Genomic DNA, 102,480 nt, shown 5'->3' with positions numbered 1-102,480 from the left:
ATCCGCAGGCACGTTCCGACTACTCGCCAACACCCGTAACTCAGCGACCTGTTCCACGGAGAGCTCCATGCCAGTACCAACGAGACACACGAGATTAAGTAACGCCAACGGGATCACGAGACACTAGGGCCTGTCCAGCCCTAAGCCGCTTCACTCCCAGGAGTGAATTCGGTATCGGTTCGCTCACAGACGGCAACGTTTATATGCGACGAACCGTCAGTTGTGGTGAGCCATCGGGGCCCTCATGGGGGGACCACATCACACCATCACTCCACCGGGAGCGATTTATGCATATCCAGGGCGACCACGCCGAGCTGGTCGTCGGAGGCCGTCTCGACGTCCGCAGCGCGGCGGACGCCCGCACCGTCCTGCATACCGCCGTGGACTCCGGTCGCGGCGATCTTGTGCTGGACCTGACAGCACTGGATTCGTGGGACGCCGCGGGTCTGGGCGTGATCATGGGAGCGCACCGCCGCGCCGGCCGGGTCAACCGACGGCTCGTGCTGCGAGGCGTCCCGCCCCAGATGCAGCGGCTGCTCGTAGCCACACGACTGCACAGAATCCTGGCGATCGAGGCTGAAAGGTGATGTAAGGGCAGCACGGCGCCCCTGCCCTTCGGCAATACTGTCCGGGGCTTTAGAGTTCGGTTTCCGGCCCGCCACGCGGCGGGCCGAGGAGGGGAACCGGACCAGTCCGACAGCGGACTTACGGTGGTCCGATACGACCCCGTACGCGACGCATATGGGGGGCGGAAACGATGGACCCACACTCCGGTCGACCAGACGATCTCGCGGCACCCGAGCCCGATCCGGGAGCCGCCGGCGACACCGTGGCGCTGGCGCGCCTGCCGCGCCAGCCGCGCGACCCTTCCCCCGGCTTCGGCGGGGAGACCCTGTGGCCCGAGCCGGGCACCGGCGGATCCAGCGCCGCCCGGGTCGTCCAGGTGGTCGCGGGCGACTTCCTGCTCACCGTCAACCCGGTGGACGGCAGCGAAGTCGCGGAATGCCCGCCGGAGGAGCGGCGCACACCCGTGCGCCGCACCCCGCAGGACCGTGAGCGGCAGGCCGTGGCCCGCCGTCCGCAGCTGCCACCGGGCCCCCGCGCAACGGAACTGCCCCTGCTGGAGCGGGACGAGGAACGCGAGCGGCTCATCCGGCTGCTCGCCCGCGGCCGCTCGGTCCGCGTCACCGGACCCTCGGGCGCCGGGCGCAGCTCGCTGCTCGACGTCGTCGCCGCGGCCTGCGCCGATCTCGCGCCGGACGGGGTACTGCGCCTGTCCGGCTACCGCCGCACCACCAGTGACCTGCTGCAGGATCTGTTCAGCCTGGTCTACGAGGCCGACGGGTACCGCCCCGACCGGCCGCGGCTGCTGGAACTGCTGAGCGACGTGGGCGCGGTCGTCGTCCTCGACGACCTCGAATTCGGCGGCGCCGCGCTCGAGGAGCTGCTGGCCGCCGCACCGGAGTGCGCCTTCCTGATCACCACGACCCCGGACGTCGCCGCCCCCGCGTCCGACTCGCTCATCGAAGAGGTCTTCCTGCCCGGACTCACCCGGGTGGCATGCCTTGAGCTCCTGGAGCGCGTCGTGGAGCGCCCCCTCGACGAGGAAGAGGCGGCCTGGGCCGCCGACCTCTGGTTCGAGTCCGAGGGGCTGCCGCTGCGCTTCTTCCAGGCCGGCGCCCTGCTGCGGCAGCGCGACGTGCTGCGGACCCCGGTCGAGGCCGGGACGGAGTGGGACGACTCCGTCTGGACCTCGGACGTCTCGTCCGGCGGCCCGTTCGACGCCGAGCCCGCCGGCCGCATACCGCTGCCCTCGCTCGCGGAGAGCGCCGCACCGGCCGACCTCCTCGCGTCCCGGCTGAGCGAAGCGGCCCAGACGGCGCTGGTCTTCGCCGTCGCACTCGACGGCGACTGCCCCCACCCCTCGCACCTGCCCGCCCTCGTGGGCGACACCCACGGTGACGCCGCGCTCGGCGAGATCGCCGCCTGCGGGCTCGCCGTCCCCGTCGCCTCGCACTACCGGCTCGCCGCCGGCGTACGGCAGCAGCTGGCCGTAGGGCTCGCCGCGGAGCCCGATGACACCGCGGCCCGGTCACTCGCCGCGGCCCAGCACTACGCCTGGTGGGCCGACCACCCATCGGTAGCCCCCCAGCGGACGGCCTCCGAGGCCGAGGCGATCCTCGCCGCCATGGCCGCCTGCCGCGACGCGGGGCACCCCAACTCGGCCGTCCTCCTCGCCCGCACCGCCGCCCCCGCGTTCGCCGCCGCGCTGCATTGGAGCGCCTGGGAGCGGGCCCTGCGGATCGGCCAGGAGTCGGCACGGCTGGCCGGCGAAGTGGCCGAAGAGGCCTACTTCCATCACGAGTTGGGCGTACTCGCCCTCTGCACCGGCAACCTCGACCGCGCGCGAGCCGAACTGGAGGCCTCCATAGGCCTGCGCGGGGCGCTCGCCGACCGCCAGGGCACCCTGGTGGGCCGCAGAACCCTCGCGCTCGTCAACGACCGCTCCAGCAGCCCCCCGTCCGTCGCCGGAGTGGAGATACCCACCCCGGGCTCGGACGCATCCCTGCTGCCCGCGGCGCTGCTCGCCGGGTCCGGCACCGCCTACGAACCACCCGTCACGGTCATCAGCAAGCGGCTCGCCGCAGCCGGCCCTTCCCCCCGCCGGGCCGCGTTCGGCAACCCCCGCCGCAATCTCCTCGCCGCGGGCGCGGGCGCCGTCCTCGCCGCCGTGGTCGGCACGATCGTCACCCTGGGCACCTCGGCGGGCAGCAGCGACAACCGGAACGTCCCGAACAACGTGAAGCCGGTCGAATCCGCCCAGCCGGACGACCCGAACGCCGGCCTCCCCGCCGACCAGCCGACCACCGGCGCCACAAAGCCGGGCCAGACCACCCCGCCCGCCACCCCGACCTCCCCGGGCGGTCAGCCCGCGACGTCGGGCAGGCCGGGCGGATCCTCGTCGGCGCCGGGCAGCGACAACCACACGTCACCCGCACCGGGACGCACATCGTCCGCACCGAGCACGTCCGGTAGCCCCTCGAACTCCCCGAAACCGAGTTCGCCCGGTACGCCGTCCGGTACGCCATCCGGTACGCAGTCCAGTACGCCCTCGGCATCCGGTTCGAGCTCAGCGTCCCCGTCTCCGTCACCGTCCAGGTAGAAGCGTGGCGGCCACAATCGCCTAGGACGAAGTCCCGCGGGCCCCTGTCGTCACGGAGGGGCACGGGGGCGGAGGGGGAGGGGGAGGGGTTCGAAATGCTGCCGAGCTATTTGTGGGCCGCCAGGCCCGTAAATAGTCGATTTCGAACCCCTCCCCCGGAGTCACCGGGCCCCGGCCCCAGCTCGGGCCCCGGCCCCGGCCTCAGAACAGCCTCAACTTGTCGTCCGAGATACCCCGCATCCCGTCGTAATCGAGCACCACACACCCGATCCCCCGGTCCGTAGCCAGCACCCGTGCCTGCGGCTTGATCTCCTGCGCCGCGAAGACCCCCCTGACCGGCGCCAGATGCGGGTCGCGGTTCAGGAGCTCGAGGTAGCGCGTGAGCTGCTCGACGCCGTCGATGTCGCCGCGCCGCTTGAGCTCGACGGCGACCGTCACGCCCTCGGCGTCGCGGCACAGGATGTCCACCGGCCCGATCGCCGTCATGTACTCGCGCCGGATGAGGGTCCAGCCCGCACCCAGCACCTCCATCCGGTCGGCGAGCAGCTCCTGGAGGTGGGCCTCGACGCCGTCCTTGATGAGGCCGGGGTCGATCCCCAGTTCGTGGGACGAGTCGTGGAGGACTTCCTCGATGGTGATGATCAGCTGCTCACCGCCCTTGTTCACCACGGTCCACGTGCCGTCGTCGCCCACCTTGAGCGTGCACGGCGGGGACATCCAGTTGAGCGGCTTGTAGGCGCGGTCATCGGCATGGATGGAGACCGAGCCGTCAGCCTTCACGAGGAGCAAACGGGTCGCCGACGGGAGGTGGGCGGAGAGCTTGCCCGCGTAGTCCACGGAGCAGCGGGCAATGACGAGGCGCATGGTCCGCAACGCTACTCGACGCCGTACCCCGCGCGCGATTCGCCCTCGAAAGGCCGGTCCGGGCGACTGCTGAAATTTGGCCGGTTGTGCGCGCTACCTCCTGGTGCGTCAGGACCGTGCCGCCTACCGTTGTATGTGGAAGCCGTCGTGCGGGAGAAGCTCGGCCGGTTTCCGGTCCATGTCCGTCTGGCCCCGCGCCGTGGGGTCACGAGAGGAGTACCCATGTCGCTCGACGTCTCACCGGCCCTCCTCGAACAGGCCGAGCGAGGCGAGGTCGACGAGAAGGAATTCGTCGACTGCGTCCGGACCTCCCTGCCGTACGCATGGGAGATGATCAGTTCACTGGTGGCGCAACTCAAGGTTGACGGCGGTTCCTTCGCCGACAACCAGGTGCCGCCACCGGACGAGCAGGCGCGCGGTCAGCTGCTGCGCGCGCTGGCGAGTGACGCGATACGCGGTGCCCTGCAGCGCCACTTCGGGGTCCGTCTCGCGTTCCAGAACTGCCACCGGGTCGCGGTGTTCCCGCTCGACCCGGCCGTTGACGGGAGTTACGGGAAGTTTACTTCCGTGCGCTCCCAACTGCTCAACCAGTCCCCTGAGTTCAGGGATTGCTGATCTGAATGTGACAGCATCCACGTGCTCCCGCCGACGGTTCAGGCCAATTGCGGGAGCACGTCGCTGCCCAGTCGCATCACGTTCTCCTCGGTGACAGCCAGATCTCCCGAGCCCTCCACCAACAGGGCGAAACGGGTGATCCCGGTCCGCTCGGCGGTGGCCGCGAGCCGGTCGGCGCACAACTGCGGCGTCCCCACCGGATGCAGGTCGCAGAGCAACTCCGTGTAGTCGAACGGGTTCCGCATCGCGCGGGCGCTGCCGTCCACGGTCTGATGCGCGGCCAGCCCGCGTTGCAGCCAGCCCGGCATCGCCTTCACCAGCGTCTCGACCGCGTCCGCGCGGCTGTCCGCGACCTGGACGACTCCGGCCGACACATGCTCGGCCCCGGCTGCGGCGATGACGTCGGGGGAGAGTCCGGCCGCCCGCGCGGTGGTCCGCCAGACCGCGACCATCCCGGCCTTCTCCTCGTCACCGCAGTGCATGCCGAGCAGCATCGGCAGACCGCGTTCCGCTGCCAGCCGGACGGAGCCGGGGGAGGTGCAGGCCACCACGACCGGCGGTCCGGCGGGTTCGTCGAGTTCATCGGGGCGCGGTACGACGGGCACTTCGCGGAACGAGTAGCGCGGCCCGTCCGTCCCGACACGTGGCTCGCGCAGCCAGCGCAGCAGCAGGTCCAGTGATTCCGGGAAGCCCTGCTCGTACGCTTCGAGGCCGGCGCCGAAGACCTCCAGGTCCACCCAGGGGCCGCCGCGCCCGACGCCGAGCGTGAAGCGGCCGCGCGAGGCTATGTGCAGCAGCGCCGCCTGCTCGCCGAGCGCCACCGGATGCGCGGTCGGCAGCACGCTGACGGCCGTCCCGACCCCGATGGTGTCCGTACGCCCGAGCAGATAGGCCGCGAGGGTCACCGCGGACGGGCATACGCCGTACGGAACGAAGTGGTGTTCGGCCAGCCATACGGCGTCCAGTCCCGCGGTCTCGGCCAGCTCGGCCGACCGTATCGCCCGGTGCAGCACTTCCGCCTGGCCCTGACCGGGGAACTGAGCCGCGAGAACAAAAGTCCCAACACGCATTGGTCACTCCCTCCTCTACTGGCACTAACGCTTGACACGTGCCAAAGGCACGGCCTCCCGCAGCGATTTCATGATTTTCGGCAACGGGCGGTGAGGTGGGGGCGGAATCGGTGGTGCGCCTGCCCATCGAGCCGCCGCGTATTCTGGGACGAGCTGCCCCGATCCGACCGAACTGCGAGGTGTTCCATGTCGCCGCGTCGTAACCACCCGCGCGGTGGTGACAGCCCCGCCGACCGCCCCGAGGAAACGGGTACGGGCCGGGGCCCCGAGCGTACCGAGACCTGGCACGGCGAGGAGTGGTCAGTGCGGCCGATCGCCGCAAGTGCTACGGGCAAGCACTACCGTTGCCCCGGTTGCGACCAGGAGATCCCGCCCACCGTCGGCCACTTGGTGGCCTGGCCGGAGTACGGCGGCGGTGTGGACGACCGGCGGCACTGGCACCGGGCGTGCTGGAACGCGAAGGACCGCCGCACCACGAGGGTGCAGCGGTCCCGTAACGCGCCCCGCTACTGAGCAGAGCGGTAAGGCAGGCAGCCGTCAGACGGTCCAGCCGTCACGTCGGTCCGGCCGTCGGACAGTCCAGCGTCAGACGTCGCGCTTGGCCAGTACGGCGTAGGCGCCGCCGAGCGCGATCGCGGTGATGACGGCGAGCAGGCCGAGGCCCGGCCAGCCGGTGCTCGTGCCGCCGTCCATCGGGATGCGGTACATGGACGCGAGCCCGTTGAGCGCCGAGTACTTGATGAGGAATTCGCGCAGGCTGTGCATGCTATCGGCGAACATGAAGATCGCCATGATGAACGGCAGCAGGACCACGCCCATCATGGCCGTGATCGCGCCCGCCGAGTGCCGCAGCAGGGTGCCGATCGCGAGCGAGAGCAGGCCGAGCAGCGCCACGAACAGACCGGCGCCGACGGTGGCTCCCAGCCACTGGCCGCCGTTGGCGACGACCTTGCCGGCCTCGATCGAGCTCCGCATGACGGCGTCGTCGCCGGCGCCGGACGGGGCGGTCTGGTCCGACAGAGCAGCGGAGTTGATCAGCGCAGTGATGCCGCAGGCCACGGTCGTCGTCACGAACGACAGGCCGAAGAAGACGATCACCTTGGCGGTGAGCACCCGGGAGCGGCTCGGGCAGGCGGTGAACGTCGTCCGGATCATGCCGGTGCTGTACTCGGAGGTCACCACCAGGACGCCGAGGGTGACCACCGCGAGCTGGCCGAGCATCAGCCCGAACAGGCCGCCGCTGAGCAGCGGCGCCCCGACGTAGTCGCTGCGGCTCATGGCCCAGGTCACCAGCAGACCGATACCGATGACGACGGCGAGCATCACGCTGATCGTCCACACCGTGGAGCGCACCGAGCGGATCTTCGTCCACTCGGACTTGAGCGCGTGCGCGAGCGTGGTGGTCTGCACGGGGATCGGGGAGGTGTACTGCTGCTGCGCGTATGCGTAGGGAGCGCCGGGGACAGCGCCGGGGACGGGGGCGGTCATCGGGCGTCCTCGCTGTCGGACTTGTTGAGGCTGGGAGCGGCGGGGGCCACGGCCGGGGCGGCCGGGGGCTGTGCGGGCGCGGCGGGCGCAGCGTACGCCTGGGGCGGCCCGGCGGGCTGCCGGCCGTACGGCTGGGCGTAGGGCTGAGCCGGCGGCTGGGCGTACTGCTGCGGCTGCTGCACGGGCGGCTGACCCCAGCCGGCCGGCGCCTGCTGCGGATATCCGCCCTGCTGATAGGCGCCCTGCGGCGGCTGACCCGGCTGCGCGTAGCCCTGCTGGTAGGGAGCCTGCTGCTGCAGTCCCTGGCGCATGTCCTGCGTGGAGCGGTAGTCCACCGCGCCGTTGGTCATCCGCATGTACGCCTCTTCCAGGGAGGCCTGGTGCGGCGAGAGCTCCCACAGGCGTACGTCGAGGTCGTGGGCGAGGTCGCTGATCCGCGGCAGCTCCAGGCCGGTGACGCGCAGCGCACCGTCCTGCTCGGGCTGCACCGCGCCGCCGGCCTCGCTGAGCGCCTTCGTCAGCTTCTCGCGCTGCCCGGGCTCGTCCGGAGTGCGGACCATGGCGTAGCCCGTCGAGTTGCGGGAGATGAAGTCCTTCACGCTCATGTCGGCGAGCAGCTGCCCGCGCCCGATGACGATCAGGTGGTCGGCGGTCAGTGCCATCTCGCTCATCAGGTGGCTCGACACGAACACCGTGCGGCCCTCGGACGCGAGCTGGCGCATCAGGTTGCGCACCCAGAGGATGCCCTCGGGGTCGAGGCCGTTCACCGGTTCGTCGAAGAGCAGCACCTCGGGGTCGCCGAGCAGGGCACCGGCTATGCCGAGCCGCTGGCCCATACCGAGGGAGAAGCCCTTGGAGCGCCGCGAGGCGACGTCCTGCAGTCCGACGACGCCCAGCACCTCGTCCACCCGGCGGGCCGGGATACCGGACAGCTGCGCCAGGCACAGCAGGTGCTGCCGTGCGCTGCGGCCGCCGTGCACGGCCTTGGCGTCGAGGAGCGCGCCGACTCTGCGGGGGGCGTTGGTCAGCTGCCGGTAGGGCTGGCCACCGATCGTCACCTGGCCGGCCGAAGGGGCGTCCAGGCCCAGGATCATCCGCATCGTGGTGGACTTCCCGGAGCCGTTCGGACCGAGGAAGCCGGTCACGGTTCCCGGTCGGACCTGGAACGACAGGTTGTACACAGCCGTCTTCGCGCCGTAGCGCTTGGTGAGGCCCACTGCCTCGATCATGCTTGCCCCTCGCCTTCAACCGGGGCGCGTGCCCCCGTGAGGTTTAGGAGGTTACAGGGGCAGGATCGGTTCCAGCAGGGGCGTGGTTCAGCAGCTCCTTCTGGCGCAGCACCCAGCCCTCCTCGGCGAACACCCGGGTGCCGGCCGCGCGCAGCCGCGGGTCGGCTCCGGCCCGGGTGATCCAGGTCTCCGGATCGGGCCCGAACATCTCGCGCAGCCGCTCGGACGAGGCCAGCAGCCCGGACAGCAGGGAGCGTTGCTCCTGTGCGGGACGGGGCGCCCCGTCGGGGGTGGCGAGCACTCCGTTGACGTTGATGTAGAGGTACGCGGAAGGCAGCTGTTCGCCCGACGGCAGCGTCATGGCGTGCTCGTCGCCGTCGATCAGGATCCGCCGGTAGTCGGGGATCTCGGTGGCGTCGACGGCTGCCAGCTGGGCCGGGTCGAGCCAGGTCACCACGAGCACCGACTCGGTCGCCGGGTCGAGGTACGGGGAGGCCGCCACGTATCCCGCCGGGCTGATGTGCCCCGAGACACCGACCCCGATCCCGCCGACCCGTACCGGCACCATCGGCACCACGGCCGGCAGCCCCAGCCGGGTGAGCTTGTGACTGACCTGTCCCGGCGAGGCGTTGGAGCCCACCGCGAGGACCGGGACCCGGTGGTCCACCGTGGGCTGCCCGATCTCGGCCAGCAGTTTGTCCAGCGTGATCCGCCCGCCGTCGATGACAGGCCAGGCCCCCGGTCGGTCGTCCAGCGGTTCCAGCCTCAGCAGTTCATCCCCGTGGAGCAGGGCGGACTCGGCCACCGGCCGCCCGGGGTAGATGAGCGGTTGCGTGGCAGCGACTTCGGCGAGACCCAGCGCCTTGAGGCTTCGGTCCTTCACGTCAAGCGCCTTCCCTGGACGATGCGTTGACCCGGCAAGCCTTCCACAGGTAGGTGTACCCCTACTCACGGGCGTGATGACGTTCGCTCGAAAGGTGTCCGAAACAAGGGGGAGGGTGGGCCGGTGCGCGGCTTATCGGATCGGAACAGACGGCATCCGCGGTTCAAGGTGTCGGTGCGGTGGTGGATCGCGGAGCAGTCGGCGGTGCGGCTGCTGATGCTGTCGCTGGGGATCCTGGTGCCGGTGGCGGTGCTCATCGCCGTCGGCCAGGCACTCACGCTGCGGTCACCGGAGAGCCTCGGCCATCGGATGGCCGACGCCCACGCCCTGGTGAACGGCTCGCTGGAGGCGCTGCGGGCCGTCGTCGGCACGGACAATCTGCGGGTGCAGGAGGGCAATACGGCACACGAGGCGCTGTCCTCGCTGGCCTCGGTGCTCGGGGCGATCGTCCCCGCGACGGCGGTCGGTGTGGTCTTCGTCCGGATGTTCTCGGTGCGGCCCTTCGAATGGCGGCCGAAGGCGGCGGTCTGCCTCGCGAGCGAGTGCGACTTCCCCGCCTATGCCCGGAGCCACGCCGGTGACCGGGACGCGATGCTGACGGTGCGCTTCTACAACCGGCTGCACAACATGGTCATCGTGGACCTGCGGTGCCGGATCTATCTGCGCTTCCTCGCCCCGTCGGTGGACGGTTCGCCCGTGTTCCACAAGGTCGCCCTGCGGCAGCTCAACGGCCGTGGGGTGGTCGACGAGGAGCGGCTGTGGCCGTCACTGGAGCGGGGAGCGCCGTTCACCGTGTGGATTCCGCTGGACGCCCCGGTGGACGCGCTGCCGATCACCCGGATCCAGGGCATCGATGTGGCGGGCCTCGACGGGGTGCGGATCCTCGTCCGGCTGACCGCGCAGGTCATCGGGCTCGGGACGCAGATCGTCGACGAGAAGTGGTTCGACCCGGCGGACGGCGAGGTCGAACTGGGCCGTTTCGTGCCGGTGGTGCCGGACGCGGCCACCGACGTACGGGACTGGGCGGGGTGGGAGGGCTTCGAGGACACCCGGGACATCGGGGCGCCCGCGCCGGGCCCTGCGCCGGGCCCAGCGCCCGGCCCCAACCCCGCGCCCGCTCCAGCGCCCGTCCCGCCGCCCCGCCCGCCGCTTATGCGTCTCGCCGTTTCAAAACCAGGTATCCGCCGAGCAGTGCGGCAACGACCCACACCGCCATGATGCCCAGCCCGGCCCAGGGGCCGTATGGGGCGTCGTTGTTGGCCGGCTGCACCACCTGCATGATCTTCTGGCCCGCCTGGTCCGGCAGGTACTTGCCGAACTTCTTCACGACCGGGGCATTGCCCAGAATGATGGAGATGAGGAAGAAGAACGGCATGAGGATGCCGAGCGAGAGCATCGGGCTGCGGAACATCATGGACACGCCGGCCGAGAACAGCACCATCATCGTCATGTAGATGCCCGCGCCGAAGACGGCGCGCAGCACGCCCGGTGAGTCGATCGTCGTGCTGTGGTCACCCAGCAGCGCCTGCCCCACGAAGAAGCAGATGAAGCTGGTCGCCATGCCGACGATGAACGCCAGGCCCGTGGTGATCACCATCTTCGCGAAGAAGAACAGGCCGCGCTGGGGTACCGCGGCGAGCGAGGCCCGGATCATTCCGGTGCTGTACTCGCTCGTCACGACCAGCACGCCGAAGACGATCAGCGCGAGCTGGCCCAGCCACAGGCCGGAGAAGCTCAGGTTGGTCGGGTCGAACGTGGCCCGGTCCTGGGCGCTGAGGGTGTCCCACTGACTGTTGGTGATCAGGGCGAAGAGCCCGCTGATCACCAGCGTGACGAGCAGGGCGGCGATGAGGGTCCACACCGTGGAGCGGACCGTCTTGATCTTGGTCCACTCCGACTGGAGGACCGCGCTGGGTGACGCCATGATCAGGACTCCTTTCCGGTACGGGCGGCCTTGCCGGCGCCTTCGGTCCAGCCGGCGCCCCACTGCGGTGCGGCTGGGGCATCCGGGCCGGGAAGCACGGCCTCCGGGCCGGGAGACAGGGTCCCGCCCGCGTGGTACTCCACCGAATCCGCGGTGAGCTGCATGAACGCCTCCTCCAAGGAGGCCAGCTGCGGGCTCAGCTCGTGCAGGACCAGCTGGTGCCGGGCGGCCAGTTCACCGATCCGCGCCGGGTCGCCGTCCTGGATCTCGAAGGCGCCGTCCAGGGTGGTCACCGAGGTGATGCTCGCGGCGGCCAGGGCGTCGCGCAGCTTTTCCGGGTCGGGGGTCCTGACCCGTACGTAGGAGCGGGAGTTCTTCTCGATGAAGTCGGCCATCGAGGTGTCCGCCATCAGCTTGCCGCGCCCGATGACGATGAGGTGCTCGGCCGTCAGCGCCATCTCGCTCATCAGATGGCTGGAGACGAAGACGGTGCGTCCCCGGGCGGCCAGCTCCTTCATCAGGTTGCGGATCCAGTGGATGCCCTCGGGGTCGAGCCCGTTGACCGGCTCGTCGAACATCAGGATCTCGGGGTCGCCGAGCAGCGCGGCCGCGATGCCGAGCCGCTGCCCCATGCCGAGCGAGAAGCCCTTGGAACGCTTGTCGGCGACCGAGGTCAGGCCCACGGCCTCCAGCACCTCGTCGACCCGGCTGACGGGGATGCGGTTGGACTGGGCCAGGCACAGCAGATGGTTGTACGCGGTGCGGCCGCCGTGGATGGCCTTGGCCTCGAGGAGGGCGCCGATGTACTTCAGCGGCTCGCTCAGATCCCGGTAGTGCTTGCCGTCGATGAGGACGCTGCCCCCGGTCGGGCTGTCCAGATCGAGCATCATCCGCATGGTCGTGGACTTGCCCGCGCCGTTCGGTCCGAGGAAGCCGGTCACCACGCCGGGGCGCACGGTGAACGTCAGGTCGTCGACCGCGGTCTTGTCCCCGTACCGCTTCGTGAGCCCCTGCAGTTCAATCATTCACCCAACGTAACGGCCCGGCCGGCCGGCCGTCACGCCAAAAACCCCCATCCGAGGAGGACAGGGGCTTTTGGTGATACGGGATCAGCGGGTGCGGATCGTCACCGGCTCTGCTGCGCCGGGACGCCGCGCGAGATCGGCTCCTCGTCGGCGGGGACGGTGGCCGCGGCCACCGCCGCGCCGGTCAGCGTGGCCAGCATCTCGCGGACGTTGGTCAGCTGAGCGTTGATGCTGTCGCGGCGGTTGGTGAGCGCCGCCAGCTCGCGCTCGGACTCGCTGCGGATCCGGTCGGCCTTGGCGTTCGCGTCCGCGACGATGTCCTCGGACTGGCGCTGGGCCGTCTCCACCGTCTGGCGGGCGCGGCGCTCGGCGTCGGTACGGAGCTTCTCGGCCTCGAGGCGGAGCTGCTCGGCGCGGTGCTCGATCTCCGCCAGGCGCTTCTCGGCCTTGGCCTGACGCGAAGCCAGGTCACGCTCGGACTGCTCGCGGCGCTTGGCCAGGTTCGTCTCGAAGTCGGCCGCGGCCTGGGCGGCCTTGGCGCGGGTCTCCTCGAAGAGGGCGTCCGCCTCCTCGCGCTTGGTCTGGGCGTCCTTCTGGGCCTCGCCACGCAGCTGCGTGGAGTCGGACTTCGCCTTGTCGACGATCCGGGCGCCCTCGTCCTCGGCCTTGGACTTGCGGTCCGCGGCGAAGGTCTCGGCGTCGTTGCGCACCTGGTTGGCGGCGGACTCCGCCAACTCGCGGTGCTGCTCGGCGGCGCGGCGGGCCTCCTCACGAAGGTCCTTCGCCTCCTCCTCGGCGAGGCGGAGGATCTTCTCGACGCGGGCACCGAGGCCGGCGTACGACGGCTCCGCGTCGTTGACCTGGGCCTGTGCGTTCTGGGTCTCGAGGTGTAGCTCCTCGATGCGCTTCTCCAGCGCGGTGATCCGGGTCAGGGCGCTATCGCGGTCGGCGACGAGCTTGGTGATGCGGTCGTCCACCTGACCGCGGTCGTATCCGCGCCGAACAAGTTCGAAGCCGAAGGGGGAGGAGGTGTCACTCATGGGGTTCCTGTCAATTCAGACCGGTGAGGTGATAGAGGGAATCCTAGGGGTCCGGACGGCGTGTCACCGAGCCATTGCCTATTAGGTATGCAGAATGTCCGCTCAATCGAGTGGAGCATCGTCGTTGCGCTTGCCCCCCGAACGAGTGGTCCCGGCCCCCGCGCCGGCGGTCACCGTGTTCTTCGCGGCGCCGGGGGTCTCGAATGACTCCAACGCCTCCAGGACGTCCTGGACACGGGAGATCTCGGCATTGATGTCCTGTCGGCGGCGCACCAGAATCTCCAACTCGCGCTTGCCCTCGGACACCGTACGCTCGGCTTCGGCCCGGGCCTCCCCCTTGACCCGCTCCGCCTCGCGCTCCGTGTCGATCTTCTTCTGCTCGGCTTCCTTGAGCAGGCCTTCGGCCTTCTTCACGGCGGCGATCCGTACCTTGCTCGCCTCCGCCGAGGCCGTGGACTTGAGCTCGTTGGCCTTCTCCTCGGCCTCGGTGAGCTGCTCGGTGGCGGCCGCGACCAGCTTGTCGACGCGTTCGCCGGCCGTCCGCATCTGGTCGGAGGACTCCTTGCGGGCCCTTTCGTGCAGCTCCTCGACCTCGGACTCGACGCGGCGGCGCAGCTCTTCGGTGCGCTCTCTTATCGACGTGGCGTCCTGACGCGCCTCGCCCAGCAGGGTGTCCGCGTCCGTGCGGGCCCGCTCGACCAGGCCGTTGCACTCCAACGTCGCCTCGGCGAAGATCCGTTCCGCCTCGGAGCGGGCCGCGCCGACCATGGTGTCGGACTGCTCCTCGGCGGTCGCACCGATCCGTACCGCCTCGGCCTGGGCCTGGGCGATCAGTTCATCGGCCTGCTCGGCGGCTTCGCTGCGGCGGCGGTTGGCGGCCTCGCGCGCCTCGTCGCGGATCCGGTCCGCCTCCGCGCGTGTCGCCTCCGCCTCCCGCTCGGCGGTGTCCAGCGCGTCCTTGGCGAGGATACCGAGCCGCTCGGCCTCCTCACGGGCCTTGGTGATCAGCTGGTCGGCCTGGCCGGCGGCCTCGGTACGGCGGCGGTTGGCGTCGTCACGCGACTCCGTCCGCAGCCGCTCGGACTCCTCGATCGCCTCGGATACGGTCCGCTCCGCCAGTGACTTGGCGGCGTCCGTCTCCGCCTTGGCGTCGCGGCGGATCCGGGAGGCGTCCTCGGCGGCGCGCTCACGCTCGGAGTTCGCGTCCGCGTGCAGCCGGTCGGCCTCGCCCTGAGCCTCGGTACGCAGCCGGCCGGCGGCGTGCTCGGCGGCGGACCGCAGCCCGGTGATCTCCTCGTCGGCCTGCTGGTGGAGATGCGCGACGGCGTCGCGTACCTGCTGGGCGGTCTGTTCGGCGGCGCCGACCAGTTCGGTGGAGCGCGACTCGGCCTCGGCGACCAGCCGGTCGGCCTCGAGACCGGCCTCCTGGACGCGGGTACGGGCCGACGCGAGCAGCTCCTCGCTCTCGCGGCGGGCCAGTGCCCGTTCCTGCTCGGCCTCGCCGCGCGCGGCTTCCAGCAGCTCCTCGGCCTCGCGGCGGCGGCGGACCGCCTCCTCCTGGGCGGCGGCCAGCGCCTCGGCGGCCTCGGTCGCGATCCGCTCGGCGGCCGCGGCCGCCTCCGCGCGCAGCCGGTCCGTGGTCTCCTGCGCCTCGGTGCGCAGCTGCTCGGCCTCGGTCGCGGCGTCGGTACGCAGCCGCACCGCGATCGACTCGGCCTCGGCGCGGGTCTGGGACGCGTCGGCGGCGGCCTCGTCGCGCAGCCGTACCGTTTCGGCCTCGGCCTGCTCCTGCAGGGCCCTGACCCGCTCGGCGGTCTCGTTCCGCAGCCGTTCGGCCTCGTCGGCGGCCTCGCGGCGCAGCCGTTCGGCCTCGCCGCGGGCGTCGCGCAGCGCCTGCTCGGCGGTGATGACGCGTTGTTCGGCCTCGTCGCGCAGCCGGATCAGATCCGCCTCGGCGTCGGCGCGCAGCCGCAGCACGGACTGCTCCGCCTCGGCGCGCTGCCGCAGTACCTCCGCCTCGGCGTCGTCCTTGACCTGCGTTGCCTGCTGCTCGGCCTCGCCGCGCAGCGCCTCGGCCTCGGCGCGGGCCCGCTCCAGGGCCTCCTCGGCCTTCTTGTTCAGCGCGGAGGCCCGCTCCACGGAGTCGGCCCGAACCCGGTCGGACTCGCCGGCCGCGCCCTGGCGCATCTCGTCGCCGTCCGCCTTCGCCTTGGCCAGCAGGCCCTCGGCGGTCCTGGCCGCCTCCTCGATCTGCTGGACGGCCTCGCGGCGTGCCTCGCCGCGGATCCGCTCGCCCTCGGCGACCGCGTCTGCCCGCAGCTGCTCGGCCTCGCCGCGCAGCCTGCGGGCCTCCTCCTGCAGCTCGACGGTCTTGGCCCGGTACTCCTCGGTGTCGTCCTGCGCGGCGCCCCGCAGCTCCTGTGCGGACGCCTCGGCCTGGCCGCGCAGCCGCTCCGCCTCCGCCTCGGCCTCGCCGCGGATGCGTTCGGCCTCCTCGCCGGCCGCCCTGGTGGTGGACTGGGCGTCCTGGGACGCCTTCGTCAGCACCTCCTCGGCGCTCCTGGCGGCCTGGGCGAGCTGGGCCGCGGCGTCCTCGGCCGCGGCGGAACGTGCCTTCTCCTGGGCCTCGGCGCGGACCCGCTCCGCCTCGGCGATCGCATCGGCGCGGACCTGCTCGGCCTCGGCCTTGGCGGCCTCCGCCTCCTTCGTCGCCTCCGTCACCATGCGGGCGATCTCGGCGCGGGCGGTACGGGTGCGCTGCTCGTTCTCCGACTCGGCGGTGGACAGCCGCTTGGAGGCGGCCGCATTGGCCTCCTCGCGCAGCCGGTCGGCCTCCGCGCGGGCCTCGCGCAGCGACTCGTCGGCCTCGCGCAGCCGCTCCTGGGTGAGCCGGGTCAGCTCGGTGGCCTCCTGGCGGGCCGCGTCGGACTCGCTGAGGGTGGACGTACGCAGCTGATCGGCCTGGCTGGTGGCCTCCTGCGCCTGGTTGGAGGCGGCGTTGAGCAGCCGCTCCGCGTCGGTGCGGGCCCGCCGCAGCAGCTGTTCGGCCTCGGCCTTCGCGGACTCCGAGTCGGCGGTGAGCCGCTCGCGGGCCTGCTCGGCGATCCGGGTCGCCTCGGTGCGGGCGGCGGCGAGCGCCGCCTCGGTCTCGGCGCGGGTCTCGTCCAGCAGCCGGCGGGCCTGCGACTCGCTGCGGGCCCGCAGCTGTTCGGCCCAGGCCACGTTCTCGTTGACGTGGGTCTCGACGGTGGTCCGGCGGTCGGCCAGCTCCTCGTCGAGCTGACGGCGCCGGGCGACGGCCTCGGCGTGCCATTCGGCCTCGAACCGGGACTGCCGCTCGGCCTGTTCCTGCAGAAGGCGCTGGGTGGCGGCCCGCGCCTCGCGCAGCTCGCGCTCCGCGTCCGTCCGCAGCTGGTCCGCCTGGATCTGGGCGTTGCGCAGCAGCTGGTCGGCCTGGTGCCCGATGTTGTCGTAGGCGGGGCGGGAGGCGAGATTACGGCGTGCTTCGTGCAGTTTGGCGCGCAAAACCTCGACCTGGTAACCCAGGTCGTCGGCATGCTCGACGGCCTTGCCCCGCTCGGTGCGAAGCCGCTCCATCTCGGCCTCGAACAGCGAGAGGTGATCGTCGGCCTCGTAGCGGTCGTTGCCCCGCACTCCGCGGTCCCATCCGTCCCCTGGCGTTCTCACCCGCCAACCGGGTGAGACTCTCCGGAGCCCTGTTTGAGCAGAGCCTTATGGAGAAGTGTGTCTGATCCACGCCGTGAAGCGGGCCGGTACCCCACGCCCACCCCGGTCGGCCCGGCCACTCTACCGGGCTACGGGGGCTGCGGTCAGTGGTCCTTGGCCGCCGTGACCAGCTCGGTGAGGACACCATGGCAGTCCTTGGGGTGCAGGAACGTGATCCGTGACCCCATGGAGCCGGTCCGCGGCTCCTCGTAGAGCACCCGGACGCCCTTGCCCGCGATGTCGGCGGCGTCGCCGTCCACGTCCGCGGTGCCGAAGGCGATGTGGTGGACGCCCTCGCCGTTCTTGGCCAGCCACTTGCCGACCGCGGAGTCCTCGCGGGTCGGTTCCAGCAGCTGGAGGTAGGAGGCGCCGCCGTCGGAGGTCTCGTTGATCTTCAGCATGGCCTCCCGGACACCCTGCTCCTCGTTCACCTCGGAGTGGTAGACCTCGAAGCCGTACGTGGCGCGGTAGAACTCGACGGTGGTGTCGAGATCGAAGCACGCGATACCGATGTGGTCGATGCGAGTCAGCATGGGAACAGTGCACCGCTACCGGACCCGGTAACGCAACGTGCGCGCGATCACACGTTCCGCCCGATGACCGCACGCTTACCGCTCAGTACATTGACGGTAACCCTCGTTAACTTCCTCCTTTCCTCAGCCGAAGGGGCCGCACCATGACCAGCCAGCCACGAACGTCCGTGATCGTCGCAGGTGCCAGAACCCCCATGGGACGACTGCTGGGATCCCTGCGATCCTTCAGCGGCGCAGACCTGGGGGGTGTCGCGATCAAGGCGGCGCTGGACCGCGCGGGTATCGGTGGCGACCAGGTGCAGTACGTGATCATGGGACAGGTGCTGCAGGCCGGCACCGGCCAGATCCCGGCCCGCCAGGCCGCCGTCAAGGGCGGTATTCCGATGAGCGTCCCGGCGCTGACGATCAACAAGGTCTGTCTTTCGGGCCTTGACGCCATCGCGCTCGCCGACCAGCTGATCCGCGCCGGCGAGTTCGACATCGTCGTCGCAGGCGGCCAGGAGTCGATGACCAACGCCCCGCACCTGCTGCCGAAGTCCCGCGAGGGCTTCAAGTACGGCGCGATCGAGATGCTCGACTCCATGGCGTACGACGGTCTCACCGACTCCTTCGAGAACATCCCGATGGGGGAGTCGACCGAGAAGCACAACACCCGGCTCGGCATCGGGCGTGCGGCCCAGGACGAGATCGCGGCCCTGTCCCACCAGCGGGCCGCCGCCGCACAGAAGAACGGCCTGTTCGAGGCCGAGATCACGCCCGTGGAGATCCCGCAGCGCAAGGGCGAGCCGGTGATCTTCAGCAAGGACGAGGGCATCCGCGCCGAAACCACCACCGAGACGCTCGGCAAGCTCCGTCCCGCTTTCGCCAAGGACGGCACGATCACGGCCGGCACGTCCTCGCAGATCTCCGACGGCGCCGCCGCGGTGGTCGTCATGAGCAAGGCGAAGGCCGAGGAACTGGGCCTGGAGTGGATCGCCGAGATCGGCGCGCACGGCAATGTGGCGGGCCCGGACAACTCGCTGCAGTCGCAGCCGTCCAACGCCATTGCGCATGCGCTGGCCAAGGACGGTCTGACCGTGCAGGATCTGGATCTGATCGAGATCAACGAGGCGTTCGCGGCGGTCGCCGTGCAGTCGATGAAGGACCTCGGCGTGACACCTGAAAAGGTGAACGTCAACGGTGGCGCGATCGCCCTGGGTCACCCGATCGGGATGTCCGGTGCACGGGTCGTCCTGCATCTCGCACTGGAACTGAAGCGCCGCGGCGGCGGAACGGGCGCCGCGGCACTCTGCGGCGGCGGCGGCCAGGGCGACGCCCTGATCATCCGGGTGCCGGGCAAGTAGCCACACACTCGCGTGCCGAGGTTTTGACGGCAGACACTGACAGCTCCTGAGTCGAAGGGGCGCGTCGCTGTCGAAAGGGAGAACGCGCGGAGGTCCCGAGGAGGGACCGAGCACGATCGACCGTCGACAGCGGCAGCAGCGCCCCGGAGGCGAACCGAGCCCTAAAAGAAAGAGGCGTGATGGACGTCCCCACCCTGGTCGCGCAGGCGCGGGAGGGCCGGCCGCGGGCCGTGGCCCGGCTGATCTCGCTGGTGGAGGGGGCGTCCCCGCAGCTGCGTGAGGTGATGGCCGCGCTCGCGCCGCTGTCCGGCGGCGCGTACGTGGTCGGTCTGACGGGTTCGCCGGGCGTCGGCAAGTCCACCTCGACGTCCGCTCTGGTCACCGCGTACCGCAAGCGCGGCAAGCGGGTCGGGGTGCTGGCGGTGGACCCGTCCTCGCCGTTCTCCGGCGGCGCGCTGCTCGGTGACCGCGTGCGGATGTCCGAGCACGCCTCCGATCCCGGCGTCTACATCCGGTCCATGGCCACCCGGGGCCACCTCGGGGGCCTCGCCTGGTCCGCTCCGCAGGCGATCCGGGTGCTCGACGCGGCCGGCTGCGAGGTGATCCTCGTCGAGACGGTCGGCGTCGGGCAGTCCGAGGTGGAGATCGCCGCCCAGGCGGACACCTGCGTGGTGCTGCTCGCGCCCGGCATGGGCGACGGGATCCAGGCCGCCAAGGCCGGAATCCTGGAGATCGGCGATGTCTACGTGGTCAACAAGGCCGACCGCGACGGCGCCGATTCCACCGCGCGCGAGCTGAACCACATGCTCGGGCTGGGCGAATCACGGGGACCGGGGGACTGGCGTCCGCCGATCGTCAAGACGGTCGCCTTCCGCGGTGAGGGCATCGACGAGGTCGTCGAGGCCCTGGAGAAGCACCACGCCTGGATGGAGGAGCACGGCGTCCTCGCTGAGCGCCGTCGCCGCCGTGCCGCCAACGAGGTCGAGAACATCGCCGTCACCGCGCTGCGTGAGCGGATCGGCGATCTGCACGGCGACCGGCGGCTCGACGCCCTCGCCGAGCGGATCATGGCCGGCGAGCTGGACCCGTACGGCGCGGCCGACGAGCTCATCGCGAGCGTAACCCAGGCTTAGGGCCTGACCCCCACACGGGCATCCGGCCGAAGGGGCACGGGTCCGCAGGGGTGGGGGTTCGAAATGCTGCCGAGCTATTTGTGGGCCGCAAGGCCCGTAAAGAGGCGATTTCGAACCGCCGCCCCGGAGGGCCCGGCCCCCGACCCCACCAGCCAGCAACCCGGAACGGGCAAGCTCCAGCAACCCGGAACGGGCAAGCTCACGCCCCGCCGCGCTCCGAGCGCAAGTGCTCGGCGATCGGCAGGAGTGCCTTGTGCAGGGCCGCGAGGTCATCGGCGGGCAGCAGCCCGATGAAGTTCTCGCGGACCGACGCCACATGATGGGGCGCGACCTCGCGCATCGTGTCCCAGCCGAACTCCGTGAGCACGGCGTACAGCCCGCGCCGGTCGGATTCGCAGTTCTCCCGGCGGACGAGGCCGGTGGTCTCCATCCGGGTGATCTGGTGCGAGAGCCGGCTCTTGGACTGCAGGGTGGCGCGTGCGAGGTCGCTCATCCGCATGCGCCGGTCGTCGGACTCCGAGAGATTGACCAGAATCTCGTAATCGTTGTTGGTCAGGCCGAACGGCTGCAGATCACGTTCCAGCTGGTGCATCAGCAGTCGGCTGACGTCGAGGTGGGTGCGCCAGGCGCGCTGTTCGTCCTCGGTGAGCCACTTGGTGCCGTTCTGAGTCTCCATGAGGTGAATTCTACAGGTAGTTGAAAATCGGATTAACTTGCCCCGTAGTCATCCGGTCACAGGCCGAAGCGGCACAGGCCGAAGCGGCACAGGCCGAAGCGGCACAGGCCGAAGCGGTACAGCCGAAATGCCACGGGCAGCCACGTCACAGGCCGAAGCGTCGCTGGAGATCGCCCAGCTGTCCCGGCAGCCGTGGCACCTGTCCCTGCTGGCCCGGTCCCTGGCCGGCGCCCGGCACGCCGGGTCCCGCCGAGGCCGGGACACCGCCCGTGGCCTGCTCCGCCATGAGCACCTCGGTGGACTGCAGCAGCACCTGACCTGCGCCGACGAACTCGAACTGGTGCTCCTCGCCCGAGGTCCCGCCGATCCCGGTGAGCGCCCGCAGGCCGCCCAGAACGCCGCGCATATAGCCGTGGTCGTAGTGGTGGCAGGGGGACGGGCAGTCCGCCCAGCCGACCAGCGCCTGCGGATCCACCCGGATCGGCGGCTCGACGAAGTGCACCGCCCCGTTCGAGGCGGCGACGAACTTGCCGGTCCCGATCAGGGTGAGGAAGCCGGGGATGATCGACTGCTTGAGCGCCAGACCCGGCTGGAAGGCCAGCAGGTTGCCGGAGCGGATGGTGAGGTTGCCGTCCTCCAGGTCGAACGAGTTCACGTCGTACGCCCGGTCCGCGAGCAGCAGCTTGCCCTGGCCCTCGGCGACCACCCAGTCCGCGGCGTGCATCGGGGAGTGGAAATTGGCCGCTACCAGCCGGTCGAGCCGGCCGTGGCCGATGCCGTGGAAGTCGATCTGCCCGTAATAGGCGATCATCTTCCCCTTCTGCAGGAACCACTGGCCCTTGAGTTCGACGCTGAACGCGTACGGGTTGACGTTGTCGTCGACCGGGAGGGTGTTCGGGTCGTGGATCACCGGTCCACCGGGCTGACTGCTCACAGCTTGTCCTCCGACGCCTGTACGTACACCGTGCCCTGGCCCGACAGTTCCAGCTGGAACGCCTCGCCCGAGCCCCGTCCCACCATGTCCCGCCAGCCCAGCGCCGTGGACAGCTTGTTGCGTACGTCGCCGCGGTGGGCGACGTACGCCTGCGGGTCGACGTGCACGGGGCCCTGCTGGGTGATCGGCAGCTCGATGACGCCGCCGTGCGCCATGACGGCGACCGAGCCCTTGCCCTGCAGGGTGGTCGTGAAGAGTCCCTGGCCGGTGACCTGGCCGCGGATGACGCCCATCACACCGCCCTGCGAGCCCATGAACATCGTGGACTGCTGCAGGGTGCCGTCGAAGGCCAGCAGCCGGTCCGCCTCGACGTAGAGCGTCTCGCCGCTCAGGTCGATGGTGTGGATGTGGTGGCCGCCGTGCCCGAACATCACCGAGCCGTGCCCCTCGACGGTCATCAGCGGCGTCGCCTCGTTGGCGACCCGCCGTCCGATCATCGAGGCGATCCCGCCCTGGCCGCCCTGGATGTTCGGGGTGAAGGAGACCTCACCCCGGTACGCGAGCATCGCGCCGCGCTGGCTGAACAGCCGCTGCCCGGGGAGGATCTGCGCCTCGACCATCTTTGAATTGATCTTGGTGAACGGCATCAGAGCTGTCCCCCGATCGTGTTGCGCTCGCTGGGCTGCACGTAGACCAGCCCCTCGCCCTCGAAACGGATCTGGAAGCTCTCCCCGGACCCCTCGCCCAGCACCGTCCGCCAGCTGATGCCGGTCTGGAAGTGCTGCTGCAGATTGCCGGTGTGCGCGATGTACGCGCCGGGGTCGACCTGCAGCGGCATGCCGGACGAGACGCGGAGCACGATCGCCGGTCCGTCCGAGGTGATCGCGGCCTGGCCGACGCCCTCGACGGTCGTGGTGAACAGGCCGTTGCCCTGGCTCGCGCCGCGCAGGCCGGTGAACGTGGTGCCGGTGCGCAGCCCGGTGTCGGTCGCCAGCAGGTTGCTGGCCTCGACGTACAGCTTCTCGCCGTTCAGCCGGACCAGGTTGATCTCACTCGCACGGTCGGCGAAAAAGCACGTGCCGTGCCCCTTCACCTCCATGACCTCCATCGATTCGCCGGTGAGCCGGCGGGTCACCATGCCGCGGATTCCCTCGCCGCCCCCGGACATCTTCTTGAACGTCATCTGGCCGTCGTAGGCGACCATCGCGCCGTTCTTCGCCTTGACGGCGTCGCCGGTCATCTCCACGGCGAGTACTTTGCTGCCCTGCAGTCGGAAACTGGCCACGGTCAGACGCTATCCGTCCGCACGGGAGACGTCACCGGAATCGGACGAACCGGCTCTTCCCCGGCCGCCACCTCGACCTCCAGCAGCGACGCGCCGCGCCTCTCGGCCTCGAACGCCTCGACGCCGCCGCGCAGCCCGAAGAGCCGCTTGGACAGCAGGATGTAGAGGACCGCCAGAACGTTGAGCGTCAGCGTGGCGATCTTGACCCAGCTGATCTTGTCGGTCAGCTCGTAGATCTCCAGCGGCAGGAAGGCGGCGGTCGCGACGACCGTCAGATACTCCGCCCAGCGCTTGCCCCACCACAGCCCGAACGCCTCGATGATCTCGATGAGCGCGTACACGAGCAGCGCGATGGCGACGATCACCAGCGTCGAATGCTTGTAGTCGAAGGTCTTGCGGATGGTGTCCACGACCGGGGAGTGCTCGAGGTCGTAGTGGAAGTGCTTGGCGACGGGGCCGAAGACCGAGAGCTGGTCCTCGAAGAGCTTGCGGACGGAGTCCTGGGAGTTGCTGAACTTCCACACCGCCCAGGCGGCGAGCACGATGAAGACCCCGCGCACCAGCCGCTCGGCCGCCAGGAACCGCAGGATGAACAGATCGCGCAGCGCCCGCCCGCGCGGCACCTCGGGTGCCTGGTCGGCGGGGCCGGAGCCGTGCGGCTCGCCGAGCGCGAAGTCACCGCAGCGCAGGCAGCGCCAGACCTCGCCGACGGGCGTGGTGGCGTGCAGCCGCTCCCGCAGATGGCGCTCGTCCGGCGCGTAGGTGATGTGACCCCGGCGCGAGCAGTGGCGCCGGTCCCAGTCGAACTTCATCGGTACCGTTCCCCCGTGGGTGTCGTGGTGTGCGGATGGGTGCGCGGATGGGTGTGCGGGTGGGTGTGCGGGTGGTGCGCGTCGTGCTTCGTCGCGTGCGGGCTCCGTGGAGGGGGACGCTATCGCCCCCCGTCCGGTTCTTGACCCCCGGGGGCGGGCCCGGGGGGCGGGGCGGCGATAATGGACAGGCCTTGTGATCACGTTCACAAGAACCGCCCCCGTCGATGATGAGGAATCCGTGGACATCAAGACCGCCTCCGCCCTGCGCCGGCTCCGCCTGGTCTCCGCCCCCGAGGCGGTCTCCTTCCTGCTTCTGCTGGTCTGCTCGATCCTCAAGCGCGCCACCGACTTCGATGCCGTCCCGGTGATGGGCATGGTCCACGGGGTGCTGTTCATCCTCTACGTCGTCCTGTGGGCCTTCGCCTGGAACCGCGCCCGGTGGACGCTCGGCCGTGCCGCCCTCTACGGCGTCCTGTCCGTGCTGCCCACCGGCGGTTTCTTCGCCGAGCGCATGCTGCGCCGCGAGGCCGAGTCCGAGGTCATCGCCGCCCGCGCCCGCCAGGAAGGCGCCACCGCATGATCGTCGCCTTCTCGGTCTCCCCGCTGGGCGTCGGCGAGGACGTGGGCGAGTACGTCGCCGACGCCGTCCGCGTGGTGCGGGAGTCCGGTCTCCCCAACCGCACCGACGCGATGTTCACCTCGATCGAGGGTGAGTGGGACGAGGTGATGGACGTCGTCAAGCGCGCGGTCGCCGCCGTCGAGGCACGCGCCCCGCGCGTCTCCCTGGTCCTGAAGGCCGACATCCGGCCGGGCGTGACGGACGGGATGACGTCGAAGGTCGAGACCGTCGAGCGGTATCTCGCCCCCTGACGAGCCGCCGTCCGAGGCGCTGCCTCCGCAGAGCCGCCGAGATCTCCCTCCCAACCCCTTGAGCGACTGCTCAAATCATCGTACGGTGACGGCGTTGAGCAGTCGCTCAAACGTGTGCCGGTACGCCCGAGGGGGCTTCTGTGGGGATCTATGTCGAGACGCGCGTCCGCGCCGACCTGGACGAGCTCTGGGACCGCACCCAGCTCCCCGACCAGCACCGGCGCTGGGATCTGCGCTTCACCGACATCGACTATCTGCCGGCCGAGCGGGGCCGGCCGCAGCGCTTCCGCTACGCCACGCGCCTGCTGCCCGGCCTCGTCATCGCCGGCACCGGAGTCGCCGCGGGGGAACGGCACCGCCCGGACGGCACCCGCACATCCGCGCTGCGCTTCTCGTCTCCGCATCCGCTCTCGCTCCTCGCCGAGGGCAGCGGTTACTGGCGCTATGTGCCCGACACCGCCGACGGCGGTGGGATCCGCTTCCTGACCGGCTACGACTACGTGCCGCGCTGGGGACGCTTCGGCCGCGTCGCCGACCGGCTGCTGTTCCGCCCGCTCATGGGGTGGGCGACCGCGTGGTCCTTCGACCGGCTGCGGCTGTGGTGCGAACGCGGGATCAGCCCGGCGCGGTCGCTGCTGAACGCGCTGGCCGAGGCCGCGGTCCGGGTGCTCGCCGTCCTGGCGGCGGGATACGCGAGCCCGGTCGCCGCCGCGGCCCTGGCGATCGCCGCGCTCTTCGTACCGCCACTGCCCGGCACACCGTCGGCACGGCGCTGTCTGCGCCGCCCGCCCGGCCGGGCGGCCGCCGCCCAGCCCGCCCTGCTCACCGAACTGGAACCGTCATGACGTCGATCTTCCAACGCGTCCTCGGCGCCGACTTCGACCGGCTGCACCCGCGGATCCAGCGGCGCTTCAGCGTGGGTCTCGACAGCGGCGAGGCGTGCGTCGGGCGCGGCACCATGGACCGGGTCTGGCACGGCCCCCGTTTCGTACGGCCGTTCCTGGCGCTCGGCGGCAGCCGCAACATCCTCGTGCCGCAGACCGGTACGGACATCCCGTTCACGATCGAGAACTTCCCCTACGCGGACTCCTTCGGCCGCGAGACCGTCACCTTTGTCCGTACCTTCACCTTCCCCGGCCGCACCCGGCGGTTCGACGCCACCATGATCCACAGCCCGGAACGGAACTGCGTGGTCGACTACCTCGGCACTCACCAGCACCTCGCCACCGACCTGCACTTCACGGTGGACGCCGGGGGCGCGCTCGTCATCCGCTCCGGCGACCACCGGTTCCGCGAGGGTCCTGCCGACTTCCGGGTGCCGGAACTGATCGCCGGGGACGCGGTGGTACGCGAGTCCTACGACGACGCGGCCGGGCGGTTCCGGATCGAGGTGAACGTCAGCAACCGGCGGTTCGGCCCGCTCTTCGGCTACGAGGGCTCCTTCGAGGCCGAGTTCGTGGACGTGGCGGAGCGCGGGGTGCGCGCGGGGCTTCGCCCGGTGCGCGAGGAGGCACGGGTATGAGCGACACCCGTACCAAACTGCTCGCCGGAGCGCTCCGCACCCTCGCCGAGCACGGCATCGCGGGCGCCTCCGCCCGGACCATCGCGGCCGCCGCGGGTGTCAACCAGTCGCTGGTCTTCTACCACTTCGGCAGTGTCGACGAACTGCTCGCCGCGGCCTGCCGGCACGGCGCCGAGCAGCGGGTGGCGCTCTACCGGGACCGGCTGGCGGCGGTCGGCACGCTCGGCGAACTCCTGGAGCTGGGCCGGCAACTGCACACCGAGGAGCACGCGCACGGCAATGTGGCGGTCCTCGCGCAGCTGCTCGCCGGGGCGCAGAGCGATCCCGGGCTGGCTCCCGCGACCGCCGACGGGCTCGGGCTGTGGGTGGCGGAGATCGAACAGGTGCTGGGCCGGGTGCTGGCCGGCACCCCGCTCGCGGAGTTCGTCGACCCCGGCGGGCTGGCGCGCGCGGTCGCCGCGGCCTTCGTCGGTCTTGAGCTGTACGAGGGCGTGGACCGGGCGGGTACCGAGCGCGCCCTGGCGGCCCTGGAGCAACTCGCCGCCCTGGTCGGGGTGCTGGACGGCCTCGGCCCCGTCGCCCAGCGCGCGGTCCGCGCCCGGCTGCGGCGCGGCGCTACGCCCCGCCCGTAGCGAGGGTGATGCCGAGCGGGGTCCGTTCGTACAGCACCCGGTGGCCGTAGCGGTGCGAGGTGAGCAGGCCCGCGTCGCGCAGTACGGACAGATGGGCGGAGACCGAGGACAGCGCCAGGTCGTGGCGGCGGGCGAGCGCGCTGGTGGTCGCGGGGGAGTCGAGATGGGTGAGGATCGCCGCGCGGTTGGCGCCCAGCAGCCGGATCAGCGGTTCCTCGGGTGTGGGGCCCGGCACGGTCCACAAGGTGGCGGTGCCGCGCGCCGGATAGACCAGCGTGGCCTGCCAGGGAGGGTCGAAGCCGCTCACCACGTCCGGCCGGACGAAGACGCTGGGCACCAGCAGCAACCCGTCGCCTCCCAGCATCCTGACGTGGTCGGCCCTGCGGTCCACCGTGAGGGTGCCGGCCGACCAGCTCACCTTCGGATGCAGATCGGCGAAGAGCCGTTCCGGGCCGCCGTCGGCCAGCCGGCGTGAGTGGAAGGCGACATCGGCCTCCAGCACGGCGCGCATCCCCGGCCAGAACGGGGCGAGGAGGGTGTCCCAGACCCGGGCCATCAGCTCGGCGAGCTCATGAACGGTCCGCGCCGGGTCGTCGAGCAGGGCCCGGCCCTGAGCTGTGCCGGCCGCGCCCGGGGTCTCGGCCAGAGCTCTGGCCAGGTCCTCCCGGGCCACGGCCGGGTCGGTGCCGCGGACCCGCGCGAGTTCCTCGTCGATCGTGGCGAAGATCCCGTCGGGCGGCGGGCACAGGAAGTCCGGATTGTGGCCGCGCCGCGGCATCACCAGCTGGAACGGGCTGAGATCGAGCCCGCGGGCGACGGCCCGGATCTGGCGCAGCCAGGGCAGATGGTAGCCCTGGCGCGCGGGTGTCCTGAGGGTTCTGATGGCCTCCTGGGTCTCCCAGAGCGGAGAGATCGCGAACCGGGAGGACAGCAGGTCGTCCGCCAGGAAGTGCATGTGGAACGGCATGACGTCTCCCAAGTTTCGGATTCAGCCGAAAGAGTAGAAGCCGCGTCCCGATGTCCGCCAGGCTGCGTCCATGACAACGGAAAACTCAGACTCGGGGCTTCAGAAAAGTGACGAGCCGACATGTGACGGGACAGCGGGGGAGACGGCCGATCCCGTCAAGCCGCAGCCTGTCGGATATCGCACGGTGTTCGCGGTCCGTGAGTTCCGGCCGATCTTCGCCGCGCACATTCTGTCCATGTTCGGCAGTTTCTTCGCCGAGGTCTCGCTGGCGGTCCTGGTCTTCCAGCGCACCGGATCCCCGTTGCTGACCTCTTTGATCTTCGCGCTCGGCATGCTGCCCTACGCGCTCAGCGGGGTTCTGCTCTCCGGGGTCGCCGACCGGTACCCGGCCCGCCGGGTGCTCGTCACCTGCGACCTGCTGTGCGCGGCCTGCGTCGCGGTGCTGGCGCTGCCCTTGACCCCGCTCGCGCTGCTGTTCGTGCTGCGGGCCGTACTGGCGATGATCACGCCGCTCTTCCAGGGAACGCGAGCCGCGAGCCTCGCGGACATCCTGGAGGGCGACGTCTACGTCCTGGGGCGCTCGCTGCTCAGGATCATCTCGCAGAGCGCGCAGATCATCGGATTCGGGATCGGCGGCCTGGTGCTGGTGGTGCTGTCGCCACGGGCCGCGCTGACGGTGGGCGTGGGGACGTTCCTCTGCTCGGCCGCGCTGCTGCGGCTGGGCACCACGAACCGGCCCGCGCGGATCACCGGCACCGGCTCGATGATGCGGCAGTCGCTGCGCGGCGCCCGCCAGCTGCTGAGCCACCCCAGGATCCGGGCGCTGCTGCTGTGGTGGTGGGTGCCGCCGATGTTCTTCGCGGTGGCCGAGGGGCTGGCGACGCCCTTCGCGGCCGCGGCCGGCGCCGGTTCCGCCGGGGTCGGACTGATGCTGGCGGCGATGCCGGCCGGAACGGTGGCCAGCGAGCTGGCGGCCGGCACGCTGCTCTCACCGGCCGCGCGCACCTGGATCGCGATGCCGCTCGCGGGCGTGGCCCTGGTGCCGATGGCGCTGTTCGCCTGCCATCCCTCGCTGCCGGTGGCCATCGTCATCATGCTGGTGGTGGGGCTGTGCTCGGCCTACGCGCTCGGCATGGACAAATGGTTCGTCGAGGCCGTGCCGGAGGAGATGCGCGGCCAGGCCATGTCGCTGCTGGGCGCGGGCATGATGACCCTTCAGGGCCTCGGCATGGCGGTCGGCGGCGCGATCGCGGAGGTGGTGCCTCCGTATGCCGTGATCTCGGGGGCCGGGATCCTCGGCACGGTGAGCACCCTGCTGGTGCTGCGGTCCGTGGCGGCCACCGGCCGCGGCGGCGCCGCCGCGGCGGTCTGAGACCGGACGCCGCCGAGGCCGGTCGACGCGCGTCAACACGCGCGTGGGCAGCGTGATTTCCGACGGTCGGCCCGGGGCGGGTCCGCGCCGGCCGGCGCCACACCAGCCGGCGGCGTGCGGATCACCGCCGGGCGAGATAGGCGTGCATCGCCCGGTGGAGGGTCTTGTTGACCGCGCCCTGCAGCGGCAGCTCCCACTCGCCGAGCGTCTCCACCGCCTCCCCGCCCGTACCGAGCTTCCAGCGCAGCAGGCCGAACGAGCGCGCGTCCGCGTCGAGACTGTCCGGTATGCCCCGCATGTCGTACGCGGCGGCGCCCAGCGCGTGCGCGTCGCAGAGCATCCGCCACTGCAGGGCGTTGCTCGGGCGCACCTCGCGGCGGTGGTCGGCGGAAGCGCCCGTCTGGTACCAGACCCGGGCGCCGTCCGGCGAGCGGAGCATGGTGTGCGCGGCGAGCATCTCGCCGCCGTGCCGGGCCGTGTAGAGCCGCATACTGCCCGGCTGCTCCGCGTTCAGCGCCTCGAACTGGCGCTGGTAGTAGGCCAGATCACGCCCCAGCCGGAAGCCGTCGCGCCGCTCGGTGACGCTCAGCAGCTCATGGAAGGCGGGCAGCGCTTCCGCGCCCTCGACGGCGGTCTCCACCCCCGACTTGGCGGCCTTCTTGATGTTCCGCCGCCACTCCTGGTTCAGGCCGGTCCACAGGTCGTCCAGGCCGCGGCCGGCCAGGGGTATCTCGAACACCAGCCGGGGCTGGGCGTCCCCGTTGTGGCCGTCCTCGCCACCGCGCCGCCAGCCCGCCTCCCGCAGCCGGTCCGCGACCGCCGCGCCCAGCGGATCCACCAGGTCGGGCAGTACGTCGCCCACCGTGCGGCCGGGCGCCACCGCCTCCTTGAGGGTGTGCGCCGACCACCGTCGGTACGGCAGCGGCGGCCCCATCCGTACCGCGAAGGCGCCCGTACCGCGCAGATGCTCCAGCAGCGGCTCCAGCCACCGGTCCAGGTCGGGCGCCGCCCAGTCCAGCACCGGGCCCTCCGGCAGGTATGCGAACGACCGGCGGGTGCCGGGCAGTTGCCGGTACAGCGCCAGTGCGGAGCCGACCATCGATCCGGTGGAGTCGAACCAGCCCAGGCTCTCGGACTTCCAGCCCTGCTTCACCCGCGCCCAGGACGGGCACTGCAGGAAACTGACCGCGCGCGGGCCGCGCCGCCGCACGAAGGAGAGGTGCTCGTCCGCGGGCACGGGGCGCAGCGTCAGCTGCGGTGCCGGGCCGGGGATGACGCTGCGGGCGGAGTCCTGGTGGGTGGTCATCGTCAAGGCTCGTCCTCCACGGTGCGGGGGGCCTGATGGCCCGCTCACCTGTCTCACGCCCCAGCGGCCCGCGATGTGACAGAGATGTTCACGACAACGCAGCCCGGTTTCCCAAGGGGCTCCGCGGCGGGCAGACTTCGCGTCTGCGCGGCCGCCGGCCGCGCCCGGCTCGGGAGCACAACGGGTGACATCAGCAGTGGGCAAGGGTGCGGGCACCGGCGATCCGGGCGGCCCCGACAGCATGCGGGCCGCCCCCTTCGGCGGCCCCTGCCCGCCGGAATCCGTGGCACCCGCCGTGGCACCCGTGCCCGCCGGTACGGCCGGGTCCGCCGTGCCGGGGCCGCGGGGCGGTGCCCCGGCCGACACCGCCGGCTCGCTCAAACGCAGCGGCAGCGTCATGGCGCTGGGCTCGCTCGCCTCACGCGCCACCGGATTCGTCCGCAGCGGCATCATCACCGCCGCGCTCGGCACCACGCTGCTCGGTGACGCGTTCAGCGTCGCCAACACCGTCCCGAACATCCTGTACATCATGCTCATCGGCGGCGCGCTGAACTCGGTGTTCGTCCCCCAGCTGGTGCGCGCCGCCAAGGAGCACAGCGACGGCGGCGCCGCCTACACCGACCGGCTGCTCACCGTCTGTCTGGCCGCGCTCCTGGTGATCACGGCCGCCGCCGCCCTCGCCGCGCCCTGGCTGGTCAGCGCCTACGGGCCGGACTTCACCAGCGCCCAGCGCGATCTCACGATCGCCCTCGCCCGCTACTGCCTGCCGCAGATCCTCTTCTACGGCGTCTTCACCCTGCTCGGCCAGATCCTCACCGCCCGCGACCGGTTCGGCGCCATGATGTGGTCCCCGGTGCTCAACAACGTGGTCGTCATCGCCGTGTTCGGCCTGTATCTCGCCGTCGCGCACGACACCACCGCCGCCGGATCCATGAGCGACGGCGACGCGCTGCTCATCGGCCTCGGCAGCACCGCGGGCATCGCCGTCCAAGCCCTGGCGCTGATCCCGGCGCTGCGCGGCGCCGGTTTCCGCTGGCGGCCCCGTTTCGACTGGCGCGGGTCCGGGCTCATGCAGCCCCTGCGGGCCGCCGGGTGGACGCTGCTGCTGGTCTTCGTCAACCAGATCGCGTACTGGGTCGTCACCCGGCTGGCCACTTCCGCGGGCGTCCACGCCGTCGCCGAAGGCAGCGCGGCGGGCGCCGGCTACGCCGCCTACAGCAACGCCTATCTGCTGTGGGTCGTGCCACAGGGCATCATCACGGTCTCCCTCGTCACCGCCCTGCTGCCGCGGATGAGCCGCGCCGCCGCCGAGGGCGACCACGCGCGAATCGGCGCCGACCTCACGTACGGGCTGCGCGGTTCGGCCGCCGCGATCGTGCCCGCGGTGCTGGCCTTCCTCGCGCTCGGCCCGCAGCTGACCGGCGTCGTCTTCCAGCACGGCCGCACCAGCGACGCGGACGCGCAGGCCATCGCCTGGATCCTGATGGCCTTCGCGCTCGGCCTGCCGGCCTTCGCCGGCCAGTACCTGCTGGCCCGCGGCTTCTACGCGCTCGGCGACACCCGTACGCCGTTCTTCCTCAACGTCGTCATCGCCGCGGTCAACGCCGGTCTCGCCGTCACGTCCTACGCGCTGCTCCCCGCCCGCTGGGCCGTGGCCGGCATGGCGGGCGGCTACGCGATCGCCTGCTGCGCCGGGCTCACCTGCACGACCTGGGTGCTGCGCCGCCGGCTGACGTGGCGGCCCATGGTGCTCGGCACCCATCTGCGGCTGGCCGCCGCCGGGCTGCCCGGCGCGCTCGCCGCGTACGGGATCGCGTACGGGTGCGGCCGGCTGTTCGGCACCGGCCTCGCCGGGGATCTGTCCGGGCTGCTGCTCGGCGGGGCCGCCCTCGGCGCTTCCGTCCTCGCGCTGTCGGGACCGCTGCGGCTGACCGAGGTGCGGGCCCTCGCCGCCCCGCTCCTGCGGCGGCTGCCGGGCCACCAGCCGGCGCGGGACGGGGCGTAGAAGTTTTTCTCATTTCGGTGTCACCTTTCGGGCCCGCGGAGCGTGTAGGTAGCGGGAGGGACCATGAACATCCGCACGGCGCACGCACCCTCGGGGTGGGTGTGATTCCGCACGCGGCGCCGCAGGACGACTTCGACGAGTTCTACGCCGCCACCGCGAAACGGCTGGTCGCCGCCGTCTACGCGGTGACCGGCGACCTCGGTGAGGCCGAGGACGCCGTACAGGAGGCGTATGCCCGCGCGTGGCAGCGGTGGGGGAGGCTCACGGCCGAGGGGGATCCGACGCCGTGGGTGCGGACGGTGGCGCTGCGGCTGGCGGTGAGCACGTGGCGCAAGACGCGCAACAGGGTGCGGGCACACTTCAGGTACGGCGTGCCGTCGGACGCGCTGGCCCTGGCTCCCGACCGGGTCGCGCTGGTGGCCGCCCTGCGCGAGCTGGGCGAGGACCAGCGGACGGCCGTGGTGCTGCACCATCTGATGGACCTGCCGGTCGAGGAGGTCGCCCGGGAGACCGGCGTGTCCAACGCGGCGGTACGAACCCGGCTCAGCCGCGCACGCAAGGCGCTCGGCGCCCACCTGACAGAGGAAGAGGAGGTGCCCCTCCATGGCTGACCCGCTCGACGACCGCCTGCGGGACCTGGCCCGCGACACCGAGCCGCTGATCGTCCTCGCCGCGTCGGCGGACGTCCGCCGGCGCGGGGAGCGCCGCCGCGCCCGGCGCCGGGTGGGCGCGGTGGCCGTGGTGGCCGCCGCCGCGCTGGCGGTCGGCTCGTGGGTGGTCCTGCCCCGGCTGGGCACCGGCTCGCAGGCATCGCCGGCCGGCGGTTCCACCGCGCCCGACCCGCTGGCGTCCGGGCCGCTGTCGGGGGAACTGCTGCCGCCGAGCGCTCTGCCCTGGGAGTCGTTCTGGAAGTGGCGGACGGTTTCGATCGATCTCGCCCTGAAGATCCCGCTCATGAAGTGCGATGCGGCGCTGTACGATCCGGCCGCGGCGACTGTCCGTTCGTATCAGGGGAACCAGAACAGCAACGCGCGCTACGCCATCTACGATTTCGGGGATGAAGCGGCGGCCGCCAAGGGAGTGGCCCGCATGGCCGATCAATTGGGCAAATGCGGACTCATTGCGACACATTGGGACAGGAAGGGCGGGTCGGAGATGTCGACCGGACTTCGCGGCTACGGGTCCACGTCCGAGGGCGGCCAGGTGAGCGACCTGTGGCTGGCGGCCGCGGGCCGGTATGCGACGGTGCTCCACGTGGTCCTGCCGGAGTCCACGGCCGGGAAACTGCCGTTCCCCGACATGGTGCCCGTGCAGTGCATCACGCGCTCCCTCGACCGGCTGGCGCCCTCCGCGGCGCGGTCGGACGCGACCGGTACGCAGACGCCCCCCGCGGTCACCGCGCCGCCCGCGGGCTCCTGGTCCGGCTCGGGCTCCCAGCCGGTCCAGCACCCCGATTCGATCTTCCCGACGCCCTATTCCCACCCGACTTCCTTTGACCGCTGCTGATGAGGACATTTGCTGTGACACCCATACGTACTTCCCGCATACCTTTCGCCCGTATGCGCGCCCTCGCCGTGCCGGCCCTGCTCGCCGTCGCGCTGACCGCCTGCGGCGGTGGTGGTGGCAGCGCCAAGGGCGGCGACGGCAAGGGACCGGCCGCCTCCACCGCCGCCGTGCCGGTCACCGTGACGCCGGCCAATGGAAAGACCGGGGTCGATCCCGGCAGCCCGGTGAAGGTGTCACTGACCGAGGGCACCCTCGCCGCGGTGACCGTCACCGCCGCGGCCAAGAGCAGTGACGGTGTCGAGGCGGTCGAGGTCACCGGCAAGCTCGACGCCGCCAAGCACACCTGGCAGTCCGACCGCACGATGACCCCCGGCACCGCCTACACGGTGAAGATCAGCGCGGCCGACGCCTCCGGTGCCAAGAAGGACCAGACCAGCACCTTCACCACGCTGGCCGCCGCCAAGACCAACGGCGTCACCATCACCCCGGTGGGCAGCGCGGTCGTCGGCGTGGGCCAGCCGGTCTCCATCGCCTTCGACAAGCCGGTCACCAACCGGGCCGCCGTCGAGAAGCAGCTGTCCGTGACGACGACGCCCGCCGTGCAGGGCAGCTGGGGCTGGATCACCGATCCGCTGACCGGCACCCAGCGCGTCGACTGGCGCCCGGCCACGTACTGGACCACGGGCACCAAGGTCACCATGACGGCCAAGCTCAGCGGCCTCGACACCGGCAGCGGCCGCTACCTGCGCCGCGACGTCAACTCCACCTTCACGATCGGCACGGCCCGGGTCTCCAAGGTCGACATCGGCGCCAAGAAGATGACGGTCACGGAGGACGGCAAGACCGTCAAGACCATCCTGATCTCGGCCGGCAAGAGCGACTTCCCGACCTGGAACGGCCGCATGACGGTGATCAGCAAGGAGTCCACCATCCACATGACGTCGACGTCCGTGGGCATCGCCACCAACAAGGACGCGGCGGACTTCTACGACAAGGACGTCAAGATGGCGGTCCATCTGACGACCTCGGGCACCTTCGTGCACGCGGCCCCGTGGAACGACGCCAACATGGGCAAGGCCAACACCAGCCACGGCTGCGTCGGGATGTCCGACGCCGACGCCAAGTGGTTCTTCGACAAGGCCGTCCGCGGTGACGTCGTCGAGGTCACCGGATCGACCCGCGCCACCGTCGACAAGGGCAACGGTTACGGCGACTGGAACCTCACCCCGGAGGCGTGGGCGAAGCTCAGCGCGCTGTCCTGAACCCGTTCCGGAACCGGCCCGAGTGCCTCCGGTTTCGATTGACGAGACAATCTCTCCCACTATGTGACCGACGGGTAGGCTCGGTGGCGTGCCGAAGCCCCTGAGCCTGCCCTTCGACCCCATCGCCCGCGCCGACGAGCTGTGGACCCAGCGCTGGGGACGCGTTCCGTCGATGGGCGCCATCACCTCGATCATGCGGGCGCAGCAGATCCTGCTGGGCCAGGTCGACGCCGTCGTCAAGCCGTACGGGCTGACCTTCGCCCGGTACGAGGCGCTGGTGCTGCTCACCTTCAGCAAGGCCGGTGAGCTGCCGATGTCCAAGATCGGCGAGCGGCTGATGGTGCACCCCACCTCGGTCACCAACACCGTGGACCGCCTCGTCGGCTCCGGCCTGGTCGCCAAGCGCCCCAACCCGAACGACGGGCGCGGCACCCTCGCCTCCATCACCGACAAGGGCCGCGAGGTCGTGGACGCGGCCACCCGGGACCTCATGGCGATGGACTTCGGCCTGAGCGTCTACGACTCCGAGGAGTGCGCGGAGATCTTCGCCCTGCTGCGCCCGCTGCGCATAGCTGCGGGCGACTTCGAGGAGGGGCGTTAAGCCGCCGGATTCGCACCGGTTACGCTCAATGCCATGAAGCAGAGTGTGCTGACCCGCTACCGCGTGATGGCCTATGTGACGGGTGTCCTGCTGGTCCTCCTCACCCTTGGCGTGATCGCGAAGTACCTGCTGGACCTGAACGGGGCCGCGGGCTTCGTCAGCATGGTGGGTATCGCGCACGGCTGGCTGTACGTCGTGTACCTGGTCTGCGCCTTCGACCTGGGGTCCAAGGCGAAGTGGCCGATCGGCAAGCAGATCTGGGTGCTGCTGGCCGGTACGATCCCGACCGCGGCGTTCTTCGTCGAGCGCAAGGTCTCGCGCGAGGTGGCCCCGCTGGTCGTCCCCGCCGACCGGGAGCCCGCCCAGGCGTGACGCATCGCACCGCCCGTCCGGGTAAGGGCGGGCGGTTTGCCATCGACATTTACTAGGACGTCCTAGTAAATTCGGGGTATGGACGCCGAAGGCATCGAAGAGGGCCGCCAGCGCTGGCAGGCCCGGTACGACGCGGCTCGTAAGCGGGACGCGGACTTCACCACACTCTCCGGGGATCCGGTGGAGCCCGTGTACGGACCCGCCCCCGGTGACACCGTGGAAGGCTTCGAGCGGATCGGCTGGCCGGGCGAGTACCCGTTCACCCGGGGCCTCCACCCGACCGGCTACCGGGGCAGGACCTGGACGATCCGGCAGTTCGCCGGCTTCGGGAACGCCGAGCAGACCAACGAGCGCTACAAGATGATCCTGGAGGCCGGCGGCGGCGGCCTCTCCGTCGCCTTCGACATGCCGACCCTCATGGGCCGTGACTCCGACGACAGCATGGCCCTCGGCGAGGTCGGCCACTGCGGCGTCGCCATCGACTCGGCCGCCGACATGGAGGTCCTCTTCGCAGGCATCCCGCTCGGCGATGTCACCACCTCCATGACGATCTCCGGCCCGGCCGTCCCCGTCTTCTGCATGTACCTGGTCGCCGCCGAGCGGCAGGGCGTCGACCCGGCGCTCCTGAACGGCACGCTGCAGACCGACATCTTCAAGGAGTACATCGCGCAGAAGGAGTGGCTCTTCTCCCCCGAGCCCCATCTGCGCCTCATCGGCGACCTCATGGAGCACTGCGCGACGGGCATCCCCGCGTACAAGCCGCTCTCCGTCTCCGGCTACCACATCCGCGAGGCCGGTTCCACGGCCGCGCAGGAGCTCGCGTACACCCTCGCCGACGGCTTCGGGTATGTGGAGCTGGGCCTGTCGCGCGGCATGGACGTCGACGCCTTCGCTCCCGGGCTGTCCTTCTTCTTCGACGCCCACCTCGACTTCTTCGAGGAGATCGCCAAGTTCCGTGCCGCCCGCCGGATCTGGGCGCGCTGGATGCGCGATGTGTACGGCGCGAAGACCGACAAGGCGCAGTGGCTGCGGTTCCACACCCAGACCGCGGGGGTCTCCCTCACCGCCCAGCAGCCGTACAACAATGTGGTGCGCACCGCCGTCGAGGCGCTGGCCGCAGTGCTGGGCGGCACCAACTCCCTGCACACCAACGCCCTCGACGAGACCCTCGCGCTGCCGAGCGAGCAGGCCGCCGAGATCGCGCTGCGCACCCAGCAGGTGCTGATGGAGGAGACCGGCGTCGCGAATGTCGCCGACCCGCTCGGCGGCTCCTGGTATGTCGAGGCCCTCACCGACCGCATCGAGGCCGACGCCGAGAAGATCTTCGACAAGATCCGGGCGCTCGGCGCGAAGGCAGTGCCCAGCGGAAACCACTCCGTCGGCCCGATCACCAGCGGCATCCTGCGCGGCATCGAGGACGGCTACTTCACCGGCGAGACCGCCGAGTCGGCCTTCCAGTACCAGCGCGCCCTGGAGAAGGGCGAGAAGCGCGTCGTGGGCGTCAACTGCCACCACGGCTCGGTCACCGGCGACCTGGAGATCCTCCGCGTCAGCCACGAGGTCGAGCGCGAGCAGGTGCGCGTGCTGGCCGCCCGCAAGGCCGCCCGCGACGACAGCGCCGTCCAGTCGGCCCTCGCCGCGATGCTCGCCGCCGCCCGCGACGGCTCGAACATGATCGTCCCGATGCTCGACGCGGCCCGCGCCGAGGCCACCCTCGGCGAGATCTGCGGCATCCTGCGCGACGAGTGGGGGACGTACACCGAGCCGGCCCGCTTCTGACCCGGAATCGTGGGCTCCGCCCCGCACGGGTGGAGCGGAGCCCATGAGCGCGTGTTCCGGGCCGACAGCGAATAGGCTGGGAGTGGCCGAGGGAACACCGCTGGAGGTACCGCCGTGGAATACGCACGCATGCGCCTCATTGCCGATGAGCTGTCCGCCAGGCCGGAAGCCTGGGCCGTTGAGATCAGCGGCGGCGAGATCATCATGATAATGAGCCCGGCGAAGCGTCATGAATTCATCGCGTTTCAGATCGCTGACCAGCTCAACGACCAGCTCAGGGGCACGACCCCGCGAGTGATCGCACAGTCCGGTGCCGAGATCGAGGACCCGCGCGGGGCAGGGGCGCTGCGCCGTCCGGACATCACGATCCTCCCCCTGGATGTCCTTGATGAGGACGGCGACACCGTCGACCCCGCAGATGTGACGGCGGTCGTGGAAGTCGTGTCGAAGTCGAATCCCGAGAACGACTATGAGGGCAAGACCCGCGACTACGCGGTGATGGGCATCCCGTTCTACCTGCTCGTAGACCCCCGTAAGGGCACGGGTCTCGTCCTTTCCCAGCCGCGCTCCACGCCGGAGGGTCCGCGGTATGCGGCCCGCGTCGAGTTCCTGTTCGGTGAGAGGGTGCAGGTGGGCGAATGGCACGTCGATACAGAGGGCTTCCCGCTGTACGGGGCGCCGGGCTCTGGCAGCCGGTAGAGCACAAGTGGGCCGGGCCGGCTCGTGGGCGGAGCGGGTGGCGTTGCTTCCGGTGGGGGATCTGGACCACGATGGCGGTGTCCGTGGAGCACAACCGGAAGGCAGCACGTGTCCCTCGAAGCGACCGTCGGTGACGACGGGATGATCTACATCCGCGAGACCGATGAGCCGGAGATCGTCGCGGTCACCAGTCCGGCCAAATGGGAGGCGTTCGTGAAGGGCGTCAAGGCGGGGGAGTTCGACGCGTTCGCCGAGGAGCCCACGGCCTGAGGCGTGGGGACGGGGGGTGGGTCACGCTCTCGATCCGCTGTGCTGACACCCGGCCCCGCGACCCCGTCACCCGAGGTCCAGGCGGTAGCCGACGCCGTGCACCGTCTGGACGAGCCGCGGCTCGCCGCCCGCCTCCAGCTTCCGCCGCAGATATCCGATGTAGACGGCCAGGGAGTTGGAGTCAGGGCCGAAGTCGCGACCCCAGACCCGCTCCAGGATGACCTCGCGCGGCAGCACCTGGCCGGGATTTCGCAGCAGCAGTTCCAGCAGCGCGAACTCGGTGCGGCTGAACTCCAGCGGTCGGCCGCCCCTGCTGCCGGTGCGGGCGGCCGGCTGGACGACCAGATCCGCGTAGGAGAGCTCCGGCTCCGCCGCGCCCCCGGGCGCGGCCCGGCGCAGCAGCGCCCGCAGCCGGGCCAGCAGTTCGCCCAGCGTGAAGGGCTTGACAAGGTAATCGTCGGCGCCCGCGTCCAGGCCGCCGACCCGTTCGCTCACCGAGCCGGGCGCCGTGAGGACGAGGACGGGTGTACCAGAGCTCTGCTGCAGAGGCCGCGACCGCTGCCAAGGCCGCCGTCACCGCGGAAGCCCACACGGTCGCCTACAACCAGCAGGCCACCGACGACGCGGCCGCCGCAGCGACCGCCTCCGACACCGCCGGCGGCTACGCCAGCCAAGCGCGCAGCGCTGCCACCGACGCCGAACAGGACGCCGCCTCCGCCCGAGGTGCCGCCACCGCGGCTGAGGATGACGAGCGGGTACCGCCCGCGGCATCGCAGACAAGGCCGAAACGGACGCCACCACCGCCGAAACAGCCGCCGCCAACGCCCGCGAAGCCGCCGCGCAAGCGCAGGACGCGGCCGCCCGGGCCGAGCGCGGGGTTGTCCGCTACCGCTGCCGCGTCCCTCTTCGGCGTCAACCAGTCACGCATCAGCAACATCGAATCGGGTCGGCACCCGGTGAGCGCCGACCGGGTGCGCGCGATGGCCCTCGGCTACAACTGCTTCGGCGAAGATCTGATCGAGGCACTCGTTGCGATGACCGGAAAGCGAGTGCGCGGCTGGTGGGAGGAGTACCGGGAAACGTTCCCCGTCGGGCTGCTCGACCTGGCCGAGATGGAGCACCACTCAACAGCGATGCGGGTCGCCGTGGCGATTCACATGCCGGGGCTGCTCCAAACCGTCGATCACGCCCGCGCGACGATTCGCGAGAGCGTCCCGATGCTCCGGCCGCATGAGGTGGAACACCAGGTCTCGTTCCGGATCAAGCGGCAGGAGATCCTCTTCCGGGAAGATCCGGTTCCGTACTCCGTGATCATCCATGAGGCCGCGCTGCGCATGGGGCTGGGCGGGCCCGATACAGCGCGTGCTCAGCTCGGCCACCTTATGGAGATGAGTGAGCACGAACACATCTCAATCCTGGCGATCCCTTTCGGGAGCACGTCCTTCACTCCGTCCGGCCAGCCGATCACCTACGCCTACGGCCCGGTGGCGCAGCTGGACACGGTGGAACTCGACACCGATCACAGCTGTGAGTTTCTCGACGCCGAGGCGCTTCTACATTGGTACCGGTCCGTACTGGACCGCATGGAGGGGTCCGCGCTCAAGCCGGGTAGGACGCGCGACCTGCTCCGGGCCGTGAAGGCCGGCGACGAAGCCGCGTCCACCACTGCGGGTGCGCCGTAGGCGCCGGTGGCGCTACGACGCGAGCATTGCGGAAGACGACCCTGATCCGGATGCTCGCGCAGCTGGAGGAGCCGGCCGTCCGGATGGTGCAGAACCGCCGTGAACTCGTCCGCCGGTTCCATCAGGCGCGCGGCGGGGCGCGACGGATCAGGCTGCGTGGGGGGTGAAGACGACGTCGGCGGCGTTGCCATCCAGGGCGATGTTCAGCGACGCGTCCAGGACCGTGGCGAGGCGGACCAGGAGAGGGAGCGTCGGGATGGTTCCGCCGAGTTCGAGTTTGGAGATAGGCGGCTGCGTCATGTGTGCCAGCCTGGCGAGTCCGGTCTGGGAGAGGCCCAGTTCGGTGCGCCGGTCGAAACCGCCTGGCCGAGATCGAAAGCCATGCGGATTGATGCGCAGCGCCTTGACCTCGGGGGATTCGGTGTGGCTTGCGGTGATCTTCCGTTCGCGGGCGAGCTTCCAGCGCGTGTGGTTCATCAGGTCTCTCCTCTCGTGACGTTGCGCGTGAATTCGTCATGACCGGGACCGTGTTCGGCCTCGCAGAGCTTTCTGGTCCGCTTGGCCCGCTCCACGAAGCGTGAAGTGATCAGCGGAACGCGGCCAGGCCGCCGAGCAGCAGGGTGGAGAAGGTCCGGGCCCAGGCCGCGTCGACCGGCTCGCCGCTGACCAGGGCGCGGTGCACGACGGCGCCCGCGATGACGTCGAAGATGAGGTCGATCTGGGTGGCGGTGTCCGCGCCGTCGGGCCCGTCCGGCGGGAGTTCGCCGCGTTCCTGGGCGCGCCGGCGGCCGAGCACCACGAGCCGCTTCTGCCGGTCCACGACGGCCTCGCGGATCCGCAGCCGCAGCGCCTCGTCGTGGGTGGACTCGGCGACCACGGCCATCAGGGCGGTCCTGGCCTCCGGGAGCGCCAGCAGCGCCGCGAATTGCTGCACCACGCCCTCGATATCGGCCTGGAGACTTCCCCGGTCGGGCAGCTCCAGCTCGTCGAAGAGCACCGCGACCGCGTCGACGACCAGCTCGCTCTTGCCCGCCCAGCGGCGGTAGAGGGTGGTCTTGGCGACGCCGGCGCGGGTGGCGACATCGCCCATCGTCAGCTTGCCCCAGCCGAGTTCGACCAGGACGGCCCGGGTGGCGTCCAGGATCGCGCGGTCGGCGTCGGCGCTGCGTGGGCGGCCGGTCTTCTTCGGTGACGTGCCGTTGTGCATGGCTGGGACCATACCGCCCAGTACGTCCCGGTGGCCCGTGGCCGCTCCAGTGACCGGGATCACGCCGGTCCGCAGGGTTGGGGCTTGCGGGGACCGGACATGGACGAGTTACGCTACGACTCGTAGCGAAAGAGCGATGACCACTGGCGCAGGTGGGGACCCACGCCGAGAAGGACACTCTTGAACAGCGGTGGAGGCTCCCGGCGGTTCCGCATTCCTGCGGAGTGGCCGGGGCCGTTCACACTTTTTTACGACGAGGGGGGAGGATTGACCTCATGCAGCCACGGAACATGTCCATGAGCGGCGTGGTCGACCTCGCCGCGCTGAAGGCGGCCGGTGAGGCCAAGGCGAAGGCCGAACAGGCCAGGGCGCAACGGCAGGACGCCGGCGCCCCCGCCCCGTCAGCCGCCTCCCCGCTCGTTATCGATGTCACCGAGGAGACCTTCGAGAGCGAAGTGCTCCAGCGCTCCGCCGAGGTCCCGGTCGTCATCAGCTTCTGGGCCGAACAGGCCGAGCAGAGCAAACAGCTCAACGAGGTGCTGGAGCGGCTGGTCGCCGAGTACGCCGGCCGGTTCCTCCTCGCCCGCGCCGATGTCTACGCCAACCAGCTGCTGTTCCAGCAGTTCGGCGCCCAGGGCGTGCCCGCCGTCTTCGCGGTGCTCGCCGGACAGGCGATGCCCCTCTTCCAGGGTGCGGCCCCCGACGACCAGGTCCGCGAGGTGCTGGACCAGCTGATCGCCGTCGGCGAGCAGCGGTTCGGCATCGTCGGCACCCCGGTCGAGCGGGGCGCGGCCCCGGCCGCCGCCGCTCCGCCGCCGCCCCGGCCCGCCACTCCGCAGGAGCTGGCGCTGTCCGCCGCGCATGACGCGCTGGACGCGGGCGATCTGGGCGGCGCCGTCCAGGCGTACCGGAATGTGCTGGCCGACGAGCCGGCCAACGCCGAGGCCAAGCTCGGCCTGGCTCAGGCCGAACTGTTGCAGCGTGTGCAGGACGCCGATCAGCAGGCGGTCCGCAAGGCCGCCGCCGACAACCCCGCCGATGTGGCGGCGCAGCTGGCAGCCGCGGATCTCGACCTCGTCGGCGGACATGTCGAGGACGCCTTCGGGCGACTCGTGGACACCGTGCGCCGCACGGCCGGTGACGACCGGGACGCGGCACGGCTGCGGCTCCTGGAGCTCTTCGACGTCATTGGTACGGACGACCCGCGAGTGGTTACAGCGCGTGTCGCACTGGCCCGCGTACTGTTCTGACCGCTGATGATTTAGCGATACGGCGACCGCACTTTACGCAATCGTGATGAAGTGCGGTCGCTGTTACTTCCGGTAAGAGAGTGGCACTCCTTTCTGCCGCTATCTTCCGCCTTGTCGGATGTTCACACCCTCAGCGCAATTACTCTGCGTGACATCGCGGCGTTTGCTGATCGCCCTGCCGACATCCTTCCGTTACTCGCTGGTAACGACACCTCTTGTGCAGCGGCTGCGAATGGACCACCATCGGCCAAGCTCGGTCCTACGCCCTCACCGCCCGGCATCCAGTCGGTACAGCAGGGGCACCTCAGTGAGAGCTGGGGGAGGGTCCCCACCGAGTGGGAGTGGTCGGCACCTGTCACCGCTTCCGGACAGGGGGGTCTCTGCCCACCCAGCAGAGCCTGTCCAGCAGGTTGCGCGAGAGCGTGGCCAGTGGTTGTCGCTCGGGGGTGATCGCTGATGATTCGGACATTGCCGTCCGCGTACCCGCGGGCCGGCTGTCGATGACGGCGCTCCCTTTCCCGAGGACGTAGCTCTTCTCCCATCCCGGCCCCGGATCTCCATATCCGGCCGGATGTGTACGTCCGATCAGGAGGAAAGTCATGGAGTCGGTCGTTAGAGGCGGCACCAAGTGGAAGCGGTTCGCCGTAGTCATGGTGCCGAGTGTCGCTGCCACGGCAGTGATCGGCATGGCGCTCGCACAGGGCGCGCTCGCCGCGTCGTTCGCGGTGTCCGGCCAGAGTTTCAAGGTCTCCGCAGACAGGCTTGACGGCGAGGGCTTCGTTCAGTACGGCGGCCTTGACGCCAAGGCCGGCGGTGCCCCGGAGCCGGTCGCGGTCTCTGGGTTCAAGAAGGCCTACATCACCAAGATGTGCCAGTCCGTGGTCGTTCCCGTCCCGGGATTCGGCAGTGTCTCGCTGAACCTCCACGCGGGCACGGACGGCGCCAGCGACCCCAATAAGCGGGTCGAGGCCGACAACCTGTACATCGACCTGAACCAGCTTGACGCAGATGCCGAGTTCAAGGACATCAACATCGGTGTCGCGGCCGGTTCGACCAACAAGGCCCAGGGCCCGGCGACTACGCCCGGCCAGGGTGGGCCGGCCCTCCCGAACAGCTTCGCGCAGGAAGCCCGTGTGGCCACCCTGACCGACGTGAAGCAGACCGCCTGGGCGACCAGCGCGGGCACCTTCAAGCTGAAGGGCCTCAGCATGTCGGTCAAGGCCGGCGTCCACGAGTGCTACTAGGCACGTGACAGGCCGGGTGCGGGGATCGTCCCGCACCCGGCCTGGCCTCCAACTTTCTTGCGCAAAAGCCAGTCCCAGGGAGCTGTTCCATGAGTGCCGAGTCGCCAGGGCTGAGTGACCACGAACCGACCTTCCAGCAAGCAGTCCGCTCGCACTTCCGCGCCTGGCGTTGGCAGCGGCCGTTCTGGGCAGGTCTGCTGACCATCCTGGGCGGGATCCCCATCGCGTACTTCCCGTACGCGAACATGACCCTCGGCCAGCTCACCGTACGGATGTCGACCACGGCCGGTGCGGGCTCACTGGTTATCGGCATCCTGCTGATGGTGCTCGGCCTGACCATGTGGTTCCAGCCACTCGTACGGATATTCGCGGGTGTTGCCGCGATCCTGCTGTCACTCGTGTCGATCCCGGTGTCCAACTTCGGTGGTTTCCTGATCGGCTTCCTGCTGGGATTGTTCGGAGGCGCGCTCGCTATCGCATGGGCGCCCGGTGTTCCTGCGGCGGAACCGGTTCAGTCGGCCGAGCTGCCGGACGATACGGCGGACGGCGGCCACGCGGAACCGCAGTCCCGTCCGCAGCTGGAGAAGCACGCGGTGTCGCCGGGCGCCGGAGCGGACGAAGAGACCACCAATGACAATGGGAGGCACCGTGCGGGGTGACGAGGCCCAGCCGGCCGACAGCGACGGATCCCGTACGAGAGTGGCGCCGCGTCACGCGGCGCCGAGAAGATCCCTGTTCACCAAGTTGCAGATGCCCGCGGGCAAGGCGATAGCCATCGCCGCGATGCCCACGGCGGTACTGATGGGCATGGGCATAACGCCGCATCTCGCGCTGGCCGACGAGATGCCGAAGAACCCGTACGCGCCCGGTCCGTGCGTCACGCAGTCCGACACGCCTGCTCCGGGCGCCACGGCCACGACGAAGAGCCCGAAGCCGACCGCGTCGGAGAGCGTCACGCCGAGCGCCACGCCGAGCACGAAGCCGAGCTCCTCGCCGAGCCCGTCCGCGAGCGCGGCCGACCCGCAGGCCGCAGCCGATGCTGCCGCGAAGGCCGCAGCCAAGGCCGTGCCCAGCACCAGTACGAGCCCGGCCGCGACGCCGAGCCCGACGAAGACCGTCAACCCGCTGGACCCGCTGGGTGTCGGCGATGTGCTCAAGGATCTCCTCGGCATCAAGCCGGCCGCTCCGACGACGGCTCCGACGACGGCGCCCACCACAGCGCCCACGACCGCGCCGAGCACGAGCCCGAGCAAGGCGCCGGTGCCGACGTCGTCGGAGTCCCCGTCCGCCACGCCGGGCAAGACCGCTGAGGTCACCAAGGCCGCTCAGGACAAGGCGGCGAAGGCCCTGGCGGCGGCTAAGTCCGCCACCGCCACGCCGTCGGCCACCCCGAGCTCGGCGGACGGCAAGACGCCGTTCCCGTGCCCGACCCACGACGCCAAGGCACTGGCCAACGCGCAGTACGAGCAGACCCCGGCTCCGCTCCCGGACCAGCCGTGGTTCCTGGAGTCCAGCGTGCTGACGCTGAAGGGCCTGGACTACAAGGGCATCGTCACGGTCAAGACGGCCGGCGGCGTGGTGAAGAAGGTCCTGAAGTTCACCGCGTCATCGCTGGACATCAAGGACCTGCACCAGATCGTCAGCGCCAACGGGGAGCTCTACCACGTGCAGGGCCCCGGCACGACGTCGACGATCCAGAACGGCACGGTGACCATGTACACCGAGGAGCTGAAGGGCAACCTCTTCGGCCTCATCCCGGTCACCTTCAGCCCCGACACCCCGCCCCCGATCAACGTCCCCCTGGCGGTCTTCACCAACGTCAAGATCCGCCAGGCCGGCCAGTTCGGCGGCACGCTCCACATCAGCAACATGCGCTCGACGATCACCCGGGGCACGTACCCGTAGAGGGAAGTACCCGTAAGGAAGTACCCGTACAGACCCGTCCGGGAGCCGCAAAAACGCCGAGGGCGCCAACCCCAGCAAGGGAATTGGCGCCCTCGGCGCGTGGCACACCGGCGCTACGCGCGCTGGTCGCCGCCCAGGTGGTGGACCCGGACCATGTTGGTGGTGCCGGGGACGCCGGGGGGCGATCCGGCGGTGATGATCACCGTGTCGCCCGCGTTGTACTCCTTGAGCTTCAGCATCTCGCCGTCGACGACCTCGACCATGGCGTCTGTGTTGTCGACGAAGGGGACCACGTACGTCTCGACGCCCCAGGTCAGCGTGAGCTGGTTACGGGTCGAGGGGTCGGTGGTGAAGGCCAGCACCGGGGCCGGGACGCGGTAGCGGGCCAGCCGGCGGGCGGTGTCGCCGGACTGGGTGAACGCGACCAGGGTCTTGGCGTCCAGGAAGTCGGCGAGCTCGGCCGCGGCGCGGGCGACGGCGCCACCCTGGGTGCGCGGCTTCTTGCCGGGCGCGAGCGGCTGCAGGCCGCGCTTGAGCAGTTCCTCCTCGGCGGCCTCGACGATGCGGGACATCGTCTTGACCGTGTCGATCGGGTACTTGCCCACGGAGGACTCGGCGGACAGCATGACCGCGTCGGCGCCGTCGAGGATCGCGTTGGCGACGTCGGACGCCTCGGCGCGGGTCGGCCGCGAGTTGGTGATCATCGACTCCATCATCTGGGTCGCGACGATCACCGGCTTGGCGTTGCGGCGGCACAGCTCGATGAGCCGCTTCTGGACGACCGGCACCCGCTCCAGTGGATACTCCACGGCGAGGTCGCCGCGGGCGACCATGACCGCGTCGAAGGCCATGACCACGGCCTCCATGTTGTCGACCGCCTGCGGCTTCTCCACCTTGGCGATGACGGGGACGCGGCGGCCCTCCTCGTCCATCACGCGGTGGACGTCCTTGACGTCGGAGGCGTCGCGGACGAAGGACAGCGCGACCATGTCGACGCCCATCGCCAGTGCGAAGCGCAGGTCCTCGATGTCCTTCTCGGACAGCGCCGGGACGTTCACGGCCGCGCCGGGAAGGTTGATGCCCTTGTGGTCGGAGATCACTCCGCCCTCGACGACCAGACAGCGCACCTGCGGCCCGCTGACCTCGATGACCCGCAGCGCGACGTTTCCGTCGTTGATCAGGATCGGGTCGCCCTTGCTGACGTCGCCCGGCAGGCCCTTGTAGGTGGTGCCGCAGATGGTCCGGTCGCCGGGGACGTCCTCGGCGGTGATGGTGAACTCGTCACCCGAGACCAGCTCGACGGGGCCGTCGGCGAACTTGGCGAGGCGGATCTTGGGGCCCTGCAGGTCGGCGAGGACGCCGATCGCACGGCCGGTCTCCTCCGAGACCTTGCGCACCCGCTGGTAGCGCTCCTCGTGCTCGGCGTGAGTGCCGTGGCTGAAGTTGAAACGGGCCACGTTCATGCCGGCTTCGGCCAGCGTCTTGAGCTGGTCGTAGGAGTCGACGGCGGGACCCAGGGTGCAAACGATCTTTGCTCGGCGCATGGGCGCAATCCTATCGGGTTTGTTCCGCTCCGGAATAATCCTGGGGCGTCGTGGGTAAGCGGGGTCAGCCATGGGCGAGTGCATAGGTGGCGCGGGCGATCTCGAGCTCTTCGTCGGTGGGCACCACGGCCACCGCGACCCGGCTGGTCTCGGTGGAGATCAGCCGCGGTGCGGTGCCGCGTACGGCATTGCGCACGGCGTCGACCTCGATACCGAAGGTGTCCAGGCCCCGCAGGGCCGCTTCCCGCACCGCGGGGGAGTTCTCGCCGACTCCGGCGGTGAAGGCGATGGCATCCACCCGGCCGAGGACGGCCGTGTACGCGCCGACGTATTTGCGCAGGCGGTGGATGTAGATGTCGAACGCCAGCTGGGCGGCTCGGTCGCCCTCGGCCATCCGGCGCCCGATCTCGCGCATGTCGTTGTCACCGCACAGGCCGAGCAGGCCGCTGCGTTTGTTGAGCAGGGTGTCGATCTCGTCCACCGTCATTCCACCTACGCGCGCCAGGTGGAAGACTACCGCCGGGTCGAGATCGCCAGAACGGGTACCCATGACCAGACCCTCCAGCGGGGTCAGACCCATCGAGGTGTCCACACAGACACCGCCCGCGACGGCCGAGGCCGACGCCCCATTGCCCAGGTGCAGCACGATGACGTTGACCTGCGAAGGCTCCGCGCCGAGCAGCTTCGCTGCGGCCCGGGAGACGAAGGCGTGCGAGGTGCCGTGGAAGCCGTAGCGCCGGATGTCGAACGTGTCGGCCGTTCTGGTGTCGATCGCGTAGCGGGCGGCGTGCGCGGGGATCGTCGCGTGGAACGCGGTGTCGAAGACCGCGACCTGCGGCAGGTCGGGGCGCAGCTCGCGGGCGACCTTGATACCGGTGATGTTCGCCGGATTGTGCAGCGGGGCGAGCGGCACCAGCTTCTCGATCTCCGCGACGACGTCGTCGGTGATCAGTGTCGGCTCCGTGAAGCGCGTACCGCCGTGCACCACCCGGTGGCCGACCGCCGCCAGCGCGGGGGAGTCGAGGCCGAGGTCCTGTTCGCGCAGCTCCTGGGCGATGATCCGCAGCGCGGCGCCGTGGTCGGCGACCTCGCCCTCGCCGATCCGCTCGACCAGCCCGGAGGCGAGCCTCGCGTCCCCGTCCGGCACCGCCGCCATGTCCAGCAGCTGGTACTTGACCGAGGACGAGCCGGAGTTGAGGACGAGGACGCGGGAGGGGCTGCTCACTGGGTCTCTCCTTCGCCCTGCGCCTGAATGGCGGTGATGGCGACCGTGTTGACGATGTCCTGGACGAGCGCGCCGCGCGACAGGTCGTTGACCGGCTTGCGCAGGCCCTGCAGCACCGGCCCCACGGCGACAGCGCCGGCCGACCGCTGTACGGCCTTGTAGGTGTTGTTGCCGGTGTTGAGGTCGGGGAAGACGAGCACGGTGGCCTGGCCGGCGACCGCGGAGCCGGGCATCTTGGTGGCCGCGACCGACGGTTCGACGGCCGCGTCGTACTGGATCGGACCGTCCACGGCCAGATCGGGGCGGCGCTCGCGCACCAGCTCGGTGGCCTTGCGAACCTTGTCGACATCCGCGCCGGAACCGGAGGTTCCGGTGGAGTACGACAGCATCGCGATCCGCGGCTCCACGCCGAACTGGGCTGCGGTGGCCGCCGCCTGGATGGCGATGTCCGCCAGCTGCTCGGCGTCCGGGTCGGGGTTGACCGCGCAGTCCCCGTAGACGAGGACCTTGTCGGCCAGGCACATGAAGAAGACGGAACTGACGATCGCCGCGCCGGGAGCGGTCTTGATGACCTCGAAGGCCGGTCGGATGGTGGCGGCCGTGGAATGAACCGCACCCGACACCATGCCGTCGGCCAGGCCCTCCTGCACCATCAGGGTGCCGAAGTACGAGACGTCGGCGACGACGTCATAGGCCAGCTCGTAGGACACGTTCTTGTGGGCGCGCAGCTTCGCGTACAGCTCGGCGAAACGCTCCCGCAGTGGTGAGGTCTGCGGGTCGATGACGGTGGCGCCCGGCTGGTCGAGGCTGATGCCCAGGTCGGCGGCCTTCTTGCGGACCACGTCCTCCTCGCCGAGCAGGATCAGATCGCACACGCCGCGCCGCAGCAGCACTTCGGCGGCGCGCAGGATGCGCTCCTCGGTGCCTTCCGGCAGCACGATGCGGCGGCGTCCGGCGCGGGCGCGCTCGATCAGGGTGTGCTCGAACATCATCGGGGTGACGCGCTCACTGCGCGCGACCGACAGCCGCTGCGTCAACTCGGCGGTGTCCACGTGGGTTTCGAAGAGCCCGAGCGCGGTCTCCGCCTTGCGCGGGGTGCCCGCGCCGAGCCGGCCGTCCAGCGTGAACAGCTCGGCGGCGGTGGGGAAGCTGCCGGCCGCCACCGCGATCACCGGAGTGCCGGGGGCGAGCCGCGCCGCCAGCGCCAGGATGTCGGGGCCCGGCCGCTCGTCGAGGGTGAGCAGCACACCCGCGATCGGCGGGGCGCCCGCCGAGTGGGCGGCGAGCGAGCCGATGATGAGGTCGGCGCGGTCCCCGGGGGTGACCACCAGGCAGCCGGGGGTCAGCGCGGGCAGGAAGGCAGGCAGCATCGCGCCGCCGAAGACGAAGTCCAGCGCGTCGCGGGAGAGACCGGCGTCGTCGCCGAGCAGAACCTCCGCGCCGAGCGCCTCGACGATCTGGGCGACGGTGGGCGCCGACAGCGAGGGTTCGTCGGGTATGACGTAGACGGGGACGTCGGGCCGGCGGCCGAGCCGCTCGCCGGCCTCGGCGACCTCCGCCGGGTCGACCCGGTTGGCCACGATGGCGATGACGTCGCAGCCGAGGTTGGTGTAGGCGTGATGGGCGTTACGGACCTCGGCGACCACCGATTCGGCCGTCTGGTCGAGGCCGCCGATCACCGGCAGCACGGAGGCGCCGCATTCGTTGGCGAGGCGGGCGTTGATGCCCAGCTCCGCCGGAAGATTCGTTTCTGCGAAGTCGGAGCCGAGAATCAGCACCGCCTCGTACTCCCGCGCGACCTCGAGGAAACGGTCCACCAGCCGTGAGATCAGCGCATCGCGCCCCTGCTCGGCCTGGAGGGCGGCCGCCGCCTCGTATCCCATGCCGTAGACCGTGGAGGCGTCCTGGGTCAGCCGGTACCGGCTGCGCAGCAGATCGAACACGTGGTCGGGTCCGTTGTGGACCAGCGGCCGGAAGACGCCCACCCGGTCGACCTGGCGGGTCAGAAGCTCCATCACCCCAAGTTCGACCACCTGGCGGCCGTCGCCGCGGCCGATCCCCGTTACATAGACGCTGCGCGTCACGCGCGTTCTCCGATCCATCGTCGCGCTGGGTTGCTGCTCATCGCTGCCTGGCTCATCGCTGCTTCTTGCCGCTTCTCGCCGCTTTCCCTGCCGCTGTTCTCCGGTTCGTGCCTACCCCAAGACGCTAACGCGGCGCTGGTGCCGACGCTTGCTGACACAGGGCCCCCGGGGAGGTGACCTTCGACCCTTCTCGGGTGCGGGCGTTCCGCGCGCACGGTCTGAACACCGCGTAGGACCCCCAGCGGATGCGGGGTGGTTCAGATCACCGCACAGTTCCCATAGGGTGAAAAAAGGTGATGAGGGAGGAGCCGTCGCGCACGGCTTCGGCATGAAGCTGCTGGGCTGGGACATCGCAGCCGGTCCAGCCTGTGTCGAGCTGGGCATGGAGCATGGCGAACCGGACCGGCTGTTCGGCGAGTCCGACGTGAGCACACTGGTCCCCGAGCCCCCCGCAGCATCCGTACGGTACAGCCACCGCCCCGTGACAACCCAGGAGAATCCAGCCCATGCGTATCGGAGTCCTCACCGCAGGCGGCGACTGCCCCGGCCTCAACGCCGTGATCCGGTCGGTCGTGCACCGCGCGCTCACCGGGCACGGCGACGAGGTCATCGGCTTCGAGGACGGCTTCGTGGGGCTGCTCGAAGGCCGCTACCGTCCGCTCGGCCTCAACTCGGTCAGCGGCATCCTGGCCCGCGGCGGCACCATCCTCGGCTCCGCGCGCCTGGAGCGCGGCCGGCTGCGCGAGGCCGCCGACAACGCCGAGGAGCTGTGCCGGCAGTACGGGATCGACGCCCTCATCCCCATCGGCGGCGAAGGAACCCTGACCGCCGCCAAGATGCTGTCGGAGGCCGGAATGCCGGTCGTCGGCGTGCCGAAGACCATCGACAACGACATCTCGGCCACCGACCGCACCTTCGGTTTCGACACCGCCGTCATGGTCGCCACCGAGGCCATCGACCGGCTGAAGACCACCGCCGAATCCCATCAGCGCGTCATGGTCGTCGAGGTCATGGGCCGGCACGCCGGCTGGATCGCCCTGGAGTCCGGCATGGCGGGCGGCGCGCACGGCATCTGCATCCCGGAGCGGCCGTTCGACCCCGCCGACCTGGTCGCGATGGTCGAGGAACGCTTCGCCCGCGGCAAGAAGTTCGCCGTCATCTGCGTCGCCGAAGGCGCCCACCCCGCCGAGGGCACCATGGACTACGGCAAGGGCGAGGTCGACAAGTTCGGCCACGAGCGGTTCGGCGGTATCGGCACCCGGCTCGCCATCGAACTGGAGGAGCGGCTCGGCAAGGAGGCGCGTCCCGTCATCCTCGGCCATGTCCAGCGCGGCGGCGTCCCCACCGCCTACGACCGGGTGCTGGCCAACCGCTTCGGCTGGCACGCGGTCGAAGGTGCCCACAAGGGCGCCTTCGGCCATATGACCGCCCTGCGCGGCACCCAGATCGAGATGGTGCCGCTCGCGGACGCGGTCGTGGAGCTGAAGCGGGTCCCCGACGACCGGATGGACGAGGCCGAGTCGGTGTTCTGAGCCGGTCCGCTGAGCCGGTCCGCCGGTCCGCCGAGTCGGAGTGCCGCCGGCCGGCGGTTGCCGCGGCGCCGCTCAGGCGACGGTGAGGACGATCTTCCCGGTGAGGTGACCGTGCTCGCTGGCGCGGTGCGCCTCGGCGGCGTCGCCGAGCGGGTACGTGCGGTGGATCCGCAGCCGGAGGGAGCCGGCCGCGTGCAGGGCCAGCGCGTTGGCCAGCGCGTCCGCCGTACGGTCCTCGCCCGGGCCGCCGCCGGAGAAACGCACCTGGTGGGCCGGGGCGCCCGGCGCGTCCGCGATGGTCACCACCCGCTCGGGGCCGCCGGCCAGCTCCACGGACACCCCCAGCACGTCCCGCCCTGACGCGTCCAGGACGGCGTCGACCCGTCCGTCCGTCAGCGCGCGGACCCGCTCGGCCAGACCCTCGCCGTAGGTGACCGGGATGGCGCCCAGCGAGCGCAGGTACTCGTGACCGGCCTCGCTCGCGGTACCGATGACCCGGGCGCCGCGGGCCACGGCGAACTGCACCGCCAGGGTCCCGACGCCGCCTGCCGCACCGTGTATGAGGAGCGTCTCGCCCGCGGTCAGGTTCAGCAGTTCCAGGGCACGCCAGGCGGTCTCGCCGGCGACGGGCAGCGCCGCGGCCTCCTCCCAGGACAGTGACGCGGGCTTGACGGCCAGCCGGTCGGCGCCCGCCACCAACTGCTCGGCGTAGGCGCCGTTGACGGGGCCGAAGACCTCGTCGCCCACCGCCAGGCCGGTCACGCCCTCGCCGACCGCCTCCACGGTGCCGGACGCCTCCAGGCCGGGTACGTGCGGCAGCCGCACGGGGAAGACCTCGGTCATCCAGCCGCTGCGGATCTTGAAGTCGAGCGGGTTGACCCCGGCGGCACGCACCGCGAGGCGCACCTGGCCCGGTCCGGGAGCGGGCACCTCGATGTCGGTGGGCCGCAGTACGTCGGCGTCGCCGAAAGCGGTGAAGGCAATGGCCTTTGTCATGGGAACGCACTCCTCAGGGTGGGCCGGACGGTGATCCGGCTCGTCGTCGTGTTCACAGCCTGGACCCGGCGGCACCGAACCCCGCCCCGCCTTTCGGACAGTCCCACCTGTCCGAAAGACCAGTCGGTACCGGCACCGGGCCCGCTACCGTGGACGTCATGGAATCCAGCGTCTGGACGGACCCGGAACACGCCCTGTCGGTGGCACTGGAAGTGCTGCGGTCCCCGCTCGGCCAGACCCTGCCCAGCCTCTCCGGGGTACTGGCGGACCTGATCCCGCACCGGGCGTCGGCGAAACTGACCGGCTACTGCGCGCACTACCCGATGAAGACCGCGGGAGCGCCGGAGCTCGTTGAGCGGATCACCAGCGCGGAGTTGAGCCGGCTGGCCGGCATCGTTCCCGTCGGGCGGCCGTGGCAGGGCGAGGCCGTCGTGGCGGGCGCCACCCGGCCGGTCTTCGCGGCGGCCTCCGCCGAGGTGGGCGCCAACGGGGCGCTCCTCGTGCTCATCGACACCCCCACGGAACCGCTGCCGGAAGCCGCGGTCCGGGTCGTGCAGCGGCTGTGGGACCTCGTCAGCGTCCATCTCGACTACCGGGCCGCGGAGTCCGCCCCCGGGATGGCCGCCCAGTCCCGGGCCACGGCCAGCGAGCGGGCCAGGGTCATCGCCGAACTCGGCGAGGCCCAGGCGGCGACCCTCTCCGGGCTGCTCGGCACCCTGCGCTCCCGGAGCCTGGACGATGCCACCGCCCGCCGCACCGCCACCGACCTGGCTGTCTCGGCCATGATCGAGCTGCGTGCGGCGGCCGACCGGGAGCAGATCCTCAGCGAGGAGCCCGCCGACGCCGCGTTCGCCAGGATCGCCGCCGAACTGGATCCGCTGGTGCGCTACGGGCCCGTCCAGCTCGATCTGCGGTCCCCGGACTCCGAGCGGACCCTCCCCATCGACGCGGCGCACGCGGCTCGCGCCGCCACCCGCGCTGTCGTCCTGGCCATGCTCGAACAGGACGACCTGCGCCGTATCCATGTCGGCTGGCAGATCGAGGACGACGTCCTGCGCGTCACCGTCCGCGACGACGGCCCCGGCTCACTCGCCCCCGAAGCGCTCACCGTGCACCGCGTCACCGACCGCCTCAAGGCCCTCGGCGGCCGCCTCGTCCTCGACGCCGTCCCGGGCTGGGGCACCACGGTCACCGGCAGCGTCCCACTGGGCCCGGTCACCGCCACCTCCGCCGCCCACCCGCTCGCCGCCCTGGGCGGCCGCGAACTCGAAGTCCTCGAACACCTCGCCCAGGGCCACCGCAACCGCGCCATCGCCGAGGACCTGCACATCAGCGAGTCCACGGTGAAGTTCCACGTGGCCAACATCCTCAGCAAACTCGGTGTCGGCACCCGCGGCGAAGCCGCCGCGCTGGCCCGCAGTGCCGGGGACAGCGCGGCGGCCTAGCGGCTCACCCGGCTCACCTGGCTGACCCGGCTCACCCCTTGACCGCGCCGCCGAGCGCGAAGCCGCCGCCCAGGCGGCGGGAGATGAGGACGTACAGCAGGACGACCGGAGTCGAGTACAGCATCGAGAAGGCGGCCAGCTGGCCGTAGGCGACGGATCCGTAGTTGCCGAAGAAGGTGAAGATGCTGACGGAGGCCGGGAGCTGGTCGGGGCTGAGCAGGAGCATGAAGGGGACGAAGAAGTTTCCCCACATGGCGATGAACGAGAAGACGGTGACCACGACGACCCCCGGCCCCATCAGGGGCAGGACGACGCGCAGCAGCGTCTGCAGGGAGGACGCGCCGTCGGTCCAGGCCGCTTCCTCCAGGACGACGGGGACGCCGTCCATGAAGTTCTTCATCAGCCAGATGGCGAAGGGCAGTTGGGCGGTGGCCAGGAACAGGGCGGTGCCGTACGTGGTGTCGATGAGATCGACCTGCACGAACAGCCCGTAGACCGGGACCATGATCGCGGTGATCGGCAGACAGGTGGAGAAGAGGATGGTGAGCATGAAGGGGCGGTTCCAGCGGGACCGGAACCGGGACAGCGGGTAGGCGGCGAGCGCGGCGCAGCAGACCGTGACGAGGGTGGCGCTGCCGCACAGCAGCAGGCTGTTGAGCATCGGGGTGAAGGTGATGTCGGGCGTCAGCACCTGGTCGTAGTTGTCCAGGGTGGCGGGGGAGGGGAGCGTCACCGCGAGGCCGGCGTCGGCGTTCACGGAGGAGAGCACGAGCCAGAGCAGCGGGACCACGAAGGCCGCGGCGACGACGAGGAGGCACGCGTCGGCGGCGAGTCGGTGCTTGGTGCGGCGGCGGATCACGGGTCAGACCTCCGTGCGGAGCAGACGCACGTACAGGAGCGAGAACAGGGCGCCCACCAGCAGCAACAGCAGTGCCACGGCGGTGCCGTAGCCGATGAGGCTGTTCTTGAACGCCTGGTCGTACATGAAGACCGGCAGGGTCTGGCTCCGGTCGCCGGGACCGCCTCGGGTCATGGTCCAGATGAGTCCGAAGACGGAGAGCGTCTGCAGGGTGTTGAGCATCAGATTGGTGCCGATGGAACGGCGGATCATCGGCAGGGTGACATGCCACAGGCGCTGCCGGCCGGTCGCGCCGTCGACCTCGGCGGCCTCGGTGATCTCGGCCGGGATCTCGGAGAGCGCCGCGCTGTAGACGAGCATCGAGAAGGCGGTGCCGCGCCAGACGTTGGCGAAGGAGACGGCGAGGATGGGCAGGGTGAACAGCCAGTTCTGGGACGGGAGATGAAGCCGTTCCAGGATGACGTTCAAGGTGCCCTCGCGGCGGAAGAACGCGTAGAGCAGAAAGCCGGCGACGACCTCCGGCACCACCCAGGCGGCGATCACGATGGAGCCGGTCACGGTGCGGACCGGCTTGGAGGCGCGCTGCATCAGGGCGGCGAGCGCGAGGCCGAGGGTGTTCTGGCCGACGATCGACGACACGACGGTGAAGACCAGGGTGAGCACGACGGCGTTGCGGAAGCGGTCGTCGCCGAAGGCGTGCCGGAAGTTGGCGAGGCCGACGAAATGGGACTCGGACTGGCCGGTCAGCTGGAGGTCGGTGAAGGAGATCCACACGCAGTACGCGATCGGGCCGGCGAGGAACAGCAGCAGGAGGATCGTGGCGGGGGCCATGGGCAGCCCCCGCCATACCTTCCTCATCCGGGTCTTCCTCATCCGGCGGACCCGGTGACGGCGCCCGCGGCGATGGTGCCCACCCGCTGGTCGTAGCGGCTGGCGGCATCGTCCACTGAGGAGTCCCCGGTGGTGACGCCCTCCATCGCCTCGCCGATCGCGGTGGAGACCTGCGGGTAGACGGGGAGCGCGGGGCGGTACTGGGTGTGCTGGACGAGGCCGGTGAAGAAGTCGATGCCCGGCATCGACTTCAGATACGCCGGGTCGGTGGCCACGTCCTTGCGGACGGCGATGTTGGCGGCCCGGATGTCGTACTGGGCGGCGTTGTCCTTCGTCTGCAGGACCTTGATGAACTCCCAGGCCAGCGAGGGATTGTGCGACTTGGACGGGATCGCCCAGGTCCAGCCGCCGGACATGCTGACCTGCCCCGGCGGCCGGCCGTTCTGGGTGGGCATCGCGGTCTGGCCGAGCACCTTGTCCCACTCGGGCCAGGGGGTGCCGCCGGTGCTGATCCAGTTGTTGCCCATCCAGGAGCCGTCGAGGTCGATGGCGAGCTTGCCCTTGGGCAGCCATTCGCTGGCGACTCGAGTGCCGACGTTCGGGTCGAGGGCGTCGGAGACATCGGGCCCGAGCTTCTCCGCGTAGACGGTGCGGACGAAGCCGAGCGCGTCCTTGAAGCCCTTGCCGCCCGTCACCCACTTCTTCCGCGCCGGGTCGTAGAGCGGATTCGCGCCGGTCCCGTAGACCAGCATCTCGAAGCCCTGCATGACGGCCGCTTCGCCGGGGCCCTTGCCGGTGTAGACGTTGAGGGGGATGACGCCCGGGACCTTCTGCTTCACGGTCCGTGCGGCGGCCAGGATGTCGTTCCAGCTCCTGGGCTGCCAGTCGGCCGGGAGTCCCGCCTTGGCGAAGATCTCCTTGTTGAACCACAGGCCGCGGGTGTCGGTGCCGTCCGGGACGCCGTACGTCCTGCCGTCCTGGGCCCTGGCCGCGGCCTTCGCGGTGTCGATGAACTGCGCCCAGGACGGCCAGTCCTTGAGGTAGTCGTCGATCGGCCGCAGATATCCGGCCTTGATGTCCGAGTTGATGAGGAAGGTGTCCTCGTAGACCAGGTCGGGGGCGGTCTTCGAGGACCGCATCATCTGCTGGATCTTGGTGTAGTAGTCGTTCTCGGCGGCCTGGATCGGGAGCAGTTTGACGGTTTTCTTCGGGTTCGCCTTCTCGAGCTGTTTCTTCACCAGATCCAGGTAGTCGTCCATGACCCGGACCTTGTTGTCGGTCGACCGCTGATAGGCGACCTTGATGGTGTCCTTGCTGTCACCCGAGTCGCTGCCGCACGCCGTCAGTGAGGTGACGGCTAGGGCAGCGACCATGACGAATACGGCGGTGGGGCGCACGTTTGCGTCCTCCTTCGCACAGAAGGGAGGTGCTGCAGGCTGCCCGGAGACCGTAAGTGGCGTCAGAATGTCAGGTCAATACGTGTGCATGACACTGGCTCAGAGATGCGGACGCCGTCCAAACGCGCCGTGCTCCTGATGGTGTGGGCACGGGCGCGCAGTCTTCGGTGGAACGTGACCGCGCCCCGGGCGACAGCTCGGGGCTGTCGGCCGGGGCGCGGAGTTCATCATTCAGCCGGTGTAGGCGGCGAGCGCCTTCGTGAAGTCCCAGCTGTTCTGGGTGATTCCGCTACAGGCGTCCGGGTCGGTCCCCGAGCCGCACTTGCGGTCGCGGTTGACGGACCAGAAGCTGACGCGTGCCAGGTGGTGGCTGGTGGCGTACGAGACCATCGACTTGAAGTTGGCGAGGGTGACCTTCTCGCCCGCGCTGTCGGTGATGCCGTTCATCGAGGAGAAGCCGACCTTGCGGTAGGCGGCGTCGGAGGACAGCCCGTAGGCGCTCGCGACCGAGTTCTTCAGGCCGTCGACCGCGGACTTGGTGGTGGCGGCCATGTCGACGGCGCCCTGGTCGTAGTCGAAGGGCATGACCGCCCAGCCGTCCGCGTCGAGGCCGGCGGCGGCGCCCTTCTTGATCAGGTCATTGCCGTTGGCGTCGGGACCGGTGGGGGTGGTCCCGAACGTGAGGTAGACCTTCACGCCGCTGTTGTTGGTCTTGATGATCTTCAGGGCGTCGACGGTGCGCTTGCGGACCGTCGCGTTCTCGACCGCCGAGGCCTCGATGTCGATGTCGATCGACTTCAGCTTGTAGGCGGTGATCACCTTCTGGTAGGCGCCGGCCAGGGCGGAGGCCGAAGTGCACTTCTCTTCCAGCTTGTTGCCGCTCCAGCCGCCGAAGGAGATGGTGACATCGCCGCCCGCGCCGCGGATGGCGTTGATCGTCGACTGGTCGGTGCCACCGGTCAGGCCGCGGCTTCCGTCCCACTTGGGGTTGCAGCCGCCGTCGGAGAGCATGAACGCCATCGTGAACTGCTTGATCCCGGTGGCGGACATGACCGACGTGGCGGACGGCGGGGTGCCCCAGCCGAGGTAGAGGTACGGGGCGGCTATGCCGCTGGGGAGAGCGGCGGCGGCCTGCGCGGGGGCGGGGTTGGCTTGGGCGGTCGAGCCGAGTGCGGCAGCGGCGGCGAGCCCCGCGGTCGCGGCCAGCGCGATACGGCCGCGGCGGTTGTGGGGGAAGAAGAGCATGCGGGAGAACTCCTAGCGTGTACGGGAGTTGGCTCTGGGAACGCTGCGTGAACGCTAGTGGTCCGGCATGCCTGCGACAAGAGATTGGTTAGGAAAGTTTCCTGTTGTTTTCGGCCGGTCGGCCTTTCGGCGGCCTTTCGGCGGCCGTTCAGCGGCCGTTCAGCCGTCGGCCCGGCCGTCCCGGCCGGCCCCGGGAGACCATCGATAGCTGAGCTCCGGCCGGCCCACCTGCCCGTACTGCGGACTGCGCACCGCGAGTCCGGTGTCGACCAGATGCTCAAGGTAACGCCGCGCGGTGATCCGTGAGACCCCGACGGCCAAGGCCGCCGCGTTCGCCGAGATCCCGTCGTCCGCCTCGCGCAGCACCGTCGTGACGGCCTCCAGCGTCGGAGCGCTCAGCCCCTTCGGTAGCACGGGCGAGTCCGGGGTGCGCAGTGACGCCAGCGCGCGGTCCACCTCGTCCTGGCTCGAGGCCTCGCCCCCGGCCAGCTCACGGCGGAACCGCGCCCACCGGTCGAGGCGGTCGCGCAGCGCGGGGAAGGTGAACGGCTTGAGAAGGTACTGCACGACACCGGCGGAGACCGCCTGCCGGACCACCCCCAGGTCGCGGGCGGAGGTCACCGCGATCACATCGGCGGTGTGGCCGGCCGCGCGCATCGCCTGGACGACCTGCAGACCGTGCCCGTCCGGCAGATGGAGGTCGAGCAGCACCAGGTCCACGGGGTGCTGCCGGAAGAAGCGGAGCGCCTCCGCGCCGGAGTGCACGGTGCCGACGACCGTGAAGCCTGGCACGCGCTCGACGTACAGGCGGTGCGCGGCGGCGGCGATCAGGTCGTCCTCGACGACCAGCACCCTGCTGACGCCGGTGTCCCGAGCCGCGTCCCGACCGGTGTCCCGACCAGTGTCCGGGCCGGTGTTCATGCAGCCGCTCATGCCCGTGTTCGCGCTGTCGTTCATGTCCGCGCCTCCTGCACCAGCGGCATGCGTACGGTGAACACCGCGCCGCCGCGGTCGTCCTGTCCCAGCTCCACCGCGCCGCCGCCGCGCCGCGCGGCCTGCTCGACCAGGGCCAGGCCCAGTCCGCGCCCCTCGCTCTTCGTCGTCCAGCCGCGCCGGAACACCTCGCGCAGCGCCTCGGGCTCGACGCCCCGGCCGGTGTCGCGGACCCTGAGCAGCAGCTCGTTCCCCTCGGTCCGCGCGGTGACCGTGACCTTCGGGCGGCCGGCGCCCTCGACGGCCGCGTCCAGGGCGTTGTCGACGAGATTCCCCAGGATCGTCACCAGGTCGCGGGCCGCGAGCCCGTCGGGCAGGACGCCGTCGTCGATCCTGCTGTCCTCGGTGACGGTCAGCTCGACACCGCGCTCATTGGCCTCGGCCGCCTTGCCCAGCAGGAGCGCGGCGAGCACCGGTTCGCCGACCGCGGTGACGACCCGGTCGGTGAGGTTCTGGGCCAGCTCCAGCTCGGCGGTCGCGAAATCCGCGGCCTCGTCCGCGCGCCCCAGCTCGATGAGCGAGACCACGGTGTGCAGCCGGTTGGAGGCCTCGTGGGCCTGGGAGCGCAGCGCCTCCGCGAAGCCCCGCACCGAGTCCAGCTCGCCGGTCAGCGCCTGCAGATCGGTGCGGTCGCGCAGCGTGACGACGGTGCCGCGCCGCTCTCCGCCGCGTACCGGCGAGGTGTTGACGACCACGACCCGCTCGGCGGTGAGATGCACCTCGTCGACGCGGGGCTCGGTGGCGAGCAGTGCGCCGGTGAGGGACACCGGCAGCCCGAGGCCGTCCACATAGCCGCCGACGACCTCGCCGTTGAGGCCGAGCAGCTCGCGGGCCGCGTCGTTGCAGAGCGCCACCCGGCGGTCGGCGTCGAGCAGGATCAGCCCCTCGCGCACCGCGTGCAGGGTCGCCTGGTGATAGTCGTACATCCGGCTCAGCTCGGTGGCGGCCATGCCGTGGGTGTGGCGGCGCAGCCGCGCGTTGGCGAGGTACGTGCCGAGGCCGCCGATCGCGAGCGCGGCGGCAGCGACGCCGATCAGCGCGGTCAGCTGCCCGCTCACCTCATGGCTGATCGCCTCCACCGTGATGCCGACGCTGACCAGCGCGATGACCCGGCCGCCGACGCCGTCGCGCACCGGGGCGACGGCACGCACCGACGGGCCGAGCGTGCCGGTGTACGTCTCGGTGAAGGTCTCGCCCCGCAGGGCGGGCGCGGTGTGGCCGAGGTAGGGCTCGCCGATCCGGCGCGGGTCGGGGTGGGTCCAGCGGATGCCGTCCGGCGCCATGATCGTGACGAAGTCCACCCCGGTGTCGGCGACCACCCGCACCGCGTACGGCTGGAGCACCAGGCTCGGGTCGGTCGCGGGCGCCGCGAGGGCGGCCTGCCGCACGGCGGGGGAGTCGGCGATCGACACGGCCGCCGCCCTGACCCGGCCGTCCGCCGCGTCCTCGGCGCGGCTGTGCGCCTGTACGTAGGCCAGCACCGCGCACCCCGCGACGACGACAGCGACGATCACCACCTGCATGGCGAACAGCTGGCCGGCGAGGCTGCGGGGGCGCGCCGGTGCGCGCCGGACTATCGGCATGCCCACAGTGTGCACGCCGTGGCGCGAACTCAATGAACGCAAACGTGACGTGGGTCACCCGCCCGCGCATAGTCACCGAAGTTACGAGAAACCTCGGGAGGCAGACGTGACCGCGCAGAGCCGCACGGACCGTACGCATTATCTGTATCTGGCAGTGATCGCGGCGGTCGTCGCCGGTGCCGTGCTGGGGCTGGCCGCGCCCGGTGTGGCCAAGGAATTCAAGCCGCTGGGCACCGGCTTTGTGAACCTCATCAAGATGATGATCTCGCCGATCATCTTCTGCACGATCGTGCTCGGCATCGGATCGGTACGGAAGGCCGCCAAGGTCGGCGCGGTGGGCGGGCTCGCGCTCGGCTACTTCATGGTGATGTCGACGGTCGCGCTCTCGATCGGCCTGGTGGTCGGCAATGTGCTGCACCCCGGCAGCAGCCTCCACCTGACGTCGGCGGCGAAGGCGGCCGGACACAAACAGGCGGGCGGCAGCGAGGGGACCGTCGACTTCCTGCTCGGCTTGATCCCCAAGACGATGGTGTCGTCCTTCACCGAGGGCCAGGTCCTGCAGACGCTGCTGATCGCGCTGCTGGTGGGCTTCGCCGTGCAGGCGCTGGGGAAGTCGGGCGAGCCGGTACTGCGGGGCGTCGGGCACATCCAGCGGCTGGTCTTCCGAGTGCTGTCGATGATCATGTGGGCGGCGCCGGTCGGCGCGTTCGGGGCGATGGCGGCGGTGGTCGGCGAGACCGGCATCGATGCGCTGAAGTCGCTGGCGGTCATCATGATCGGCTTCTATCTCACCTGCGCGCTGTTCGTGGTCGTGGTGCTCGGCACGCTGCTGCGGCTGGTCGCGGGTGTGAACCTCTTCGCTCTGCTGAAGTACCTCGGCCGCGAGTTCCTGCTGATCCTGTCGACCTCGTCGTCGGAGTCGGCCCTGCCGCGGCTGATCGCGAAGATGGAGCACCTGGGCGTCAGCCGCCCGGTGGTCGGCATCACGGTGCCGACCGGCTACTCCTTCAACCTCGACGGCACCGCGATCTATCTGACGATGTCCTCGCTGTTCATCGCCGAGGCGCTGGGCAAGCCGATGTCGGTCAGCGAGCAGATCTCCTTGCTGCTCTTCATGATCATCGCGTCCAAGGGCGCGGCCGGCGTCACCGGCGCGGGCATCGCCACCCTGGCGGGCGGCCTGCAGTCGCACCAGCCCGCCCTGGTCGACGGTGTCGGCCTCATCATCGGCATCGACCGCTTCATGAGCGAGGCCCGCGCCCTCACCAACTTCGCCGGGAACGCGGTCGCGACCGTACTGGTCGGCACCTGGACCAGGGAGTTCGACAAGGAGCGCGCGGAGCGGGTCTTCGCCGGAGAGCTGCCCTTCGACGAGGCCACGCTGGTGGACGACCATGCCGCCGGGCCGGTTGACGACGGGCCGGGCGCCGACAAGCCGAGCCTGGACAAGCCGAGCCTGGACAAGCCGAGCCTGGACAAGCCGAGCCTGGACAAGCCGGGCGACGCGGTGCGAGGTAGTGACGATGCCGCACTGCCCGCCGCACGGGTGGAAGCCGAGACGGCCACCGCCGGCAAGCCGGTCTAGGGCCTGCCCGGCCCTAGTCGCCCTGCAGGCCGGCCCAGAAGCGCTCGGTGACGGTGTCGAGGAAGGCCCGGCCGCCCTCGCCGCCCGAAGCGGGCACGTCGTTTCCCCAGTTGAGGGTGGTCACCATCGTGGACTGGTATTCCGAGTGCAGGGTGCGCAGCACAGGCTCGATCCGGTGCCGGGGCAGCGGCACCAGGGCCGTGACAGGGCGGAGGTACGCCTGCCAGCGGGTCGCCACGGCCTCGCGCAGCAGCGCGTCGAGCTTCCGGTCGCCGCCGGTGACGGTCAGGAGTTCGGGCAGCGACAGGCCGAGGGCCACGGCCAGGGCCGCGGTCTGCCGGTCGCTGCCGGTCCACTTGTCCTGGCGCTCCATGCGCTCGTAGTCGGAGACCGGCATGCCGATGGCCCGCGCCAGGTCCGAGGGCGCGATACCGCGGGCCCAGCGGTGTTCCAGCAGGGTGGTCGGGGTGTTCATCAGATCGGACGGATCGCACCACAGGGCCCCGGCCAGAGCCGGCAGCTCGGAGGCCTGAGGTACCTCTTCTCCGCGTTCCCACGCGGCGATCGTCTCGGGTCTGACGGGCGTGCCGTAGGAGATCCACATGGCATGGGCGATATGGGAGTGGTTCATCCCGAGCTGGGCACGCAGCCGCCTGATCGCTGAGGCGTCGAATGGCAGCCGGGGCAGATCAGGAGAGGATCGGTGCACAGGGCCAGCGTAGGGGTGCCCACTCCCGGCCACTCATGGTGGGGACCACCGAACCGGTGGCGCGAAAGCGCCGCCGGTTCGGAGGAACCTACGAGTGCGGAGGTCAGGCGGGTCGCAGCCAGACCGTGGCCAGCGGCGGGAGGGTGAGTTTGATGCTCTGCTCCTGACCGTGCCAGGCCGCCGGCTCGGCCTTCAGCGGGTGCTCGGTACTGCCGGTGGCGGTGCCGCTGCCGCCGTAGCGCGCGTCGTCGGTGTTGAGCACCTCCTGCCAGGCATGGTCGGGGACGCCGATCCGGTAGTTCTCGCGCACCACCGGCGAGAAGTTGCTGACGCACACCAGCGGTTCGCCGTCGGCGTCGAAGCGGAGGAACGAGAAGGTGTTGTCCTCGGCCGCGCCGCCGTCGATCCAGGCGAAGCCGCCGGGGTCGGTGTCGCTCTGCCACAGGGCGGGCGTGGCGCTGTAGGTGTGGTTCAGGTCCCTGACGAGATCACGGACCCCGCGGTGGTCGGCGGCCGCCGCGTACGTCTCGTCCAGCAGCCACCAGTCCGGGCCGTGGTCGTGCGACCATTCCGCGCCCTGCGCGAACTCCTGCCCCATGAACAGCAGCTGCTTGCCCGGGTGCGCCCACATGAAGCCGAGATAGGCGCGATGGGTGGCGCGCTGCTGCCACCAGTCGCCCGGCATCTTGGAGACGAGGGAGCGCTTGCCGTGCACGACCTCGTCGTGGGAGATCGGCAGCACATAGTTCTCTGAGTAGGCGTAGACCATCGAGAACGTCATCTCGTGGTGGTGGTACTTGCGGTGGACCGGCTCCTTCGCCACGTACTCCAGCGAGTCGTGCATCCAGCCCATGTTCCACTTCAGGCCGAAGCCCAGTCCGCCGGAGTCGGTGGAGCGGGTGACGCCCTCCCAGGCGGTGGACTCCTCGGCGATGGTGACGACCCCCGGGCAGCGCCGATAGACGGTCGCGTTCATCTCCTGCAGGAACGCCACCGCGTCGAGGTTCTCCCGGCCGCCGTGCTCGTTGGGGGTCCATTCGCCGTGTTCACGCGAGTAGTCCAGATAGAGCATGGAGGCCACGGCGTCGACGCGCAGGCCGTCGATGTGGAACTCCTCGCACCAGTAGACGGCGTTGGCGACCATGAAGTTCCGCACCTCGGTACGGCCGAGGTCGAACTCCAGGGTGCCCCAGTCCGGGTGCTCGGCGCGGCTGGGGTCGCCGTGCTCGTAGAGCGGAGGGCCGTCGAAACGGGCCAGCGCCCAGTCGTCCTTCGGGAAGTGCGCGGGCACCCAGTCCATGATCACGCCGAGGCCGGCCCGGTGCAGCGCGTCGATGAGATGCTTGAAGTCGTCCGGGGTGCCGAGCCGCGAGGTCGGCGCGTAGTACGAGGTCACCTGGTAGCCCCAGGAGCCGCCGAACGGATGCTCGGCGACCGGCATCAGCTCGACATGGGTGAACCCCAGGTCCGCGACGTACGTGGGGAGCTGCTCGGCCAGCTCGCGATAGCTCAGACCGGGCCGCCAGGACGTCAGATGCACCTCGTAGACCGAGAACGGCGCCTGGTGTACGGGGATCGCCGCACGCCGCTGCATCCACTCCTGGTCACCCCAGGTGTGGTGCGAGGAGGTGACGACCGACGCCGTCGCGGGCGGCAGCTCGGTGGCGCGGGCCATCGGGTCGGCCTTCAGCCTGCGCGTGCCGTCCGGGTGGGTGATCTCGAACTTGTACGCCGTCCCGTCGCCGACACCCGGTACGAACAGCTCCCAGATTCCCGTGGCGCCGAGCGAGCGCATCGGGAAGCCGGCGCCGTCCCAGAAGTTGAAGCCGCCCGCCACCCGCACCCCGCGGGCATTGGGCGCCCACACGGCGAACCGGGTGCCGGTGACGCCCTGATGGGTCATCGGACGGGCCCCGAGCGCCTGCCACAGCTGCTCATGGCGCCCCTCGCCGATGAGATGGAGGTCCAGCTCACCGAGCGACGGCAGGAAACGGTACGGGTCCTGGACGGGGAGCTCCCCGTCCTCGTACCTCACCAGCAGCTCGTACTCCGGGATCCCGCGCAGCGGGAGCACCCCGCCGAACAGCCCGTCCCCCTCGTCCAGCAGCTCCGCGCGCAGCCCCTTCGCGGCGACCGCCACCCCCAGCGCGTACGGCCGCAGCACCCGGAACCGCACCCCGCCGGCCACCGGGTGGGCGCCGAGCAGTCCGTGCGGATCGTGGTGCGAGCCGTGCAGGAGCCGGCGGCGGTCCTCGTCGTCCAGCGGATCGGCGGACCGTACGCCCCGGCCCGCTGCCGGCATCGGAGCGGCGTCGTCGGCCGCGGACGTCACGGGCGCCGCGGCCTCCGCGGGCTTCCCGGACTCCGTGGCCGCTCCGCCCCGTGATTCGCCACGGGACTGCGGCACGGAGTCCGCCGTCTGCCGCGGCGCGGACCCCGAGGCGGGCGGCCGGTCCACTCCGGACTCGTAACCCCGCGCGGCGGCCTCCGACACCGCGGGCACAACAGCGGGTACGGGAGCGGGCACAGCCGCGGGTACGGCCGCGGGCGCCGGGGCCGGCGCGGATGCCGGAGCGGATACCGGCGGGGATACCGGCGCGGACCCGTGTTTCTGGACGGCGGGCTCCACGGGGGCCGGCGGCGGGGTGGGCAGCTCGTCCGTCGCCTTCTCCGCCGGGGGAAGGAAGGTGGCGGGCACGGCGGCGGGCGCGCCCGGCGTGAAGGAAGACGGCTGGCGCTCGATCACGGTGTGATCCTCCTCGGAGGGGGGTTGGAGGCGAGGCGGTCGATGGCTGACATCGGAATGGGGAGCCAGGCGGGGCGGTGCCGGGCCTCGTACAGGACCTCGTAGACGGCCTTGTCGGTCTCGTAGGCGCGTATCAGAACAGGCTGGTCGCGGGGATCGGTGCCCGACATCCGGGCGTAGCCCGCGCAGAACGCGTCCCGGTGCCGCTCCGCCCAGCCGCCGGCCGCGGGTGCGGCCGGATCGCGGTGGCGGGCGGCGTAGTCGAAGGAACGGAGCATGCCCGCGACGTCCTGGACGGGTGGTGCGGGCAGCCTGCGGTCGGACAGCGGACGCGACGGCTCGCCCTCGAAGTCGATCAGGACCCAGCCCTGTGCGGCGGTGCGCAGCGCCTGGCCGAGGTGGAGATCACCGTGGATACGCTGGGCGGCCACCCGCACCCCGGTGGCGCCGAGTTCGGCCAGGTCGTGGAAGGCCGCGCGCAGCCGGGTGCGGTACGGGCGCAGCTCCGGGACCTCGGCGGCGGCGGTGTCCAGCCGCTGCGCCATCGAAGAGGCGACCGACTGGATCCGGCGCCGGTCCAGCAGAGTGGTCGGCAGGGCGCGGGCGAGCGCGTCATGGATCTCGGCGGTGGCGGCGCCCAGGGCGCGGGCGTCGGCGGTGAAGTCCGTACCGTCGTCGATGGCCCGCAGGGCGAGTTCCCAGCCGTCCGCCGAGTCGGGCAGATAGCGCTGCAGTACGCCGAGCGTGGCGGGCTCCGTGACGGTCCCGGACGCGGCGGTCCCCGCCGGGGCGTCCGCAGGGCCGGGCAGTTCGGCCGCCTCGAACCAGGCGGCCGGTGCCGCGACCCGCCGCGATCCGGCGCGGGCGAGGGCAAGGGACAGTTCGAGGTCCGGGTTGGCGCCGGGGGAGACCCGGCGGAACACCTTGAGGATGTACTGGTCGCCGTAGACGACCGAGGTGTTCGACTGCTCGGCGGTGGACAGCCGGGGCGGCAGCCCGGCCGGGACGGCGGTCGAGGACTCGGTGATGAAGCGCAGCAGCCCGGTGCGGCCGGGGGCCCGGAGCCGTTCCATCAGCAGCGCGGTGAGCCGCGGGTCGGACAGCCCCTCGTAGATCGTCAGGCCGTCGAGCGGTCCGCCGACCGCCTGGCCCACGAGGGCGGGCGCGAGTGAGGCGGGCAGCAGGGTGCGGGCGCCGAGCAGCAACTGGTAGCAGTCGGCGCGGCGGCCGGTCTGCTCCACGTCGAGCAGCAGATGGAGCAGCCCAGGCGTGCCCAGCCGGCCGTCCACGGGCAGCAGTTCGGTCGCGGAGACGAGGCCGAAGCCGGTGATGGGACGGCCCTTTCCGGCGAACCAGCGCTGCCGGGGGAGCCATTCGAGCAGCAGCGGGCTCAACGAGTGCAGCAGCCCGGGGGCTGTGGCCGGTGAACGGCCGGTGGTAGATGAGGTGCGGGTCCAGGAGCTGTCCGACATGACGTCCTTTCCCCGGGGATCGCACACCCGTACCGGATCGTGCGGCGGGGTGCGCGTAAGCCTCCCGGATGACGGGCGGTGGCTGTCCGGCGACACGGGGAGCCTGCCCCGGCCGGGTGACAGGAAACCGCCGTACGGGCCCGCCCGGAGAGTGTTCAGGACGGGCCCGCGGGGTCGGACGGCGGCCGCGCGGTGGTCGCCCGGCGGTCGCGCGGCTCCGGTCGTGCCGGGCCCTACAACGGATCGCGGCGCAGCCGGAACCAGTAGAAGCCGTGGCCCGCGAGAGTCAGCAGATAGGGCAGCTCCCCGATGGCCGGGAACCGGACACCGCCGATGAGCTCGACGGGGTGCCGGCCGTTGAAGGTCTGCAGATCGAGCTCGGTGGGCTGGGGGAAACGGGAGAAGTTGTGGACACAGAGCACGAGGTCGTCGCCGTATTCGCGCAGGAACGCGAGGACGGCGGGGTTGGTGGAGGGCAGTTCGGTGTAGGAGCCGAGGCCGAAGGCCGGGTTCTGCTTGCGGATCTCGATCATGCGGCGGGTCCAGTGCAGCAGCGATGACGGGCTGCTCATCGCGGCTTCGACATTGGTGACCTGATAGCCGTAGACCGGATCCATGATGGTCGGCAGATAGAGTCGTCCGGGGTCGCAGGAGGAGAAGCCGGCGTTGCGGTCGGGGGTCCACTGCATCGGGGTACGCACCGCGTCGCGGTCGCCCAGCCAGATGTTGTCGCCCATGCCGATCTCGTCGCCGTAGTAGAGGATCGGCGAGCCGGGCAGGGACAGCAGCAGGGCCGTGAACAGTTCGATCTGATTGCGGTCGTTGTCCAGCAGCGGGGCGAGACGGCGGCGGATACCGATATTGGCCCGCATCCGCGGATCCTTGGCGTACTCCGCGTACATGTAGTCGCGCTCTTCGTCCGTGACCATTTCGAGGGTCAGCTCGTCATGGTTGCGCAGGAAGATGCCCCACTGACAGCTCTTCGGGATCGCCGGTGTCTTGGCCAGGATTTCCGAGACCGGGTAGCGGGACTCGCGGCGCACCGCCATGAAGATGCGTGGCATCACCGGGAAGTGGAACGCCATATGGCATTCGTCGCCGCCCTTCTGGAAGTCGCCGAAGTAGTCGACGACGTCCTCTGGCCACTGGTTGGCCTCCGCGAGCAGCACGGTGTCCGGGTAGTGGAGGTCGATCTCGGCCCTGACCCGCTTCAGGAAGTGGTGGGCCTGCGGCAGGTTCTCGCAGTTGGTGCCCTCCTCCTGGTACAGGTAGGGCACCGCGTCGAGCCGGAAGCCGTCGATCCCCAGATCGAGCCAGAACCGCAGCGCGGCCAGGATCTCCTCCTGGACCTGCGGGTTCTCATAGTTGAGATCCGGCTGGTGGGAGAAGAACCGGTGCCAGTAGTACTGCTTGCGGACCGGGTCGAACGTCCAGTTGGACGTCTCGGTGTCGACAAAGATGATCCGTGCGTCCTCGAACTCCTTGTCGTCGTCCGCCCAGGTGTAGTAGTCGCCGTACGGGCCGTCCGGGTCGGAACGGGACTGCTGGAACCACTCGTGCTGGTCACTCGTGTGGTTCATGACGAAATCGATGATCACGCGCATGCCGCGCTGGTGTGCCGCGTCCACGAACTCCACGAAGTCGGCGAGGTCGCCGAATTCCGGGAGCACGGCGGTGTAGTCGGAGACGTCATAGCCTCCGTCGCGCAATGGGGAGGCGAAGAAGGGTGGCAGCCACAGGCAGTCCACGCCGAGCCATTGGAGGTAGTCGAGCTTGGCGGTGATGCCCTTCAGGTCCCCGACGCCATCGCCGTTGCTGTCCTGGAAGGACCGCACGAGGACTTCGTAGAACACCGCCCGTTTGAACCAGTCGGGATCTCGGTCCTTTGCCGGTGTGTCCTCGAAGGTGTCAGGGACGGGTTCGTTGACGATCAACTGAGTGACCCTCCGATCGAAGGAGACGGTCGCAGGTGCACGATGTGCGCGGGCGTACGGCCCGGTTCGAGGCGCACATAGGTGTCCCTGCCCCAGTGGTAGGTCTCGCCGGTGAGCTCGTCGCGCACCGGGACGGACTCGTGCCAGGTCAGGCCGAGTTCCGGCATGTTCAACGAGACGGTGGCCTCCTGGGTGTGGTGCGGGTCGAGGTTGACGACCACCAGCACGACGTCCTCGCCGCTGCGCTTGGAGTACGCGAGCACCGCGTCGTTGTCCGTGGTGTGGAAGTGCAGCTCGCGGAGCTGTTGCAGCGCGGGGTGGCGCCGGCGCAGCCGGTTGAGCTGGGTGATGAAGGGGGCCAGCGAGCGTCCTTCCGCCTCGGCCGCGGCCCAGTCGCGCGGACGCAGTTCGTACTTCTCGGAGTGCAGATACTCCTCGCCGCCGTGCCGCACGGCGTCGCCCTCACACAGCTCGAAGCCCGCGTAGACCCCCCAGGTGGGTGACATCGTCGCGGCCAGCACGGCGCGCACCTCGAAGGCGGGGCGGCCACCGTGCTGAAGGTACGCGTGCAGGATGTCGGGAGTATTGACAAAGAAATTCGGCCGCATGTAATTGGCCGCGTCGCCGGACAATTCCGTCAGGTAGTCGGTCAGCTCGTCCTTGGCCGTCCGCCAGGTGAAGTACGTGTACGACTGCTGGAAGCCGATCTTCGCGAGGGTGTGCATCATCGCGGGCCGGGTGAACGCCTCCGCCAGGAAGATCACGTCAGGGTCGGTGCGGTTGATGTCGGCGATGACCTTCTCCCAGAAGACCACCGGCTTGGTGTGCGGGTTGTCGACCCGGAAGATCCGTACGCCGTGCTCCATCCAGTACCGCAGCACGCGCAGCGTCTCGCGAACGATGCCGGGGAGGTCGGCGTCGAAGGCGATGGGGTAGATGTCCTGGTACTTCTTCGGCGGGTTCTCGGCGTAGGCGATGGTGCCGTCGGGCCGGTGGGCGAACCAGTCCGGGTGCTTGCCGACCCACGGATGGTCGGGGGAGCACTGCAGGGCGAAGTCGAGGGCGATCTCGAGCCGCAGCTCGCGGGCCCGCTCCACGAAGAAGTCGAAGTCCTCGATGGTGCCGAGATCGGGGTGGATCGCGTCGTGCCCGCCCTCGGGGGAGCCGATCGCCCAGGGGCAGCCGACATCGTCGGGGCCCGCCGTCAGGCTGTTGTCGGGGCCCTTGCGGAAGGCGGTGCCGATGGGGTGGACCGGCGGCAGATAGACGACGTCGAAGCCCATCGCGGCGACGGCGGGCAGCCGCTCGGCGGAGGTACGGAAGGTGCCGGACCGCGCCGGCGCGCCCTCCTCGACGACGGCGCCCTCGGAGCGGGGGAACAGCTCGTACCAGGAGCCGAACAGCGCCCGGCGTCGTTCGACCTGCAGCGGCATCGGGCGGGAGGCGGTGACCAGTTCGCGCAGCGGGTACTGGTCGAGGACGGCGGTGACCTCGGGTGCCAGTGCCGCGGCGTGCCGCTCGGCGGCGGGCCTGCTCTCGTCGAGCAGCAGATCGACGGCGGCCAGCAGGGCGGCCCGGCCGTCCTTCTTGGGGACACCGGCGGCCGCCCGCTCATGGAGCCGCGCGCCCTCGGCGAGGACCAGGTCGGTGTCGATGCCGGCCGGGATCTTGATGCCCGCGACATGACGCCAGGTGGAGAGCGGGTCGCTCCAGGCCTCGACCGTGTACGTCCAGCGGCCCTCCGTCGGCGGGGTGACGTCCGCGCCCCAGCGGTCGGTGCCGGGGGAGAGCTCTCGCAGCGGGGTCCAGGGCCCGGAACGGCCGTTGGGATCGCGCAGCACCACATTCGCGGCGACCGCGTCATGGCCCTCGCGGAAGACGGTGGCGGTGACCTGGAAGGTCTCGCCGGCGACCGCTTTGGCCGGGCGGCGGCCGCAGTCCACGAGCGGACGGACGTCGAGGACGGGGATGCGACCGATCATTGCCTCACCTGGGAGCGCTGGAGGTTGGACGGGAACAGGAGGGGGGTGCTCGGGAGGCTGCTTGCGCCCGCGGGCGGCGGCGCGGCGGGCGGCTTCCTTGCGTGCCCCAGCTCTTTGTATCTGCTCCTGTGGACGTGTTCTCGCGTGCATGGCCGCTCCTGTCCGCGTTCACTCGGTTGGAGGGTCGGGCGAATGGGCGTGTCACATGATTCCGCGTGACGCCGCGCTGCCGGGAGCCTTCCCATTGGATGTCAGTCAAAAGCTCCGCGGAAGGGGTACGGGCGCGTAGTTTGCTGGGAGTTGGAGAAGCCGTCCCGCCCCCCGGGACCGGCGGGGCCCGACGGCTCGACGGGGAACGCGCTGGGAACGACCCGCGGGGCAGGTCGTCAGCGCTCAGAGGGGGCGGCTGGACCAGGTCTGCCACGGTTGCCCGGCCACCCAGTCGGCGATCGGGGTGAGCTTGATGCCCAGGGCCTGCTCGGCCTCCTCGGGGTCGCCGTCCATCAGCCGCTCGTCCGTACCGGAGGCCATGTAGTGGTAGATCCCGGCGACACCCGCGGCCGAGGTCGCGCCGATGGCCTTGGCCAGCGCCGCCTCGAAGGCGGCGGCCGGCAGCGCCCGGTACTCGACCGGCCGGCCGAGTCCCGTGGCGAACTCCTCGGCGAGCCCGGGCCCGTCGACGGCCTGCCCGCCGATGTCCAGGACCCGGCCGTCGAGGCCGTCGTTGAAGAGGGCGGCGGCCATCGCGACCGCGAGATCATCGTGCGAGATCCAGCCGACCCGCTGGTCGGCGGCGAGCGGATAGGCCAGCACACCCTCGTCGATGAGGGCCGGACCGTTCCACGGGCTGAACAGGTTGTCCAGGTACACCGGCGGCCGCAGGACGACCAGCGGCACACCGCTGTCGCGCAGCACGGCTTCGGCGAGCCGGCGCGTCTCGAACGCGGCGACCATGCCCGCATCCGGCGGCACGCGGGTGTTCGCGTTGTACACGATCCGGTTCACGCCGTTTTCGAGGGCGGCCTCAGCGATGTTGGCGGCATAGGACTGGATACGGACGGGGTCGTACTCCAGCGGCATCGTCACCGCCGCGTGAGTGGCGCCCTTGAAGGCCCACATCACGTCGTCCCGGCTGCCGAGGTCGCCGGCGACGAACGAGACCCCGGCGATGTCGGGGCGCGCGACGGCCGGCCGCCGCGTGAGGCTGCGGACCCGGTGGCCGCGCCCGGCGAGCAGCCGGGCGACGGCGCCCCCCTGGAAGCCGGTCGCCCCCACGACCAGACAGCGCTGATGAATCTCTTCCGACATCGGTGTGTCGCCCTTCGGTAGAGTGAATTAGCGATTCCGTCCCCTTCTCAGGCTGGACGGGGCACTCAGGGGCGGCAATAAGCAAACCGGGACGGGGATTAAGGGTTCGTCCATGGAATCTGGTGGGAACGACCTCCTCAGCGAACTGCTCAGGCCGCTGCGTCTGACCGGCGTGTTCGACAGCCTCTGGCGGCTGCGAGCGCCCTGGGCGATCGAGGGAGACTCCGAACAGAGCTGCGCGATCCTGCACTACATGGTGGAGGGCGACTGCTGGATCAGCGCGGGCGACTGCCCGCCGATCCAGCTCCACCAGGGCGACTTGGCCGTCTTCCCGACCGGCACCGCCCACCGGCTCTCCGATCTGCCCGGCCGGCAGGGCGTGCCGCTGAAGGCGGTGCTCCCGCAGCGCGAGCCCGGCACGTCCGGGGTGCTCGTGGTGGAGGGCACCGGCGACCTCAGCCGCATCATGTGCGCCGGGCTGCACTATGACGCGACGGCCGCGACGTCCCTGTACCGGGCGCTGCCGTGGTCCCTGGTGCTGGACCGGACGCAGGTCGACCAGGAGCCGCTGCTGCGCGACACACTGGCCTCGCTGGCCGCTCCCGAACGGCGCGGTGAGCCGGGATCGCAACTGGTCACCCTGCGGGCGTTCGAGATGGCCTTCGTCCTGGCGCTGCGCCCGCTGCTGCGCGAACTGTCCGACAACCCGGCCGTGCTGCCCGCCCTGCGGCACCCCGGCATCAGCAAGGCGCTCATCATCGTCTCCACCCGCTTCTCCGAGCCGTGGACGATCGAGGCCCTGGCCCGGGAGGTCGGCATGTCGCGTTCGGCCTTCACCGCCACGTTCAGGGAGCTGGTGGGCGAGGCGCCGGCCCGGCATCTGACGGGGCGTCGCATGCAGGAGGCCGCACGGCTCCTCACCGAGACGGCGGTTCCGCAGACGGCCGTACCGCCCCGGGTCGGCTACCAGAGCGCGGTCGGGTTCCATCTGGCGTTCCGGAAGTGGTTCGGGACGACACCCGGCGAATACCGGGGCAACTGGCCGGTTCATAAACGGGACCGGCAGGACGTTCATTGATTAGCACACGTGTATGAGGCAGTCTCTTCAACGGCGCGTCGAAGATCGTTGAGGAGACACGGTGACCAGGTCCGGCCAGGAGTACAAGGATTCGCTGCGTGACGGGCGTGAGATATGGCTCGACGGGGAGCGGATCAAGGACATCACCCGCCACCCCGCCTTCCGTAACACGGTCGACTCCATCGCGGGGCTGTACGACCTGTCCCACGACTCCGAACACTCCGCGGTACTCACCGAGGGCGGCGTCCACCGTGCCTTTCTGATACCCCGTTCGTACCAGGACCTGGTCGCGCGCCGCCAGGCGCACAAGGTGTGGGCCGAGGCCAGCTTCGGCTACCTGGGCCGCACCCCCGACTACATGGCCGCCGGGATAGCGGGCTTCGCAGCCGTGCCGCAGCTCTTCACCACCGACACGTTCGACGGCGCGCCCCACGTCGAGGCGTACCACCGGCGGATGTCCGAGGGCGATCTGTACCCGACGTTCACCATCACCAATCCGCAGATCGACCGGACGAAGTCCGCCGCCGAGCAGGAGAGCGACGACCTCATCGTCCGGGTGGTGGAGGAGCGCGACGGCGGCATCGTGGTCCGCGGCGCCAAGATGATCGGCACCGCGGCGGTCTTCGGCAACGAGGTCGTGGTCGGCACCATCGAACCGCTCGCCCCGCAGGACATCGAGCACGCGGTCTGCTTCTCGATCCCGGTCGATACCCCGGGCCTGAGGTTCATCTCCCGCACCTCCTACGAGGCCCAGGCGCGCAGCGTCTTCGACAATCCGCTCTCCTCCCGCTTCGACGAGAACGACGCGCTGCTGGTCTGCGACGACGTCTTCGTACCGTGGGAGAACGTCCTCGCCTACCGCAATGTCGACGTCTGCTTCGGCCAGTGGTGGAAGACCCCCGCCTACGTCAACTTCGTCCACCAGGCGTCCACCCGCTTCTGGACCAAGCTGGAGTTCCTCACCGGCGTCGCGATCCTCCTCGCCAAGGCCAACAACACCTACCAGCTGCCGGCGGTCCAGACCCGGATCGGCCGGCTGATGGGCTGGGTCGCCCAGGCCAAGTCCATGGTGCTGGCCGCCGAGGCCTCGTACGAGGAGGTCGACGGGGGACGCGGCGGCGTCATGCCCGGCAAGGACATCTCGTACGCCCACCGGATCATGGCCGGAGAGATCTATCCCCAGGCGGTCAGCGAGATCAAGCTGCTGGCCGGCGGCGGTGTCATCCAGCTCCCCGCCTCCGCGCAGGATCTGCTGCACCCGGAGATCGGCCCCATCATCGCCAAGTACATCCGCTCGCCCGGGCACCCGGCGCAGGACCGCGTCAAGCTGCTCAAGCTCGCCTGGGACGCCCTCGGCACGGAATTCGCCGGACGGCACGAGCAGTACGAGCGCTTCTACCACGGCGCGCCGCACGTCTATCTGCTGCAGCAGGCGTGGGAGGGCGACACCGGCGCCTGCGAGAGCCTGGCCCGCGCCTGCCTCGACGGGTACGAACTGCAGCCACTGCCCCGGGCCTGAGGCGATGGCGCACAGCCGCACCTTCGCGCTCGCCCTGCTGGCCTCCACTCAGCTGCTGCTGATCCTCGACACCGCCATCGTCAATGTGGCGCTGCCCTCCATCGGCGCGGACCTCGGCACCGACGCCCCGGGCCTGTCCTGGGTCGCGAACGCCTACCTGATCACCTTCGGCGGCTTCCTGCTGCTGGCCGGGCGCGTCGCCGACATCATCGGCCACCGCCGGCTCTTCACAGGCGGCCTGGCACTGCTGTCCGCCTCCTCCCTCGGCGGCGCCTTCGCCGCGAACAGCGCGCTGCTCGTCGCGGCTCGGGCCCTGCAGGGGATCGGGGCGGCCTGCGCGGCCGCCGCGGCCTTCGCGCTGGTGCTGCTGCTGTTCTCCGAGGGACCTGAACGGCACCGTGCCCTGGGGGTGTTCGCGGCGCTCGGGGGGCTGGGCGGCGCGCTGGGCACGGTGCTGGGCGGCGTGCTCACCTCCGGCCTGGGGTGGCGCTCCACGTTCGTCCTGAACGTGGTGGTGGGCGCCGCGCTGATCGCCCTCACCCCGGCCGCGCTGGCACCCGTCCTCGCCCGCCGCGCGAAGACCGGGCCGGCGCCGGGAAGCCCCGGGGACTTCGACCTCGGCGGCGCCCTCACGGCCACCGGCGGCCTCAGCCTGATCGCCTACGCCCTGGTCGACGCGGGCACCGCGGGCTGGACCGCGCCGGGCACACTGCTGGCCGGCGCCGCCGGCCTGGCGTTGCTCGCGGCGTTCGCGGCCATCGAGTCCCGCACGGCCCATCCGCTGGTCCCCCCTGACGTGCTCAGGCAGCCGGTGCTGCGCCTCGCCAACCTCCTCAGCGCGCTGGCGCAGATGGCGCTGTTCCCGATGTTCTTCCTCGTGAGCCTGTATCTGCAGGCTGTACTGGGCTATCCGCCGGTCACCGGCGGACTCGGGCTGCTGCCGCTGTCGGTCGTTGTCGTGCTGACCGCGCCCCTGACCGGGCGGCTGGTCCTCCGGTTCGGCCTGCGCCCGGTGATGACCGCGGGCTTCGCGGCCGTGGCCGCCGCGATGCTCTGGCTCGCCCTGTCGCTGTCGGCCGACGGATCGTTCCTCGGCACCGTCCTCGCGCCCAGCCTGCTGATCGGCGTGGGCCTGCCTCTCGTCATGGTGACGACCAATGTCGCCGCGACCGCGCAGGCGGGGGCCGGGGAGACCGGCCTGGTGTCCGGACTGATCAACACCAGCCAGCAGTTCGGCTCGGTCCTCGGCCTCGCGGTCCTCGTCGCGGTGGCCGCCGCGCACACCCGGGCCGCGGGCCCCGGCGCGGCCGCGGAAGCCGCGGGATTCCGCACCGCGCTGCTCGTCGGCGCGGCCTTCGCCGCGGCCGCCACCCTCCTGACGCTGCTGCTGCGCAGCCCCGCGCCGGAGCCGGCCGACCCCTCACCCAGCACACACACATCCCTGTGACCCTCGGAATGACGGTGCCCCACATGTCTGTGCTCGATCTGCTCCAAGGGCAAGAGCCCTATTACCGGATATCGGAGATCCGAGGCGCCGACCCGCTGGGTGCGGACGAGGCGTGCGAGAAGCTCCGTGTCATGAACGTCGACAGCGATGTGTCCGGCATGGTCACCGCACTGCGCGAACTCCTCCCGGATACCGGCGTTCTGGACGACTTCTCCACGGCCGAGAACCTCGCCGCCATGCGTGACCTGGGCATCTTCCTCGGATCCATCAAGCGGCACGGCACCGAGCCGCTCGACGCCGTACCGGAGGCGCTGCCGGTCCTGCGCGCCCTGGGCCGGCGCACCGGCATGGTCCCCCGGGACACCGTCCACCACTACACGGCATGGAACCCGGTCGGTGCCCGTCAGCGCATGTACACCGGCGACCCGATGGAGGCCTGCCTGCAGGACGCCGTCCGGATGGTCTTCCCCAGCCTGTGCGCCTCGCTGGACGCCTGCTCGGAACTGGCCACGCTCGAACCCCACGACAGCCGGTTCCCGGCCTGCCTCGACCGCCTCGCCGGACTCGTCCAGGCCATGGTCGACTCGATCGACTTCACGATCGCCAACGTCTCGCCGGTGTTCTTCGCCCAGGTGCTGCGCCCCTACTTCGAGGAGATCACCCTCGACGGGCAGGAGTACCTCGGCCCGGCGGCGGCCCAGGTCCCGCTCTGGCTGGTCGATCTGACGCTGTGGCAGTCCGACCGCAGCACCGGGCGGTACGAGGCATTCCTCACCGAATCGGTGCCCTACAGCCTCCCCGCCTGGCGCAGCTTCCACGCCCGGTACAAGGGCTGCCCCTCCGCGGTGGGCAAACTGTCGCTCGCCGTCAGCTGGGCGGGTGCGGACCGGCTCTCCACCACCCTGCGGGCCAGTGCCGTCGCCCTGGCGCGAGTGCTGCGCATCCTCAAGACGTTCAGGGCCCGGCACATCCGCATCGCCCGGGAGGCGTACAGCGACGAGGTGCGGCTGTACGACTATGGCAGCGGCGGCGCGCCCGTCGAACTGCTGCGCTCCGTACTCGATCTGACCCGCGAGAACGAGACCCTCGTCCGTCGCTCCACGGAGAAGGAGGCGGCCCGATGAGCCGTATCGTCATCGCGGGCGGCGGCATCGCCGGCCTCACCGCCGCGCTCAGCCTGCACGCCGTCGGCCGCACCGATGTGCTGGTCGTCGAGGCCGCCCCGGAGCTCCAGCCGGTCGGCGCGGGACTCAACATCATGCCCAACGCGGTACGCGAACTGGCGGCCCTGGGGCTGTACGAGGAACTGGCCGCCGTATCGGTGCCCACCAGTGAGCTGCGCTATTACCACAGCAGCGGCAGCCTCGTCTGGCAGGAGCCGCGCGGCCTCGGCGCCGGTTACCGCTGGCCGCAGCTGTCGATCCACCGCGGCCGGCTGCAGAGCGTCCTGTCCCGCGCGGTCCGGGAACGGCTCGGCCGGTCGGCGGTCGTCTCCGGCGCCCTGGTGGACGACTTCACCGAGCTGCCCGGCGCCCGGCTGCGCGTCGCCGTCCGGGACCGGGCCACCGGCGGCAGCACCGACATCGGCGCGGAGGTCCTGATCGGCGCCGACGGCATCCGCTCGGCGGTCCGCTCCGCGATGTACCCGGGTGAGGGCGAACCGCCGTGGAACGGCCTGCTGATCTGGCGCGGGGTGTCCTGGATGCCCGCGGACCGCGTCGCCACGCACATGTTCATCGCCGGGAACAACCGGCAGAAGGCTGTCGTCTACCCGCTGACGATCCCTGCGGCGCCCGGTGAGCGCGTGCTGGTCAACTGGGCGCTGGTGATGCCCGCAGAACAGGGCGGCGCCCCGGACCGCAGCGGCTGGAACCGGCCGGTGTCCACTGCCACGTTCCGCCACCACTTCGAGGGCTGGACCTTCGACGGGGTGGACGTCGGCGAGGTCATCGACAGCGCGGAGGCCGCCTTCGAGTACCCGATGGTGGACCGCGAGCCGCTGGTGCGGTGGACCTTCGGCGGGGCGACGCTGATCGGCGACGCCGCGCACGCGATGTACCCGGTCGGTTCCAACGGTGCCACCCAGTCGATCATCGACGGCCGCGCCCTCGCCCATGCGATGGCCGCCCACGAGGATCCCGGGCGGGCCCTGCCGGCGTACGAGGCGGAGCGCCGCCCGCCCATGACGGAGCTGCAGCGCTCCAACCGCCGGATGGGCCCGGAGGTCGTCATCAACATGGCCCATGAGCGGGCCCCCGGCGGCTTCGCGGACATCCACGACGTGATCCCGCGCACCGAACTGGAGACGATCGCGCGCAGTTATGCCGTGGCCGGCGCGTTCGACCCGGCCACGGTGAACCAGGGCTCGCCGTACGACGTCCGCACCGCGCGGGCGGCGCGCTGAGGACCGGCGGCCGGCGGCCGTTCGCGGTGGCCGGCCGCCGCGGCCGTCAGTCGAAGGAGAGCGAGCCGGTGCGGGTGCGCTTGAGTTCGAAGAAGTCCGGGTAGCCGGCGAGCGCCCGAACGCCGTCGAACACCCGGGCCGCCTCCTCGCCCCGGGGGATGGAGTTCAGCACCGGGCCGAAGAACGCCACACCGTCGACATGGATGGTGGGCGTGCCGACATCGTCACCGACCGGATCCATGCCCTCGTGGTGGCTCTTGCGCAGTGCCTCGTCGTACTGCGGATCGGCGGCGGCCGCGGCCAGTTCCGCGGGCAGCCCGACCTCGGACAGCGCCTCCTTGATGACGGCGTCGAAGTCCTCACGGTTGCCGCCGTTGTGGATCCGGGTGCCCATCGCCGTGTAGAGATCGCGGAGCACACCCTCGCCATGGTGGTGGGCGGCGGCTATCGCGACTCGCACCGGGCCGATGGACCGGTCCACCAGGTCCCGGTACCACTCGGGCAGCTCGCGGCCCTCGTTCAGGACGAACAGGCTCATCACCCGGAACCGCAGCTCGATGTCCCGCTGCTGCTCGACCTCGAGGATCCAGCGGGAGGTGATCCACGCGAACGGGCAGGCGGGATCGAAGTAGAAGTCGACCTTTGACGTAGCCACTTGGGATGTCATACGGCGATGCTAATCGGGCCCACTGACACTCCGGCGGTCCTGCCGCCGCCCCGTGTGCCCGCCGTGTGACCGCGCGCGGGCCGAATGCCCCAGCGGACGTCCGTTCGGGCGTTTGAGCCGCCGGATCGTGGACAGCGGCCGGATCGCGGGGCGGGACCCGGCTACCGTCGTAGGGGTGAAGGCAATCCGTCGTTTCACCGTGCGAACTGTCCTGCCGGAACCGCTGCGTCCGCTCGGCGAACTGGCACAGAATCTGCGCTGGTCCTGGCACCCGGAGTCCCGGGAGCTGTTCCAGACCGTCGACGAGGAGGGCTGGCGGGCCGCTGCCGGAGACCCGGTGCGGCTGCTCGGCGCCGTCTCCAAGGAGCGGCTCACGGCTCTCGCGCAGGACCGAAGATTCCTGCGCCGCCTCGCCTCCGTCGCCGAGGACCTGACCGACTACCTCACCAATCCGCGCTGGTACCAGGGGGAGTCACCCGAACTCCCCGCCGCCATCGCCTACTTCTCGCCCGAGTTCGGGATCACCGCGGCCCTGCCCCAGTACTCGGGCGGCCTCGGCATCCTGGCCGGGGACCATCTCAAGGCCGCCAGCGACCTCGGAGTGCCGCTGATCGGCGTCGGGCTGCTGTACCGGCACGGATATTTCCGCCAGAGCCTGTCCCGTGAGGGCTGGCAGCAGGAGCACTACCCGGTCCTCGATCCCAACGAGCTGCCGCTCAGCCTGCTGCGCGAGCAGGACGGCACCCCCGCCCAGGTCGTCCTCGTCCTGCCCGGCGGCCGGTCCCTCACCGCCCACATCTGGAAGGCCCAGGTGGGCCGCGTCCCGCTGCTGCTCCTCGATTCCGACGTCGAGGAGAACCACCGTACGGAACGCGATGTCACCGACCGCCTCTACGGCGGCGGCAGCGAGCACCGGCTGCTGCAGGAGATGCTGCTGGGCATCGGCGGAGTGCGCGCGGTGCGCACGTACTGCCGTCTCACCGGCCACCCCGACCCCGAGGTCTTCCACACCAACGAGGGCCACGCCGGATTCCTCGGCCTGGAGCGCATCCGCGAGCTCAGCGGCGAGGGGCTCGGTTTCGACGCCGCCGTGGAGGCGGTACGGGCCGGCACCGTCTTCACCACCCACACCCCCGTACCCGCCGGAATCGACCGCTTCGACCGCGAACTGGTCGGCCGCCACCTCGGCGACGGCGGCGAACTGCCCGGCGTCGACATCCAGCGGGTGCTGGAACTGGGCATGGAGACGTACTCGGGCGGCGACCCGAACGTCTTCAACATGGCGGTGATGGGCCTGCGGCTCGCCCAGCGCGCCAATGGCGTCTCCACGCTCCACGGCGCCGTCAGCCGCGAGATGTTCGCCGGGCTGTGGCCCGGGTTCGACGCCGACGAGGTGCCGATCGCCTCGATCACCAACGGCGTGCACGCCCCCACCTGGGTGGCCCCCGAGGTCTTCCAGCTGGGCGCCCGGCAGATCGGCGCCCAGCGCGCCGAGGACGCCCTGATGATCGGCGAGACCCAGCGCTGGGAAGCCGTCGCCGAGATCCCCGATCCGGCCGTGTGGGAACTGCGCCGGGTGCTGCGCGAGCAGCTGGTGGAGGACGTACGGCGCCGGGTGCGCGCGTCGTGGCGGCAGCGCGGTGCCGGACAGGCCGAGCTCGGCTGGGTGGACGGCGTACTGGACCCCGACGTGCTCACCATCGGATTCGCCCGCCGCGTCCCCTCGTACAAGCGGCTCACCTTGATGCTCCGCGACCAGGACCGGCTGATGGACCTGCTGCTGCACCCCGAGCGGCCGATCCAGATCGTCGTCGCGGGCAAGGCCCATCCGGCGGACGACGGCGGCAAGCGGCTCGTCCAGGAGCTGGTGCGCTTCGCCGACGATCCGCGGGTACGCCACCGCATCGTCTTCCTGCCCGACTACGACATGGGCATGGCCCAGCACCTCTACCCCGGCTGCGACGTGTGGCTCAACAACCCGCTGCGCCCCCTGGAGGCGTGCGGCACCTCGGGCATGAAGGCCGCCCTCAACGGCTGCCTCAACCTGTCGGTGCTGGACGGCTGGTGGGACGAATGGTTCGACGGCAACAACGGCTGGGCGATCCCGACGGCCGACGCCGAAGGAATGGGGCACAGCGGCGACGACGATCCTGACCGGCGCGACGACCTGGAGGCCTCAGCCCTCTACGAGCTCATCGAGAACCAGGTCGCCCCGCGCTTCTACGATCACGACCCGCACGGCCTGCCCGCCCGCTGGATCGAGATGGTCCGGCACACCCTGGTGACCCTGGGCCCCAAGGTGCTCGCGGGGCGCATGGTGCGTGATTACGTCGGCCGGCTCTACGCCCCGGCGGCTCGCGCGCACCGGGCCGTCACCGGCGATGTCGCCCGCGAACTCGCCGTCTGGAAGGCCCGGGTGCGCGGTGAATGGCACCGGGTCACCGTCGACCATGTCGAGGCGGACTCCGTGGGCGGATCCCCCGAACTGGGCTCCACCCTCACCCTCCGGGTCCAGGTGACCCTCGGCGGCCTCGACACCGGCGATGTGGACGTGCAGGCCCTCTCCGGACGGGTCGACGACGCCGACCGCATCGCCGACCCCACCATCGTCTCCCTCAAACCGGCAACCCAACCCGACCTCGAAGGCCGCCGGGTCTACGAGGGTCCTCTCACCCTCGACCACACCGGCCCCTTCGGCTACACCGTCCGAGTCCTTCCCACCCACCCGCTGCTGGCCGCGCCCGCCGAACTCGGCCTCATCGCGACCCCCGCCGAATCCGGGGGCATGACCGCGGGCATCCTCCGCTGACCGAACGCGACACGGCCGGTACGGGGTGATGTCCCGTACCGGCCGTGTCGTGCGCTGCGCTCAGTTCATGTCGTGCGTCAGGCGGCGCGGCGGGTGCCGCCCGTGCCGTCCTCGCGGCGGGCGCGCCGGCCCACGGCGCCGCCGCGGCCCGCGGCCGTGCGGCTGCCCGCGGCGGGGCGCCCGGGGGTGCCACCGCGGCCGTTGACACCGCTGCGACCGGCCGCCGCACCGGCGCCCTCGGCGTCGGTACGGGGCCGGCCGCCGCGTCCGCCGCGGCTGTTGCCGGCGCTGCGCGGCGTACCCGTCGGAGCGGCACTGGCGCCCGCGCCCGCGGTGGCGCCCGCGGGGCGCCGTCCGCGGCCACGGGTGCCGGACACCTTCGCCTTCGGCTTGGCGGCTTCCTGGGCGGCGGCGTGCACCGGGTCGTGGATGGTGACGGCGGAGCCGGACGGCTTGCGGGCGCCGGTGACGCGCACCAGCTCGGGGTCGCCGGGGCGGACCCGAGCCGTGTGCGGCTTGATGCCGGCCAGCGCCATCAGGCGGGCGTTCTCGCGGCGCTGCGCGGGCAGCACCAGGGTGATGACGGTGCCGGACTCGCCGGCCCGCGCGGTACGGCCGCCGCGGTGCAGGTAGTCCTTGTGGTCGCCGGGCGGGTCGACGTTCACGACCATGTCGAGCCCGTCGATGTGGATACCGCGGGCGGCGACGTTGGTGGCGACCAGCGCGGTGGCCTTGCCGGTACGGAACTGGTCCAGGGCGCGGTTGCGCTGCGGCTGGGACTTGCCGCCGTGCAGGGCGACGGCGGTGATCCCGGCGGCCAGCAGGTGCTTGGTGAGCCGGTCGGCGCCGCGCTTGGTGTCGACGAACATGATCACGCCACCCTCACGGGCGGCGATCTCGGCGGTGACGGCGCGCTTGGTGTCGTCGTCCACATGCAGCACGTGGTGCTCCATGGTCGTCACCGTCGCGGCCGACGGGTCCACCGAGTGGGTGACCGGGCTGTGCAGGAAGCGCTTGACCAGCCGGTCGACATTCTTGTCCAGGGTGGCGGAGAAGAGCATCCGCTGCCCGTTCGGTTTCACCTGGTCGAGCAACTTGGTGACCTGCGGCAGGAAGCCCATGTCGGCCATCTGGTCGGCCTCGTCCAGGACCGTGATCTCGACCTGGTCGAGCATGCACGCCCGGCGGTCGATGAGGTCGGCGAGCCGGCCGGGAGTGGCGACGAGGATCTCGGCGCCATTGCGCAGCGCGGCGATCTGGCGGGTGATGGACGCGCCGCCGACCACGGTCGTCTGGCGGAGCCCGAGCACCTGCGCGTACGGCGCGAGCGCCTCGGTGACCTGGGTCGCGAGCTCACGCGTCGGGACCAGGACGAGCGCCAGCGGGTGCTTGGAGTCGGCGCGCTGCCCGGCGGTGCGGGTGAGCATCGGGAGGCCGAAGGCGAGGGTCTTGCCGGAGCCGGTACGGCCGCGGCCCAGGACGTCCCGGCCGGCGAGCGCGTCGGGCATCGTCGCGGCCTGGATCGGGAACGGCTCGGTGACGCCGTTGTCGTTCAGGGCGGAGACCAGTGCGGGGGAGATCGACAGTTCGGAGAACAACTTCAAGGGGGAACCTTCCTCGGGACGGAGACGAGGGAGGTCCCTCGGCGCCAGGGGCGGTCCGGCGGATCGCGGACTGCCTCTTCGACGCCTGCGGACCGGCGTCCTGCGGTGCTGTCGCGCACCGCACATGTTTTGTTTCCGCTGCGCGCGAGAGGCCCGCACCGTGCGGTGCGGGCCTCTCGCTACTGGGCGCGATCAGCGCTCAGAGGTGCCTCAGAGGGGCTGGATGTTCTCGGCCTGCGGGCCCTTCTGGCCCTGCGTGACGTCGAAGGAGACCTTCTGGCCCTCCTGGAGCTCACGGAAGCCCTGGGTGGCGATGTTCGAGTAGTGGGCGAAGACGTCAGCGCCGCCGCCGTCCTGCTCGATGAAGCCGAAGCCCTTTTCCGAGTTGAACCACTTAACGGTTCCGGTAGCCATGTCTGTCTCCCTAATGGGTGCAGTTAATACAGCACCCGCACTTTACGGATGCCGCGTCGCCGCGATGATCTCCCCACACCGGACATGACGCCGGTAAAACAAATGTGCGCCTGGCCGCAAGGACCGGGCGCACATGGAGTTCATGGGTACCACAACTGCAACGCAGCCAACTGTACCAGAGAACTCGCGGATGATCATCTGGAAAGCGGTCGCGCGGCATGACGTTAGTCACACAGCGCGACCGCCGATGGGGTTCCTCAGGGCGCCCTCAGGCCATCCTCAGGCCATCCTCAGGGCGTTCGCTCCGGCTCAGAAGGTGAGCTTCCAGCTGTTGATGTAACCGCTGTCGACGCTGTAGACGTCCTGGACCTTGAGCCGCCAGGTGCCGTTGGCGACCTTGCTGGAGGCGTTGACCGTGTAGGTGGTGAGCACGTTGGCGGCCGAGTCCGACCCGCTGGAGTTCTTCAGCCGGAACGTGGTGCCGTCGGGGGCGACCAGGTCGATGACCAGGTCGCCGCGGTAGGTGTGGACGATGTTCACGCCCACCTGCAGGGTGCTCGGGGCGTTGCCGGTGCGTCCGGTGACCGGGATGTCGGAGTACACCGCGGCGCCGTGGTCCGGGATCGGCACGTCGGTGGTGTTCTCGAAGACGTTGCCGCCGCCACCGGTGGGGCTGATCGTCCAGTTGAACGTGGCCGAGCCGGTGGCGTTGGTGGAGTCCTTCGCCGTGACCGTCACGCTGTTGTTACCGACCGTGGTCGGCGTGCCGGAGATCAGACCGTTCGAGGCGTTGACCGACAGACCGGCCGGCAGACCGGTCGCGGTGTAGGTCAGCGCGCCGCCGTTGCTGGTGCTGGCCTGGATCTGCAGGCTGGCGGCGGTGTTCACGACGGTGTTCTGGTCGGCCGGCTTGGTGACCGTGACGCCGCCGGTCGGGACCCGCGAACCGACACCGATCGCGGCCCAGGTGTTGGCGACCGTGTTGTAGGTCGCGCTGCCCGCACCCCACAGGTCGGCGGCGGCCTGCAGGCTCTGCGTGCGGGCGGCCGCGTAGTTGGTGGTGGAGGTGAAGCGCTCGCTCAGCGCCTTGTACCAGAGCCTGGAGGCGCTGTCCCGGCCGATGCCGGGGACCGGCAGGTTGTCGGCGGTGGGGCTGTTGTACGTGACCCCGTTGATCACCTTCGTGCCGCTGCCCTCGGACAGCAGGTAGAAGAAGTGGTTCGCCGGGCCGGACGAGTAGTGCACGTCCAGGCCGCCGATGCCGGAGGACCAGTTGTCGGGCGAGTTGCCGTCGCGCGAGGGTTTGTCCTGGTAGCGCAGCGGGGTGCCGTTGCCGTTGATGTCGATCTTCTCGCCGATGAGGTAGTCACCGACATCGTTGGCGTTGTTGGCGTAGAACTCGACCGAGGTGCCGAAGATGTCCGAGGTCGCCTCGTTGAGGCCGCCGGACTCACCGCTGTAGTTCAGGGCCGCGGTGGCGGCGGTGACGCCGTGGCTCATCTCGTGGCCGGCCACGTCGAGCGAGGTCAGCGGCTTGTTGTTGCCCGCGCCGTCGCCGTACGTCATGCAGAAGCAGCCGTCGTCCCAGAAGGCGTTGACGTAAGCGTTTCCGTAGTGGGTACGGGAGTACGCGCCGACTCCGTCGTTGCGTATGCCGTTGCGGCCCATGACGTTCTTGTAGAAGTCCCAGGTCTCCTGGGCGCCGTAGGCCGCGTCGACGCCCGCGGTCTCGGCGTTGGACGGGAGGCCGTTGCCCCACGTGTCCGAGGACTTCGAGAAGAGGGTGCCGGTGCCCGAGCTGCCGTGGTTGAGGTTGTAGGTCTTGTGACCGCCACGGGCGCCGTCGGTCAGGCTGTACGTGGAGCCGGACAGCGTGGTGCCGATGGTGACCTGGCCGCTGTACTCGCTGTTGCCGATGCCGTTCTCGATGCCCTGGTACTCGAAGAGCCGGTCACCGGTCTTGGCGTTGGTGATGACGTGCAGCTGGCTCGGGGTGCCGTCGTCCTGCAGTCCGCCGACGACGGACTCCCAGGCCAGTACCGGCACGCCGGAGGCGGCCCAGACGACCTTGTGCGGGGAGCCGGCCACGGCCGGGCTCTGCGCGCCCTGCGCCTTGGCCCGGCTGATCGCGAAGGACGTCGCGGAGGCGGCGCTCGCGGTGGCCGTGGTGCTCGGCACCGAGATCTCGGCGTTGGTCGCCCTGTTGACACTCGTGGTGGCGCCGGCGGCCGTGGTCGCGATGACCAGGTCGCCGCCCAGGACGGACAGGCCGTCGTAGGTGCGCTGGTAGCGGGTGTGGACGGTGCCGTCGGCGTCCTTCAGGACGCTGGTCGGTATGAGCTTTTCCTTGGCGCCGAGGCGCAGTTCGCCGGCGGTACGGGCGAGGTTGGTGTTGGCGTCGGCCAGCAACGTGGCGCGCTGGGAGGCGGACAGCGCGGCCGGCAGGGCGCCGGACCGGGGCTGTACGTGGGGGGCGCTCTGCGCGTCGGTGCCTGCTGTGGCGGTGCCCGAGGGCAGTGCCACGGCGAGCAGGGCGGCGGTGGCGGCGAGGGCGCCTGCCGCGACTGCCTTGCGGGGGGATCGTCTCACTCGGAACTCCTTCTGCGGCGGCCACGGGATCGGGGCCGTGAACAGACGGGCAGGTGGGGTTGTGTGCTGCCCGGGTAGAGCGACGTGCGGGTGGGACGTGCGTGACCGCTGCGGCTGCACAGACCCCTGGTGCCTGTGGGGGGGAGTGCTCTGCAGCGACTGCGGGAAGAGTGCCACTGTTTACCAGTACATGTCATTGCCATGGCGAAAACTTGGCCGAATTCCGTCCGTTGACCGATGAGCGGCGCCCGGTATACGGACGCGGTACAGACGCCGCTGTATCGGGTCGTCCGCTCAGACCAGACTGTCCCGCCAGGCGGCGTGCAGATCCGCGAACCGGCCACGGTCCGTGATCAGGTCGGCGGGGGCGCCGTCCTCGACGATCCGGCCGCCCTCCATGACCAGCACCCGGTCGGCGATCTCCACCGTCGACAGCCGGTGCGCGATGATCACCGCGGTCCGGCCGCGCAGCACCGTGTCCATCGCGTGCTGCACCGCGCGCTCGCCCGGCACGTCGAGCGAGGACGTCGCCTCGTCCAGGATCAGCACCGCGGGGTCGGCGAGCAGGGCCCGCGCGAACGCCACCAACTGCCGCTGACCGGCGGAGATCCGGCCGCCGCGCTTGCGGACGTCCGTGTCGTAGCCGTCCGGCAGCGCGGCGATGAAATCATGCGCGCCGATCGCCTTCGCGGCCCGCTCGATCTCCTCGCGGCCGGCGTCCGGCTTGCCGATCGCGATGTTCTCCGCGACCGTCCCGGAGAAGAGGAACGCCTCCTGCGTCACCATCACGACCCCGCGACGCAGCTCCGGCAGCGCGAGTTCCCGCAACGGGACGCCGTCCAGCGTGATCCGGCCGTCCGTCGGGTCGTAGAAACGGGCCAGCAGTTTGGCGAGCGTCGACTTGCCCGCGCCGGTCGCCCCGACCACCGCCACCGTCTGCCCGGCCGGGATCCGCAGATCGAAGACCGGAAGGATCTCACCGCCGGTGCGGTAGGCGAAGCGGGTGCCGTCGAAGAGCACCTCACGGCCCGGCAGTTCGCCGTCCCGGCCGGGCAGTGTCCGCGGCTCGGCCGGCTCGGGCACCGACGGGCGCTGCGCCAGCAGCCCGGCGACCTTCTCCAGCGACGCGGCGGCAGACTGATACGAGTTGAGGAACATGCCGAGCCGGTCGATGGGGTCGTACAGCCGGCGCAGATACAGCACGAACGCCGCCAGCACGCCCAGCGCCAGACCGCCGTCGGCCACCCGGTACGCGCCCCACAGCACGATCCCGGAGAGCGCCACGTTGGCCAGCAGCCGGGAACCGACCACATAACGCGCCATCTCCAGGATCGCGTCCCCGTTGATCCGCTCATGGGTGGTGTTCAGTTCGGCGAAGGCCGCCTCGTTCGGCTTCTCGCGGCGGAACGCCTGCACCGGCCGGATGCCGTTCATCGTCTCGGTGAACTTCACGATCACCGCGGCGATCGCGGTGGACCGCTTGCGGTAGACGACCATCGAGCGCTTCTGGAAGGACCGGATCATCAGATACAGCGGCCCGCAGGAGAACAGCGCCGCCAGGCCCAGCTTCCAGTCCAGCCAGAGCAGGATCACCGAGATGTAGACCGACGACAGGATGACGCCGATCAGCTCCTCCAGGCCCTCGCTCAGCAGCTCGCGCAGCGACTCGACGTCCGAGGTGGCGCGCGCGATCAGCCGGCCCGAGGTGTAGCGCTCGTGGAAGTCCAGGCTGAGCGCCTGCGCGTGCCGGAAGATCCGGCCCCGCAGATCGATCAGCACATCCTGGCTGACCCGCGCCGCGACCCGGATGAACGCCCGCTGCAGCACACCGGAGGCCAGCGCGCAGCCCAGGTAGCCGCAGGCCACCGCGATCAGCGGGCCGTGCCGGCCGTCGCGCTGCGCCGGGATCGCCCGGTCGATGGCGTACGCCACCAGCAGCGGCCCGGCCTGCACGGCGGCCTGTTGCACCAGCAGCAGCACGGTCGCCAGCCAGACCCGCCGGTTGTGCGGTGCCAGCAGTGACTTCAGCAGGCTGAGCTGAGCGCCCTTGGGCGAGGGGAGCAGGTCCCGGGCGAACGGGTCGTCCGGTGCCGGGAGGCGTACGGGGTCGTCACCGGTGCCCTCCGGCTCCTCCCCGGAACGATCCGCCTGCCCGGTCTGCTCGGCCACGGACGTCATCAGGCCACGCTCCTCTCGCTGTCGCCGGACATCAGGTGGCGGTACTCCGCGTTGGTACGCAGCAGTTCGTGGTGGGTGCCGACCGCGGCGATGCGGCCCCGCGACATCAGGGCGACGCGGTCGGCGAGCAGGACCGTGGACGGCCGGTGTGCGACGACCAGCGCGGTGCTGTCCGCCAGGACCTCGCGCAGCGCGGCCTCGACGAGCGCCTCGGTGTGCACGTCCAGCGCGGACAGCGGGTCGTCCAGGACCAGGAAGTCCGGGCGGCCGACGACCGCGCGGGCCAGCGCGAGCCGTTGCCGCTGGCCGCCGGACAGGCTCAGGCCCTGCTCGCCGACCTGGGTGTCCGGGCCGTGCGGCAGCCGGGCCACGAAATCGCACTGGGCGATCTCCAGCGCCCGCAGGACGGCCGCCTCGTCCACGCCGTCCGGGCCCGCGCCCATTTCCACGTTCTCCCTGATGGTCGCGGAGAAGAGCGTCGGCTCCTCGAAGGCGACGGCGACCAGTTCGCGCAGCCGCTGCCGGGACAGGACCGCTATGTCGGCGCCGTCGAGGGTGATCCGCCCGCCGGTGGCGTCGTGCAGCCGGGGGATCAGCGCGGTGAGGGTGGTCTTGCCGCAGCCGGTGGCGCCGACCAGCGCCATCGTCTCGCCGGGGCGGATGTGCAGATCGATGCCGTGGAGGAGGTCGGGGGTGTTCTCGGGCGCGTCCGGATAGCGGAAGCACACGCCCTCGAACCGCAGGCCGTCGGCGGTACCTGCCGCCTCGGCGCCGGCGCCGGAAACAGCACCCGCACCGGAGTCGCTGTCGCTGTCGAGGTAGGAGCCGATGCCGGAGGCGTCGGCCTCCTCGGCGTCGATGGCCTCGAAGAAGCGGTCGGCCGCCGTCGCCGCCTCGTTGCTGATCGCCAGCAGGAAGCCGAGCGACTCCACCGGCCAGCGCAGCGCGAGCGCGGTGGTCAGGAACGCGACCAGGGTGCCGGCCGACAGCTCACCGTCGGACACCTGCATGATCCCGAAGACCAGCGCCGCGCCGATGGCGACCTCGGGCAGCGTCATGATCAGCGCCCAGATGTCCGACAGCAGCCGCGCCTTGTGCAGTTCGGTACGGCGCAGTCCGTGCGCCTTGCCGCGGAACGCTTCGGCCTGGCTGCGGTGCCGTCCGAAGGACTTGATGATCCGCACGCCGAGTACCGACTCCTCGACCAACGTGGCGAGATCGCCCGCCTGGTCCTGCGCGGTGCGGGCCGCCAGCGAGTACCGGGCCTCGAAGACCGAGCAGAGGATCACCAGCGGGAGGATCGGCAGCAGCAGCATCAGCCCGAGCGTCCAGGCCTGGGTGAACAGGATCGCGAAGCCGAGGACGATCGTGGCGCCGTTCACCACCAGGAAGACCAGCGGGAACGCCAGGAACATCCGCAGGATCTGCAGATCCATCGTGGCGCGCGACAGCAGCTGTCCCGAGGCCCACAGATCGTGGAACGCGACCGGCAGCCGCTGCAGATGCCGGAAGAGGTCGGCGCGCATCGACGCCTCGACGCTCGCCAGCGGCCGGGCGACCAGCCACCGCCGCATCCCGAACAGCCCGGCCTCCAGCAGGCCGAGGAGCAGCAGCAGACCGCCGCCGAGCCACACCCCGGACGGGTCGTGGTCCACCACCGGCCCGTCCACGATCCACTTCAGGACCAGCGGGATCAGCAGCGCCACGCTCGACGCGAGGACTGCCGCCACCGCGGACGCGGTCAACCGGCCGCGGATGGGACGCACATACGGCCACAGCCGCAGTAGTGACCGGATGGCGGATCGGGGTCTGGGGGGCGTGGGGTCTGTAGTCGCTTCAGGCATCGTTTTGACGATACGGGCGACCACCGACACCGCTCATCCGGTTTTCTCCGCCGGTACGGCCACCCGCCGCAGATTGCGGATCGCCGGTACGGACAGCAGCGTCACGCAGACCAGCACGGACATCACGCCGCCCGCCAGCAGCACATGCCGTGCGCCGAACGCCGAGGCCGCGGGACCCGACAGCGCCTGGCCCACCGGCATCATCGCGACGGACCCGGCGACCTCGTAGGCGTGGATCCGGTTCAGGATCTCGCCGGGCACCTGGGTCTGCACGCTGGTCGCCCAGTTCACGCCCCAGTAGGCCCACGAGGCGCCGGCGACGAAGATGCAGCCGCAGATGGCCGGAATCGGCAGGTGGGCGCCGACGGACGCCGGGTAGAGGGCACTGCCGAACAGCGCGGCCGCCCCCGCCCGCAGCGGGTACCGCGACCGGAACCGCATCGCGAGCAGCGCCCCGAGCGCGGTTCCCGCGCCGAGGCAGGAACTGACCAGCCCGTACGCCTTCGGGCCGTGCGCCGGCAGGATCTCGCCGGCCGACAGCGGTGTCACAGGACCCATGACCGTCACCATGAAGACCATCCAGATCACGATGACCGACCACATCCAGGGACGGCCGCTGAACTCGCGCCAGCCCTCGACGAGATCGGCCCGGAAGGTGCTGGCCCTCGGCCCTGCGCCCTCATGGGCGACCGGCGGCAGCCGCAGCAGGAACAGGCAGACCGCGCTCACTCCGAACGTGGCCGCGTTCGCCGTGATCACCCCGCCCGGCGACGCGAACGCCACCAGCAGCCCCGCGAGCGCGGGACCGGCCAGCGCCATCATCGACTCGGCGGTCCTGACGACCCCGTTGGCGCCCTGGACATCGCTCGCGACCCGGGGCACCGTACTGGCCACCCCCGGCTGGAACATCGCCGCGGCCACACCGTTGACCGCGGAGATCGCGCACACCTGCCACAGCACCACGTGATCGGCGAAGAACAGCGCGGCCAGCAGTGACATCATCCCCAGCCGTACGACGTCGGCGCCGATCATCAGCAGTCGCGCGTTGAACCGGTCCGCGATCACCCCACCGAAGATCACCAGGCCCGCGAAGCACCCCATGAACGACGCCATCACCAGCCCGATGGCCCCGGCCCCGTAGCCGTACTGCAGCAGCCCGGCGGCCATCGCCACCGGCAGCATCGAGTCCCCGAGCATGGCGATCGACCGCGCGGTGAAGTACAGCCGGAAGTTGGCCGACCACAGCCCGCCGCGCTTCGGGGGCGCGGGCGGCGGGGTGGTGGCGGATCGGCCCAGGCACTTCTGCGGCGCGGAGGATGTCACAGAGATCGAGTGTGGACTGGACCAATTCTTCCTGTCCAGGGGTTTGGGGGTTCAGCCGACCTTGAGCAGGAGCACCGAGCGGGCGGGCACCGTGATGGGTGCTCCCGCGGTGTGCCGGACGCCGGGGGCCCGCGCCTGGTCCTCGGCCGTTGTATCGAGGAGGAGTTCGTAGGAATCGGCCCACGGGTGGCCGGGCAGGGCGAAGCGGGCCGGCCGGTGGGAGGCGTGGGCGATGATCAGGAAGCTGTCGTCGGTGATGGGGACGCCCTGGGCGTCGCGCTGGGGGATGTCGTCGCCGGAGAGATACATGCCGATGGTGTGCGAGGAGGCGAACCAGTCGTCGTCGGTCATCTCGCGGCCCGCGGCGGTGAACCAGGTGAGGTCGCGCAGGCCGCCCGGCGTCTGGGAGCGGCCGGAGAAGAAGGCGCGGCGCCTCAGCACCGGATGGGCGCGGCGCAGGGCGATGAGGCGGGCGGCCAGCGTGCTCAGGGACCGCCAGTCGGGATCGTCCAGGAGCGACCAGTCGATCCAGCTGATCTCGTTGTCCTGGCAGTAGGCGTTGTTGTTGCCGCCCTGGGTGCGGCCCATCTCGTCGCCGGCCACCATCATGGGGACGCCGGTGGACAGCAGGAGGGTGGAGAGCAGATTGCGCAGCTGGCGGCGGCGCAGCGCGTTGATCCCGGGGTCGGCGGTCTCGCCCTCCGCGCCGCAGTTCCAGGAGCGGTTGTCGTGGGTGCCGTCGTGGTTGTCCTCGCCGTTGGCCTCGTTGTGCTTGGACTCGTAGGAGACCAGGTCGCGCAGGGTGAAGCCGTCATGGGCGGTGATGAAGTTGACGGAGGCGTACGGGCGCCGGCCGCCCCAGGCGTACAGGTCGCTGGAGCCGGACAGCCGGTAGCCGAGGTCGCGTACGTCGTGCTGGGCGCCGCGCCAGAAGTCGCGCACCGCGTCCCGGTAGCGGTCGTTCCACTCCGTCCACAGGGGAGGGAAGGCGCCGACCTGGTAGCCGCCCATGCCCACGTCCCAGGGCTCGGCGATCAGTTTCACCCTCCGCAGTACGGGGTCCTGGGCGATGACGGCGAGGAACGGCGAGAGCATGTCGACGTCGTGCATCGAGCGGGCGAGCGCCGCCGCGAGGTCGAAGCGGAAGCCGTCCACGCCCATCTCCGTCACCCAGTAGCGCAGGGAGTCGGTGATGAGCCGCAGCACGTGCGGTTGCACGACGTGCAGGGTGTTGCCGCAGCCGGTGTAGTCGGCGTAACGGCGCGGGTCCGGCTGGAGCCGGTAGTAGCCGCGGTTGTCGATACCCCGCAGTGAGAGCGTGGGCCCGAGTTCACCGCCTTCGGCGGTGTGGTTGTAGACGACGTCCAGGATCACCTCGATGCCCGCGGCGTGCAGGGCGCGCACCATGCTCTTGAACTCGCCGACCTGCTGGCCGCTGGTGCCGGCGGCGGCGTATCCGGCGTGCGGGGCGAAGTACCCGATGGAGTTGTAGCCCCAGTAGTTGCGCAGCCCGGCCCGCTCCAGGTGCTCCTCGTGGGCGAACTGGTGGACGGGCAGCAGTTCGACGGCCGTGACGCCCAGCCGGGTGAGGTGCTCGATCGCGGCCGGGTGCGCGAGGCCCGCGTACGTGCCGCGCAGCTCCTCGGGTATGCCGGGATGGCGCTTGGTGAAGCCGCGGACGTGCAGTTCGTAGATGACGGAGTCGGACCACGGGGTCTTGGGGCGGTGGTCGTCGGACCAGTCGTCGTCATCGTGGACGACCACGCCCTTGGGCACGTGCGGGGCAGAGTCGCGGTTGTCGCGGACGGTGTCGGCGATCTGGCGCTCGGGCCAGTCGCGAACGTGGGCGTAGACCTCGGAGGGCAGCGTGAAGTCCCCGTCCACCGCGCGGGCGTACGGGTCGAGCAGCAGCTTGGCGGGATTCCAGCGGGCACCCGTCCAGGGGTCCCAGCGGCCGCTGACCCGGTAGCCGTAGCGCTGTCCCGGCAGCGCGCCGGGTACGAAGCCGTGCCAGATCTCGTGGGTCAGTTCGGTCAGCGGCGCCCGGGTCTCGGTGCCGTCCGCGTCGAACAGGCACAGCTCGACGGATTCGGCGCCGCCCGCCCACAGCGCGAAGTTGGTGCCGGGGCGGCCGTCGGGGCCGGTGTGGAAGCGCGCGCCGAGCGGCTGCGGGCTGCCGGGCCAGACCGTGCGGGACCCGCTCCCGGGCCCGGGCCCGGACTCCGGGCCGGGGGCGGAGCCGAGCGGCCGCTCCTGAGCCGGTACGGGGGCCGTCGCCGGCGCGGTCCGCAGGCCGTTCGGCCGGGGGATCGCCTCAACGGCCTCCATGGCCTCGTGCTCGCGTGTCTCTGACACGTGTTCGCCTCCCGCGGCTCGACAGGATCCGGCCATGCGCGCCCGCGGCCACGGTACGGCGGAACCACACGTGTCCCACTACAGTCACGGCCGGGCGCGGCCCTCCCTGGCGTCCCGTGCCGGGTCGGTGACCGTGTCCTACCAGCATTCCTTCCCATCCGAACGCGTGGAGTCACACGCGTGATCGGTTCCGTACCCGTACCCGTACAGGTAGACGGTCATGCGTTTCCCGGGGGCGGCGGTCTCGTTGACTATGCGTGACGAATGTGGTGAGCCGCGCCCTGCGCGCAGGGGCGGGACTGGTTGGAGCGGTAGTACTCGGCGGGCTGCTCGCCGGATGCGGGGCCGGGCCGGGGAACGGAAGCGGGGGCGGCAGTACCGATGACGCCGGAGCCCGTACCACCGAGAGCGTTCCGACGGTGTCGGAGGCGGTCATCACCATCACGCCGAACGATGCCGCGCACGATGTGCTGCCCGACGGGCACCTCAAGGTCGGGGTGGACAAGGGCGAGTTGACCCAGGTCAAGGCGGCGAGCGCCGATGGCGTCCCGGTCGGGGGCGCTCTCGCGGCGGACCGCCGCAGCTGGCTGCCGACGGGCAAGCTGGCGCTCTCCACCCAGTACACGGTGGACGCCTACGCGGTGGACGGCGCGGGACGGCGGGCCGCCAAGCACGCGGTGTTCACCACCCGGGTGCCCAAGCACAAGCTCATCGGCTTCTACACGCCGGAGGCCGGCTCCACCGTCGGCACCGGCATGATCATCTCCATCAACTTCAACCAGCCGGTCACTGACCGTGCGGCCGTCGAGCGCGCGATCAGGGTCCACGCGAAGCCCGCGGTCGAGGTGGCCGCGCACTGGTTCGGCGGCCGGCGCCTCGACCTTCGCCCGCGGCGGTACTGGCAGTCCGGCACCGAGGTGACGATGTCCCTGCGGCTGAAGGACGTCGAGGGCGCCGTCGGCGTCTACGGGACGCAGTCGAAGGATGTCCGGTTCTCGATCGGCCGCGACCAGACCGGCACGGTCGACGCGGACGCCCACACTCTGACGGTCCGGCGCGGCGGCCAGGTGTTCCGGACGCTGCCGGTCTCGGCCGGCAGCCCGGCGCATCCCACGTACAACGGCATCATGGTGATCGCGGAGAAGCTCGCCCTCACCCGGATGAACGGCCAGACGGTCGGTTTCGGCGGCGAGTACGACATTCCGGATGTCCCCCACGCCATGCGCCTCACCCGCTCCGGGACCTTCCTGCACGGCAACTACTGGGCCGCTGCAGGGACCTTCGGCGTCACCAACACCAGCCATGGCTGCATCGGGCTCGCCGATGTGAAGGGCGGCGGCTCCACGACGCCCGCGGGGTGGCTCTTCGAGCACTCCCTCGTCGGTGACGTCGTCGAGGTGGTCAACTCCCATGACCGCACGGTCGCGGCGGACAACGGCATGGGCGGCTGGAACCTCGGCTGGCGGGACTGGAGCGCGGGCTCAGCCCTCGCCTGAGACCGGTACCGCCACCTGACGCCCCACCCTCCACGGCCCCACCGGGACCGGTCCCAACGGACCGGTCCCGGTTCCGTTTCCGGCCCTTCGCCGTCCTCACAGCCGACTGGGACTGAACGGTGACATTCCCGTGTCACAGGGCCCACCCCGCGTGTGATTATCTGTCGCTTGCGTGAGCGAAAAGCGCGCAGAAGCCGTCAGCGGCTCTGCAGCGGCCACGTGCAGGGGGGTCAGGGTCGGATCGGCCGGGCAGAATCGCTACGGGAGCGCCGCAGGTGGGCATTTCGGACGCGTGGGCGGGCGGCCGTGTGAGTGGGGAGTAGAGAGTTGAAGCCGATACAGGCGGCGCCGGGCGCCAGGCACACCGTGCTGGCACTGGCGCTGGGGGCGCTGCTGCTGTTGGCCACCGCGTGTGGTGGCGGCGGCAGTACGAACAACGGCGGCAGCGGCGGTACCGCCGGCAAGCCGGCCGGCGCGAAGGCCACAGCGACAGCGGACAACAAGGCCTCGTCCGCGCTGGTCACCATCATGCCGAAGGACGGCGCGAACGACGTCGCCACCAATGGCGTCCTGAAGGTTTCGGCCGCGAGCGGCAAGCTCACCTCCGTCATCGTCAAGGACGACAAGGGCACCGCGGTCAAGGGCGAGACAGCCGCCGACGGCGCCAGCTGGGCGCCGTCCGAGCACCTGGGCACCTCCACCAAGTACACGGTGGACGCGATCGCCAAGGATAGTGACGGCCGTGCGTCCGCGAAGCACGCGACGTTCACGACGATCACGCCGAAGGATTCCTTCGTCGGCTTCTACACGCCGGAGAACGGCCAGACGGTCGGCGTCGGCATGGAGATCTACCTCAACTTCAACCGGGGGATCACCAACAAGAAGGCCGTCGAGGACGCCGTCCAGGTCACCACCTCCCCGGCCATCGAGGTCAAGGGCCACTGGAACGGCAACGATCAGCTCTTCCTGCGCCCCGAGTCGTACTGGGCGGCGGGCACCAAGGTCACGCTGAGCCTGCGTCTCGACGGTGTCGAGGGCGCCCCCGGCGTCTACGGCACCCAGAAGAAGGACGTGCACTTCACCGTCGGCCGCAGCCAGGTCAGCGTGGTCGACGCCGCGAAACACACCATGACCGTCACGCGTGACGGCCAGGTCCTGCGCACCATCCCGATCACCTCGGGCGCGCCGGCCACCACCACGTACAACGGCAAGATGGTGATCACCGAGAAGTACGAGGTGACCCGGATGAACGGTGACACGGTCGGCTTCGGCGGTGAGTACGACATCAAGGACGTGCCGCACGCGATGCGCCTGACGAACTCGGGCACCTTCATCCACGGCAACTACTGGGCGGAAAAGTCGGTGTTCGGCAACTCCAACGCCAGCCACGGCTGCGTGGGCCTGTCCGACAGCCGGGGCGCCGGTGACCCGTCCACTCCGGCGGCCTGGTTCTACAACCAGTCGATCGCCGGCGACGTGGTCCAGGTGATCAACTCCAAGGACAAGACCGTGCAGTGGTACAACGGCCTCAACGGCTGGAACCTCCCGTGGAGCGAGTGGACCAGCTGACCGTCTGACAGCTGACCTGCCGGCCTGTCGATCTGCCGGCCGGCGGATGTGACCTCCGTCGCCGGGCGGCCCTGTTCTTCGGGCCCGCCCGGCGAAGTAGTCTCCGGAACATGACTGTGAGCCTCGAAGTCGCCGAAGGCGTCGGCACGATCCGCCTGGACCGTCCGCCGATGAACGCACTGGACATCGCCACCCAGGACCGGCTGCGGGTGGTCGCGGAGGAGGCGGCGCGGCGCGACGATGTGCGCGCCGTGATCGTCTGGGGCGGGGAGAAGGTGTTCGCGGCCGGCGCGGACATCAAGGAGATGCAGGCCATGTCCTACGAGGACATGGTCGACCGGTCGCGCGCGCTGCAGGAGTCCTTCACGGCGGTGGCCCGCATCCCCAAGCCGGTGGTCGCCGCGGTCAACGGCTACGCGCTGGGCGGCGGGTGCGAGCTGGCGCTCTGCGCCGACATCCGCATCGTGGCGGAGAACGCCAAGCTGGGCCAGCCGGAGATCCTGCTCGGCCTGATCCCGGGCGCGGGCGGCACCCAGCGGCTGACGCGGCTGGTGGGCCCGTCGCGGGCCAAGGACCTGATCTTCACCGGCCGGATGGTGAAGGCCGAGGAGGCGCTGGCCATCGGCCTGGCCGACCGGGTCGTCCCCGCCGACCAGGTGTACGCCGAGGCGCGCGCCTGGGCGGAACGTCTCGCCCGCGGCCCCGCGTACGCGCTGCGCGCGGCGAAGGAAGCGGTCGACAGCGGTCTGGAGACGGATCTGGAGACCGGACTGACCATCGAACGCGCTCTGTTCGCCGGGCTGTTCGCGACGGCGGACCGGGAGACCGGGATGCGCAGCTTCGTCGAGGAAGGGCCGGGCAAGGCCAAATTCCGTTAGCCGGACGGCCTATTGACGGGACCGCCGGCTGGGTGGGGGGCCTTAAGGCAATCTTAAGTGAACCTTAAGGAATCTCCGCCCCAAGCCGGTCGTCGCTGATCGTCAACGCATCATCACTGCAGGTCATCAGGGCTTCTGAAGTGTGATCAATGCCGATGGCATATGCCTGAACTCGCTTATGGAACCCTTCATTCCGGTCGGCCAATTCGCCCGGATACCCCCCGAACCACCTCCTGTGCGGCCATGATGAACGCATGGCGGGCCGGGGAGCATCCGAGCAACCGCAGCGGGTGAGCGTCGCCGCTGCGGGGTGGCCGTCGGCGGCGGCCGACGAGTCGGCTGCCATGACCCTCGATCTGGTCGGCGATCCTTCGGTGGGAGAGGTCCGGCTGACCTCGCGCCCGGAATCCGCCTCGACCGCGCGCCGGCTCTCCGTCTCGGTCCTGCGGCAGTGGGCCCTTCCGCAGCTGGCCGACACCGTCGAGTTACTGGTCTCGGAACTGGTCGGCAACGCCGTCCGGCACACCGGTGCCCGCACCTTCGGGATCCGTATGCTGCACCGCCGCGGCTGGATCCGGGTCGAGGTCCGCGATCCCTCGCGCGCGCTGCCCTGCTTGCTGCCGGTCCGGGAACTCGACGTCAGCGGCCGCGGTCTCTTCCTGGTCGACAAGCTCTCCGACCGCTGGGGCGTGGACCTCCAGCCGCGCGGCAAGACGACGTGGTTCGAGCTGCGCGTCATGGACCGCTGACATCGCCCAACGCTGAGCTCGCCCACGCCTGTGCCCACGCCTGTGCCCACGCCTGTGCCCACGCCTGTGCCCACGCCTGTGCCCGCGCAACGCGAAGAGGCCCTCGGTGTCGTTGAGCGACAGCGTGAGGGCCTCTTCGTACCGCCGCGGAGCAAGGGGGGGGTGTGGTCCGCGGCGCCTTGGGAACGGCTCAGCCCGGGTCAAAGGGGGCCGTTGGACCCGACTCTGGCACAGGGGGCGGGGAGCAGGCAAACCCTTATTTCGGGCAATTAATCATAATCGGCGCAAACCTCTTGCATATAGGCGAGTGAACTGCGCCACTTGCCTTGTAAACAGCGAATATGGGGTGTATCGATCTTGCTTTCGATCCATTCGCTCTGCTGTGGAGCGTAGGGGTCAGCGCGGGGCCGGTGCCGGCGGCCGGCGCATGAGCGGGATCGCCGCCGCGCGCAGCTCGTCACTCAGCGGGCTGGGGCGCAGGGTGGCCGGGTCCAGCTTGACCTGGGCGCGCAGGCCCTCCGCGTGCACCACCTGGTGGTCGGCGGACAGGACGCGGAAGCCGTACACCACGCTGGTGCGCCCCAGGTGCTCGATCCAGATGTGCACGGCCGCGTCGCCCGCGCCGAGGATCGGCGCCAGGTACTCGATCCGGAACTCGCGGACGGCGAGGAAGGTGTCGTCGAACTGGGAGCGGTCGGCGGTGAACGACCAGCCCCGGTCGACCCAGTAGGCGGTGATCGCGCGCTCGATGAAGAGCGCGTAGCGGGCGTTATGGACCATGCCCAGGGCGTCCAGGTCGTCGAAGTGGATCTGGACGGGCAGGATCTGCGCGGGCTGCGGGCCGGGCGCGGTCGGTGCGGGGTGAGGCGGGGCGATGGTGGTCACGGTTCAGCTCTCCCGGAGGATCGAAGGATCGGTGCAGCAGGCTCTGAGCCGTTCCAGGACGGCCCGGTGCGCGTGGGTGAAGACGGCGGCCCGGTCCATGAGCCGGGAGTGGGTGACGACGGCCTCGCCGAGCGCGTCGATCTCGAACGCGAGCTGCGCGGCGTTCACGTCCGCGCGCAGGTCACCGCACGCGACGGCCTCATCGACGAGACTCTCGATGTACCGCATCCACTCGGCGATCGACTGTGCGACACGGTCGCGCACCGCGCCCGGCCGGTCGTCGAACTCCGGCTGCACGGCGGCGAAGAAGCAGCCGCCGGGCAGTACGTCGTCGGCGTAGAAGGCCAGCCGCGCCTCGTGCAGCGCGAACAGCCGCCGCACCCCGGCCGGCGCATCCAGTGCGGGCCGGACGACGAGCGCTCCCCACTGCTTACGGGCCCGGTCGACCACGTCGAGCTGGAGTTGCTCCTTGTCCCGCCAGTGGGTGAACAGCCCGGACTTGCTCACTCCGAGCGCCCCGGACAGCCGCGCCAGCGACAAGCCGTCGAGACCGTCCACCGAGGCGAGCGCCACGGCGGTGTCCAGCACCGCCTCCCGCATCCGCTGCCCGCGCACGCGCCTGCCGTCGGGCCGCTCGCTGTCTGTCATACGATCACCCTAACAGAAAGAAGACCGACCGGTCGCACTTATTCTTCAGGGTGGAATTCCCGATAATCTGAGCCCGTCAATCAGGCACAGAGAAGGGGCGGGTCACGTGGCGGACATCGAGGCAGCGAAGAGGGCCTTCGACCGGTACGACATCAACAAGGACGGTCGGATCTCCGCGGCTGAGTACAAGAAGGTGATGGCTGAGCTCGGCGACTTCTACGCCACCGAGTCGGTCGCTCAGGCCGTGATCAACGCCGACGACACCGACAACGACGGACACCTCTCCTGGGACGAGTTCTGGGCCAAGGTGCAGGGCTGACAGCGCGCGAGTGGGGCCCGGCGCCATGACTGGTGCCGGGC

At 70.6% G+C, this 102,480-nt stretch carries 86 protein-coding genes and 1 pseudogene; 41 read left to right on the top strand and 46 right to left on the bottom strand.

Annotated elements, in window-relative coordinates; translation table 11 throughout:
- The first annotated feature begins 287 nt into the window (after window positions 1–287).
- Entirely contained in the window at window positions 288–587 is a 300-nt protein-coding gene (locus QMK24_RS08255; RefSeq protein WP_283464630.1) for an STAS domain-containing protein, read from the top strand.
- Between the two features lie 170 nt (window positions 588–757).
- Window positions 758–3,163: an ATP-binding protein gene (locus QMK24_RS08250; protein WP_283464628.1), complete on the top strand. Its 2,406-nt coding sequence runs from the start codon at window positions 758–760 to the stop codon at window positions 3,161–3,163.
- A gap of 201 nt (window positions 3,164–3,364) precedes the next feature.
- Here QMK24_RS08250 and nucS read toward each other — a convergent pair whose 3' ends face one another.
- Complete coding sequence (gene nucS, locus QMK24_RS08245) at window positions 3,365–4,027, bottom strand: endonuclease NucS (RefSeq protein ID WP_283464626.1); 663 nt, start codon at window positions 4,025–4,027, stop codon at window positions 3,365–3,367.
- Window positions 4,028–4,249: 222 nt separating this feature from the next.
- Here nucS and QMK24_RS08240 point away from each other — a divergent pair, with 222 nt between their 5' ends.
- Window positions 4,250–4,642, top strand: coding sequence for an SCO5389 family protein (locus QMK24_RS08240; protein ID WP_138357354.1), 393 nt, complete (start codon window positions 4,250–4,252; stop codon window positions 4,640–4,642).
- A 38-nt stretch (window positions 4,643–4,680) separates the two neighbouring features.
- Here the strand turns inward: QMK24_RS08240 and QMK24_RS08235 are convergent, their stop codons facing one another.
- Entirely contained in the window at window positions 4,681–5,712 is a 1,032-nt protein-coding gene (locus QMK24_RS08235; protein WP_283464624.1) for an LLM class flavin-dependent oxidoreductase, read from the bottom strand.
- A 186-nt stretch (window positions 5,713–5,898) separates the two neighbouring features.
- Here QMK24_RS08235 and QMK24_RS08230 point away from each other — a divergent pair, with 186 nt between their 5' ends.
- Window positions 5,899–6,225, top strand: coding sequence for an Rv1322 family protein (locus QMK24_RS08230; RefSeq protein WP_283464623.1), 327 nt, complete (start codon window positions 5,899–5,901; stop codon window positions 6,223–6,225).
- Between the two features lie 72 nt (window positions 6,226–6,297).
- On the opposite strand, the gene QMK24_RS08225 is transcribed toward QMK24_RS08230, so the two are convergent.
- From QMK24_RS08225 to QMK24_RS08215, 3 genes are read right to left on the bottom strand one after another with little or no spacing between them, the layout of a single operon-like run.
- Window positions 6,298–7,200: an ABC transporter permease gene (locus tag QMK24_RS08225; RefSeq protein WP_283464621.1), complete on the bottom strand. Its 903-nt coding sequence runs from the start codon at window positions 7,198–7,200 to the stop codon at window positions 6,298–6,300.
- A complete protein-coding gene (locus tag QMK24_RS08220) occupies window positions 7,197–8,429 on the bottom strand; it encodes an ABC transporter ATP-binding protein (protein ID WP_283464620.1) in 1,233 nt (410 codons plus the stop codon). Before QMK24_RS08220 ends, QMK24_RS08225 begins: the two co-directional genes overlap by 4 nt.
- A gap of 43 nt (window positions 8,430–8,472) precedes the next feature.
- Window positions 8,473–9,312, bottom strand: a complete 840-nt coding sequence (locus QMK24_RS08215) for a hypothetical protein (RefSeq protein ID WP_283464618.1) — start codon at window positions 9,310–9,312, stop codon at window positions 8,473–8,475.
- A gap of 174 nt (window positions 9,313–9,486) precedes the next feature.
- On the opposite strand from QMK24_RS08215, the gene QMK24_RS08210 reads away from it, so the two are divergent.
- Window positions 9,487–10,530 carry a hypothetical protein gene (locus QMK24_RS08210; protein WP_283464616.1) on the top strand — a complete coding sequence of 348 codons (1,044 nt, stop codon included), beginning with the start codon at window positions 9,487–9,489 and terminating at the stop codon, window positions 10,528–10,530.
- On the opposite strand, the gene QMK24_RS08205 is transcribed toward QMK24_RS08210, so the two are convergent.
- The 5 genes from QMK24_RS08205 to mce all read right to left on the bottom strand — a co-directional run bounded on the left by QMK24_RS08205 (window position 10,463) and on the right by mce (window position 17,560).
- Entirely contained in the window at window positions 10,463–11,236 is a 774-nt protein-coding gene (locus QMK24_RS08205; RefSeq protein WP_283464615.1) for a DUF2705 family protein, read from the bottom strand. The genes QMK24_RS08210 and QMK24_RS08205 overlap by 68 nt on opposite strands.
- Before the next feature lie 2 nt (window positions 11,237–11,238).
- Window positions 11,239–12,261 (bottom strand): ABC transporter ATP-binding protein, encoded by a 1,023-nt coding sequence (locus tag QMK24_RS08200; RefSeq protein WP_283464614.1) that lies wholly within the window; start codon window positions 12,259–12,261, stop codon window positions 11,239–11,241.
- A gap of 101 nt (window positions 12,262–12,362) precedes the next feature.
- On the bottom strand, window positions 12,363–13,301 hold the full coding sequence (locus QMK24_RS08195) for a coiled-coil domain-containing protein (protein WP_283464613.1): 939 nt from the start codon (window positions 13,299–13,301) through the stop codon (window positions 12,363–12,365).
- 102 nt (window positions 13,302–13,403) lie between these two features.
- Window positions 13,404–16,955 (bottom strand): polarized growth protein Scy, encoded by a 3,552-nt coding sequence (gene scy, locus QMK24_RS08190; protein ID WP_502962458.1) that lies wholly within the window; start codon window positions 16,953–16,955, stop codon window positions 13,404–13,406.
- A gap of 176 nt (window positions 16,956–17,131) precedes the next feature.
- Complete coding sequence (gene mce / locus QMK24_RS08185; RefSeq protein WP_283464612.1) at window positions 17,132–17,560, bottom strand: methylmalonyl-CoA epimerase; 429 nt, start codon at window positions 17,558–17,560, stop codon at window positions 17,132–17,134.
- A gap of 167 nt (window positions 17,561–17,727) precedes the next feature.
- On the opposite strand from mce, the gene QMK24_RS08180 reads away from it, so the two are divergent.
- Both QMK24_RS08180 and meaB read left to right on the top strand, forming a co-directional pair.
- Window positions 17,728–18,903, top strand: a complete 1,176-nt coding sequence (locus QMK24_RS08180; protein WP_283464637.1) for an acetyl-CoA C-acetyltransferase — start codon at window positions 17,728–17,730, stop codon at window positions 18,901–18,903.
- A 176-nt stretch (window positions 18,904–19,079) separates the two neighbouring features.
- Window positions 19,080–20,036 (top strand): methylmalonyl Co-A mutase-associated GTPase MeaB, encoded by a 957-nt coding sequence (gene meaB / locus QMK24_RS08175; protein ID WP_283464610.1) that lies wholly within the window; start codon window positions 19,080–19,082, stop codon window positions 20,034–20,036.
- 199 nt (window positions 20,037–20,235) lie between these two features.
- Here meaB and QMK24_RS08170 read toward each other — a convergent pair whose 3' ends face one another.
- From QMK24_RS08170 to QMK24_RS08150, 5 genes are all read right to left on the bottom strand, one after another.
- Window positions 20,236–20,712, bottom strand: coding sequence for a MarR family winged helix-turn-helix transcriptional regulator (locus QMK24_RS08170; protein ID WP_283464608.1), 477 nt, complete (start codon window positions 20,710–20,712; stop codon window positions 20,236–20,238).
- Window positions 20,713–20,857: 145 nt separating this feature from the next.
- Window positions 20,858–21,646, bottom strand: coding sequence for an AIM24 family protein (locus QMK24_RS08165; protein WP_283464606.1), 789 nt, complete (start codon window positions 21,644–21,646; stop codon window positions 20,858–20,860).
- Complete coding sequence (locus tag QMK24_RS08160) at window positions 21,643–22,293, bottom strand: AIM24 family protein (protein WP_283464605.1); 651 nt, start codon at window positions 22,291–22,293, stop codon at window positions 21,643–21,645. The genes QMK24_RS08165 and QMK24_RS08160 overlap by 4 nt, the downstream gene beginning before the upstream one ends.
- Window positions 22,293–22,931: an AIM24 family protein gene (locus QMK24_RS08155; protein ID WP_283464603.1), complete on the bottom strand. Its 639-nt coding sequence runs from the start codon at window positions 22,929–22,931 to the stop codon at window positions 22,293–22,295. The genes QMK24_RS08160 and QMK24_RS08155 overlap by 1 nt, the downstream gene beginning before the upstream one ends.
- A 2-nt stretch (window positions 22,932–22,933) precedes the next feature.
- A complete protein-coding gene (locus QMK24_RS08150; protein ID WP_283464602.1) occupies window positions 22,934–23,743 on the bottom strand; it encodes a DUF2127 domain-containing protein in 810 nt (269 codons plus the stop codon).
- A 238-nt stretch (window positions 23,744–23,981) separates the two neighbouring features.
- Between QMK24_RS08150 and QMK24_RS08145 the strand changes: the two genes are divergently transcribed.
- From QMK24_RS08145 to QMK24_RS08125, 5 genes are all read left to right on the top strand, one after another.
- Window positions 23,982–24,323, top strand: coding sequence for a DUF3817 domain-containing protein (locus QMK24_RS08145; RefSeq protein WP_283464600.1), 342 nt, complete (start codon window positions 23,982–23,984; stop codon window positions 24,321–24,323).
- A complete protein-coding gene (locus tag QMK24_RS08140) occupies window positions 24,320–24,613 on the top strand; it encodes an MTH1187 family thiamine-binding protein (RefSeq protein ID WP_283464599.1) in 294 nt (97 codons plus the stop codon). Before QMK24_RS08145 ends, QMK24_RS08140 begins: the two co-directional genes overlap by 4 nt.
- 140 nt (window positions 24,614–24,753) lie before the next feature.
- Entirely contained in the window at window positions 24,754–25,458 is a 705-nt protein-coding gene (locus QMK24_RS08135; RefSeq protein WP_283464598.1) for a hypothetical protein, read from the top strand.
- On the top strand, window positions 25,455–26,135 hold the full coding sequence (locus QMK24_RS08130) for a DUF4166 domain-containing protein (protein ID WP_283464597.1): 681 nt from the start codon (window positions 25,455–25,457) through the stop codon (window positions 26,133–26,135). The genes QMK24_RS08135 and QMK24_RS08130 overlap by 4 nt, the downstream gene beginning before the upstream one ends.
- Window positions 26,132–26,767, top strand: a complete 636-nt coding sequence (locus tag QMK24_RS08125) for a TetR/AcrR family transcriptional regulator (RefSeq protein WP_283464596.1) — start codon at window positions 26,132–26,134, stop codon at window positions 26,765–26,767. Before QMK24_RS08130 ends, QMK24_RS08125 begins: the two co-directional genes overlap by 4 nt.
- Here the strand turns inward: QMK24_RS08125 and QMK24_RS08120 are convergent.
- On the bottom strand, window positions 26,751–27,734 hold the full coding sequence (locus tag QMK24_RS08120; protein WP_283464594.1) for an ArsR/SmtB family transcription factor: 984 nt from the start codon (window positions 27,732–27,734) through the stop codon (window positions 26,751–26,753). The genes QMK24_RS08125 and QMK24_RS08120 overlap by 17 nt on opposite strands.
- 235 nt (window positions 27,735–27,969) lie before the next feature.
- Between QMK24_RS08120 and QMK24_RS08115 the strand changes: the two genes are divergently transcribed.
- On the top strand, window positions 27,970–29,106 hold the full coding sequence (locus QMK24_RS08115; RefSeq protein ID WP_502962457.1) for an MFS transporter: 1,137 nt from the start codon (window positions 27,970–27,972) through the stop codon (window positions 29,104–29,106).
- 121 nt (window positions 29,107–29,227) lie between these two features.
- On the opposite strand, the gene QMK24_RS08110 is transcribed toward QMK24_RS08115, so the two are convergent.
- The gene (locus QMK24_RS08110; RefSeq protein ID WP_283464590.1) at window positions 29,228–30,412 is read right to left on the bottom strand and encodes a lipid II:glycine glycyltransferase FemX; all 1,185 of its coding nucleotides are present in this window, start codon (window positions 30,410–30,412) and stop codon (window positions 29,228–29,230) included.
- Window positions 30,413–30,653: 241 nt separating this feature from the next.
- On the opposite strand from QMK24_RS08110, the gene murJ reads away from it, so the two are divergent.
- The 9 genes from murJ (at window position 30,654) to QMK24_RS08065 (ending at window position 38,906) form a co-directional block, all read left to right on the top strand.
- Window positions 30,654–32,417: a murein biosynthesis integral membrane protein MurJ gene (murJ, locus tag QMK24_RS08105; RefSeq protein WP_502962460.1), complete on the top strand. Its 1,764-nt coding sequence runs from the start codon at window positions 30,654–30,656 to the stop codon at window positions 32,415–32,417.
- A 101-nt stretch (window positions 32,418–32,518) separates the two neighbouring features.
- The gene (locus tag QMK24_RS08100) at window positions 32,519–33,028 is read left to right on the top strand and encodes a SigE family RNA polymerase sigma factor (protein ID WP_283464588.1); all 510 of its coding nucleotides are present in this window, start codon (window positions 32,519–32,521) and stop codon (window positions 33,026–33,028) included.
- Window positions 33,021–33,923, top strand: coding sequence for a hypothetical protein (locus tag QMK24_RS08095; protein WP_283464587.1), 903 nt, complete (start codon window positions 33,021–33,023; stop codon window positions 33,921–33,923). The genes QMK24_RS08100 and QMK24_RS08095 overlap by 8 nt, the downstream gene beginning before the upstream one ends.
- A 53-nt stretch (window positions 33,924–33,976) precedes the next feature.
- A complete protein-coding gene (locus tag QMK24_RS08090) occupies window positions 33,977–35,185 on the top strand; it encodes a L,D-transpeptidase (protein WP_283464586.1) in 1,209 nt (402 codons plus the stop codon).
- Between the two features lie 88 nt (window positions 35,186–35,273).
- Entirely contained in the window at window positions 35,274–35,786 is a 513-nt protein-coding gene (locus tag QMK24_RS08085; protein WP_283464584.1) for a MarR family winged helix-turn-helix transcriptional regulator, read from the top strand.
- 33 nt (window positions 35,787–35,819) lie between these two features.
- Window positions 35,820–36,158, top strand: a complete 339-nt coding sequence (locus QMK24_RS08080) for a DUF3817 domain-containing protein (RefSeq protein ID WP_283464583.1) — start codon at window positions 35,820–35,822, stop codon at window positions 36,156–36,158.
- 78 nt (window positions 36,159–36,236) lie between these two features.
- Entirely contained in the window at window positions 36,237–37,937 is a 1,701-nt protein-coding gene (gene icmA / locus QMK24_RS08075; protein ID WP_283464580.1) for a coenzyme B12-dependent isobutyryl-CoA mutase large subunit, read from the top strand.
- A gap of 114 nt (window positions 37,938–38,051) precedes the next feature.
- Window positions 38,052–38,636: a Uma2 family endonuclease gene (locus QMK24_RS08070; RefSeq protein WP_283464577.1), complete on the top strand. Its 585-nt coding sequence runs from the start codon at window positions 38,052–38,054 to the stop codon at window positions 38,634–38,636.
- Between the two features lie 108 nt (window positions 38,637–38,744).
- A complete protein-coding gene (locus QMK24_RS08065) occupies window positions 38,745–38,906 on the top strand; it encodes a DUF397 domain-containing protein (protein ID WP_283464575.1) in 162 nt (53 codons plus the stop codon).
- A gap of 66 nt (window positions 38,907–38,972) precedes the next feature.
- Here QMK24_RS08065 and QMK24_RS08060 read toward each other — a convergent pair.
- Window positions 38,973–39,434 (bottom strand): annotated as a pseudogene (locus QMK24_RS08060) (winged helix-turn-helix domain-containing protein); the annotation flags it as partial.
- Between QMK24_RS08060 and QMK24_RS08055 the strand changes: the two are divergent.
- Window positions 39,431–40,588, top strand: a complete 1,158-nt coding sequence (locus QMK24_RS08055) for a helix-turn-helix domain-containing protein (protein ID WP_283464574.1) — start codon at window positions 39,431–39,433, stop codon at window positions 40,586–40,588. The pseudogene QMK24_RS08060 and the gene QMK24_RS08055 sit on opposite strands and share 4 nt — an antisense overlap.
- A gap of 147 nt (window positions 40,589–40,735) precedes the next feature.
- On the opposite strand, the gene QMK24_RS08050 is transcribed toward QMK24_RS08055, so the two are convergent.
- Both QMK24_RS08050 and QMK24_RS08045 read right to left on the bottom strand, forming a co-directional pair.
- Complete coding sequence (locus QMK24_RS08050; protein ID WP_283464573.1) at window positions 40,736–41,065, bottom strand: helix-turn-helix domain-containing protein; 330 nt, start codon at window positions 41,063–41,065, stop codon at window positions 40,736–40,738.
- A gap of 109 nt (window positions 41,066–41,174) precedes the next feature.
- On the bottom strand, window positions 41,175–41,795 hold the full coding sequence (locus QMK24_RS08045) for a TetR/AcrR family transcriptional regulator (protein ID WP_283464572.1): 621 nt from the start codon (window positions 41,793–41,795) through the stop codon (window positions 41,175–41,177).
- A gap of 275 nt (window positions 41,796–42,070) precedes the next feature.
- On the opposite strand from QMK24_RS08045, the gene QMK24_RS08040 reads away from it, so the two are divergent.
- The 4 genes from QMK24_RS08040 (at window position 42,071) to QMK24_RS08025 (ending at window position 46,194) form a co-directional block, all read left to right on the top strand.
- Window positions 42,071–43,045 carry a tetratricopeptide repeat protein gene (locus QMK24_RS08040; protein WP_283464571.1) on the top strand — a complete coding sequence of 325 codons (975 nt, stop codon included), beginning with the start codon at window positions 42,071–42,073 and terminating at the stop codon, window positions 43,043–43,045.
- Window positions 43,046–43,644: 599 nt separating this feature from the next.
- Window positions 43,645–44,289: a DUF6230 family protein gene (locus tag QMK24_RS08035; RefSeq protein WP_283464570.1), complete on the top strand. Its 645-nt coding sequence runs from the start codon at window positions 43,645–43,647 to the stop codon at window positions 44,287–44,289.
- An 89-nt stretch (window positions 44,290–44,378) separates the two neighbouring features.
- Window positions 44,379–44,948, top strand: a complete 570-nt coding sequence (locus tag QMK24_RS08030) for a DUF6114 domain-containing protein (RefSeq protein ID WP_283464569.1) — start codon at window positions 44,379–44,381, stop codon at window positions 44,946–44,948.
- 91 nt (window positions 44,949–45,039) lie between these two features.
- The gene (locus QMK24_RS08025; RefSeq protein ID WP_349307816.1) at window positions 45,040–46,194 is read left to right on the top strand and encodes a hydrogenase expression protein HypF; all 1,155 of its coding nucleotides are present in this window, start codon (window positions 45,040–45,042) and stop codon (window positions 46,192–46,194) included.
- A gap of 113 nt (window positions 46,195–46,307) precedes the next feature.
- Here QMK24_RS08025 and pyk read toward each other — a convergent pair whose 3' ends face one another.
- The 3 genes from pyk to pta all read right to left on the bottom strand — a co-directional run bounded on the left by pyk (window position 46,308) and on the right by pta (window position 51,047).
- Window positions 46,308–47,738 (bottom strand): pyruvate kinase, encoded by a 1,431-nt coding sequence (gene pyk, locus QMK24_RS08020; RefSeq protein WP_283464567.1) that lies wholly within the window; start codon window positions 47,736–47,738, stop codon window positions 46,308–46,310.
- A 64-nt stretch (window positions 47,739–47,802) separates the two neighbouring features.
- On the bottom strand, window positions 47,803–48,963 hold the full coding sequence (locus QMK24_RS08015; RefSeq protein WP_283464566.1) for an acetate kinase: 1,161 nt from the start codon (window positions 48,961–48,963) through the stop codon (window positions 47,803–47,805).
- Window positions 48,960–51,047, bottom strand: a complete 2,088-nt coding sequence (pta, locus tag QMK24_RS08010) for a phosphate acetyltransferase (protein ID WP_283464565.1) — start codon at window positions 51,045–51,047, stop codon at window positions 48,960–48,962. Before pta ends, QMK24_RS08015 begins: the two co-directional genes overlap by 4 nt.
- Window positions 51,048–51,553: 506 nt before the next feature.
- Here pta and QMK24_RS08000 point away from each other — a divergent pair.
- Window positions 51,554–52,579, top strand: coding sequence for an ATP-dependent 6-phosphofructokinase (locus QMK24_RS08000; protein ID WP_283464564.1), 1,026 nt, complete (start codon window positions 51,554–51,556; stop codon window positions 52,577–52,579).
- Window positions 52,580–52,651: 72 nt separating this feature from the next.
- Here QMK24_RS08000 and QMK24_RS07995 read toward each other — a convergent pair whose 3' ends face one another.
- A complete protein-coding gene (locus QMK24_RS07995; protein WP_283464563.1) occupies window positions 52,652–53,575 on the bottom strand; it encodes an NADP-dependent oxidoreductase in 924 nt (307 codons plus the stop codon).
- A gap of 158 nt (window positions 53,576–53,733) precedes the next feature.
- On the opposite strand from QMK24_RS07995, the gene QMK24_RS07990 reads away from it, so the two are divergent.
- Window positions 53,734–55,020, top strand: coding sequence for a helix-turn-helix transcriptional regulator (locus QMK24_RS07990; RefSeq protein WP_283464562.1), 1,287 nt, complete (start codon window positions 53,734–53,736; stop codon window positions 55,018–55,020).
- Window positions 55,021–55,051: 31 nt separating this feature from the next.
- Here the strand turns inward: QMK24_RS07990 and QMK24_RS07985 are convergent, their stop codons facing one another.
- The 6 genes from QMK24_RS07985 to QMK24_RS07960 all read right to left on the bottom strand — a co-directional run bounded on the left by QMK24_RS07985 (window position 55,052) and on the right by QMK24_RS07960 (window position 61,928).
- Window positions 55,052–55,879, bottom strand: a complete 828-nt coding sequence (locus QMK24_RS07985) for a carbohydrate ABC transporter permease (RefSeq protein WP_283464561.1) — start codon at window positions 55,877–55,879, stop codon at window positions 55,052–55,054.
- Window positions 55,880–55,882: 3 nt separating this feature from the next.
- Window positions 55,883–56,752, bottom strand: a complete 870-nt coding sequence (locus tag QMK24_RS07980) for a carbohydrate ABC transporter permease (protein ID WP_502962456.1) — start codon at window positions 56,750–56,752, stop codon at window positions 55,883–55,885.
- Window positions 56,749–58,083, bottom strand: coding sequence for an extracellular solute-binding protein (locus QMK24_RS07975; RefSeq protein WP_283464636.1), 1,335 nt, complete (start codon window positions 58,081–58,083; stop codon window positions 56,749–56,751). Before QMK24_RS07975 ends, QMK24_RS07980 begins: the two co-directional genes overlap by 4 nt.
- A 255-nt stretch (window positions 58,084–58,338) precedes the next feature.
- Window positions 58,339–59,352, bottom strand: coding sequence for a chitinase (locus tag QMK24_RS07970; protein WP_283464558.1), 1,014 nt, complete (start codon window positions 59,350–59,352; stop codon window positions 58,339–58,341).
- 159 nt (window positions 59,353–59,511) lie between these two features.
- Window positions 59,512–60,273: a response regulator gene (locus tag QMK24_RS07965; RefSeq protein ID WP_283464635.1), complete on the bottom strand. Its 762-nt coding sequence runs from the start codon at window positions 60,271–60,273 to the stop codon at window positions 59,512–59,514.
- 32 nt (window positions 60,274–60,305) lie between these two features.
- A complete protein-coding gene (locus QMK24_RS07960; RefSeq protein ID WP_283464557.1) occupies window positions 60,306–61,928 on the bottom strand; it encodes a sensor histidine kinase in 1,623 nt (540 codons plus the stop codon).
- Between the two features lie 106 nt (window positions 61,929–62,034).
- Here QMK24_RS07960 and QMK24_RS07955 point away from each other — a divergent pair, with 106 nt between their 5' ends.
- On the top strand, window positions 62,035–63,513 hold the full coding sequence (locus QMK24_RS07955; RefSeq protein WP_283464555.1) for a cation:dicarboxylate symporter family transporter: 1,479 nt from the start codon (window positions 62,035–62,037) through the stop codon (window positions 63,511–63,513).
- Window positions 63,514–63,526: 13 nt separating this feature from the next.
- Here QMK24_RS07955 and QMK24_RS07950 read toward each other — a convergent pair whose 3' ends face one another.
- The 6 genes from QMK24_RS07950 to QMK24_RS07925 all read right to left on the bottom strand — a co-directional run bounded on the left by QMK24_RS07950 (window position 63,527) and on the right by QMK24_RS07925 (window position 73,664).
- Entirely contained in the window at window positions 63,527–64,222 is a 696-nt protein-coding gene (locus QMK24_RS07950) for a helix-turn-helix domain-containing protein (protein ID WP_283464553.1), read from the bottom strand.
- Window positions 64,223–64,325: 103 nt separating this feature from the next.
- On the bottom strand, window positions 64,326–66,524 hold the full coding sequence (glgB, locus tag QMK24_RS07945; RefSeq protein WP_349307817.1) for a 1,4-alpha-glucan branching enzyme: 2,199 nt from the start codon (window positions 66,522–66,524) through the stop codon (window positions 64,326–64,328).
- Between the two features lie 440 nt (window positions 66,525–66,964).
- Entirely contained in the window at window positions 66,965–68,440 is a 1,476-nt protein-coding gene (locus QMK24_RS07940; RefSeq protein WP_283464550.1) for a maltokinase N-terminal cap-like domain-containing protein, read from the bottom strand.
- Window positions 68,441–68,673: 233 nt separating this feature from the next.
- Complete coding sequence (gene treS, locus QMK24_RS07935; protein ID WP_283464549.1) at window positions 68,674–70,374, bottom strand: maltose alpha-D-glucosyltransferase; 1,701 nt, start codon at window positions 70,372–70,374, stop codon at window positions 68,674–68,676.
- Window positions 70,371–72,356 carry an alpha-1,4-glucan--maltose-1-phosphate maltosyltransferase gene (locus tag QMK24_RS07930; RefSeq protein ID WP_283464548.1) on the bottom strand — a complete coding sequence of 662 codons (1,986 nt, stop codon included), beginning with the start codon at window positions 72,354–72,356 and terminating at the stop codon, window positions 70,371–70,373. The genes treS and QMK24_RS07930 overlap by 4 nt, the downstream gene beginning before the upstream one ends.
- A gap of 393 nt (window positions 72,357–72,749) precedes the next feature.
- Window positions 72,750–73,664 carry an SDR family oxidoreductase gene (locus tag QMK24_RS07925; protein WP_283464547.1) on the bottom strand — a complete coding sequence of 305 codons (915 nt, stop codon included), beginning with the start codon at window positions 73,662–73,664 and terminating at the stop codon, window positions 72,750–72,752.
- Between the two features lie 112 nt (window positions 73,665–73,776).
- Here QMK24_RS07925 and QMK24_RS07920 point away from each other — a divergent pair, with 112 nt between their 5' ends.
- The 5 genes from QMK24_RS07920 to QMK24_RS07900 all read left to right on the top strand — a co-directional run bounded on the left by QMK24_RS07920 (window position 73,777) and on the right by QMK24_RS07900 (window position 80,112).
- Window positions 73,777–74,742: an AraC family transcriptional regulator gene (locus tag QMK24_RS07920; RefSeq protein ID WP_283464546.1), complete on the top strand. Its 966-nt coding sequence runs from the start codon at window positions 73,777–73,779 to the stop codon at window positions 74,740–74,742.
- 61 nt (window positions 74,743–74,803) lie between these two features.
- Window positions 74,804–76,261, top strand: coding sequence for a 4-hydroxyphenylacetate 3-hydroxylase family protein (locus QMK24_RS07915; protein ID WP_283464545.1), 1,458 nt, complete (start codon window positions 74,804–74,806; stop codon window positions 76,259–76,261).
- A 4-nt stretch (window positions 76,262–76,265) separates the two neighbouring features.
- Window positions 76,266–77,708 (top strand): MFS transporter, encoded by a 1,443-nt coding sequence (locus QMK24_RS07910; RefSeq protein ID WP_283464544.1) that lies wholly within the window; start codon window positions 76,266–76,268, stop codon window positions 77,706–77,708.
- Between the two features lie 23 nt (window positions 77,709–77,731).
- Complete coding sequence (locus QMK24_RS07905) at window positions 77,732–78,832, top strand: monodechloroaminopyrrolnitrin synthase PrnB family protein (RefSeq protein ID WP_283464543.1); 1,101 nt, start codon at window positions 77,732–77,734, stop codon at window positions 78,830–78,832.
- On the top strand, window positions 78,829–80,112 hold the full coding sequence (locus tag QMK24_RS07900) for a flavin-dependent oxidoreductase (protein ID WP_283464541.1): 1,284 nt from the start codon (window positions 78,829–78,831) through the stop codon (window positions 80,110–80,112). The genes QMK24_RS07905 and QMK24_RS07900 overlap by 4 nt, the downstream gene beginning before the upstream one ends.
- A gap of 46 nt (window positions 80,113–80,158) precedes the next feature.
- Here QMK24_RS07900 and QMK24_RS07895 read toward each other — a convergent pair whose 3' ends face one another.
- A complete protein-coding gene (locus QMK24_RS07895; protein ID WP_283464540.1) occupies window positions 80,159–80,779 on the bottom strand; it encodes a mycothiol-dependent nitroreductase Rv2466c family protein in 621 nt (206 codons plus the stop codon).
- 175 nt (window positions 80,780–80,954) lie between these two features.
- Between QMK24_RS07895 and glgP the strand changes: the two genes are divergently transcribed.
- Window positions 80,955–83,588, top strand: a complete 2,634-nt coding sequence (gene glgP / locus QMK24_RS07890) for an alpha-glucan family phosphorylase (protein ID WP_283464539.1) — start codon at window positions 80,955–80,957, stop codon at window positions 83,586–83,588.
- Window positions 83,589–83,665: 77 nt separating this feature from the next.
- Here glgP and QMK24_RS07885 read toward each other — a convergent pair whose 3' ends face one another.
- The 7 genes from QMK24_RS07885 to glgX all read right to left on the bottom strand — a co-directional run bounded on the left by QMK24_RS07885 (window position 83,666) and on the right by glgX (window position 95,895).
- Complete coding sequence (locus QMK24_RS07885; protein ID WP_283464538.1) at window positions 83,666–85,318, bottom strand: DEAD/DEAH box helicase; 1,653 nt, start codon at window positions 85,316–85,318, stop codon at window positions 83,666–83,668.
- Between the two features lie 84 nt (window positions 85,319–85,402).
- Window positions 85,403–85,606: a cold-shock protein gene (locus tag QMK24_RS07880; protein WP_283464536.1), complete on the bottom strand. Its 204-nt coding sequence runs from the start codon at window positions 85,604–85,606 to the stop codon at window positions 85,403–85,405.
- 309 nt (window positions 85,607–85,915) lie between these two features.
- Window positions 85,916–88,195 carry a M4 family metallopeptidase gene (locus QMK24_RS07875; protein ID WP_283464535.1) on the bottom strand — a complete coding sequence of 760 codons (2,280 nt, stop codon included), beginning with the start codon at window positions 88,193–88,195 and terminating at the stop codon, window positions 85,916–85,918.
- Between the two features lie 294 nt (window positions 88,196–88,489).
- Complete coding sequence (locus tag QMK24_RS07870) at window positions 88,490–90,373, bottom strand: ABC transporter ATP-binding protein (protein ID WP_283464533.1); 1,884 nt, start codon at window positions 90,371–90,373, stop codon at window positions 88,490–88,492.
- The gene (locus QMK24_RS07865) at window positions 90,373–92,217 is read right to left on the bottom strand and encodes an ABC transporter ATP-binding protein (protein WP_283464532.1); all 1,845 of its coding nucleotides are present in this window, start codon (window positions 92,215–92,217) and stop codon (window positions 90,373–90,375) included. Before QMK24_RS07865 ends, QMK24_RS07870 begins: the two co-directional genes overlap by 1 nt.
- Before the next feature lie 33 nt (window positions 92,218–92,250).
- Window positions 92,251–93,540: an MFS transporter gene (locus QMK24_RS07860; protein ID WP_502962455.1), complete on the bottom strand. Its 1,290-nt coding sequence runs from the start codon at window positions 93,538–93,540 to the stop codon at window positions 92,251–92,253.
- A gap of 51 nt (window positions 93,541–93,591) precedes the next feature.
- Window positions 93,592–95,895 carry a glycogen debranching protein GlgX gene (gene glgX, locus QMK24_RS07855; RefSeq protein WP_502962454.1) on the bottom strand — a complete coding sequence of 768 codons (2,304 nt, stop codon included), beginning with the start codon at window positions 95,893–95,895 and terminating at the stop codon, window positions 93,592–93,594.
- A 257-nt stretch (window positions 95,896–96,152) separates the two neighbouring features.
- Between glgX and QMK24_RS07850 the strand changes: the two genes are divergently transcribed.
- From QMK24_RS07850 to QMK24_RS07835, 4 genes are all read left to right on the top strand, one after another.
- Window positions 96,153–97,391 carry a L,D-transpeptidase gene (locus tag QMK24_RS07850; RefSeq protein WP_283464529.1) on the top strand — a complete coding sequence of 413 codons (1,239 nt, stop codon included), beginning with the start codon at window positions 96,153–96,155 and terminating at the stop codon, window positions 97,389–97,391.
- 327 nt (window positions 97,392–97,718) lie between these two features.
- On the top strand, window positions 97,719–98,960 hold the full coding sequence (locus QMK24_RS07845) for a L,D-transpeptidase (protein WP_283464528.1): 1,242 nt from the start codon (window positions 97,719–97,721) through the stop codon (window positions 98,958–98,960).
- Window positions 98,961–99,070: 110 nt separating this feature from the next.
- On the top strand, window positions 99,071–99,838 hold the full coding sequence (locus QMK24_RS07840; protein WP_283464527.1) for an enoyl-CoA hydratase/isomerase family protein: 768 nt from the start codon (window positions 99,071–99,073) through the stop codon (window positions 99,836–99,838).
- 254 nt (window positions 99,839–100,092) lie between these two features.
- Window positions 100,093–100,587 carry an ATP-binding protein gene (locus QMK24_RS07835; RefSeq protein WP_283464526.1) on the top strand — a complete coding sequence of 165 codons (495 nt, stop codon included), beginning with the start codon at window positions 100,093–100,095 and terminating at the stop codon, window positions 100,585–100,587.
- Between the two features lie 396 nt (window positions 100,588–100,983).
- On the opposite strand, the gene QMK24_RS07830 is transcribed toward QMK24_RS07835, so the two are convergent.
- Together QMK24_RS07830 and QMK24_RS07825 are read right to left on the bottom strand one after the other, a co-directional pair.
- On the bottom strand, window positions 100,984–101,472 hold the full coding sequence (locus QMK24_RS07830; RefSeq protein ID WP_283464524.1) for an acyl-CoA thioesterase: 489 nt from the start codon (window positions 101,470–101,472) through the stop codon (window positions 100,984–100,986).
- A gap of 3 nt (window positions 101,473–101,475) precedes the next feature.
- Window positions 101,476–102,120, bottom strand: coding sequence for a TetR/AcrR family transcriptional regulator (locus QMK24_RS07825; protein WP_283464523.1), 645 nt, complete (start codon window positions 102,118–102,120; stop codon window positions 101,476–101,478).
- A 106-nt stretch (window positions 102,121–102,226) separates the two neighbouring features.
- Between QMK24_RS07825 and QMK24_RS07820 the strand changes: the two genes are divergently transcribed.
- A complete protein-coding gene (locus QMK24_RS07820) occupies window positions 102,227–102,439 on the top strand; it encodes an EF-hand domain-containing protein (RefSeq protein ID WP_283464522.1) in 213 nt (70 codons plus the stop codon).
- Window positions 102,440–102,480 lie beyond the last annotated feature (41 nt).

Origin of the sequence: Streptomyces sp. PH10-H1, assembly GCF_030063355.1 — a bacterium.
Taxonomy (GTDB): Bacteria; Actinomycetota; Actinomycetes; order Streptomycetales; family Streptomycetaceae; genus Actinacidiphila.
Note: the sequence above shows the minus strand (reverse complement) of the source record. Positions and strands in the feature narration are given on the sequence as shown.

Coding starts and splice junctions, on each gene's coding strand:
- QMK24_RS08040 (WP_283464571.1), top strand. CDS start 42,071: ATGCAGCCACGGAACATGTCCATGAGCGGCGTGGTCGACCTCGCCGCG.
- QMK24_RS07980 (WP_502962456.1), bottom strand. CDS start 56,752: ATGAGGAAGACCCGGATGAGGAAGGTATGGCGGGGGCTGCCCATGGCC.
- QMK24_RS07995 (WP_283464563.1), bottom strand. CDS start 53,575: ATGACAAAGGCCATTGCCTTCACCGCTTTCGGCGACGCCGACGTACTG.
- QMK24_RS08035 (WP_283464570.1), top strand. CDS start 43,645: ATGGAGTCGGTCGTTAGAGGCGGCACCAAGTGGAAGCGGTTCGCCGTA.
- QMK24_RS07835 (WP_283464526.1), top strand. CDS start 100,093: ATGGCGGGCCGGGGAGCATCCGAGCAACCGCAGCGGGTGAGCGTCGCC.
- QMK24_RS08200 (WP_283464614.1), bottom strand. CDS start 12,261: ATGATTGAACTGCAGGGGCTCACGAAGCGGTACGGGGACAAGACCGCG.
- QMK24_RS08170 (WP_283464608.1), bottom strand. CDS start 20,712: ATGGAGACTCAGAACGGCACCAAGTGGCTCACCGAGGACGAACAGCGC.
- QMK24_RS08050 (WP_283464573.1), bottom strand. CDS start 41,065: ATGAACCACACGCGCTGGAAGCTCGCCCGCGAACGGAAGATCACCGCA.
- QMK24_RS07840 (WP_283464527.1), top strand. CDS start 99,071: ATGACTGTGAGCCTCGAAGTCGCCGAAGGCGTCGGCACGATCCGCCTG.
- QMK24_RS08125 (WP_283464596.1), top strand. CDS start 26,132: ATGAGCGACACCCGTACCAAACTGCTCGCCGGAGCGCTCCGCACCCTC.
- QMK24_RS08195 (WP_283464613.1), bottom strand. CDS start 13,301: ATGAGTGACACCTCCTCCCCCTTCGGCTTCGAACTTGTTCGGCGCGGA.
- mce (WP_283464612.1), bottom strand. CDS start 17,560: ATGCTGACTCGCATCGACCACATCGGTATCGCGTGCTTCGATCTCGAC.
- QMK24_RS08080 (WP_283464583.1), top strand. CDS start 35,820: ATGAAGCAGAGTGTGCTGACCCGCTACCGCGTGATGGCCTATGTGACG.
- QMK24_RS08250 (WP_283464628.1), top strand. CDS start 758: ATGGACCCACACTCCGGTCGACCAGACGATCTCGCGGCACCCGAGCCC.
- glgB (WP_349307817.1), bottom strand. CDS start 66,524: ATGCCGGCAGCGGGCCGGGGCGTACGGTCCGCCGATCCGCTGGACGAC.
- QMK24_RS07970 (WP_283464558.1), bottom strand. CDS start 59,352: ATGCTCTTCTTCCCCCACAACCGCCGCGGCCGTATCGCGCTGGCCGCG.
- QMK24_RS07825 (WP_283464523.1), bottom strand. CDS start 102,120: ATGACAGACAGCGAGCGGCCCGACGGCAGGCGCGTGCGCGGGCAGCGG.
- QMK24_RS08095 (WP_283464587.1), top strand. CDS start 33,021: ATGGCTGACCCGCTCGACGACCGCCTGCGGGACCTGGCCCGCGACACC.
- QMK24_RS08130 (WP_283464597.1), top strand. CDS start 25,455: ATGACGTCGATCTTCCAACGCGTCCTCGGCGCCGACTTCGACCGGCTG.
- QMK24_RS07910 (WP_283464544.1), top strand. CDS start 76,266: ATGGCGCACAGCCGCACCTTCGCGCTCGCCCTGCTGGCCTCCACTCAG.
- QMK24_RS08025 (WP_349307816.1), top strand. CDS start 45,040: ATGCCCGCGGGCAAGGCGATAGCCATCGCCGCGATGCCCACGGCGGTA.
- QMK24_RS07920 (WP_283464546.1), top strand. CDS start 73,777: ATGGAATCTGGTGGGAACGACCTCCTCAGCGAACTGCTCAGGCCGCTG.
- QMK24_RS08115 (WP_502962457.1), top strand. CDS start 27,970: ATGTTCGGCAGTTTCTTCGCCGAGGTCTCGCTGGCGGTCCTGGTCTTC.
- QMK24_RS08120 (WP_283464594.1), bottom strand. CDS start 27,734: ATGCCGTTCCACATGCACTTCCTGGCGGACGACCTGCTGTCCTCCCGG.
- QMK24_RS08205 (WP_283464615.1), bottom strand. CDS start 11,236: ATGGCGTCACCCAGCGCGGTCCTCCAGTCGGAGTGGACCAAGATCAAG.
- QMK24_RS08255 (WP_283464630.1), top strand. CDS start 288: ATGCATATCCAGGGCGACCACGCCGAGCTGGTCGTCGGAGGCCGTCTC.
- QMK24_RS07940 (WP_283464550.1), bottom strand. CDS start 68,440: ATGTCGGACAGCTCCTGGACCCGCACCTCATCTACCACCGGCCGTTCA.
- QMK24_RS07885 (WP_283464538.1), bottom strand. CDS start 85,318: ATGTGCGGTGCGCGACAGCACCGCAGGACGCCGGTCCGCAGGCGTCGA.
- QMK24_RS08090 (WP_283464586.1), top strand. CDS start 33,977: ATGCGCGCCCTCGCCGTGCCGGCCCTGCTCGCCGTCGCGCTGACCGCC.
- QMK24_RS07930 (WP_283464548.1), bottom strand. CDS start 72,356: ATGATCGGTCGCATCCCCGTCCTCGACGTCCGTCCGCTCGTGGACTGC.
- QMK24_RS07905 (WP_283464543.1), top strand. CDS start 77,732: ATGTCTGTGCTCGATCTGCTCCAAGGGCAAGAGCCCTATTACCGGATA.
- QMK24_RS08240 (WP_138357354.1), top strand. CDS start 4,250: ATGTCGCTCGACGTCTCACCGGCCCTCCTCGAACAGGCCGAGCGAGGC.
- QMK24_RS08000 (WP_283464564.1), top strand. CDS start 51,554: ATGCGTATCGGAGTCCTCACCGCAGGCGGCGACTGCCCCGGCCTCAAC.
- murJ (WP_502962460.1), top strand. CDS start 30,654: ATGCGGGCCGCCCCCTTCGGCGGCCCCTGCCCGCCGGAATCCGTGGCA.
- QMK24_RS07990 (WP_283464562.1), top strand. CDS start 53,734: ATGGAATCCAGCGTCTGGACGGACCCGGAACACGCCCTGTCGGTGGCA.
- QMK24_RS08140 (WP_283464599.1), top strand. CDS start 24,320: ATGATCGTCGCCTTCTCGGTCTCCCCGCTGGGCGTCGGCGAGGACGTG.
- QMK24_RS08225 (WP_283464621.1), bottom strand. CDS start 7,200: ATGACCGCCCCCGTCCCCGGCGCTGTCCCCGGCGCTCCCTACGCATAC.
- QMK24_RS07925 (WP_283464547.1), bottom strand. CDS start 73,664: ATGTCGGAAGAGATTCATCAGCGCTGTCTGGTCGTGGGGGCGACCGGC.
- nucS (WP_283464626.1), bottom strand. CDS start 4,027: ATGCGCCTCGTCATTGCCCGCTGCTCCGTGGACTACGCGGGCAAGCTC.
- icmA (WP_283464580.1), top strand. CDS start 36,237: ATGGACGCCGAAGGCATCGAAGAGGGCCGCCAGCGCTGGCAGGCCCGG.
- QMK24_RS07960 (WP_283464557.1), bottom strand. CDS start 61,928: ATGCCGATAGTCCGGCGCGCACCGGCGCGCCCCCGCAGCCTCGCCGGC.
- QMK24_RS07965 (WP_283464635.1), bottom strand. CDS start 60,273: ATGAACACCGGCCCGGACACTGGTCGGGACACCGGTCGGGACGCGGCT.
- QMK24_RS07975 (WP_283464636.1), bottom strand. CDS start 58,083: ATGGTCGCTGCCCTAGCCGTCACCTCACTGACGGCGTGCGGCAGCGAC.
- QMK24_RS08110 (WP_283464590.1), bottom strand. CDS start 30,412: ATGACCACCCACCAGGACTCCGCCCGCAGCGTCATCCCCGGCCCGGCA.
- QMK24_RS08160 (WP_283464605.1), bottom strand. CDS start 22,293: ATGCCGTTCACCAAGATCAATTCAAAGATGGTCGAGGCGCAGATCCTC.
- QMK24_RS08235 (WP_283464624.1), bottom strand. CDS start 5,712: ATGCGTGTTGGGACTTTTGTTCTCGCGGCTCAGTTCCCCGGTCAGGGC.
- QMK24_RS07880 (WP_283464536.1), bottom strand. CDS start 85,606: ATGGCTACCGGAACCGTTAAGTGGTTCAACTCGGAAAAGGGCTTCGGC.
- QMK24_RS08220 (WP_283464620.1), bottom strand. CDS start 8,429: ATGATCGAGGCAGTGGGCCTCACCAAGCGCTACGGCGCGAAGACGGCT.
- QMK24_RS08230 (WP_283464623.1), top strand. CDS start 5,899: ATGTCGCCGCGTCGTAACCACCCGCGCGGTGGTGACAGCCCCGCCGAC.
- pyk (WP_283464567.1), bottom strand. CDS start 47,738: ATGCGCCGAGCAAAGATCGTTTGCACCCTGGGTCCCGCCGTCGACTCC.
- QMK24_RS07895 (WP_283464540.1), bottom strand. CDS start 80,779: ATGACATCCCAAGTGGCTACGTCAAAGGTCGACTTCTACTTCGATCCC.
- QMK24_RS07900 (WP_283464541.1), top strand. CDS start 78,829: ATGAGCCGTATCGTCATCGCGGGCGGCGGCATCGCCGGCCTCACCGCC.
- QMK24_RS07870 (WP_283464533.1), bottom strand. CDS start 90,373: ATGACGTCCGTGGCCGAGCAGACCGGGCAGGCGGATCGTTCCGGGGAG.
- QMK24_RS08030 (WP_283464569.1), top strand. CDS start 44,379: ATGAGTGCCGAGTCGCCAGGGCTGAGTGACCACGAACCGACCTTCCAG.
- QMK24_RS08150 (WP_283464602.1), bottom strand. CDS start 23,743: ATGAAGTTCGACTGGGACCGGCGCCACTGCTCGCGCCGGGGTCACATC.
- QMK24_RS08045 (WP_283464572.1), bottom strand. CDS start 41,795: ATGCACAACGGCACGTCACCGAAGAAGACCGGCCGCCCACGCAGCGCC.
- QMK24_RS07865 (WP_283464532.1), bottom strand. CDS start 92,217: ATGCCTGAAGCGACTACAGACCCCACGCCCCCCAGACCCCGATCCGCC.